This window comes from Halomonas sp. AOP22-C1-8 (assembly GCF_052378905.1).
Lineage (GTDB): Bacteria > Pseudomonadota > Gammaproteobacteria > Pseudomonadales > Halomonadaceae > Vreelandella > Vreelandella citrativorans.
In genome coordinates this window covers 1-113,356 of sequence record NZ_JBQSYD010000001.1, presented here as the reverse complement: position 1 = coordinate 113,356, position 113,356 = coordinate 1, and the positions used below count along the sequence as shown (strand labels likewise).

Sequence of the window (113,356 nt, the reverse complement as noted above, 5' to 3'; positions counted from 1 at the left end):
GGCGTGGGGATGAACCGGCACTACCCATAAAAGCGCCCACCGTTTTACGCCGTTCCCCACAGGCGTGGGGATGAACCGGGTAAAGACGATGACAGTACCACTGCTTGAACCCGTTCCCCACAGGCGTGGGGATGAACCGTTTGCGCGGTTCGCGGCTGGTCTCTTGAAGAGCCGTTCTCCACAGGCGTGGGGATGAACCGGGCCTGCTGTTACTGCTGGCTGAGTATGAAGCCCGTTCCCCACAGGCGTGGGGATGAACCGTATATATAAAAAGGAGGGGTATAAGGGGTGTACCCATAATGCCTATTCATTGTTGTATCGCGTAGCGTTACGCGCTACAGTGTATGCAGGTTCGACGGCAAGGGAGGCAAAGCGATGCGATGATAAAGAAAATCAAACACAAAGGCCTGAAACGGCTTTATGAGCGGGGGGAGCCCCAAGGAGTACAGCCTAACCATGTAGACGATTTAAGAGACATACTGGCAGTACTGGATGCCGCAACCAAGCCAAACGATATGGATTTACCAGGTTTTGATTTCCATGGCTTGAAAGGTGATAAGAAGGGCTTTTTTTCAGTGCATGTAAACGGTAATTGGGTAGTGATATTTACGTTTGATGGGGAGGATGCACACCTTGTTGACTATTTAGACTACCATTGACGGCGGCGCTCCTCGATAACCGACACGATACGGTTATCAAGGGCCACCGGATGGTTTCGCCACTTGAGCGGTAGCCACGATTGCACAGCCTCTAAATATACAGATTAAAAATATTGTGCATGACGATGACGATGACGATTATGATGAGGATAACGTGATGACGATGATGAATCCGCCGCACCCAGGCAGCTTGTTACGCCGCCGGATCGTGCCCGCGCTGGGGCTGAATGTCACTGATTTTTCCAAGAAGCTAGGTATGTCCCGCACAGCGGTATCCCGCGTTTTGCATGAGCATGCCAGCATTTCCCCTGATTTTGCGGTTAGGCTTGAGCATGGCGGTATTGGTAACGCTAAGCACTGGATGACCATGCAGACCAACTACGACCTATGGCAAGCCGAGCATAAAGAGCAAAATCATATTGAAAGAATCTCTGCTGTTTGAATTAGTAAGTTACTAATTCACCAGTCTAAAGCTCAACGGATCGTGCCGTTGGGCTTTTTTGCTTGGGAACTAGATAATGGCGAATGACAATGAACTTGCAATCGATTTCGACCATGGGCAGATAGCGTATGAGGCCTGTTCACTAGCCAAAGTCATGGTAGAAGAAAGAGAACGGCTGGGGAATCATCGAGATTAATATCACGCCCTACCTGGGTAAAACCGAAAAGGTGAATGTGACGCTGCCAGGCCACGTCATCCGCCAGATCGACAAGTACGTTACTACGCACGGTATTAAAAGCCGCTCTCGACCAGGAGCGGTTTTTTCATGGTGACGCAACGCGTTCACCCATTAGTCGTTTGGGACCTTCCTTTCAACTTCCAGACACGCTATCGTCGGTTTTGGTTATTTCGCTAATTTTACTGAGCTAGCGTGGCTGCCATCCAGATCAAGGGAGAATGTTTTGACCATGCCGACTCGATCTTCACGTCTGCCGGCCTATCACCGTTATGCTGGCAAGGCCCTGCCGGGGCAGTCAGAAGATGCTTGCCATTTGCTGGCTTGGCATAGCCTGGATGTAGCGGCCGTTGGTTGGCACCTGCTTGCGCCGGAGCGCCCGCTGACGAAGCAGCTGGCGGCGCAGCTGGGTATTGAGCCCGAGCCATTGCGGCGGCTAATGGTGTTTTTATTGGGGCTTCATGACCTCGGCAAGTTCTCCCGCGCCTTTCAGGAGGTGCTGAAGCTCGCGCTCGATGGTATGGCCCCACCGCAAGGCAAACCCTACAAGCAGCGTCACGACCGTTTGGGCGTGCTGCTCTGGGATGCCTGCTGGAACACCTGGCGCAAGGACGGCGCATTGCGCTGGCCAGAAGACAGCACGGCGACCAAACGCAAGCTGTTGGCGCCCATGGATCACCTGCTGGCGCCATTCTTCGGCCACCATGGTTACCCCGTAGAGACCGGTCAGCTCGCTCTTGCGGACTTCTTCGTCGACGACGGCGAGCTTGCCGATGCGGCCGCCGCCGGTGATTTCGTCGCCGACTGGGCCGCGTTGATAGGACCTGACTGGCCGATCAAAAAACTGCTGGATGAAGAGTGGCTGGCGCGTTTCAAAACGCTAAGCTGGACGGTAGCCGGATGGGCGACGCTCAGCGACTGGCTGGGCTCGAACCGGGACTATTTTCCCTATTGCCAGCAGGCCATGGCGCTGGCCGACTACTGGCCGCGAGCGCGCAAGCAGGCCGAAACGGTGCTGGACGCCACCGGCTTTGCATGCCCGCCGGAGCCCGTGCCCTACGCCGGGCTGGCACAGTGGTTTTCAGGCAAGGTGACGCCGACCCCGCTGCAGCAGAAGGCGGAAGACTTGCCGCTTCAAGCTGGGCCGCAGCTGTTCATCCTCGAAGACGTGACCGGCGCGGGCAAGACTGAAGCCGCCTGTATTCTGACCCAGCGACTGCTGGCCGATGGCCACGGCGAAGGGCTCTATTTCGCGCTGCCTACCATGGCAACCTCCAACGCCATGTACACCCGCCTAGGGGATCTTCATCACCGCTTCTACAGCGCTGCCTCAAGGCCCTCGCTGGTACTAGCCCACGGCGCGCGGGCGCTTAATGAAGCGTTTGAGCAAACCATCGTACAGCCCGACCACGACGACTATGACGCGATAGACGCCAGCGCCTCGACCCAGTGCAACCGCTGGCTGGCAGACTCGAACAAGAAGGCGTTGCTGGCCGATGTGGGTGTGGGCACCATCGACCAGGCGCTGATGGGCGGACTGCCGTTTCGTCACCAATCGCTGCGCCTGCTGGGCTTGGCGCGCAAGGTGCTAATTATCGATGAAGTTCACGCCTTCGATCACTACATGCAGACCCTGCTGCACCAACTGCTGGCCCATCACGCCCGCCAAGGAGGCAGCGCCATTCTGCTGACGGCCACGCTCCCCCGCGCCATGCGCGAGGCGCTGACGGCCGCGTGGTGCCACGGCCTGGGCGTTGAAACCAGCCCGCTTGAGGCACATGACTACCCATTGCTGACCCACTGCGGAAAGAGCGCTACCCACGAAGTGCCCGTCAAGACGCGCCCGGAAGTCGCACGCCGTGTGGACATCGCGTGGCTGGAAAGTGAGGACGAGGCTATCGAGCGTGTACTGGCCGCCGTGAAAGCGGGGGAGTGCATCGTCTGGGTGCGCAACACCGTCGATGATGCGATCCGCGCCTATCAAACGTTACGCGAGCGCCACCCCGATCCGGAGCGGTGCCTGCTCTTCCACGCCCGCTTTGCCATGGTGGACCGCCAGCGGATCGAGTCCGAGGTCATTCGTCGCTTCGGCAAGGATTCCACGCCGCCTTTGAGAAGTGGACAAGTGATTGTCACCACCCAAGTCTTCCAGGAAAGCCTGGACTGTGATGCCGACCAGATGGTCAGCGACATCGCGCCCATCGACCTCTTGATACAGCGCGCCGGGCGGCTGCAGCGCCACCAGCGCGGCGAACGCCCCGCGCCCGTGCTGCAGGTACTCGCCCCCGCGTGGAGCGATATCCCCGGCGCTGATTGGCTGAGCCAGGCGCATCGCGGCACCCAAGCCGTTTACAAGGACACCTCGCTGATCTGGCTGACCCAGCGCGTGCTGCTCGAGCAGGGCGCCATCACCATGCCGGGTGAGGCGCGTACCTTGATCGAAGGCGTTTACGCTGCCTCGACGGATGACCTCCCCGAAGCGTTTGATCTGGCGCACTTCGAGCGCACCGGTATGGATAAGCAGGCGATCTCGATGGCTACCCATAACGCCCTGAATCTGGAAGACGGCTACCGCCTCGATGGCGATTTCGACCCGTGGCAGGAGGAGCGCGAGACGGGCACCCGGCTCAGCGACGAGCAAAGTGTCGAGGTCGTGTTGCTCAAGCGTCGTGGAGATGAACTGGTGCTCTGGGTAGAAGATCACCGCCACGCCGATCGACTGAGCCGATGTCGGCTGAGGGAGAGCCAAGTCAAGAAACTGGCTCAACTTCCGGGGCACTATACCCAACAGTGGGAAGCGCTGCAGCACCACCACCGCGGGCTGCGTTTCGTTCAACCTTGGCTGCCGGAAGAGGACGATAAGTGTGATTACGATGAGCAGTGGGGCGTGAGTTTTGAACAAAAATAGACGTTGCCATTTTACTGAAAGACAGGTGATACAAGGTAACTAAACAAGAACGCTTAACGCCGAAATAACGCACGTGAGGTGCCGATGAATTTACTCACAGATCCCTGGTTGCCCTTTCGGTATCGCGATAGCCGAATCGAATACCGCCCACCCTCGGCCCTCGCCGACCCGGATGTGCTCGACCTGGCTCTGCCCCGCGCCGACTTTCAGGGCGCCGCTTGGCAATTTCTGATCGCGCTGCTGCAGACGGCGATGACGCCCAAAAATACCGATGCTTGGCTGGATCGTTACCAGACGCCGCCCAGCGTGGCTGAGCTCGACAATCTGTTGGCCCCCTTTGCCTCCGCCTTCGAGCTGGATGGCGACGGTCCGCGCTTCATGCAGGATCTGGACCCGCTGGACGACGTCAAGGAAGCGCCGGTTGCGGGCCTTTTGATCGACTCCCCCGGCGCCAACGGCATTAAGAACAATACCGATTTCTTCGTTAAACGCGGCCGAGTAGAGACTGCTTGCCCCGAGTGCGCGGCGCTGGCGCTTTATACCATGCAGATCAACGCGCCCGCCGGTGGTGCCGGCATTCGCGTGGGCCTGCGCGGCGGCGGGCCGCTGACCACGCTGATTCTGCCCGAAGACGAGAGCAAGCCGCTGTGGGCGCGACTCTGGCCCAACGTCATGCCCGCCGACGCCGTGGGCCAGCCGGGGCAGGCCTGGCGCGCTCCCAAAGCCGATGATTCCGATCTGTTCTTCTGGATGGCCGATACCCGCGTCAGCGACAAGAAAGGCACAGAGGTGTTGCCCGAGCAGGTTCATCCGCTGCACGCCTTCTGGTCGATGCCCCGGCGCTACCGACTGCTATTCGACGAAACGCCGGGTGAGTGCGACCTTTGCGGCCACGAGGCAAAGCACCCGGTGCGCCGCCTGCGCGCCAAGAAGCAGGGCGCCAACTACGACGGCCCTTGGCGCCACCCGCTCACCCCCTACCGCCGCCTCAACCCAAAAAAGGACGGGGAACTGCCGCTTTCCAGCAAAGGCCAGCCCGGCGGGCTTGGCTACCGCCACTGGCCGGGGCTGGTGCTGGAAGATGAAGTCGGCAGCGGTGCACTGCCGGCCCGTGTGGTCACCCACCACTTGAAAAAGTACGAGCTGCTGGAAGCAGCGCGAGAAGACGGCGAAGCGTTCGATGCGCTGTTCAAGCGTGCCCGGCTCTGGGTCTTCGGCTATGACATGGACAACATGAAGCCGCGCGGCTGGTACAGCGTGGCGATGCCGCTGGTGGGCGTGCCCGAGGGGCAGCAGGAAACGCTGCGCGGCTGGGCCAAGCGCTTCGTCGACTTGGCTTCGGATATCAGCTGGACGCTGCGCAATCAGCTCAAGCGCGCCTGGTTCAAGCGTCCGGAAGATGCCAAGGGCGATATGAGTCAGATCGATGCTCAGTTTTTCGAGGCGACGCAGCTGGCCTTTTTCACTGCCCTGCGCGAGATGGGCGAGGTGCTGCGGGGGGATGGTCTGAGCGATGACACGCTCGAACTCTCACCCGAGACCTACCGCCAGTGGTATGTGTCGCTCAAAAAAGAAGCCATGGCGCTGTTCGACGCCCAAGCCATCAGCGGCCCGCTGGAAGGTATGAAGATGCAGCAGCTCGACCGCATCACCAGCGCGCGGCGCTATCTGCGGGCGTACCTGAATGGTAATGGCAAGAAAGTCCAAGCGTTTGCTAACGACGGTGGTTTTGACCTAAAAGCGCCCATGGCGGAACGTAATGAGGAGAGCCCAGCATGAGTGAAGTAGACCAACAAACGTCGCCGCCAGCGACAGAGGGCGAGGCCAACGCGAGTGCCACGGTAGAGCGCTATCTGTATGCTCTCGACAGACAGGAAGCCTATGAGCTGCGCCTGTGGTGGCGACGGCTGGTGATGGACGATCAGGAACTCAAGCGCTACACCAAACTGCGGCCTTTCCCACGCGGCGTGCGCGCCGTGCTACGCCGCTGCGACAGCGTCGAGACGGTCATGCTGACCGAGGCGTTTCGCCATCTCTGGCAGGCGCTCGAGACCAAAGCATGGGAAGACACCCCGAGCGATGCCAACAGCCGCAAGCGCGATCAGCGCATTACGACGTGGGCCGCCATCGCTGCCGTTGCAAGCGAGTTGCGCGCCGAGACGTTCGATGCCCCGCTGGGCAAACGCCTGGGCGAGAAGCGCCCCAATACCGGGGATACTCCGCGAATGAGTGATCTGCGCTTTCAGCAGCTGCTTGATTGCCATACCTCAGAAGAGCTGATTCGCCGCTTCCGCCGGGCGCTTAAACTTGCGGATAACGCCGGTGTCAGCGTTGTCCGCTTGGCCGATATGGTCGCGCTCTGGGCGCGCGAACAGCGCGGCCAGTACCGGGCTGAGGCCACTCAGCGTTTCGCCTTCGTTATGAGCGACGCCTACTTCCAAGCGCGAGCACTGAAACCGGCCGCGGGCGACTGAACGGAAGCTGTCACTTATCAACAACCACTTTTTCGGCATTCGGCACATTTTTTATTCAGGGAACCCATCATGAGCCACTTTATCCAGCTTCACTTGTTGACCTCCTACCCGCCTTCCAACCTCAACCGCGACGACCTGGGCCGCCCCAAAACGGCGTTCATGGGCGGCGCCCGGCGGCTGCGTGTGTCTTCGCAAAGCCTCAAGCGTAACTGGCGCACTTCCGACCTGTTCGAAGCGGCGGTGGATGGCCACAAGGGCACGCGCACCAAGCGCTTGGGGGGAGAGGTTTTCAAGCGTATGCGAGCTGCTGGCGCCGACGAAAAGCTGGCAGGTAACAGCGCGGAGAAGATCGCCGGCGTCTTCGGCAAACTGCGCAAGGTCGACAAGGGCGAAAAGCACGAGTACGAAATCGAGCAGTTGGTCCACGTAGGGCCTGAAGAAGTGGCTGCGCTGGAAGCGCTTGCCGATACCCTGGTCGCAGAGAAGCGCGAGCCAACCGACGACGAACTCAAGGGCCTGCTTGCCCGGCGCCCCACCGCCGTTGATGTGGCGCTGTTTGGGCGGATGCTTGCCGCAGCACCGAGCTACAACGTCGAAGCGGCCTGCCAGGTCGCCCATGCCATTACCGTGCACGCCGCTGAGGTCGAGGACGACTACTTTACCGCCGTCGATGATCTCAATTCAGGCGATGAAGACCGCGGTGCGGCACATATCGGCGAGGCCGGGTTCGCCGCCGGGCTGTTCTACCTCTACCTCTGTATCGACCGGGACCTGCTGGTCGAGAACCTCCAAGGCAATACAGAACTGGCCGACCGCGCTATCGGCGCGCTGGTCGAGTCCGCCGTGAAGATCTCGCCCAAGGGCAAGCAGAACAGTTTCGGCTCCCGCGCTCACGCCAGCTACGTCTTGGCCGAAAAGGGCGACCAGCAGCCGCGTTCGCTGTCGGTATCGTTTCTGCAGCCTGTCATGAGCGAAGGTCAGGGCGTCGAAGCGATCAGAAAACTGGAAACCCAAGCCCAAGCGTTCGATGACGCTTACGGTGCGGGGGCCGATCGTCGCTTTATCCTCTCGGCGACGCCGGAATATGACAGCACCAAGTTGGAAGGCAATGTCGTCAAAGGCAGCCTCCAAGAGCTGCTGACCTTCCTCAAGGGCGACGACTAAGCGGAGGCGATATGCCACACCATCTGGTTTTTCGCCTCTATGCGCCCATGGCGAGCTGGGGCGAGGCCGCCGTTGGCGAGACGCGGCCAACGGCCACCTACCCAAGCCGTAGCGCCATTCTGGGGCTGATCGGGGCGGCGCTCGGCATCAAGCGCGACGACGATGACGGTCAGCGCCGCCTGCGCGAAGGGCTTCAGGTAGCGGTCAAACAGCGCTCGCCGGGGCTTTTAATGCGCGACTATCACACCGTGCAGATGCCGTCTTCGCAATCAAAGGTGGCCCACCGTTCGCGCCGCGAGGAACTGTCGGTGGCCAAGGAGGCGCTCAACACCATTCTCTCCTCAAGAGATTACCGCTGCGATGGACTGTGGAGCGTAGCGGTGCGTCTCACAGCTAAGGCCACTTGGTCGCTCGATGAACTCAAGGCAGCGCTGGAAAAGCCCCGCTTTCCGCTCTATCTCGGCCGCAAGGCGTGTCCTCTAGCCGCGCCACTGGTGCCGACCGTGGTCGAGGCCAGCCACTGGCGCCAGGCGCTGGATCACTGTTTTGAAAGCGCATTGGACCCGGCGCGCACTTGGCTGGCGCTGGTGGGGAATGAGGAGAAGGATGCGCGCCTGCTGCGCCTGCCTGACGAGATACTTTACGCGTGGGAAGGCGAGGCCGCCGCGCTCGACGGCAGTGCAGAGGCTTCTGAGGCCAGCGAGGTGTGGGACGAGCCGCTGAATCGGTGTCGCTGGCAGTTCGGCCCTCGCCTGGAAAACCGGCGCATCGAAACGCTGAAAGGAGAGCGCTAATGTATCTTTCAAGTGTCAGGCTGGATCTCAACTGTCTTAACCGCGCCGAGCTTTTCGACGTGCTGGAAGGCGGCGCCTATACCGCCCATCAATTGCTCTGGCGGCTGTTTCCCGATGTGCCCCCAGGCGGGCGGCCGTTCATCTTTCGTCAGGAAATGGAAGAAGACGCCAATGGCAAGAGTGCCGGGCTGCCGCGCTTTTATGTCTATTCGACCCAAGCTCCGGAAACCATGGATGGGTTTGAGGTGCAGTGCAAGGCGTTCTCGCCTCAGCTCGTTGCAGGTGAACGACTGGCCTTTCGTCTGCGTGCTAACCCTACCATCGCAAAACCGGTGGGCGAGGGCCGTCGCTCTCGCCGCGCCGATGTGTTGATGGATGCGCGCTACCCCTTCCCCAAAGGGGAGCGCACGAGCCAGGCCTGCGTCGAGGCGATGGACGCTGCGGCGCGCCAGTGGCTCAAAAGCCGTGCTGAAAGCTTCGGTTTCACGCTGCCGGTCAAGCCAGAAGTAGGTGCTTATCGCCAGCACGCGCTGAGCAAGAAAGAGGGCGGGCAACCTATCCGCTACTCTAGCGTGGATTACGAAGGCCTGTTGGAGGTGGTCGATCCCGAGCGTCTCGGTCACGCTCTGCAGCAAGGCATCGGCCGCGCTAGGGCATTTGGCTGCGGAATGCTGCTGCTACGTCGCGTACCGGAGTGACTCATGAGCTTCATTCCCCTCAAACCCATTCCTCTCAAGGATCGCATGTCGATGATCTTCGTCGGCATGGGCCAGATCGACGTGCGCGACGGCGCGTTCGTCGTCATCGACGAGGTCAACGGCGAGCGCATGCATATTCCCGTGGGCTCGGTGGCCTGCCTGCTGTTGGAACCTGGAACTCGGGTTTCTCACGCGGCGATCAAGCTGGCGTCGGTAGTGGGTACACTGTTGATCTGGGCGGGCGATGCAGGCGTGCGCCTTTACAGCGCCGGGCAGCCAGGTGGCGCCCGCTCTGACAAGCTGCTTTATCAGGCCCAGCTGGCGCTGGATGAAAGCCTGCGGCTCAAGGTGGTACGCAAGATGTTCGAGCTGCGCTTTGGCGAGGAGCCGCCTTCCCGGCGTAGTGTCGAACAGCTACGTGGCATTGAAGGCGCGCGAGTACGCAAGACCTACCAGATGCTTGCCAAGCAGTATGGCCTGAAATGGCAGGGGCGGCGCTACGATCCGAAGCAGTGGGACGCCTCGGACGTGGCCAACCAGTGCCTCTCGGCCGCCACCGCCTGCCTCTACGGCATTACCGAAGCAGCGATTCTGGCCGCGGGCTATGCCCCGGCTATTGGCTTTCTGCATACCGGCAAGCCATTGAGCTTCGTCTACGACATCGCCGATATCGTCAAATTCGAGACCGTGGTCCCGGCCGCCTTCCGTGTCGCCGCCAAGAGCCCGCCGATGCCGGAACGCGAGGTGCGCATTGCCTGCCGCGATGCCTTCAAGCAGACCCGGCTGCTCCAGCGCATCATTCCCATGATCGAAGAGGTGCTGGCGGCAGGCGAGATCGAACCGCCACCACCCCCGGCCGATGCCGTGCCGCCGGCCATCCCCGAGCCGGCATCGATAGGCGATAGCGGCCACAGGAGTCATTAACATGGCCATGCTCGTCGTCGTCACCGAAGCCGTGCCACCCCGCTTGCGTGGGCGGCTCGCCGTCTGGCTGCTGGAGATTCGCGCCGGTGTCTATGTAGGGGATGTCAGTAAGCGTATCCGCGAAATGATCTGGGAGCAGATCGAGGTATTGGCCGAGGAGGGCGGCAACGTCGCCATGGCCTGGGCCAGCAATCACGAATCCGGTTTCGAGTTTCAGACCTTCGGCGATAACCGCCGCGTCCCCATCGACCATGACGGACTACGCTTGGTGCGTTTTTTGCCGCCTAAGGATAAGTGACTGTTTTTAATGCTCTTTAATAATATAGAGCTGTTCAAAAAATGATCAAAATCACCGGTGTATTTTCTGCTGGCGATTTTTCTTTTTGAAAACAATTGACTACAATTAGACCGTTCCCCGCAGGCGCGGGGATGAACCGCGTTATCAGCAAATCATTGCCGGCCATTTAAACCGTTCCCCGCAGGCGCGGGGATGAACCGCCATATCGGTGCTTCTGCGGCCTGTATGGCTCCCGTTCCCCGCAGGCGCGGGGATGAACCGTACGGGATTACGTCAAACAGCCGCTGTAGACGCCGTTCCCCGCAGGCGCGGGGATGAACCGCGGGCGGTTTGCAGGTCGATTTGATGCGGCACCCGTTCCCCGCAGGCGCGGGGATGAACCGCTAAAAATTGATAGGGCGACTAACTAGTTCTGCCGTTCCCCGCAGGCGCGGGGATGAACCGGGGTTATCCGCGATAGCGGATGCAGCGAGGAACCGTTCCCCGCAGGCTCGGGGATGAACCGATAATGCTTACAACCAGCTACCCCGCCCCAGGCCGTTCCCCGCAGGCGCGGGGATGAACCGGCAACCTAGTCCGCGCCAAGGTCAACGAGCAACCGTTCCCCGCAGGCGCGGGGATGAACCGTCTGGGCGTCCAGTTTTCGTGATCGTATCGTGCCCGTTCCCCGCAGGCGCGGGGATGAACCGGCCGAAAAAGCGCGAGTCGTCACGCATCAAAACCGTTCCCCGCAGGCGCGGGGATGAACCGCGTGAGTTGCTGCCTGAGTTTGAAGCCTACACCCGTTCCCCGCAGGCGCGGGGATGAACCGTGCGTCGCTTGATGCCCGTGAGAAAGCGCTGACCGTTCCCCGCAGGCGCGGGGATGAACCGGCGATGCGAGCAGCGAGATAGTTGTTCCTATCCCGTTCCCCGCAGGCGCGGGGATGAACCGTAGCTGCTGATCGTGCAGGCGGTAGAGTTGAACCGTTCCCCGCAGGCGCGGGGATGAACCGTGGTTACCACGGCGGGCTCAATGGAGTGGGACCCGTTCCCCGCAGGCGCGGGGATGAACCGTCTGTCTGAAAAATCCATTGGCTCTCTCAAGGCCGTTCCCCGCAGGCGCGGGGATGAACCGTGAAACTAACGCGACCCTTGAAGAGCATGAGGCCGTTCCCCGCAGGCGCGGGGATGAACCGCATGAACCGCCCCGCGCTCGGGTCAGCTATGGCCCGTTCCCCGCAGGCGCGGGGATGAACCGTTGCCATCCAGCGCCATAAATCGCTCCTTTTACCGTTCCCCGCAGGCGCGGGGATGAACCGGCAAAAGCCTTTGATATAGTCGCCTTCCTCTTCCGTTCCCCGCAGGCGCGGGGATGAACCGTGACTGAGCCAATAGTAGAAGAGACATTTAGACCGTTCCCCGCAGGCGCGGGGATGAACCGTGTACGGGCCTGCTCTCTCATGATCTCGATCACCGTTCCCCGCAGGCGCGGGGATGAACCGTCACCGAAGACGTGTTCTGGCGCGAAATGCTGCCGTTCCCCGCAGGCGCGGGGATGAACCGCTCTTTCGTTCATGCGCCGCACTGTTGTTTACCCGTTCCCCGCAGGCGCGGGGATGAACCGCCTGCCAAGGTTTGGCACATCTCGCTGTGCAGCCGTTCCCCGTAGGCGCGGGGATGAACCGAATTGGCTGACGCTACCATGGGAGGCCAAATGCCGTTCCCCGCAGGCGCGGGGATGAACCGCCTTTTCCAGCGCAAGCCGACGTTGTACACGCCCGTTCCCCGCAGGCGCGGGGATGAACCGCCATTCAATGAGTAAAATCAGACACGACGCTGCCGTTCCCCGCAGGCGCGGGGATGAACCGGAGCACGGCGGTCTGAGCAGCTATCTGCAGGACCGTTCCCCGCAGGCGCGGGGATGAACCGCCCATGGAGCCGATTAACGTCTGGCACTTAACCCGTTCCCCGCAGGCGCGGGGATGAACCGCACATGAATCAGTCTTGGCAGCGCCTAATCAACCGTTCCCCGCAGGCGCGGGGATGAACCGCCCATGGAGCCGATTAACGTCTGGCACTTAACCCGTTCCCCGCAGGCGCGGGGATGAACCGCATGATGGTAGAGGCTTTAGTGGCAACGGCTTCCGTTCCCCGCAGGCGCGGGGATGAACCGTTTAGGCATCTTTCAATGTGCCGAGCCAGACGCCGTTCCCCGCAGGCGCGGGGATGAACCGGCATCAGCCATACGTCCGTCATAGTTGTGCTTCCGTTCCCCGCAGGCGCGGGGATGAACCGGCACGCTGCCGCCTGAGCTAGATGGCAATACTCCGTTCCCCGCAGGCGCGGGGATGAACCGCTCAGGAACAGCTCAACAACGTCATCCGTCAACCGTTCCCCGCAGGCGCGGGGATGAACTCAAGTCCTGAACGTCCTAATGGCTCATGGAGATACGTTCCTCACTGGCGTGGGGATGAACCAAACTCAAGATAAGACAGAAATCACTGAAAATGATGGGTCTTGATGCTGATTGAAACGCTGATCGCGGCGCATACTATACGTGTATATCAAATCTCCAGGAGAGACCATCATGTTGGCAATACGACTGCCCAGCGACATCGAAGCGCGCCTGGAGGCCTTGGCCAAGGCCTCCGGCCGCACCAAGACCTATTACGCCCGTGAAGCTATTCTCAAGCACCTCGATGACCTTGAGGACGTTTACCTCGCCGAGCAGACCCTGGAGCGTCTGCGTCGTGGCGAGGAAACCACGCACTCCCTGGATGACGTGGAGCGTGATCTTGGGCTGGAAAATTGAGCTGACGGGGGCCGCCCACAAGCAGCTGAAGAAGTTGGGTCATGTTGAGGCCAAGCGCATCCGTGACTACCTGCGCGAGCGAGTACAGCCGCGAGGCCCCGCGACAGCTGGGCGAGCAGGGCGTGACCCAGAGCATGTCACGCAAGGGGAATTGTCTAGATAATGCCGCGATGGAGAGCTTCTTTGGAACGCTGAAGTCAGAATATTTTTACCTGAACCGCTTTGACACGATTGAGCAATTACAGGCGGGCATCCGACACTACATCCATTATTATAACCACGAGCGCATCAAGTCCAAACTAAGAGGCCTGAGCCCGGTGCAGTACCGAACTCAGGCCTTGTCCGCTTAGTGTTTTACTGTCCAGGTTTTTTGGGGTCAGTTCAGATGAATGAGTCTTCTATATTGTCGACGACCGATGGCACCATCATCCCTAAGTGGTCTATCGCTCAACCTCATCCGCAAGTATCTGAATGATCTCGGATACGAAAGGACTGTCCTGGTCCGCTTGGTGGATTGCGATTTCCATGGCGTCAACCGCAGGCAAGGTCGGAACTTCTTGCATGCCCGAGTTGACCACGCGCCTTGGAAGAAGACTAATCCCGAGACCGGCATTGACCGCGCTCAGCAGGCCGGCGAGGCTGGAACTCGTGTAAACAAGATGCCATCCGCGCCTGACGTTATCGAGGGCAGTAATCATTTGGGCGCGATACAATCCATCCGAAGGAAAGGCAACAAGCGGCAGCGGGTCGCAATCGGCCAGCGCATGATTTTTGCTTTGATACCAGGACAGCGGCTCGGGCCAATGCATTACTCCGCGGGCCTCGCCGCGGTGCTGTTTGACCAGAACTAGATCCAGCTCCCCTCGATTATAGGCACCGTATAGATTGCGGCTCAGACCACTGGTAACTTCCAGCTTCAAGTTCGGATGCTGCCGGACAAGCGCCGCAAGTACTTGTGTCACCCGGCCCGAAGCGAAATCCTCGGGCAGACCGAGCCGAAGGGTGATATGACGCGCTACTCCAGACACGACGGCGGCAGCTTCCGCGTTCAGTGCCAGGATACGACGTGCATAACCCAGCAGTCGCTCGCCCGCCTCGGTGGGTGTGATGCTATTGCGTCCGCGATCAATCAAAAGCCCGCCTGCCACCTCTTCCAGCCTCATTATCTTCTGGCTGACCGTTGATTGAGTCGAGTTCAATTGCCGTGCTGCGGCTGTAAAGCTGCGCGTGTCGACCACCGCCACGAAACTGCGCAACAGGTCGGAGTTGAACGGCTTATTCGATTTATCACTGGTTTTCATTCAGATATTTAATTTCCAAATGACTTTTTTGTCCACTATATTTTTGTCTATGATTTTTATCAGCAAGAAGGGACTTTTATGCGCAGCCGCTTACAGGCCACTTTCGCCTTCACACTCCTCGTAGGATGTATAACCATGATCGATTCCGTTGCTTTTGGCGGAGTCCCTGTCGCTCAGGCTAATCCTTTGCTGATCTCCGCTGCTGAAAACGATGATATCGCTGGTGTTCGAGAAATGATCGCCAGCGATATACAGCTCGACGCGAGGGATAGTCGTGGGCGGACAGCATTACTCGCTGCAACCCATGCGAACCGAGTTGAGACCGCTCGCCTACTTATTAGTGCCGGGGCTGATGTGAACGCTAAAGACGACATCGAAGATAGCCCCTACCTCTATGCGGGCGCGCGCGGACATCTGGAAATACTGCAGATGACGCTATCCCATGGCGCTGATTTGGCGAGCGTCAACCGCTATGGCGGTACGGCGCTGATTCCTGCGGCGGAACGGGGGCATGTGGAGACTGTTCGAACCCTAATAGAGGCCGGCACGGATATTGATCATGTCAACAACCTCGGCTGGACGGCGTTGCTGGAGGCTATCATCCTCGGCGATGGCGGACCGCGATACGGAGAGATTGTGGGGCTGCTGGTCGACGCCAACGCGGACGTGAACCTGGCTGATAGGGAAGGGATCACGCCGCTGCAACATGCGCGACAACGCGGATATGCTGACATCGCTAGTTTGCTAGAACAGGCGGGTGCGAAATGAATGACAAGGCGTATCTGGACGAGGCGATCAATCTTGCCCACAAGAATGTTGCCAATGGAGGGCGTCCATTCGGTGCCGTGCTGGTCACGGATGGCAAAGTGATCAGCCGAGCTGTCGCAGCCACTTGGCATTTTATCGATTGGATCGTTGATTTACCTCTTCGAGGAAAATGGCACTGTCCTGATTCTATCGGAGGCACGAGCAGTTCCTCCTGAGCAGAGCTTAGTCGTATGACTCCAAAACCAGAATTGGAAACACACTGATATGAATGAATGCATTTACGCCAACGCTTTGACCCCTGATGGCAACAAAAGTGATCTTGCCACGCGCGATGGGTGCTTCGTTCCTATCGATACTGTCTCAACCGACGCCAAAAAAATCGATCTTGATGGACTGACTGTCCTTCCCGTTTTTGTGGAGGGCCATATTCATCTCGATAAGAGCTTTGTTGGCGACGGTTGGTTTCCTCATCGTCCGGTAGGCTCCCTTCGTGAGCGGCTTGACGTTGAAAAGCGCCTTCTATCCAGCGCATTGCCGGTTGTTGAACGCGCTGAGGCACTGCTCGCGCAGGCTCACTCTTTTGGCACGGTAGCAATGCGCAGTCACGTTGATATCGACCCAGTGATCGGACTCGATAATCTGAATGCAGTCGTAGCTGCCTGCGAGATGTGGAAGGGCCGGGTCGACGTAGAACTCGTTGCTTTTCCGCAGGCTGGCATTGTGTCTAGTCCCGGTACAGCGGATCTGCTCGATGCCGCCATGCGTGAAGGCGCGACAGTGGTGGGCGGGCTTGATCCTACCGAGTTTGACGGTGACGCAGATGCGCATCTTGATGTGGTGTTTGGCACGGCCGAGCGCCACGGTGCGAAAATCGACATCCACTTGCATGAGCACGGCGCAGGCGGTATCAAGCAGATTGAGCGTATTGCCGCGCGAGCGGCAGCAGCCGGTATGTCGGGCCTCGTCACCATTAGCCATGCTTACGCACTTGGCGATGTGAGCCGTGATGAGGCACGTCGTGTGTCGACGATCCTCGCCAAAGCGGGCGTGTCTATACTAACCAATGCGCCGGGAGATCATCCCTTCCCACCGATCGATGTACTACGCGCGGAAGGCGTTCATGTTTTCGCGGGCAATGACAATATTCGCGATGCGTGGTGGCCTTACGGCAATGGTGATTTGCTTGAACGCGCGATGCTGATCGGCTACCGCTCCGGTCTTTATACCGACGAACAACTGGGTGTCGCTCTTGACATGATCACGGTGGACTCTGCAAGGGCGATTGGTCGTACGCTACCGGGATTCGCGATCGGTGACGAGGCGAGTTTCGTGATTGTGGACGCACTCAATGCAGCAGCCGCTGTAGCATCACCGCCCTCGGAGCGACTGCTGGTCCAACACGGCAAAATTGTTCAACCAACTCGCCCGTCGATTCGCTCGCGATTGCTTTGAAATGGCATACGAGTTTGCCCGTGCGAAAACTCAAGATAAGGACAATAATGTTGAATTTATCTTTTATCCACTCCCCGCAGGCGCGGGGATGAACCTCTGGGCTAGTAACTCACGTCAGGTCCATAAAGGGGTTGTAGGCGACTTCCCAGTAGTGGCCTTCCGGGTCGCGAAAATAACCGGAGTAACCGCCCCAGAACACTTCTTCTGCTGGTTTGATTAGCTTGGCGCCTGCGGCAACCGCTTGTTTGAGCACTTGGTCAACGGCCTCTTGGCTGGCGACGTTGTGGGCCGGCGTGATACCGCTGAAACCATCTTTTGAGTCATCGGTAATGCCGATATCGCTAGCCAATGATGCTCTGGGAAACAGCGATAGCCAGGCACCTTCCATCTTGAAAAAGGCCACCTCGTCGCTGTCTGTTTCATGTTCCGGCAGTCCAAGGCCATCCCGATAGAACTGGATGGCACGATTCATGTCATGCACACCAAGAGTAATCAAGCTGATTCGGGGTTTCATGGCGGTGCCCTTTAGACGTTGTTTTAAATAGGCCGTTGTCACAGCGTCAGATTGTCCTTACGTACCTCTAGCTGCTCCAGACGCTGCTTTAATAGCCCTGGAAAGCGCGCATACCAGGTTTGATTGAGCGGCGAGGGGTGCGGCAGCGGGTAGAGCGTAAAGGTTTGCGCTGCTCCCTTGTCATCTTCTAGTGTCACCTCGATGCTACTCTCAAAGCGATCTTCCTGCTTCCAGAAAGCTTCCAGACGCGCACGTTCCTCTTTTGAGCGGCCGATACCGAACCACAGGAACGCTTCTCGGCCCAGCGTAATCAGCGTTCGTCCTTCCCAGCGCGAGATCAGCACCTCATTCATTAAACCGTGAAAGTGACGCTTAACCTTCATCGACCACGCCTTGTTGCCTAGGGGCTTGTAGGGCACGGTATTGATCCAGAAAAAGTATTCGCCCACGGCTTTGGATGCTGCAAAGTCCGGCATCGTCTCGCCGTAAAGCTGCTCATAAAGCGCTTTTCTGACCAACTGGCCACCAGCACCGATAAACGGCTCGCCGTGACGCACCTCGTCACGGCCTGGGTCGCGGCCAAAAAAGCCGATGCGCAGGTTCGGCTTGCCCAAGCCGATGATCGGCGCCAATGGATCGCGCTCAAAGCGTTTGTAGGCCTCGACATCGATTCCTTCGATGTCTGCTGCCAGGGCTCTGAATTTCTTCTCCTGAGTCGGCGTTAGCGACATCGTGCTACCTCCTTGTTAACCAATGTCGGGTTCAGACGAACCACTCCTGGGCTGTCCGCCATAAGCACATGCCAAAAAAGTAGACCGAGGCGACGCCCCATCCCCATAGTGCCCAAACAGCATGCTCAGTGCTTGGGAGAATAAGAAGCGTTGCGCAGAGGCACCACAACAACGTAACAGCGATATTAAGTGGCATAAATTTGCGCACCCGGAAGGGGTGCAGGAACTTCATGCGAGTAACGGTGAGAATGGCCAGGACGATGATGGCGGCAAAGGTAAGCCAAGGCGGGAAGTCGAGAATGTAGAAATAGGCCGCAGCGATATTCCAGGCGGCCGGAAAGCCAACAAAATAGTTATCCTGGCTTTTCATATTGGTGTTGCAGAAACAGAACATCGACGAAAGCAGGATAATAAACACCGCCAGCAGTGAAAAACCGGTCGGCAAATCGATAAAGTAGTAGATAAACAGGGCGGGAATAAACGCCCAGGTAAGATAATCAATGACCATATCCAGTGTTGAGCCATCGAAGTGCGGCAGGATGGTCTTCACTTCATACTTGCGCGCCAACGTGCCGTCGAAGCCATCTACCATCATCGCCGCCCCCAGCCAGAGCAGACAAGCCACCGGATTGTCGTCGATCAAAGCGAATAGCGCCATGACGCCCAGTAGTACGCCGCTAGCGGTGAGAGCATGTACGCTCCATGCTTTGCATCGCGATGCGTGAGAGTCTGCTTGCGAAGAGAGCGGTTGAGCCACATTAAACCCCGTTGAGAACGTTATGTTCTGCTGCTGTTTGGTGTATAGATAAGTGTGTCAGTCGATACACTACTACAAGAAGGCGTACCGAGAATACGCAGGCCGTTGAACTGCTCTAAGCATGGCCGTTTCTGACGCCGTCCGCCAGGCGATTGTTGGCGCCCTAACGTATGTAGAAGCCCTAAACGGGCCGCTGAAACTGCAAGCGCGCCTGCTCTACGCGTTCACGTGTTACGCAGGTCAGCGAATGGTCATTGAGCAGCCCCATCGCCTGCATCAACGCAAAGGCCGTAGTGGGGCCAATAAATTTCCAGCCGCGTTTCTTCAGCGCTTTGGAGAGCGCGATGGATTCAGGCGAGACGGTCTGGGTTTGCGGCGCTTTTAACGCATCATGCGCTGGCTCGAAGCGCCAGAAGAACGCCGCCAGCGAACCTTCCTGTACGACTAATTCCTGTGCCCGTTGCGCGTTATTGATCGCCGCCTCAATTTTGCCGCGATGGCGGATAATGCCTGCGTCTTGCAGTAATCGCTGCACATCACGCTCATCAAAACGCGCGACCTGATGAAAATCGAAGTGATGAAAGGCCGCGCGAAAGTTCTCACGCTTGTTGAGAATCGTCCGCCAGCTCAAGCCGGACTGAAAGCTCTCCAGACAGAGCTTTTCAAACAGGCGCTGATCGTTATCAACCGGAAAGCCCCACTCGTTATCGTGGTAGGGCAGAAACTCCGGTGCACCGCCGCACCAGTAGCAGCGGGCGTGCCCATCGGGGGCGATAAATTCGTTCGCCATAGTGATTTCCCTGTTTTAGTTATAAAAATGTCAGGATTTATAACGATGTTAGATTTAGCCATGCGTGGCTGAGCCAGCGGCCCGCACGTAGTAGCTCATCCTCCGTCGCGCCCACATAGCCCAACACAAGCCCTGCACGCTGTGGTTGCCCCAGATAGTACCGGGAGAGTGGGGAGAGCGTAATGTGTGCCTGTTGGGCCAGTTCAACCAGGCGCGCTTCCTGATTTAAAGTATCCAACTCGGCGACCAGATGCATCCCCGCATGGCCTGAGGAGAGCTTTAAACCGGCGTCAATAGCAGGGGCCAGTGCACGGCGCAGGCAGGCCTGGCGCTGACGATAGCCCATGCGCATTCGGGCGATATGGCGTGAAAAGTCACCTTTGGCAATGAACTCAGCAAGCGCCGACTGAATGGGATAGTTGCCTTCGCGGTGCAGGCGGGCGTGAGCCAACCGGAACGTATCGGCCAACGCCTCGGGCAGCACGATATAACCCAGCCTAAGCCCTGGGTAGAGCACCTTGCTGAACGTGCCGATATAGATGACCGATGCCTGTTCCGATAAACCTTGAAGCGACGGGGTGGGCGGCGTGTTGTAGCGAAACTCGCTGTCGTAGTCATCCTCAACGACCCAGGCGCCGTGCCTGGCGGCGTGTTCGAGTAATGCCAAGCGTCGTGGAACCGGCATGGTAACGCCACTTGGGTATTGGTGAGAGGGCGTCACGTAGATCAAGCGCGGCGAAGGCGTATTAGCCGGACAACACAACGGGTTCAGCCCGTCTTCATCGACCGGCACAGGGACAATGTTCAGTCCCGCTGCCAAAAAGCAGGTTTGCGCGCCGCCGTAGCCGGGTTCTTCCATCCACACTGTGTCGCCGCTATCGGTCAGCAGCTGGGCCACCAGCTCGAACGCCTGCTGCGCGCCTTGCGTGATCACAATCTGCTCAGGGCGACAGCGCACTGCGCGGGAAAGCGTCAGGTAATCACCCAATGCCTCTTTCAGCGCGGGCAAGCCGCCATGCGTTTGATAGGAAAGCCATGCCGTATCGGCCTGGCGATAGTGGCGCCTTAAAAGGCGCTGCCACTGAGCGTGGGGGAACAGATCCAGCCCCGGCACCCCCGGCGCAAACGCCTGATAGTGTTGGCTTAGCGTACCGCAGCGGTCAATCAGCGCCTGCCCGCGTGTTGAGTAGCTAAACGCCGTTTCCAAAAGTGGCTTGGGATGAGTCGGTAGCGTAGGCAAGTTGGCCACATACATGCCCGCGCCCCGCCGAGAAACCACCAGCCCCTCGGCTAGCAGGCGGTCCATTGCTGCCAGCACGGTATTACGGCTGATACCCAAGCCGCGCGCCAGGTGCCGTGAAGAGGGCAAATGACTCCCGGCGGCCAGTTCGCCGTGTTGAATCCAACGGCGCAACGCGCTGTAAAGCTGATGTACCAGCGTGGTTGTTTCTTGGGTGCCAATCTGTAGCGCCAAGGCATCAATAAGCCATTCACTCGACGGCGTTCGCTGCTTCACTGGTTCCCTCGCTATTTAATAAACTGGTTCTTCACCAAGAGCCACTATAACGAGAGACTTGCCTATTCCCACCTCTTTTTAAGGAGCGCCACTGTGAATAATGTTCGGGCTGCCGTACTTGATGACTTGGACGCGCTTAGCGTGCTGCTGGATGACTATCGCCAGTTTTATCAGCAACAAAGCGACCTAAAGGGCGCCCGCTACTTTTTAAATCAGCGCTTTGGGTTGGGCGACTCGTTCATTCTGGTGAGTGAAGAGGCGCAGGGAACAATCAGCGGTTTTGTGCAGCTTTTTCCCGGCTTATCGACGGTAGGCATGAATGCACGATGGACGTTGAACGATCTTTACGTACTGCCTGAGTATCGCCGCCAAGGCGTGGGTAGGGCGCTAATGAGCGCTGCCGCCGATTTGGCCCAAGACCACGGTGTTACAAGGCTGGTATTGATGACGCAGGTGGAGAACAAGCGCGCGCAGCGTCTGTATGAAGCACTTGGCTGGCAGCGCAATACGGCGTTTTATAGCTATCTGCTGGATGTGAATGAGGCGTGAGTAGAGCAGGAGAATCAAGCAGAGAATCATGTTCGCTGATGGGGCTCTTGGCCCGGTATTCGCCGGGCCAAGATAGTGCTCACGCGTCGCTAAGTTTGCGGGCGCGGTGCAGATTTTCCATGGTGTTCAGGCACGCACTGGCGGCTTCCTTACCTTTGGCCAGGAAGTGCTGGAAGTAGAAGTCGTGATGGGTGCTGTGCTCATGGAAATGGTGCGGCGTGAGCACCACCGAAATGACCGGCACTTGGGTGTCGAGCTGGACGCGCATCATGCCGTCGATGACCGCGTGGGCGACGAAATCGTGGCGATAGATGCCGCCATCTACCACGAAGCCAGCACCGACAATCGCGCCATAGCGGCCGCTTTCGGCCAGTACCTTGGCTTGCAGCGGAATTTCATAGGCGCCTGAAACGGTAAACGTATCCACCTGGTCAGCAGATAAACCGTTGCGCTCCACTTCCTCAATAAATGCCTGGTAGGCCTGGCCGACGATATCGTTGTGCCAATGGCCCTGGATAAACGCAATGCGCTGGGACGTGGTATGTGAGGAGAGTGTTAAAGGAAAGGTCTGATTCATGGTCATTCTCTTGGATAAGTGGTACCAGAATCAGGGCATTCGGCATCCGCCATAGGCATAACGTACGCCTCCAGGGGGCTTTCTCCGTGGAATAACGCCGTTGAATGGATGCCGTTCTCTTTCATCCGGACTATCACCGTCGGCTTCGGTTTCTCACCGAATCTGCTGACCTCTCACGGGCAGACCAGTGAGAGCGCTCGCGGGCTTAGGCCGCTTTCGTTAGGAAAGGTACCATCACCGCCGGTGGGGACTTTCACCCCGCCCTGAGAACATTGCTGCATAGCAGCCTACCTATCTTACGCCGATTGTGAATGCGCAGCTAGAGGCCAAGTAAAACCTTGTCGAGCGTGCTGCTTAATCGACCCAATCGGCATTTACCAGTTCGGTAAGCCGTTTGGGACAGGCACTATTGGAGGCGCCTGCGGCGGGCAGTGCTTCGTTATACGCCAAAAGCGACTCATCACAATAAATGGGCACGTTGGTCGCCAAACCAACGGACATACGCCGCCCGGGTGACTGGTGAGCTCCATTTTATACGTTAAGCATTGATACCTAATGAAAAGCCCCCGGTCTAGCGACACGGGGGCTTGGTCATGCATCGTGGTAGACGCTTATAGCGCTTCAACGACCTCATCAACTTGCAGTTTCAGGCTCTGCAGGCCGCCGCCTGATAAGTACCAAAGGGCCGGGGTCAGTACGACCAGGCGTGTATCCGGCGTGCCCGCATCTGCTAGCGCTTGCGTTAACGCATCGGAGTCAGCGGCCTCGTTACCAATGGCGGCGCTGCGGTCAACCACCAGCAATACGTCGGGTTGGATCTCACCAATGGCATCCATCGTCAGCGGCGTAAAGGTGCGGCTACCGCGCGTTATGCTGGTAACACTATCCGGCATTTCTAATGTGTTGATACCCAGTACGTCATGGACGACCGGATGGGTGTTCAGCCCCAGGTTGCCGTCATTAGAGGTAACCACCAGTACGCGCAACGCTTCATCCAGCGCTTGGCGGTGGTTTTCAATATCGGCATGCAGCTCTTTTAGTGCTTCTTCAGCGCGCTCTTCAACACCGGCATGGCTGGCAAGCTGGCGCACGTTGTCGTCAAAGGCTACCAGGTAATCATCGCCCTGTAGGCTGGTATTGAGCACCGGGGCGATCTCTTCGAACTCAGATTCCCACTCGCCTTGACGGCCGGTGTAAAGGATAAGGCTGGGCTCGCTTTCGGCAATGGCTTCAAGGTCAGGAGAGCGTAAGCCACCAAGGTCGGTATACGCGTCGTCGTTATAGGTTGACAGGTAGTCGGGCAGAATCTGTTTGGGAATCCCCACGATTTGGTCACTAACACCCAGTGCATCCAGTGTATCCAGGCTGCCTAAATCAAAGGTGGCAATACGTTCCTGGGCATGAGCAACAGAGCTAACCGCTGTGACAAGCAGTGTTGTGACGAGAACCTTGGGCTTCATGGGTATTCCTTTTATGAGAAAAAGTTTTATATGAGACTCTTTCTCATATTGGCAAAAAAATGAGGTGCTGTCGTTACCGTGTTATGGAACAGGACGTTTCACTTTTTCGTTTTGGTGGGACTATCGAGGATTGGCGTTGTCAGAAGGGGAGCGCGTATATGGGCGTTATAAAGCACTATCCCGCCTTGCTGGGCGGGATAGTTAAGGCGCTGGGCAGGAGGACTATCTGCCGGAAGCGTTACGAATCTTTTTATCGGTTTGGTATTGGCTCAGCGCATAGACAGACCAGATCGCCGCAGGTACCCAGCCAATGATAGTAAGCTGGAGTACCAGGCAGATAAGCCCAGCAAAAGGGCGACCGATGGTAAAGAACTGAAGCCACGGCAGTAGCAGGGCGAGTAGCAGACGCATGTCATTCTCTCCTTGATCTAAACAGCGAAAGGTTAAGTAACCGATGGCACATTATTGCAGATTGGCTGATGCTACGCATATCCATTACACCACCGCTGCCAACATTAACCTGCCGCTGATTGAAGCATTTTTCGTGCAAAGCCTGGAAATGCCGTTTTTCCTTGGCACACAGCGATAATAAAGCCAGATAATCGTGAGAATAGCAGTGAGAATTAAGCGTAATGTTTTTGTCTGCTGCATTCATGCGCCAATGAAAAGCATTTTATGTTTGTAATATGATAAATCGCGCTACTAAGGCACGCTAAATGGATGGAATGATTAAATTGTTTGCCGTTATTCTATCTAACGGTTGGCAGGATAAAGGGTAATGCTGACGACGTTTACGTGGTACATCATCACATCAATTTATGCGTTCTCTTTTGTTCTCTGGCCAAGGTCGATGCGCTATGCCTGTTGTAGATATGTTGATGAGAAAGGATCAGAACAAAGAGAGCGAAAAGCATGCCGATAACGCCTTTCGCCGCCAACGTCGCAATGTCTACGCGTTATACGTTATTGCTTTACTGCTGCTGTTCAGCCTATTCGGCTGGTTTTTAAAGGAGCAGCGTGAACAGGAGATAGCCTCTGCTGAGGCGCAGAGCGATGCGCGTGCCAGCCTGATTGGTGAGTGGGTAGAAAGCATCTTCTCTCAAACGTACCACGTGCTGGTCAGTGTCGCTGACCTTCAGAACATGCCTGATGTGGTCAGCGCCACGCAAATGTCTCGGATGTTAAGCGATCGTCATCGCTATGCTCCCCTGGTTCAACGAGTGGTTCTGTTGGATAGCCAAGGAATCATGATTGCCAGTAGTGGAGATAACCACTATCAGGGAGCGGATTTTAGTGACCAGGATTTTTATAAAGTCTTGAGCGACCCTGACTATCCCATGGAGGACATCGTTACGCCGCTTTACTGGTCCAGTGAGGAACAAACCTACTCTCTGATACACGCGTTACGTCTGACAGATTCATCAGGTGCCTTTGCGGGCATGGCATCAGCACGTGTGGCATCACAAGCATTTGCCGACATGGTTAACCAAATGCAGATTCGCCAGGGTGAAAGCATCGCCCTGGTAGACGCCACGCTTAAATTAATCGCCCGCAATCCTGGTGACGAGCGCACGCAAACCGGGGGACAAGTGGAGGGAGTGACCGTACAACGCGTCCTGGACAGCGGCCAGACCCCGTGGTCGGACGTGATGTGGTCTTCTCTGGATCAACGTGAGCGAATTTTTTGGGTACAGCGCATCGAAAACTATCCGATATGGGTGGCTATCGGTATGGATTTGGATGAGGTGTTAGCGGGGTGGCGTCAGCGCGCCGGGATTACCATCGGTATCTTTATCGCTATTGTTTTGTTGGGCGCATGGGGAGTTCGTCATTACCTTAAGCGGATAAGGTTAGCTCAGTTATTACAACATCGCCTTAAAGAGCTTGATCAGGCGCGTACCCAAGCCCAGACAGGAGAAGCTCGGCTCAGGACGCTTATTAACTCTATCCAGGACTTGATCATCGTTTTCGACCAAAACAATCAAATCACCTATACGCATGCCCTGGATGAAGGAATGTTGCTGAAAGGCAAAGATAGTCTGTTAGGTAAACATTATAACGAGGTAATGCCCCCTGGTTTATCCAAGCGCTTTGATACTGTCTTTGAGCAGGTAAGGCAGCATCGCCAAGCAGTTACGCTTGAATATCAGTTGAGGGTGCCCAGGGGAGAACATTTTTTTCAGGCCGTAGCAAGCCCCTTGGTGCATCCTGATGGCCGCTTTTCCGGCACGTTGCTGGTCGCGCGCGATATTACCGAAGCCAAACAGAGTGAAGCGGAGCTTAATATCGCGGCCGCTGCTTTTCAGGCACACCTGGGCATCATCATCGCGGATGCCGAAGGGAAAATACTGAAAGCCAATCCCATGTTTACTCAGATTACCGGCTATAGCGAAGCCGAAGTGATTGGCCGTGACGCAAAGATGTTTAATTCGAACCGCCACGACCCTGGTTTCTATCGCCGTTTATGGCGCAGCGTCAAACAGCAGGGCCGCTGGGAAGGCGAAGTTTGGAGCCAGCGCAAGAGCGGCGATATCTTTCCCGAGTGGGTCGTTATTAGCTCAATCCGTAATGCTGACCAGCAGCTAACCCATTACGTGGCCACCGTTGTCGATATTAGCGAACGCAAAGCCGCTGAACAGGAGATCCACCAACTGGCGTTTTATGATTCGGTGACGGGGCTGGCGAATCGCCGTCTCTTTATGGACCGCTTGGGCGCAGCGCTTAAAGAGGCGCGCCGACATCGCTCTTATGGTGCGCTTCTGCTTATCGATATCGATCATTTCAAACAGGTTAACGATGTGTTTGGGCACTCTATCGGTGACCGTTTGCTTCAGGGTGTTGCGCGTCAGCTTCATCAACAGCTGCGGGAAAGTGATACCTTGGCACGTTTTGGCGGTGATGAGTTCGCGATACTCATTCAGTCGCTGGATACCGATGCGGCTAAAGCGGCTCAGTTGGCTGAGCTCATCGCCCATAAGTTGATGGTTGCCATACGCCGTACCAGTTCACTCATTGAGCACTCGGTCAGCGTGACGGCCAGCATCGGTATCACCCTCTTGGACTATTCGACCAACGAGCAAAATGAGTATCTTCAGCAGGCGGATATGGCGCTATTTCAAGCCAAGGCGAGAGGCCGTGATACGCTGTGCTTTTTTGACCCCGATATGCAGGCAACGCTGTTAGCCTCAACGCGTCTGGAACGTGACTTGCGGCAGGCACAGGCGCTTAACCAGTGGCAGCTTTATTATCAGCCCCAAGTGGAAGTAAATGGAAAGACGACCGGGGTCGAGGCACTTTTGCGCTGGCAGCATCCCGAGCGGGGTCTTGTATCACCCGGGGACTTTATACCGCTGTTAGAGAGTACCGGCCTGATTATTGAAGTAGGTGCATGGGTGCTGGAGAGGGCCTGCTACCAGTTGGCGAGCTGGGCACAGCATGATCGGTTCTGCCACTTGACGATGTCGGTAAATATCAGCCCTCTGCAGTTTCACGATGCTGAGTTTATACCGCGTATCACGGCTATCTTTGAACGTACCCAAGCACCGCTTGACCGCTTAAAGCTTGAAGTGACAGAGTCGCTGTTTGTGGATGACCGCGACAGGGCCCGCGATAAAATGTTGTTCCTAAAAGCGCTGGGCGTTCGCCTCTCACTGGATGATTTTGGGACCGGTTATTCATCCCTTGCCTACCTGGCCCAGCTACCCTTGGACCAACTGAAAATAGACCAGAGTTTTGTGCGCCAGGTGCTGACCAGTAGCGCGAATGCGGCGATTGTCGAGAGTACCATTGCGCTGGCAAAAAGCCTGAACCTGGAGGTGATCGCCGAAGGAGTCGAAACCCAGGCGCAGCAGGCGTGGTTATTCGCCCATGGCTGCCACGCCTATCAAGGTTATCTGTTTGGGCGTCCGGTCACCATCGACGCGTTGGAAGCGGAGCTTGATGTTTCTTGATATCAGCCGTTTTGATGAAATGGCGCGGGGGAGAGCATTGACGCAAGTGCCGTGGTATCTGGCACCGTACTCGCCAGCGCTTCAGGGATAATGATTTCCAGCCGCGAGTCCTGCCGCCAGGCGCTACTGTCTACGTTTAGCGCACCGTCAGCGCGGTTAAGCTGCTGCCAGCCGCTGGTCGTATGAAACACGCCTTTAATACGGGCATCACGGGGTAATTCACCTAAACATTGCGCCAGGCTGTCCAGGTCAAAGTGCTCGTCAGGGTGCCAGCGCAATCCCAAGCTCACGTAGCCCAGCGCCACACCGGTTTCCTGCTGTGGTGCGCCTTTGGCTGGCGGAAAGTCAAAAAATCCGCCCTCCAAACCAGGGGGCGCGGTTAATGTGCGGTGTGCTTCCGGAACGGCCAAGTCGTGGGCAGGACTTTGGCCACTGTGCGTTAATCGTTCAAGTGGCAGTTCGCCATTGGTAACCGGCTCGACCCATTTACGCGGCGGCCATAAGGCATTGGCAAACTGCAGCGCTGCCTGCTGCTGTTGATCGGTGGCCTGGTCCCATAAGGTGATGGCTACCGCATCGGCGATCGCCAACTGGTCCTGAAACGTTTCATGATTGAGCGCACGCGGGTCATCCAGGCGGCGTGGGTCCAGCGTGGCAATAATATCGCGCACATCAACGACATCGTGAAAGGCCTCGCCGCGCAGCAGGTCCAGCAAACCGGCGGGGTGGCCAAGTCCAGAGGGTTCAATAATCACGCGGTCTGGCTTACTGCGTGCCAGCAGGTTAACAAGCGCTGCCTGCATAACAAAGGCGAGCTGGCAGCACAAACAGCCGCCAGGCAAGCCTTTAATAACGATATCGTCACGTTGCTCAAACATCGCCTGGTCGATACCAATTTGACCGAACTCATTCACTAAAATGGCCCACGTTTCATGCGCAGGCTTTTGTTCAATCAGACGGTGAATGAGGGTGGTTTTACCACTTCCCAAAAAGCCGGTGATGATATGAACCGGCACTTTTGCCAACGCTGCCACGAGTTAACCCCCTGTCATATTCATAAAGCGAACAACCTGAATGTCGCCGTCGGTCGTGAAATGGTGCCGCTCGGGTTTGAGCGGTAGTGCATTCACAATCGCCTCTTTAAGGCGCGGCATATCACCGGGATAGCGGCGCAGCACGGCGCGCAAGTCGACCGAATGTTCGTTACCCAAACAGAGCAATAAACGGCCTTCTACCGTGACCCGCACGCGATTACAGGTGTCGCAGAAGTTGTGGCTGTGCGGCGATATAAAGCCAACCCGGCTGTCACTGTCGGCCATTCTAAAGTAGCGCGACGGGCCTGGCGTGGTTTCGGTGGTCGGGGTTAGCGTATAGCGCTTTTCAATCAGGGCCTGTACATCATCACTTGAGTAGAAGGTTTCTGCGCGTGAGTGATCGGACACATCGCCCAGCGGCATCTCTTCAATAAAGCTGATATCCAGCCCTTCGTCACGCGCAAAGTCGACAAGGTCCAGCACCTCATCATCATTACGACCTTTTAAAATAACCGCATTTAACTTGATGCGGGTAAATCCGGCCTCTTTTGCCGCATGGATGCCGTCAATAACGCGTGTTAAATCGCCGGTGCGGGTGAGCTTTTTAAAGCGCTCCGGGTCCAGTGAATCCAGGCTGATATTGAGACGGCGCAGGCCACCTGCATAAAGCCGTTTGGCATGTTTACGCAGACTGGCGCCATTGGTGGTCATGGTGAAGTCGCTAAGCCCGGGCAACTGGCCAATGTCATCTACCAGCTGTTCTATGTCCCGGCGCACCAGGGGCTCACCACCGGTCAGGCGAATTTTTTCAACACCCAGTTCGGTAAAGGCCTGGGCGACCATGCTGATCTCTTCAAGGGTAAGCACTTGGGCACGCGGAAGAAACGTCATTTCCTCGCTCATGCAGTACACACAGCGGAAGTCACAGCGGTCGGTCACCGAGATGCGGACATAGCTAACTCGGCGACCAAAGTCATCTATTAGTTGCTTAGTCATGGCCATCTCACAAGTGGTTGAATGCAGACTACCTCGCCAGCTTGTGCACCGTCCTGGTCTTCGGGTAGCTCGATCAGACAGTTAGCCGCGACCATCGAACTTAACATGCCGGACCCTTGCGCGCCTGTCGTGCGTACGTGGAGCACACCTTGCGTATCGCTATGGTAAATGCCGCGCAAAAAATCGGTACGCTGGTAGCGGCTGTTAAGCACTTCATCCGCGACAGCGTAAAGCCTGGGTGGCGGAGTCATGGGGAGTGCCTGCAAGTGATGGAGCAACGGCACGACAAACTGTGAAAAGGTTACCATGACAGCGACAGGGTTGCCGGGCAAGCCCACAAAGGGCGTACGCGACTCTCCCATCCAGCCGCAGGCCAGTGGCCGCCCTGGGCGTAACGCAACACGCCAAAACGTTAGTTGGCCCAGTTGTTCAAGGGCAGGCCGTGTAAAGTCAGCTTGCCCCGCCGATACACCGCCGCTGGTGAGCACCAGGTCGCTCACTTGGGCAGCCTGGGATAACGCCTTACGTATCGACTGCTGATCATCGGGAAGAATACCCAGATCAATCACCTCAGCGCCCTGTTCGGTTAATAAACCCATCAAGGTAAACCGGTTGGCATCATAAATGCGGGCATTCTCCAGCGGCTCGCCAGGCGCTGTCACTTCATCGCCGGTGGAAAACAGTGCAACCGTCGGTGGCCGGGCCACGCAAACCTGTGCCACGCCGAGCGATGCAAGTAGCCCCATACTAGCGGCATCCAAACGCGTTCCTTTTGAAAGCGCCAGGTTGCCCTTGAGAATATCTTCCCCGGCCAGGCGTACGTTCTGGCCACGCTTAACGCGCTCAGGGTTTGCGATGTGGAGGTGCTCGCCGTGCGTTGTTAACTGCTCCTGCATAATGACCGTATCGGTGCCCTCCGGTAGCGGGGCACCCGTGGTAATCCGCACGCAAGCGCCTGGCGGCACGGCGCCATGAAAACCATGCCCTGCCAATGCATGACCGATAAGCGGCCATTGGGATGACTGTGTGTCTGGCCAGGCAAGGGCAATACCATCCATCGCGGCGTTGGTGCTGGGCGGGACGTTGATCGGCGCCATAATATCGTGTGCCAAGCGGCGGCCATGGGCACGGTGCAGGTCAATGACTTCATGGGCCAGCGGTCTTTCAATAAGCGTTGTCAGCGCCTGGCGGGCTTCTTCCACGCTCAGCATCTGGTCGCCAAGGTCAAAGCAGGAGAGCGTCATGGTACGTTCCTGGCGGATAGGCATTGCGCTTCCAAGCGGCTTTTCTCTTCGGCGGTATTGAGATTGGCGAAGGCGTCGGGGCAGTCGGACATATCCACACGGCGCATATTATGGCGTGCATACCAGCGCTGAATTTTACGCTCGCCGCTTTTCAGGGCCGCCTGAAGATCATCCGCCAGTGCGGTGCGTATCAAGGCCACCGTAGGGTGCAGATGCTGACCATCAAACGCCACGGCGATATCGGCGCTTTGTATGCCTGCCAGCATTCGTGCGACCAAGTCGTCCGGGAGATGCGGCGTATCGCAAGGAGCTATCAATAGCCACGGCGTGTTTGATGCGCGCAGCCCACTATAAATGCCCATTAAAGGACCTTGGAAGCCTGATTCCGCATCACTGATCACACGCCCAAACAGGCGGTAGGCGTCAAGATTACGGTTAGCGCTAATCAGCAGTTCAGCAACCTGCCCTTCAAGCCTGGCCGCTGTGTGGGCAAATAGAGGTAGCCCAGCAAAGGGCTCCAGCCCCTTATCGCGCCCGCCCATGCGGCGGCCTTCACCACCAGCGAGCACCATGCCGGTTAATGCGTGGGTCGTGATCATCGGCATGTCTCCTCTGGCCGATCAGCCTTGCCATTTCCAAGTGTAGATCCCTTGTCGCTATGATGGCGGCCAAGGGCCTTGCTTGTCTATGCGCTTGTCTATGCGTTAGATGCTTGATGGTAAGCACTATGACCCATATCAAACAGTGGGTTCGCCTGGCTACGTTATCGGGTGGAACAGCGCCTATAAGCGGTGTCTTTTGGTATGCTGCACGACAGTCACTTTTTATGAGGGAAACGCTAATGTCAGATTTTAACGAGTTTGATCAGGCTACTCGCACTGAGCTTGAGGCAGCTGCCTTTCGGCGTTTGCTGAGCCACCTGGACGATAACAAGGACGTACAGAATATCGACCTAATGATCCTGGCGAACTTTTGCCGTAACTGCCTTTCCAAATGGCTGGTGAGCGCAGCCGAAGAGCGAGGCGAGCGGCTTGATTACGAAGCCGCGCGCGAGTACGTCTACAAAATGCCCTACAGCGAGTGGAAAGCGCACTATCAGGGCACTGCAACGCCTGAACAGTTGGCGGCGTTGGACGCTCGCCAAGCCAAGAAAAACAATCAGGAGTAGCATTATGGAGCCGATGGTTGCCCTCAATATAGCCATACTGACGATTTCAGATACGCGCACCGAAGAGAGTGATCGCTCTGGTCAGCAATTGGTCGAGAGTTTGAACGCCGCCGGCCATCGGCTCGCCGATAAGCGTATTGTGGCTGACGATATCTACCAGATTCGCGCTATCGTGGCCCAATGGATTGCCGACGCCGGGGTGCAGGTGATTATTACTACCGGCGGCACCGGCTTTACCGGCCGTGATTCCACACCGGAAGCCATTTCGGTACTGCTGGATAAGCACATCGAAGGATTTGGCGAGCGTTTTCGTCAGCTAAGTGGTGAGGAGATTGGCAGCTCCACCATTCAAAGCCGCTGCCTGGGTGGCTTGGCGAATGCCACGGTCATCTTCTGCCTGCCAGGCTCAACCGGCGCTTGCCGTACGGGCTGGGAAGGCATTTTGAAAGAGCAGCTCGATAGCCGTCACAAACCGTGCAACTTTGCCAACCTGGTGATTCCCGAGCGAGGCCAGCATGGCTGATTTGCAGCCGACTGATTTGCAAACAGCTGACTTGCAAACAGTAAGTGCCGCGCTTGAAGCGCTGCTGGCTGGCGTGAGTCCCGTCAGTGCGGAAGAAGCCGCCTTGGACGCCGCTGGCGGGCGGGTGCTGGCTGACAACGTGATGGCAGCGCTGAACGTCCCGCCCTTTGATAACAGTGCGATGGATGGCTATGCGTTGCGCACAAGCGATGCGGGCCGGTGGCTGCCCATCAGCCAGCGCATTGCGGCAGGAACGCAGGTAGCGCCGCTGGCACCCGGTAGCTGTGCACGCATCTTTACCGGTGGCGAGTTGCCAGCAGGCGCGGACTGCGTCGTTATGCAGGAGCGCGTTAGCGTTGAGGCAGGCAAGGCCTTGATACCGGACAATATTCCGCCTGACGACAACGTGCGCCGCCAAGGGCGGGATGTGCGTTTGGGCGACTGTTTGCTCAACAAAGGGCTGCGCTTAGAAGCGGCCGCGTTGGGGCATTTAGCGGGGCAGGGCATTACCCAGGTGAGCGTACGCCGCCGCCCTAAGGTTGCCCTGCTCTCGACCGGCGATGAAATCGTCGACCCCGGCACGCCGCTGGCACCGGGGCAAATTTATAACTCCAACCGGCCCATGTTAAAGCGCCTGCTTGAGCGCTTTAGCGCTGACGTGGTGCAGGTCGTTAGTGTGCCGGATGACTACGCGCAAACGGTGGCGCTATTAACCCAAGCCGCCGCTGACGCCGATGTCGTGGTAAGCACTGGCGGTGTCAGTGTTGGGGAAGAAGACCACGTTAAGGCCGCGCTTGATGCCTTGGGCGAGCTGGATTTATGGCGCTTGGCCATACGCCCAGGCAAGCCCTTGGCGCTAGGCCGCTTGCCTCGCGCTGACGGTAGTGAGGCAAGGTTTGTGGGTTTGCCGGGCAACCCGGTTTCGGGGTTTGTGGGGGCCTGGCTATTTTTGCGCCCGCTCATGGGGGCGTTGTTGGCCTGCCCAACACTGAAGGCATTACCAACGTTAACCGCAACGGCGAATTTTGAGACCTCGACCGGGCCGCGCCAGCACTATATGCGCGTAACGCTTAATTTTGCACCTTCCGGTATAACGGCCCAGGCCTTTGCTGACCAGAATTCCGGCGTATTGTCGTCGTGTATTGAGGCCGATGCCTTGGCGGTTATCCCTCCCCATCATCAGATAACACCCGGCGATACCGTTAGCTGCTTATGGTTGATGGGGTAAGCAGGCGCGTTCTCCTGACCGTTAAACAATGGCGTGGGGCACAAAGCAGGATGAATCCTTGGTAATTCGCCCTACGTCCTCCCGCACGCCGATCCCGCAAGCACGATCACCCACCACCCAACTGCCGATTAACGCGTGATGTTCGCCAAAGCGCGGCATGGGGTGGTAGGCCTGGCGAATCCAAGGGCTGTCCGTATAGGGGCCATCCACTGCCTCACGCTGACCCTCTGGCGTTAACAGCTCAATATTGCTGCCTTCGCGTGAAAAGAAGGGCTTGCGTACCCAGCCGGGCGGCAGCGGTGAAGGCGAGCGCTCTTCAAAATAGGCAGGTAGCAGATTAGGGTGGCCCTTAAAGTGTTCCCACAGCAGGGGCAGAATGCCCTTGTTAGAAAGAATCGCCTTCCACGGTGGTTCAAACCAGTGGGTGTGCAGCTGGGGAATCTTTTCGCCAAACGCATCGTCGGCCAACTCTTCCCAAGGGTAGAGTTTAAACAGTGCCTGAATGGGCTGATTATCCAGGTCAATAAAGTAGTCGCCGTCGCGCTGGTAGCCAATATCTTCGGTATAAATGAAGGGCGCTTTTAAACCGGCCTGAATGGCTACATCCTGCAGGTAGTGTACGGTTGCACGCTCTTCGTCGTTATCCTTGATACATGAAAAGTACATCTCGGCGCTGCTCAGCCGGTCGCCAATATGCGCCATCGCATTAATCAGCCGCTCCTGAATGGAATTATATTGGTCAGCGTGGCGCGGGATGATGCCCTGTTGAATGGCCTGCTCCAGCCATACCCACTGGAAAAAGCCCGCTTCATAAAGCGAGGTGGGCGTATCGTAGTTAAGCTCAAGCAGCTTGGCGTGGCCCTGGCCTGAATAGGCAAAATCCATCCGCCCATAAAGGTGTGGCTGGCCAGACACCCAGGAGTCGTGAATGGTGTCCCACATGAACTCCGGCAGCGCCAGGCGTTGCATCAGCGCATTGGAGTGACAGACACGGTCAACAAGCTCCATGCACATTTCATGCAGCTCTTCGGTAGGCGCCTCAATATCCCGCTCTATTTGATCCAGCGAGAACTGGTAGTAGGCGCTCTCTTTCCAGTAGGGTTCGCCGCCGATGGTATGAAAATGAAACCCCAGCTCGTGGGCCAGGGTTTTCCAGTTGGCGCGTTCTGCAACATCAACTCTAAGCATGGAGATTCCCGAGGTACATCACGAGCCCCAGCCGCCGCGGGCGGATGAGCGAGAACCGAAGCCGCGACGTTGCGTGGCCTGGCGGTTCTGGGTCGCCGTGGTACGCAGGGCCTGGTGGCGCTGATTGACACGCTGGGTTGCCTGGTTGGTGGCGGTGTTCCAGTTGCCCTGGTTCTGACGATTGCGGTAAACCGGCTCCTGATAAACTCCCCGGTTGGTCGCACCACGGCTGGTGCGTGACATCATGTTGCCCACCATGTAACCCATCATGGCTGGCATAAACCAGCCACCGCCGCTGCTGCCGGTGGCCGCCTGCGACTGCTGTTCGGTGGGGGCCGTGCAGGCTCCTTCACCGTGTTCAGCCTCACACTCTTCAAGCGTATTGAAGCGGGGGACTTCTTTAATGGACGCCTCGTAGGCATCTTCACAGGCGCTGCGGGTATATACATCGGCGGCCACGCACTCATCAACACTCTGGTAGCTGCGTGGGCTGTCAAAGCTTACATCGGTCGTTTGCTCTGGCTGGCCACACGCCGTTAGCCCGAATGCGCTGGCGCCCATCATCGCAAGCGAGAGGCGGGCGCTGCGTTTGCGTCGCGGCAGGTGTGGGGTCTGATCGTTATGTGCCATCGTTAAACTCCTTACCACGTCATCGAGGCGGCATTAATCAGGCCAACTGCAATGGAGACACTACCCGCCAGAATACCGTAAGCCATATGACCTTCAGTGATATGCAGTGACAGGCTTTCTCCCTGATTCTTCAGCACCATCTTCAGACCAAAGAAAGCCGCCAGTTGAACACCAAACGCGATGATGCCCCACAAGATGAAATCGATGAAACTGATGGAGTTGGCCATAGCGCTGTAGAGCGGCAGTGTAAAACCGACGATAGAACCCGCATAGGCCGTGGCCGCCGCAGCATTACCTTCGCGAATTAACGTCCACTCGTGGTGGGGCGTGATACGGCTATAACAGTACATAAACGCAACGAGAAGCACGAGTGCGCCGATCAGATAGCCCAAAAAGTGGGGTAAGCCTTGTAAATACTGCATGTATAAAATCTTCCTTGGTTGAGAGTCAACGTTGTGGTGATGGCGTGTGTCGGGGCTTGCCGCGTTTAAATAGCATCAATATCGACCGATGTAACATCAACACCGAGATTTTGTACCAGCATAAACCCACCCTCACCGTCATCTTCTGCATTCAGCAATACATATTCCATGCGCTCGGAGTCTTCAATAGGGCGCTCGTACAGCATGGCATGGTGGGTAACGCTGCGCGTCATGACGCTTTCGGTGGTCATTACCTGCTCTTCAAGCACGACGGGCGGCGACCAAAGGCTCGCTTCATCGCCCCACACACGCTGAAACTGGCAGGTGCGCTCGGAAGCATCGGTCGCCTCGACAGCAATCGTTTGTGCACCCAGCTGGCCTGCCTTTTTATCGCTTGCGTTGATCAGCGCATCGAACTCGATATCCGACAAATGCGTCACACGATAAAAATCAAACAGCTTGTACTCAATCACGCGCTGGTTTTCGACGTTGGCTTGTAGCCACGTATCGTTATCCAGATAAAAGCGTACCAAGTGGGCGCCCTGGCCAAGGTCGACATGCCCGACAGCCGCAACATGATGATAGGGCGCGCTGTCCCACCCAAAGAGTGCGTCGGAATAGGCGCTGAGCTCAGCCAGCTGAATGTTGACGCGACCGTCCAGGCGCAGCCCTGCGAAATCTTCTTGCGACATGCCGGTGGGCAGGCCCGCGGTAAAGGTAGATGGACTTTCTGCCGAAGGGTTCGCCGCCACATTGGAAGTGCCGAACAGGGCCTTTAGTGTCTTAAACATTCGAGAGGTCTCCAAAGGGCAAGCAAGTAGAGCGGACAGATGGGTGCTGAATAAATAGTGGCCCAGTAACGTGCAGGCCCGCCGGTGGGCGGGCGCTGTGTCACATTATGCTTGCGGGGTGTTTTTCTTGGCTTTTAGGCGTGCCAGTACATCTTCGGCTTTGCGCTCATTGGCACCAATACCCGCCGCTTTCAAACGAGCATCCAGTGATGAACCGCTCTCTTCGGCAGCCATTTGATCAGCTGCCTCCATCTGGGCAGAGTTAAGCTGCTGGCGCTCACGGATGCGCTCAAGAGACTCCATTGCACTGCCCATGGCGCTATTTTGGCCGGAATGGCGCGCTGCTACGGCAGACTGAGCCTTCTGTGCAGATTCTGTCGCTTTTACCACGCTCACCTGCTGTTTTAGCTGGCGCAGCTGGTTTTCCGTATTGCGAATGGCCCCACGCAGGCTTTCAATGCTAGCGTCGTACTCGCTAACGATGCTGCGCTCGGCGTCCAGGTCATCTTGCATACTGACCATACGCTCGGCAACTTCGACCGCCAACGCTTCTTCGCCTTTGTCCAGCGCGGCTTCAGCACTTTGCTCAAGCTCGGTAATTTTGCCTTCCAGGGTATCTGCTTTGTTACTGTTCAACTGGCGTTGACCCATTAAGCGCGCAAGTTCGGTTTTGGACTGTTTCAGGTGATTTTCAGAATCACGAATTTCCTGGTCCAAAATACGTAGCGCTTGAGAGTCTACGACGGTCTGGCCGGTCTCATTCGCTTTGCCACGTAACGCCGTCATGATTTTGCTTAACATAAGGGTTGCTCCTAAACGCGTATTAAGAAAAGTGATCTTGAATTAAATCGGCGACTTCCATGGCAGCGCTGGCTGTGGCATGCAATTCAGCACAAATAGACACCAGCTTTGAATCGCCAAACAGCTGCCCGTAAGCCACGTAAAAGTCGCGCTCATCAATTGAAACGATACCGATAGAGGCAAGCGGAAGCGCAAGGCCTTGGCGCAGTAACACGTCGTTAAGTTCAGCCGGATTGGAAACGCTGTCCAGTGGGGCAATGGCGGTCATGGCAATCCACTCATTGTCACTGCGCGAAAGCGTTAACGTTAAATTGCCGTAATCGTGAAGCTCCCAAATCAACGTTTGGTTGGCTTCATCTAAACTAACATTGGCGGCTGGCCACTCCAGTTCAGCGGCTTCTTCCTGAGCGGAGGCATCGTTAATAACGCGATAGAGTTCGGCTGCCGAGAAAGCACCCGTTTCATTGTGAGTAATCAAAGCAGCAAGCTCCTTATGCAAAATGAAGGTTATGTTAGCACTGACAATTCATCATCTTCTAATAACGCACTATCGCATTTGAGTAAAAGGCTACGCTAACACGCTGCGCACCTGGATGTTTCACTATCAACAGCGCTTCTTGAGCGAGCCTATTTAAGACCCACAGGCAGGAGAGGAGTTCTTCGTTAAGCGTACGATAAAAGGAGCCGATAACATGGATAAGGATAGCCAACCGCCCAGTTACGCTTCAGCAGCAGGCTGAGGTGCTACTGCTTACGTTATCTCCGTGAGCTTGTTTTAATGTAGGAGTGTTGGAAAGCTACTCGAATGTATATCAAAGCGTATGATATATATTTCGCTGGTGGTGGAAGATGTTAAGCGTCACGTTCCGGCCCTGAAGACAGTAAGGCGGTCGGTCGCTCTTATAAATAAAAGGGGTGGGAAACAGATGGCTGAGAGCAAACGTTCCAACGCTCAACGGCTTAGGGACTCGTTGGAAGATGACATTATTAATGGGCGGCGGGTGCCAGGTGAACGGCTTGACCCGGACGAGCTAGGGCGAACGTTTAATGTTTCTCGCACGCCCGTGCGTGAAGCCTTCCAGCAGCTGGTGGCTAGCGGTTTGGTCACCGTATCACCGAAAAAAGGCACGTTTGTGGCCAAGGTCGGCATCGACCAGTTAATCGAGATGTTTGAAGTCATGGCCGAGCTTGAGGGCATGTGCGGGCGCCTTGCGGCCCGACGCATTAGTGACCCGGAGCTGGCAGAGCTTCAGGCGGCCCATCAACGCTGTGAAGCAGCGGCACACGCGGGCGATACCGACGAGTACTACTACGAAAATGAAGCGTTTCATGACTGCATCTATGCAGCGAGCCACAATACGTTTCTAGCCAGCGAAGCTCGTCAGTTAAAACAGCGCTTAAAGCCCTATCGTCGCCTGCAATTGCAGGTTCGCCAGCGCATGCATAACTCCTTGAGCGAGCACCAGAGCATTGTCGATGCCATTACCCAAGGCGATGCCGCACTGGCTGAGCAAGCGCTATGCGACCATGTGCTGATTCAAGGCGAGCGATTCAGCGACTTTGTGGCCAGCGTGCGCCGTATGGAGGCGCCGGCCAGTCAGCCGGGGTAGGTGATGTCCGTATTGGTGGGGTAATGGTCCTTGCCGACACGTCGAACTCGGCGGAAACTCTCCCTATTAACGATCTGGAGAGAGAACGTGACGCGCCATATTGCCTTATTGGCTTACCCCGGTTGTCAGCTGTTGGATGTCAGTGGCCCCTGGCAGGTGTTTGCCAGTGCCAATGCGCTAAGCCCGGAGCCCTTGTACCGCTTAACCCTGGTCGCCGATGCGCCTGGGCCGGTAATGACCAATGGCGGCCTGGCGGTGTACGCCCGCCACACCTATGCCGAACTTTCCCAGCGGCTGCCTTTGGATACGTTACTTATTGCAGGTGGCAGCGGTGTGATGGCGTTACGCCAAGACCCGCACGTGTTGACTCTTTTACGTGAGCTGGCGCCTCACGTGCGCCGGTTAGGCTCTATCTGCTCAGGGGCTTTCTTACTTGCTGCCGCCGGGCTTTTAGATGGCCAGCGCGTCACTACCCATTGGCGCCACGCCGACCAGCTTGCCGAGGAGTACCCCGCGCTTAATGTTGAGCCCGATGCGCTGTATATCCAAAGCGGTGATCGCTACACCAGCGCCGGGATAACGGCCGGTATCGATCTGGCGCTTTCGCTGGTAGAAGCCGACCACGGCGCTGCCCTTGCCGGGCAAGTAGCACGAGAACTGGTGATGTTTCTGCATCGCCCCGGCGGGCAGTCGCAGTTCAGCGAACTTCTACGCTGCCAGCAAGATGCAGGCCCGTTGCGTCGCTTGCTGGATCATCTGCATGCCGACCCTGGAGGGGCACATTCGCTGGAAAGTATGGCGGCCTTAATGGCCGTATCACCACGCCATCTTACCCGCCTATTCAAGCGCCACTTAACCACGACGCCGGTTACTTATTTGACCCAGCTACGCTTGGAGCAGGCGCGTTTGGCGCTGCTGGATGGGCAGCAAACGGTATCGCTTGAGCGGTTAGCCGAGCGTTGGCGTTTGGGCGGCGCCGAGCAGCTGCGCCGCCAGTTTCAACGTTACTACGGTGTTTCCCCTTCTGTGTATCGTCAGCGCTTTGGCGCGGCGGCTACGTCTGCCCTTACGCCTACGCCTTTGGAGCCATCGCCATGCCATTAACCGTTACGCTGTTATCGCTGTGCCAAGCGCTGTTGGTCAGTGGCAATATCCTGCTGATTGCCGTATCGCCCCTCATTGGCGCCTCGCTGGCACCAACGGCTAATTGGGCCACTGTGCCGGTGGCCAGCCAATGGCTGGGGCTGATGTGTGCCACTATTCCCGCCTCTTTAATCATGGGGCGGCTGGGGCGCAAACGCGGGTTTGTGCTGGGCAATCTTATTGGCTTGATAGGTACGGCCGTGGCCATTTTGGCGCTACGTCAGCAAAGCTTTGGTCTGTTCCTGCTGGCGACCTGGCTGATTGGCATCGGTATCGGCTTTGGGCAGCTCTACCGCTTTGCGGCCCTTGAGGCAGCCCCCACGGCACTGCGCGATAAAGCGCTTGGTTTAGTGATGGGCGGTGGGGTGGTGGCGGCATTTGCAGGCCCCTGGCTTGCCCGCTTTAGCCGTGAGCTGAGCGAGACGCCGTTTTTAGGTAGCTTCGTTGGGCTTGGCGTGCTGTATATGTTGGCACTGGGCATATTGCTTTGTACGCGGTTGCCGGTCGCTTTTGTGCAGGCAGTAGAGGGTGAGAAAAGACCCTTGTCCGCTATTCTGCGCCAGCCCGGTTTTCTATTGGCTGTTAGCGCGGCGGCCATTGGCTACGGCGTGATGAATCTGGCCATGACCGCCACACCGCTGGCGATGGAAGGGGCCGGACACAACTTTAACCATGTCGCCACCACTATTCAGTGGCATGTGGTTGCCATGTTCTTGCCCTCATTTTTTACCGGCCATTTGACGGTGCGCTTTGGTGCCCCACGCATGATTAGCGCTGGCTGCTTACTGCTGGTGGCAAGCGCAATTGCCGCACAGTTTGATGCCGGGCTAGCGGGCTTTAATGTTGCGTTGATCCTGCTGGGGCTTGGTTGGAATTTCACTTTCCTGCCCGCTACCGGGTTATTGACGCAAAGCTATCAACCGGCAGACAAGGCGCGCACTCAAGCGGCCAACGAGTTTCTGGTATTCGGTACGGCGGCCTTGACAGCGCTACTGGCGGGGCCGTTGGTTAACACCCTGGGCTGGGCGATGCTCAATGCGCTGCTGATTCCTGTCTCGTTACTGCCTATGGTGCTGCTGGCATGGCAGCGGCGGCCAAACGCGCCTCTGCTTTCTTAAGATGTTATAACATAGTTATATTCTTTTATTTGTTACGTCAGGTGGTTGAATGATTGCTAAACGGGAACGCGGCAAGCTGGAGCGCCAGCTTGTTGCTTCGCTAACTGAAGTCTGTGAGCAGGCCAAGGCCGAGGTGGTTGGGTTCGTCTGGTTAACTCACTGCGTGGACTACCAACACTTCCCCGAAAGCCTGGTGGTTATCTGGGTATTTGATACCGATGCCCATTTAGCCTCAGCGCTAAAGGGCGAAGCCAAACAGCGCCTGCATGATTTCACGGCCAGCGCTTTGGCTGAGGCGGGTGTGGCGCTGGATAGCATCACACCGCACATTGACTTCGATAGTGAACAGGCGTGCCAGCGCACCCATGGCGGTGACTGGCAGCGTCGTCTGCGCGCGCGAAGTGTGAGGCACTGATGGCCAAGAAAATCGATAGCCCCTGCATATCCGCCTGTCAGTTGAAGGGCGGCATGTGCACCGGTTGTGGGCGAAGCATAGAGGAGATCCGCCACTGGAAATCCATGAAGCGACCCGAAAAAATCGCCACCATCAAGAGGGCTGAACAGCGTTACAAGAAGCTCAACAAGTAACGGGCGTTAGGAAAATATCGTTCGGGCGGCGTTTGGTTAAAAATCACCCGGGGCGCATTGCAGGCAGGTAAGGCCTAGAGTGCGCCACTGAGCAACTACCGCATCGCGGTCGTCCAGCACCAGCCAAGGCTCGAAACCGTCTTCGCGCATGGTGCTGAGCAGGGCTTCCTTGACGGCTTCATCGTCCACGTGGTCATGGCCATCCGGGCGCAGGTACATGGCGTCAAACGGTATGGCGTTGCGGGTCAGCCATTCGTGGGTATGTTCGCGGTGAGTGTCCGGGCGGCCGCTGCAAATGATGATCTGCTGGCCCTGGGCTTTCAATAGTTTCACCAGCCGGGCGACCGGTTCGATCACTGGCGCTTCGGCCATAAACGCAAAGAAGGGGTCCCACTGCTTGGCAGGGCCTAACACCCATTCGTGTACTTTCGTGGGGTGAAATTCAGCTAACGTACCGTCAACATCGACAATCACGGCGTGGGTCATGCAAGGCTCCTGCTATTCAAGGTGTTGGCATTTAAAACGTGCGTATTCAAGGCGTGAGTATTTAAGAAAAGAGTCTTTTGCGTGGCGAGGCGCGCACCCAATAACGTGCACCAAGCGCCGAGTGCCGGTTCGGATAAGTGGGTAAACAGCGGCACCACACGTTCGGCGTTTACTTGATCGGCAAGCGCAACCAGGTGCGAGGCGCGTAGGTGCACATTCCAGCGCTGCCAGAGGATGTCGCCAGCGGTAAGCTCGGCGCAGCGCGAAGGCGTCAGATAACCGGTGTGCAGCAGGTGAAAACCTGGCCACATGGCCGCTGTATCACCCCGGTCGCTGATCAGGTTGAGGCTTGGCTGGGAAGCATCGGGGCGCGCCAGAAGTGTTTGAATCCTGTCATCCGCGTTTGAGCGGCGAAGCGTCGCGGGGAGCGCCAGTAGGGTTTGCAGGTTGGCGCGAATAATCGGATCAATGGCGAGCGAAAGTCCGCGAGCATCCACCTCTTCGGCTAGCCAAAGTGCCATCTCAAGCGCTCGGCCTGATTCAGGCACCGGGAAAACCAGTGGGCGGCTCAAGTGTTCGCTGATAGCGTCCACACATGCCTGCTGGGGTTGATCGTAGGTGCCATAAGAAGCGTCCAGTAACGCAATGCGCGCCGGTGGCGGCGTATCAAACGGAAACAGCCGGGACTCAAAGCAGGCGTCGCCGCTGTAGAAAATGCCGCCCTCGACATCCAGGTGAATCCAAACCCCGCCCAACGAGTGGCCCGCCTGCCCGGTAGTCACCGTAATACCGGCAATTTGGCAGGTACCGCGTTCGGGTAGCGGCTGCCAGGTGCGTCCGTTGGGAAGTGACTGAGCAACCAGCGGCGTGCAGTAAAGCGGCAGCGTAGCGGGCAGCTCGCTGACGCCGCCAATATGATCGATATGGTCGTGACTGATAATCACCGCATCGACATCAAGCCCGCTTGCCCAGGTGATTGGCTCGCCTGGGTGCAGCGCGCCGCCGGCATCCAACAGAAGCCGCTTGCCGTTGGTTTCCACCACAATAGCTGCCGGGCCTTTATCGCCCAAGCCGCTTAACATGTTGACGCTGGCACTCATTGGTCAGGCTCCAAACACCAGCCTTCCAAGAGCGTCAGCGCTACCTGCTGGCCCAATTTCAGGGCGTAAGGATGATAGGCGAGCAGCGTTTCGCCACTGGGCATGCGCAGGTGAAGCTCATAGCGCTCGCCACGAAAGGTCTGGCGCTCGACGCGAGCGGTTAAGTCTTGCTCGCTTGGCGCCTCGGGATGCACCTGAATATGCTCCGGGCGCACCAGCACCGCTTGATGACGCTGGGAAGCGGGAGACGTCAGCCCCTGTATCAGCTCATGGCCGCCAAGGCGCCTGCCCGGCGCGCCGGTGCTTATCATCAACTGGCTGCCCTGGCCGATAAAGCTTGCTACCCAGGAAGTACGCGGCTCGCGGTAGAGCGTTTCGGGCGTGGCCCACTGCACCAGCTTGCCCGCCTGCATCACCGCGATACGGTCGGCCAGCGCCATGGCTTCGCTTTGGTCATGGGTGACGTAGACCATGGTGGCTTCGGTGCGGCGGTGAAAATCTGCAAAGCTGTGCTCCATGGAGGCGCGCAGGTGGCGATCCAGGTTCGCCAATGGCTCATCCAGAAGCACTACTGACGGGTCGGTGACCAGGCAGCGGGCGAGTGCCACGCGCTGGCGCTGGCCGCCGCTTAAGTCCTGCGGCGTGCGCTGGGCGTAGGGCTCAAGTGCCACCAGGGCAAGCGCTTGCTCAACGCGGCGCTGATAATCCGCCCCGCGCACGCCGCGTAGTTTTAGCGGGTAGCCGACGTTATCGGCGACGTTCATATGCGGCCACAGCGCGTAGGATTGAAACACCATGGCCATGTTGCGCTGCTCGGGGAGCACGTGGTGCTGCTCGCTGGCCAGAAGCTGGTTGCCCAGATGGATGTCACCGCCGCTTACCTGCTCAAACCCGGCCAGCATACGCAGCATGGTGGTTTTGCCACAGCCGCTGGGGCCGAGCAGGGCGACGAACTCACCCGGTTCAACCGTTAATGAAAGGCCATCCACGGCCTTGTGTTCGTCAAACTGTTTGGTGACTTGCTTGAGGGTTAGCCCTGCCATGGCACGACTCCTTTGGGTAAACGCGGGGCCAGAAGGCTAAGCGACAGCATGAGTGAAGCGACCATCAGCACGACCAGCACGGACACCGCCGAGGCCAGAACGCTTTCGCCACCTTCATCGAGGTTGAAAATCAGCACGCCCAGGGTTTCGTTGCCAGCGCTCCATAACAGTGCCGAGACGGTCAGCTCGTTGACAGCCAGCAGAAACACCAAAAGCCCACCGGCAAACAGCGCAGGTGCAATCAACGGCATCACGATAGTGGAAAGGCGGCGCCAAGGGCCGGCACCGGCGAGCTGGGCGGCTTCTTCAAGGGAAGGGTCAAGCTGTGCAAGGCTCGCGCTGACCGGTTTGAGGCACACCACCAGAAAACGTGCCAGATAGGCCACGAAGATCAGCCCCAACGTGCCGTACAGTGCGACGTTGATAATGGGCAGTGGGCGCACGAACAGCAGAATGCAAGCAATTGCGAGTACCACGCCGGGCAGGGCGTAAGGCAGTTCGATAATGCTCAGCGTCAGGTTTTGCAGGCGCGGTGGAAGCCGCTGAAGGCGATAGGCTAGCGGCAGGCTGCACAGCATGAGCACCACGGCTGCGCCACCGGCAAGCCAGAAGCTATTGCGCATGGCACGCCACGTGGCGCCCTGGCGGCCAATCACTTCATGGTAGGCGTTCAACGTGGCGGTATCGGCGTTGAGCGGTACGCCCATGGCCGGCACTAGCGAGCTGACTACCAGCGCCACCAGCGGCGCGACAAGAATGACCAGCAACACACTGACCAGCAGCACCGTGACCAGCGCGCGAAAGCGGCCGAGTGAGAAATCATGGGCGCGCCCGCTATGCCCCACCAGCCCGAAACGGCTGCGGCCCATCCAGTGTTGCTGAAGCGCCACGCCCGCCAGCGCCAGCACGCCGATCAGCAGCGAAAGGGCGGCCATCTCAGCCAGTACGCCAGTGCCAAAACTGGCCATGCGCTGATAGATCAGCGTAGGCAGTACGTAGTAGCTTGCTGGAATGCCCAGCATGGCCGGGATGCCAAAGTTACCCAGGCTTGAGATAAACGCCATGGCGGCACCGGCCACCAGGCCGCTTCTCGTCACGGGCAGAACAATATGCCGCCATACCTGATTCTGCCGGGCGCCGCTAATGCGGGCGGCTTCGACTAGTTCGCGGGGTAGAGAAAGTAGCGAGGTGCGCAGCGCCAGAAACACCAGCGGGGCGCTTTGAATACCTAACAGCAGGGCGATGCCTTCCGCCGAGTAGAGCGGCTGAGGGCTGCCCAACGGCGGCGCCATGCCGATGCTTTTTAATAGCGGGCTTGCCGGGCCAAATAGCTGTAACCAGCTAAGTGCCGTGACCTGGGGCGGAATCATCATCGGCAACATAAAACAGAACACTAGCCACGCCTTGCCGCGAATGTCGGTGAGGGTAATCACGAACGCAAACAGGCTGCCCAGCGCAAGGGCAATCAGCATGCCCAGCCCCGAGGTATACAGGCTGTGCCACAGCGCTCGCCAGGTACTCGCTGATTGGAGCACACGCCATAGCGGCGCGTTGCCCCCTTGGGTCAGGTCGCTTAACGCCTCAACCAACAGGCGCAGGCTAGGCGCCAGGCTCAGCAGGACGACGGTAAGCGTCAAAAGGGTAAGCAGCCAGCGGTGCTGGCTGCCTTGGGTAAGACTCGGTGACATGATCAGCCGCCGAACAGGTCGCTAAAACGCTGCTTCAGGGCTTCTTCCTGCTCAAGCGCTTGGGCGATATCAACAGGCATCAGCTCGATGGTGTCGCGGGCGGGGAAGCCTTCCGGCGGCGTAACACCCGGGTGGGCAGGTAGATAACCCTGCTCGCTGACCAACTGCTGACCCTCTTCCGAGAGTACGAAATCGACAAACTTCTGTGCCGCGTCGACGTTCTTGGCACCTGCCATAATGGCGACAGGTTCGGTGACCGCGCTCACACCCTCTTCAGGGAAGACAAACTCGACCGGCGAGCCTTTGGCCGCTTCGCGGATGGGCAGGAAATCCACCACGATGCCGTAAGGCTTGGTGCCCGCTGCCACTGCGTTGAATACCCCGCCGTTACCGCCTTGGGCCTCAGTGCGGTTGTCATGCAAGGCATCGTAATAGCTTTCACCCAGGTCAGGATTTTCACTAATCGCCGCCATGTGAATCAGGGCAGCCCCTGAGTAAAGCGGGCTTGGCATGGTCACTAAGCCTTCATATTCAGGCTTGAGCAGGTCCTGCCAGCTTTGCGGCTGCTCGTCAGCGCCGGTGTTGTACACGATACCGGTGGTGATCAGCTTGGTGCCGTAGTAGAAGCCTTCGGGGTCAAAAAGCTCGGCATCAAAGGCTTCACGATTAGGGCTCAAATACGCCTGAAGCTGGTCTTCCTGCTTTAACGACTCCATGGTCATGCTGTCGGCGATCAGCAGCACATCCGGGTTACTGACCCCGGCGGAAAGCTCGGAGCGCAGGCGGGTCATCAACCGAGTGGTGCCGTCGCGTACCCACTCCACCTCGATATCCGGATAGGCTGCCTGGAAGGCATCGACTGTTTGCTGGGCATCGCTGTTGGGCTGGCTGGTGTAGAGCACGAGCTTGTCGTCGGCAACGGCGTTTGCCGAAAGAGCCAAACTTGCCATCGTGGTGGTAAGAGCAATGGCGGTGCAGAGTGAGCGCTTAAGCATCAGAAAGTCTCCAGTGAGTTGACTCTGCTCACACTACTGTCATCACCTTACAACATCGTGACACTACCCTTTCGTTTGAAGGAGGAGAGCTTTCGTAAGCATCGGAAAGTCTTTCGTTAATAAAAAAGAGGGGAGATGAGAGCAGAATGAAAGGCTTAAACGAGCGTCGCCGGGCGCTGCTTGAGCGGGTGCGCCAGGAGGGGCGCCATTCGCTAGAGGCGCTGGCTGATCAGTTTGGGGTATCCGTACAAACGCTGCGCGGCGATATTCGCTTTCTTGCCGAAAAGGGCATGGTGCTGCGGCGCCACGGCGAGGTACTGCCGTTTCCCGACCGCGAAAATATCGACTACGACCAGCGCCAGATCGTCAACGAAGCTGGAAAACGCCATATTGCCCGCCAGGCCGCTTCATTGATTCAGCCTCATCAGTCGCTGTTTCTAGGCACCGGCACCACCGTTGAGCAGCTGGCTGACGCGCTGCACGACAAACAGGGCCTGCATATCATGACCAATAATCTTCACGCGCTTATCAGGCTATCCGCGCTGGAGTGTGAGCTGGTGGTGGCAGGCGGCCGGGTGCGCCGCCGCGACCAGGACGTGATTGGCGGCGACGCGTGGCGCTTTTTTCAACGCTACCGAGCGGATGTAGGTATTGTTTCGGTAGGCGGCATGGATGCTCACGGCAACCTTTTCGACTATAACGACGATGAGGTCATGGCGCGTGAAGCGCTGTTGGCCAATGCGGCTTTGCGCGTTCTGGTGTTGGATAGCACCAAGTTTGATTTACCGCTGCGCTGTGCGGCGGGGCAACTAGCCGATTATGACGCGGTGATTACCGACGTGGCGCTCCCCGACCGATTGCGCAGCCCTCTTGCCGCACAGGGCGTTAGGTTTTTGATATGAGCAGTTTGATATGAGCAGGTAGTAAGTGGTCGGCGAGGTAGCCGCAGCCGACAGGCGTGGGTATCTATTTGACATTGGCCCTCAGGTAATGACAAATACCCCAAAAATTGGCTTGAGGAGCACGCTGTGGAAAACGGTCAATCAGAAGCGGCCTTACGTTATGAAGCGCTATCCGTCGATACGCTGGCAACGCGGCTGGGTGATGTACACGAAGTCGCCAGCCGTGTTGGTGGCGACCCCGCGAGCTGGGAAATTCGTGAGGTGGGCGATGGCAACCTGAACCTGGTGTTTATCGTGACGGGCCCCACGGGCAGTGTGGTGGTTAAGCAGGCGCTGCCCTATGTTCGTATGGTGGGCGAAAGCTGGCCGCTGCCGCTTTACCGCGCCCATTTTGAGTATTACGCCCTGGTGCGCCAGGCCAAGCGTGCCCCAAACATTGCGCCGGAGGTGTTTTATTTCGATAAGCCCCAGGCCCTGTTTGTGATGGAGTATCTTTACCCGCACACGATCTTGCGCCGTAAGCTGATTAAAGGTGAGCGCGTGGCTCGCTTGGGGGAGACCATCGGCCAGTTTTGTGCGCGCACGGCGTTTCGCGGTTCGGAGCTTTCTCTGCCAAGCCCAGAGAAGAAGCAGGATGTGGGGCTGTTTTCGGGTAACGTGGCGATTCCTGCGATTACCGAATCATTGGTGTTCACCGACCCTTATTACGGCGCCGAGATGAACCACCACACGCCGGAACTTTCGCCAGTGGTGGACGAGCTGCGCCGCAATGTGCGCTTAAAAGCCAGGGTTCAGCGGCTATTGATGAAGTTCACTGCCAACACTGAAACCATGCTCCACGGTGATTTGCACTCGGGCTCGATCATGGCGACCGATACCGACGTGCGCGTGATCGACCCTGAGTTTTCCCAGTACGGGCCGATGGCGTTTGATCTGGGAATGGCCGTGGCCAACTTCCTGATGGCGTACTTTAGTCAGCCTGCCCACAGAAAGGATAACGATCTGGACGCTTATCAGGCGTGGATTCTCGACGTCATCGAGGCGTGCTTCACAAGCTTTGATGCCGAGTTCCGTTATTTATGGCAAACCGAGCGCACCGGCATTCTGTTCCCCAAGGCGCTGTTTGAAGACCAAGGCAACAGCGCGGACGACGCCTGCGATGCGCTGTTGGAGGAAATTCGCCTGGATGCGCTGGCCTACTGCGGTATCGAGATGCACCGCCGGGTGCTGTCACTGGCCCATAATGCGGATTTCGAAGAGATCGAAGACACTGCCCTGCGCGCCCGGCTTGAAGCCCGCAATGTGTTGATGGGCCAGGCGCTTATTATGAATCCTGAGGCGGTTTGTGAAATACCTGCGCTTATTGAACTGGCCCAAGCGTATAACCGTCAGGATGTTCTATAAACAGCACTCTATAAAAGACGTGCTTTAAAAAAGTCGCAAAAAAGCCGCGGGCAGCAGGCCCGCGGCTTTTGAATGGCTGGTTTGCCACTGTCCAGGATTAACGCTCAGGCAGGGTCAGCCAATCAGCCAGTACTACCTCAGCATGGGAGAACTGCGGCATATTTTCACCCAGCGTCTCCATGTTGGTGATGGCGTTATCGTTCAGGAAGTCCTGAGTAATCAGCGTGGGCGGCACGATAACCTGCTGGACGGGCGCTTCACCGGCCATTAATAGCGCTAGCGTACGTACCGAGACTTCACCCACCACGGTTGGGTTGGTGGCAACCGTTGCGGCCCAGGGCGAGCCGGGTTCACGTATGGCGGCAATGTCGGAGGTGGAGATATCGGCGGAATAAATAGCGATATCCTCACCCAGACCCATTTCATCCACGGCTATTTTCACGCCCGCTGCAAACTCATTATAGGGCGCGAAGAACACATCAATCATTGGGTTGGCCTGAATCACCGCGCGGGCCTGATTGGCAACCGAATTGGCGATCGGGTTATCCAGGGTGCCGAATACGGCGGCTTCGGTCACACCTGGGTGAGCCTCTTTAAAATCTTCCCAAGCGGCGTTGCGGCGATCAAGCGGCGCGATACCTGGCACGTAAACATAGCCTGCGGTAAAGCGGTCACCGTTATCCTGTAGCGCCTGGTTAAGCACCAACTCGCCCAGCAGATAATCGGACTGCTCGACTTGCGGGATGGCGGGGTTGTCCACTTCCACATCGAATGCCACAACATCAATGCCCGCCTCTACAGCGCGCTGGGCGGCATCTTTCATGGACTCCGGCAGCCCGTGTTGAATGATGATGCCGTCCACGCCAAGTGCGATGGCCTGGTCCACCATATCTGCCTGCAGGGCCGCATCCTGGCGGCTATCCAGCACGCGCAGGTTCACGCCCAGCGCAGCGGCTTGCGCCTCTACACCCGACAGATAGGCCTGAAAGAAATCGCCCGTGGAGATATAGCGGATAAGCGCGATGGTGACATCTTCCGGCGCATCAAAGGGTGCCGGGCGCTCCTCAGCTGTTGCCAGGCTCGTTCCCAGTAGCACCATGGCGGCGGTAAAACTTACAGCAAAGCGTTTGAGCATACGGTGTTTAAGCATAGCGGTGTCCCGATTGTTAACGTTTTTAGAGTTGATGCGTTTATTAATTAATGACGGTCTGATTGGCCACGCCGTGAGGAGAGGTAAAAGGTGAACATGAGCGCCACCACCAGTACCGCGCCTTTAACAAAATCCTGGGTGTAGTAGGGTGCATTCATCATCGTCATGCCTTGAAGAAGTATCCCCACAAAAAGTGCGCCCATGGCAGTGCCAAATGCATTGGGGCGCGCAGCACCCAGTACGGCAAAGCCAATTAGTGCCGCGGCCACGCTATCCAGCAGCAGGTTATTGCCGCTGGCAATATCGCCCCGACCTAAACGGGCGGCCAGCAAAATACCGCCAATCGAGGCGGTAACGCCAGAAATCATATACGCCGCGATCTTGTAACGCTCCACCGGCGCGCCCACCAGAGCGGTCGCACGCTCATTGGAGCCAATGGCATACATCAGTCTACCGTGACGGGTAAAACCTAAAAACAGCCAAATAGCGACCGCGATCAATACGAACACCACTACCGGCACCGGAATCAAACGCTCCAGAATCAGGTCAAAGCGGTGCCTGCCTAGCCACAGAAACGCCGCCGAGAACGTGCCTTCCGCAGTGGAGCCATCGGCCAGCGACATACCGGTGGCGATAGAGTTGCCCTGGGTAGGAATGCGCTGAAGGCCAATCAGCAAAAACATCATGCCCAGGGTGGCCAGCAGGTCAGGAATGCGGAACTTGACGATCAGCAGGCCGTTAATAAGCCCGATGAAAGCACCCATCAACAGGCACACCGCCACAGCCACGTAGGCTGGCTGTTCGAGGACGACCATACAGTACGCGGCCAGCATCAACGAGGTGGTGGCCACGGCACCAATGGATAGATCAAACCCGCCTACCACCAGCGTGGTGGTCACGCCCAACGCCAGAATGCCGGTAATCGCCACAGACTGAAGTACAAATACCGCCGAACGCGGGTTCGCAAAGCCAGAGGCCGCCAGGCTGAAGTAAACCACCAGCGCTACCAGCAGAAGCAAGAAACCGTAGCGAATGGCTAGCTCCAGGCAGCGGGCTTTCGCGGCGCTAGCGTTAGGCTTTTCCGGAGGCTTGGGCGACGAGGGCGTTGAGGTCGATATCTCGGTTGGATTGCTCACCAGCAATGGCTCCTTCATGTAACACAATAATTCGGTCAGCGATTTCAATCGCCTCGTCTAGTTCAGAGACAAACACCAGCGTGGCGCGCCCTTTGGCGGTTGCTCGGATATGGCGGCCTATATCCTGCCGTGCCCCGATATCTACGCCTTGAAAGGGCTCATCCAGCAGCAACACGCGGCTGGGCGATTGAAGCCAGCGCCCGATCATGACCTTTTGCTGGTTGCCCCCGGAAAGCGTGCCAATCGAATCCGCATGGGATTGGCAGACGATCCCCAGCTGGGCAATCATCTGCTCGGTACTGGCGCGCTGCTGGCGGGCGCTCAAGAAGGCTCCGCGGGTAAAAGCTTTTAAAAACGGCAGCGTCATATTGTCGGCGATATTAAAATCCCCGATCACGCCGTTGGTCGCCCTGTCTTTTACCGACATGAATACGCCCCGGGCAAGCGCTTCGCGTACATTGGCGGGCGCATAGGGCTGCCCATCGACCTGCATGGTACCGCTGCTTAAAGAGCGCAGCCCAAACAGGGTCTCGACAAGCGCCGACATCCCACTGCCCAGCAGGCCGGTAAACGCGACAACTTCGCCATCACCCACGTTCAAACTGACCGGCGCCGCGCCTTGAGTCAGTTCGACATTTTGTAGCGTCAGGATAGGCGCGCCCGGTGTTGCCGGCTCAATATCGGCATTATTGATCGCCTGACCCAGCATGGCATGCACGGCGGCGGTGAGATCCAGCGGCGCTTGATCAAATACGCCGGATATCTGCCCATCGCGCAAGCAGATGATGCGATCCGCCAAGCGCCTGATATCGGACATGCGGTGCGATATATACACAATCGCCACGCCCTGGGCGCGCAAACGGTCGATCACCGTAAACAAGCGCTCGGCCTCAGAGGCGGAGAGTGACGAGGTCGGCTCATCCAGAATCAAAAGTCTGGGGGCGTGGGCCATGGCTCTGGCGATGCTGATCATCTGCCGGTCGGCCACCGAAAGGTCGGCAACGCGGGCGTTCAGATCGATGTCAAGACCCATGGCATCGGCGACTTCGCTTGCCTGCTGGCGGAGCTTTTTAGCGCTGACCCATAAGCCGTGCGCACCGGAGGCTAGTCTATCCAGCATCAGGTTGTTGGCGACGTCCAGGTCGGGGATGACACCGTCATCGATGGATTGATGTACGGTCACCACGCCGTGGTGGATCGCCTCACGCGCATCGCGCGGGCAGTAGGGCATGCCGGCAAGCTGCATCTGGCCGTGGTCGGCTGCGTGGTAGCCGCTAAGTACCTTAACCAGGGTCGACTTGCCTGCCCCATTGGCGCCCATCAATACGACGACTTCGCCAGCATTGATATGCATATCAATGCCACGCAAGACCTGATTGTTGCCAAAGGATTTATGAATCCCCTGGATATCAAGCACGCTCGCTTGCAAGACGTTTCTCCTTGGTAGGCATACGCTGTGAAGGGCGCAAGATCATCGGTAACGGAGGTTGGAAAGTCAATCGCCGTGGCAGGGCATATGGCAAGCACGAAAAGCCTGAGGCCAGCGCAAAAAAGGACGCGGGAATTGAACCCGCGTCCTTTTAGTTACTGCCGATATTTACAGCTGATCAATCCGGTCGAACTTGCCCGCGATATCACTCTCGGTCCAGTGCGGCACCCAGCCTTCCACGTTGTCGAAGAAACGCAGCGCGGTGAATTCAGGCGCGGGTCCCATATCGAACCAGTGGGGGGTATCGGCAGGCACGCTGATCAGGTCGCCCTGGGTGCACAGCACCTGATACACCTTGTCCTCGATATGCAGGCAGAAAAGCCCCTGGCCCTTCACGAAAAAGCGCACTTCGTCCTCAAAGTGGCGGTGCTCGTTTAAAAACTTTTGGCGCATGGCAGCCTTTTCAGGATGCGTAGGCACCATGTGCAGCACATCCACCGTCTGGTAGCCGCCTTGGGTTTTCAAGCGTTCGATGTCGTCCTGGTAGAGCGCCAGAATATCGTCCTGGGTAGCGTCGTCGGCGATCTCGCCCGGCGTTGCCCAGCGCTCAAATAGCACGCCTACACGGTTGAGTTCGGCCTTGATCTGCTCTCCGTCGGTAATATCGACCAGCGCGTTGTTCGGGTCTTGATCGGCAAATACTTTAAGTTGTGACATTAAGGCGCTCTCCGCTAGCTAATACTTGAACTGTTAAAGGCTAAGTTGTTAGAGATTGATCTCATCGAAGCTTGTCACGCAAGCGTGCTGCGTACCAGCCTGAGTACCTTCACGCACCAGTTGTAGCGTTTGCATGCCCGCCTGCTTGGCGGCATCCAGCTCTTCTACCACATCGGATAGAAACAGGATTTCGTCGGCGGGGAGCTGTAGCTTGCTGACAATATGCTGATACGCCAAGGCTTCGCGCTTGTGACCGATATGCGTATCGAAGTAGCCGCTGAACAGCGGCGTTAAATCGCCCTCTGTGCTGTAGCCAAACAGCAGCTTTTGCGCCTGCACGGAGCCTGACGAGTAGACGTAAAGCTGTTTGCCGGCCTCGGCCCACTGACGAAGACGCGGGGCGACATCGCTATACAGATGCCCTTTAAAGGCGCCACGCTGGTAGCCATCGGCCCACATCATGCCCTGAAGTGCTTTGAGCGGCGTGACTTTTTGGTCAGTTTCGATCCAGTAGAGCAGGGTTTCAACGACTTTATCCAGCGAAGCGTCCGGTTCCTTGAGCTCAATGCGTACCGCGTCTATCTGCTCTTCCACATCAGGTTGGGCCGAGTGGGTGTACACGTACTCGGGCAACTGATCATGAGCGTAGGGGAACAGCACCTTATGCACAAAGCTGATATCGGTGGTGGTGCCTTCGATATCGGTGACCACGGCGCGAATGCTGGTGTTATCAAGATCTGGCTTATTAACATCTGGATGATTGATCATTTGGACCACCGGCTCTCTTCAAGGACACAGGCAAGTAAAAACTCAATGGCTTCCAAATGGCGGCGGCACTCGGCAATGCTGCTGCCCACGGCATAAATACCGTGGCCCGCCACCAGAAAGCCCCAGGGCATCGGCCAACCTGCCCGTACGTGGTCGGCCAGCTCGCTCATATCCTGGGAGTTGGGTACCACCGGCAAGTGAATGGTGGCGTCATGCGTGCTATTACCCTGTAGCGCCTTTTGCATTTCAAAGCCGCTTAGCGCAATGCCTTCAGGAAAACGACGCGAAAGGACGGTGCTTGCCACGGTGTGGGTGTGCAGTACGCAGCCGATCTGTTCATCCATCCGATAAAGTGCCGCGTGAAGGTCACTTTCTGCACTGGGTTTACCGCTGCCTTCAAGTACGCGCCCTTCAAGGTTGCAAAGCAATAAGTCATCGGCTTGAATGCGCGTTTTATCACGGCCCGAGGCGGTGACCAGATAACCTTGCGGCACACGGGCAGAAAAATTACCGCCCGTGGCGGGCGTCCAGCCTTGCTGGGCCGCCCAAGAGATCGCTGCTAGCAGTTCGTCTTGTAATATCATCGTAGGGTCAGTATCGCGTCGCTTTCAAAGGCCTTCATTCTATATGATATGCTCCGCGGCTGATAAGCCACGTGCCGTATTCGCTCTTTCCATACGTTCTTTATCGCAGTACTCAAGGAGTCCCTGATGCCTCATCTTCAGTCACGCAGTTTACGGGTGTATGCCGACTCGCTTGAGTATCTGGATCAAACCCGCCTGCCGCAGGCTGAAACGTGGGTGCGCTGTGCAAGCCCAGAAGATTGGCAGGTGGCGGTGAAAAGCCTGGCGATTCGCGGCGCGCCATTAATCGGCCTGAGTGCGGCCTTTGTGTTGGCGCAGTATGCCGCGCAACATCCAGGGCAGGAGAACGAATGGCAGTGGGTAAGTGATCGCTTACGGGCTACGCGCCCCACGGCAGTTAATTTGATGTACTGCCTGGATGCCATGGAGGCCTGTTTTGCTCAAGGACCGGCTGCGCTTGCTGAGCGCGCCGCCATGCTGTTTGAAGAGGACCGCGAGCTGTGTTTGCAGATGGCCGAGCGCGGCGCGGACTTACTGAATGACGGCGAGCGAGTGCTTACTCACTGCAATACCGGCGCCCTGGCGACGGCCGGTGTCGGCACGGCGATTGGCGCGCTGGCGGTCGCTAAAAAGCGCGGCGTAGCGCTGCATGTGTACGTTAACGAAACCCGCCCGCTGCTTCAGGGCGGCCGATTAACCGCCTGGGAAATGGCCGACCTGGATATTCCATATCAACTGATTGCCGACAGCATGGCGGCAAGCCTAATGGCTGCAGGCAAAGTGGATAAAGTAATGGTCGGCGCCGACCGCATCTGCGCCAACGGCGACTTTGCCAACAAAGTGGGCACTTACATGCTGGCAGTGGTCGCCAACTACCATAAGGTGCCGTTCTACGTAGTAGCACCCTACACCACGGTAGACAAGGCCTGCGCCACCGGCGATGACATTCCGATTGAGCAGCGCGACGCCGCAGAAATACGCGGCGCTACCGGGGCATTCGGGGAGGTCGTTTGGGCGCCGGAAAATGCGCCAGTGTGGAACCCGTCTTTTGATGTTACGCCCGCCGCGCTAGTCACCGGCTGGGTGCTGGATACCGGCGTGTTTGATGCGGCTGCTATCGCCCGTGGCGAACACTGTCGGTAAACGGTCTCTGCATTTAAAGCGTGGCATCCGCGTGGGTTTGAATCACCGCTAGAAAGCCTTCGCCGTAATCCTCAAGCTTGCGGGCGCCAACGCCAGAGATAGCGCCGAGTGCCTGCAAGCTATGAGGCTTCTGTTCGGTCATTTCGGCAAGCGTGGCGTCGTGGAAGATAACGTAGGCAGGCACACCCTGGGCTTCGGCAAGCGCTTTGCGGTGCTGGCGCAGGGCTTCCCACAAAGGGCCGTGGCCGGGTGCTGCCGAATTGCTCTTGCTGCCGCGCCGGGCGGTCTTGGTTTTGCTGGGCTTGCGCAGGGTTAGCGGCTGCTCGCCGCGCAGCACCGGCTTGGCGTTTGCTGTTAAGTGAATCCCGCCATGACCTTCCATATCCACGCTTAGAAAGCCGCTGGCAATCAATTGGCGAAACAGCGCCTTCCATTCGTTGGCCGAGAGATCCTTGCCGATGCCAAAGGTGCTGATCTTGTCGTGACCAAAGCGGGTGATGCGCTCGTTGCTTTTACCCAGCAACACATCCACCAAGTAGGTGACGCCGAAGCGCTGCTCGGTGCGGTAGACACACGACAGCGCCTTTTGCGCTGCCACCGTGGCGTCCCAGGTCTCGGGCGGCGTCAGGCAGTTGTCGCAGTTACCGCAAGGCGCATCCAAATGGTCGCCGAAGTAGTGCAAAAGTGCCTGACGGCGGCAACTGATGATTTCGCAAAGCCCCAGCATGGCATCAAGCTTTTGCTGCTCGATACGCTTTTGATGATCATGAGCGCTGGAGTCCTGCTGCATCTGGCGCAGCGTAATCACATCCTGCAGGCCGTAGGACATCCACGCATCGGCAGGCAGGCCATCGCGCCCGGCGCGGCCGGTTTCCTGATAGTAAGCTTCAATGCTCTTGGGCAGATTGAGGTGGGCGACAAAGCGCACGTCCGGCTTGTCGATGCCCATACCAAAGGCGATGGTAGCCACTACCACCACGCCATCTTCGCGCAGAAAACGCGTCTGGTGATGCTGGCGCTGCTCTGCGGGAAGCCCCGCATGATAGGGCAGTGCTGTCAGCCCTTGGCGCTCAAGCCAGGCGGCGGTGTCATCTACCTTGCGCCGGGATAGGCAGTAAACTATCCCGGCTTCGCCGTCGTGGTTGTCGCGGATAAAGCGCAGCAGCTGATCACGGGCGTTACCCTGATTTTCAGCGATATGGTAGCGGATGTTAGGACGATCAAAGCCGCTGTTATAAAGCGCCGCATCTTGAAGCTGCAGATGCTCAACGATATCGCCCCGAGTAGGTACATCGGCGGTAGCGGTGAGCGCGATGCGCGGCACTTGAGGGAAGCGCTGATGCAGCTGGGAGAGCTGGCGATACTCAGGGCGGAAGTCATGGCCCCATTGGGAAACGCAGTGGGCCTCATCAATCGCAAACAGGGCAATCCGGGCCTGTTCCAGAAGCGCCTGCATACGCGGCGTGGCAAGCCGCTCGGGGGCGACGTATAAAAGGTCCAGCTCACCTGAACGCAGGCGATTCTCCACCTCGACCGCCTCATGGTAATCAAGGCTGGAGTTGAGATACGCAGCGCGTACGCCGTTCTGCACGAGTGCCGCCACCTGATCCTGCATTAACGCAATCAGCGGAGAAACCACAATGGCGGTGCCGTCGCGCAACAGCGCAGGAATCTGATAGCACAGCGATTTGCCACCGCCGGTGGGCATCAATACCAGTGCATCGCCACCGGTAACCACATGATCAATAATCGCCTGCTGTGGGCCGCGAAAGCTGTCGTAGCCAAAGACTTCCTGCAGCACCGTGAGGGCCGCCGGGTTGGGTTCGCCGTGCATCCTCGCTCTCCTTTTTGCCGAGCGGGGATTGTCGCACGAAAAGCCGCTTGCCCGTTGGTTAGGGTTTCGTACTAAGCCTAACGAATCCCCGCGCGCAAAAATGACTGCACAAACTGGCGCTGAAAGAGCAGAAAAGCGATCAACAACGGCGCGATGCTGAGCAGCGTTGCCGCGCTGACGGTGGCCCAGTTAACCCCCGTTTCCGGGGCAGAGAATACGCCCAAGCCAACGGTTAACGTGCGGCTTTCCACCGAGTTGGTGACCACCAGCGGCCATAAAAAGTTGTTCCAGTGGTGGCTAATGGAAACCAGCCCATAGGCCAGGTAGGTAGGCTTGGCTAGTGGCACGTAGACCTTCCAGAGAATTTCCAGCCAACTGCAACCTTCTATACGCGCGGCATCTTCAAGCTCGCGGGGAATGGTCTTGAACGTTTGTCGCAGCAGGAAAATCCCAAAGGCGCTGGCCACATAAGGCAGCCCAATACCGGTGATGGTATTGATTAATCCCAACTCGCTGGCGATACGGTAGTTCTCCACGATCAGTACTTCAGGAAAGACAAACAGCTGAATCAGCACCAGCATAAACAGCAGGTTTTTACCCGGAATGGGAAACCGTGCAAAGGCAAAAGCGGCCAGCGTACACACCACAAATTGGCCCAATACCACGCCGGTAACCAAGGCAAAGGTGTTGAAGTAATAGCGGGCGAAGGGCGCTTGGGCCCAAGCGTTAACGAAGTTATCCAGCGTCAGCGGGGCGAATAGATCAAAGCGCACCATAAATTCGCTGGGGTGGAAGGCCGCCCAAAAAGCGTACAGCAGCGGAAAAATCCAAATCACCGCCAATAGCCACGCCGCCAGAGTTTCAAGCGATGGCAGTGATAGTTGGCGAGATCGAGGCGCAGGTTTTTTGGCGCTTGAGTGTATTGTCGTTGAACTCATTGGTAGTGCGTCCTGCGATCTAGTACCGTGAACTTCAGCGTGGCGACCACCGCAAGTACCAGCAGAATCACCACCGTAATGGTGGCCGCTGTGGTGCGATCAAAAAACGAGAAGGCATTTTCGTAGACGTAATACAGCAACAGATTGGTCGCGTTATTGGGGCCGCCCTTGGTCAGAATAAACAGATGATCAACGACGCGTACCGCATTGATTAATGCGTTGATCAGCACAAACAGCGTGGTGGGCATCAATAGTGGAAACGTCACTCGCCAGAAGAAGCTCCAGCGGCTGGTGCCTTCAAGATCGGAGGCTTCTTTAAGCTCAGGAGGAATGCCTTGAAGCGCCGCGAGATAAAAAATCATAAAAAAGCCGGCTTCTTTCCAGACCGACATCACGATCACCGAGCCCAGCGCGACGCTTGGGTCGCCCAGCCAATTCACCCCGGAAAACCCCAGCGCCCCAAGCAGCTTGTTAAAAAGGCCAATTTGCGGAGCGTAGAAAAACATCCAGATATTGGCCGCGGCAATCATGGGCAGAATAGTCGGTGTGAAGTAGGCCATACGCACAAGGCCACGCCCCGGCAGTTTGCCATTAACAAACAGCGCCATACCCAGCGCCAACGCGATAGAGGCGGGGATTGTGCCCAGCGCGTAAATCAGGTTATTGCGCGCTACCTTCCAGAACTTGGCGTCATCGAACAAAAAACGGTAATTCTCAAGCCCGACGAATTCCGGCGGTGCACCGCGAAAGCCGGGCAGAAACAGGCTTTGAATCACGGTAGTAATGGTGGGTAAATACGCAAAAGTGGCTAACAGCACGGCGGCGGGCAGTAACAGCAGTGCACCATACATCTGCATTTTGTGGTGGGCGGTTAATGCCATGGGGAACGGCTACTTATAGGAAACGCCGGGGCGAACCCCGGCGAATGGGTAAGAAAGGGCTTAACGTGCGTAACGCCGCAGTATGGCGTCCGCTTCCTGCTGGGCCTGGTTAAGCGCGGCTTCCGGTTCCATCTGGCCGGTTAACGCTGCCTGAACGGCGTTATCCAGCGTGCGACGAATGCGGCCACCCTGATAGGTGGAAAGCTCGGCAGTACCATATTCCAGCTGGTCGCGGGCAACAGCGGCGGGCGGGAAGCTCTCCACGTATTCGCGCAGCGCGTCAGTCTCGTAAGCGGCGGGGCTAACGCCCATGTAGCCTGTTTCAATCGACCAGTCGGCGGCGCGCTCGGGTGCGGTCATCCAGCGGATAAACGTCATCGCAGCGCGCTGCTCCTCTTCAGAGGCATCTTTAAAGACGTAGAAGTTGCCGCCGCCGGTGGGGCTGCCGCGCTGGGTGTTCATGGGCAGCATGGCGACGCCAAAATCAAAACCGGCTTCATTGCGCACGGCGGTTAGATTGCCGGTGGTATGCCACATCATGGCGGTAGATTGCTCAAGGAAGTTCTGGCGCAGCGTGCCCCATTCGATGGTGCCATCTGGCATGGCGTCATGTTCGGTTGCTAGCGACACCCAGTACTCAAGCGCTTCAACGGCGGCGGGGTCATCAAAATAGACCTCGGTGCCGTCTTCGCTCATCAAGCGGTGGCCGTTCTGAAACGCGAACGCCTGGAACATCCAGTACGGGTAGCCGGTAGACGGCACCATCACGCCCCACTGCTCCCCGTTGGAGGCTTCGCGAATCGTCGCCGCCATCTCGGCCATTTCCTGCCAGTTTTCTGGCGGGGTTTCAGGGTCTAAACCGGCCGCTTCAAAAGCGTCCTTGTTCCAAAACAGCACAATGGTGGAGCGCTGGAAAGGAATGCCGTAGGTGTTGCCATCCAGCTGGCCGTTTTCCATCAAACCGGGGTAGAAACCGTCAAGCCAGTCGCGCTCTTCATCGGTTTCGACCAGATCATCGAACGCCACGATGGCGTCCTGCTCAACCAGTTCGTAAAGATCGATGGAGAACATCACCGATAGCTGCGGTGTATCGCCTGACTCAATTGCCGACATGGTGCGCACGCGGGTGTCGTCGTAGTTGCCGGCGTAGATGGCTTCTACCGAAATGTCGGGATGCTCGCTCTCAAACTCGGCCACTAAGTCATCAATGACGTTAGTCAGCGCGCCGCCCACTGAAACCGGGTAGTACATGGTCAGGTCAACGGTATTCGCGTTGACCTGGGTGGCGCTTAACATGCCAGCCACAAGCGCGGTGGTAGCGAAGGGGATACGCAAACGCATAAAAAGACTCCACGAATATCAGTGTTGGAAAGAGCCCACCGCCGGTGGACGAGAAACGACGCGAGGCGAGTCTGGTAACGCACTTGGCAAAACGCTATCCAGACGTAACCCGTTATTTGCAAACAAGTGGGCGTTTTCTGGCGCCCAATAGAGCCGACAAGTGCCGTCAGTCAGTGCGGGTTTGCCGTTGATGCGTACGCGCAGGCTGTGTGCACCCACCGCCACATGGACAATCGTGTCGGCGCCTAAATACTCCTCGCTAAGTACGGTGGCCAGCACGCCTGGCTTCGACGCCGGGCGCAGCTCAATATCTTCCGGGCGAATGCCTAGCTGACCGCCAACGGCTTCCAGCGGCGCGACCGTGGTGGTTGGCTCGCCGTCGATAACAGCGCCTTGGTCGCCTTTAACAAGTGGCAGCAAGTTCATGGCAGGGCTCCCTATAAAGCTAGCGGCAAAGGCGCTGGCTGGCTGGTTATAAAGCGCGTCAGGCGACCCGTCCTGAACGATGCGGCCGTGCTGCATCAGGATCACGCGGTCTCCCATGCTCATGGCCTCGACCTGATCGTGGGTCACGTAAATCACCGTCATGTTCAGGCGGCTTTGTAGCGCCTTGATTTCGCGGCGCATATCGCTGCGCAGCCGCGCATCCAGGTTGGAGAGCGGCTCATCCATCAAGCAGATCGGGTGTTCAGAAATAATCGAGCGGGCCAGCGCCACCCGCTGGCGTTGGCCGCCAGAGAGTTGGGCAGGTTTACGGTTCAGGTAATCGGTAAGGTCGACAAGCTCAGCCACCTTGGCCAGCCGCTCGCGCTGTTCAGCTTTGGGCACTTTGCGGCTGCGCAGGCCAAACACGATATTGTCGGCAACGCTTAGATGCGGGAACAGCGCATAGGATTGAAACACCATGCTTAAGCCACGGTCACCCGGCGGCAGGCGCGTAACGTCACGCTCACCAATATGGATCTGCCCGTCGCTTGCCTCTTCCAGGCCCGCAATCATGCGCAGCGTGGTCGACTTCCCACAACCTGAAGGGCCCAGCAGAATGACAAACTGGCCGGGCGTCACGTCGAAGGAAATCTCATCGACCGCAGCGGTCGCACCCCACCGCTTGGTGACGCGATCCAAGCGGATTCGCGATTGATTCATAACACACATCACCAGCTGTTGGTTATTGTTGGTCAGCTTGCGTTGAAGGTGTTGCTGTTGTGTGACGTTTATATGGCAAAGTTGTGTCGGGTAATAGTTATATAGCTCTTTTAGCTAAAGATCTCAATGTAGCCCGAGAATAGTGCCGTTCATTGTTGAAGAGCTGATGCTGGCATCGCATAACGCCGGGTCGATTTACCCGCTTTCACCACCTGCCCCGGTACCTCATGGCCGATAAGCTCGGGGAGAGTAGCGGCGACGTTAAGCAGGGCGTCCAGGTCAACACCGGTGTTCACGCCCATGGCTTCGAACATATGCACTAAATCTTCGGTGCATACGTTGCCGGTGGCGCCGGGGGCAAAGGGGCAGCCGCCCAGGCCGCCGAGTGCTGAGTCGAAGCGGGTAATCCCTGCCTGCCAGGCTGCCAGGGCATTGGCCAGGCCCATGCCGCGAGTGTTGTGAACATGTAGGGTAAACGGCGTTTCGGGCCAGCGCTCAAGCACCGCTTCACACAGACGTTTGACCTGAGCTGGGTTGGCCATGCCGGTGGTGTCGCACAGCGTGACACCCTGGATGCCCAGCGCAATCAGCTGTTCAACCAGTTCCAGTACCCGCGCTTCGGGCACTTCGCCTTCAAAAGGGCAGCCGAACGTGGTGGAGAGCGAGGCGTTGATAAACACGCCGCTGCCCTGAGTCACGTCCAAAATAGCCGCAAATTGTTCAAGAGATTGCTCGGGCGTCATGCGCAGGTTAGCAAGGCCATGGCTATCGCTTGCCGACATCACCAGGTTGATCTCATCAACGTTGCAGGCAAGTGCGCGTTCTGCACCTTTTACGTTAGGTACCAGCACGGTGATGTCCACGCCTTCACGGCGCTGAATGCCGGTAACAACGTCGGCGGCATCGCGCAGGTTGGGAATCGCCTTGGGGGAAGTAAACGACGTCGCTTCGATGCGCTTGAGGCCTGTCGTGGAGAGTGCGTCAATCCAGCGGATTTTGTCCTGTGTGGGTACAAAACGCGCTTCAATTTGCAGGCCGTCACGGGGGGCGACTTCATTGATTTCGATTCTCAAAGGGCAGGGTGATAACTGGCTCATAACAAACTCCTTAAATGATGCCTGCTTGGCGCAGTTTGGTGCGGGTTTCTTGATCGATACCCAGCTCGTCCAGTACGTCGTCGGTGTGTTGACCAAGCTTCGGGCCGCCATTGCCCAAGCGCCCGGGCGTGGCGCTTAGCTTGGGCAGTACGCCGGGCACTTTGAGCGGCTGGCCGTTGGGGCGGGTAAAGGTTTGGATCATCTCTCGCGCCAGGTAGTGAGGATCAAAGGCGATATCTTCAGCGGTGTAGGGATAGCCGGCGGGCACCCGGGCATCGTCCAGGGCCTGTAGAATGGCATCGCGCGGGCGTTCTAGCGTCCAGGCTTCAATGGCTGCATCGATCATGGCGGCTTGCTGGCTGCGCCCATCGTTATGGGCAAGTGCTGGGTCGCTTCCTAAATCCTCGCGGCCAATCACGTCCATCAAGCGTTTAAAGATGCTGTCGCCATTGCCGGCGATAAGCACGTAGTCGCCGTTCAGGCAGCGGTAGGCGTTTGAAGGCGTAATGCCGGGAAGGGCGCTGCCGCTGGGCTCGCGGACCTGGCCGCTGGCATCAAATTCCGGCAGCAGGCTTTCCATCATGGCAAATACTGATTCATACAGCGCGACATCAATTTCCTGGCCCAGGCCGCTGCGGTTTCGCTCTTGAAGGGCCAGCAAGGTGCCGATCACCGCGTAAAGGGCGGAAAGTGAGTCGCCGATGCTCACGCCCACCCGCACGGAGGGTTCGTCCGGCTGGCCGGTAAGGTAGCGCAGCCCGCCCATTGCTTCGCCAATTACGCCAAAGCCGGGCTTGTCGCGGTAGGGGCCGGTCTGCCCGTAACCTGAGATATGCACCATGATCAGCCGTGGGTTGAGGGCTGATAACGCTTCCCAACCCAGCCCCCAACTTTCAAGCGTGCCGGGGCGAAAATTCTCCACGACAACGTCTGCCTCGGCAGCAAGTTGGCGTACCAGGGCCTGGCCCTCTTCGCTGCGTAAATCCAGCGCCACCGAGCGCTTGTTGCGGGTTTGCACGTGCCACCAGAGCGAGGTGCCGTCTTCAATCATTCGCCATTTGCGAAGTGGGTCACCGGTGCCGGGCGGCTCAATCTTGATCACGTCAGCGCCAAATTCACCCAGCAGTTTGGTGGCGAAAGGACCGGCAATCAGCTGGCCTAGCTCAAGTACTTTTAGGTCCTGCAAGGGAAGCTTGCGCGCTTCAGGAGCATTCATTAAGGCTCTCCTCTACTTGTCGTTATTCGTAGTGAGCGCCAGCATGGGGCAGCCGTTTTGGGTCGACAATTAGGCAATGGGTAACAAAGGGTTCGTGGCTGGCGAAGGTATGCGTTAGCATAAGCAGACTGTTGGTTAAGAGATGTGATCATGCGCCGCTTCGACTTTGTCACCCTCAAGCTGTTTATTTCTGTGGCAGATGAAGGACGCCTGACGGCAGCGGCCGAACGTGAGCATTTAGCGCTTGCTGCGGTGAGTAAGCGGATTAGCGACCTTGAGGCGCTGGTCGGGACGACGTTGCTTTATCGCCGCCCCAGAGGCGTTGAGCTAACCCCCGCTGGGCAAGCGTTTCTGCACCACGCTCGACGCATTATGGATAATATCGAGCGCCTGGAAGCGGAGCTAAGTGAATATGGCGAAGGGGTGCGCGGCCATGTGCGCATCCACTCCAACACCTCGGCCATTATTGCGTTTCTTCCCCAGGATCTCAGCACTTTCTCTCACCACTATCCCGATATTAAAATCGACCTGCAGGAGCGGGTGAGTAGTGAAATTGTGGCCGCCGTGCGCGATGGATTGACCGATATCGGCATCTTCGCGGGGCATGTCGCGGCACCTGACCTCCAACAGCTTTCGTACCGGAATGACCGGCTGGTATTGGTAACGCCTGGCAATCACCCGCTGGCGGCGCGTGAAAGTATTGCCTTCAATGAGGCGCTCGACTTCGATTTTATCGGCCTCCAGCAGGATGCCTCGCTGCAAGCACTACTGCATGAACAAGCCAATATTGCTGGCAAGGCGTTACGGATGCGCATTCAGGTGCGTAGCTTCGATGCCATTTGCCGCATGATTCATCACGGGATGGGCGTGGGCATACTGCCTGAAAAGACCATCTATCGTGAATTGGGCGATCTGGAGTTGAACAGTATTCCGCTTAGCGACCCCTGGGCGCAGCGCGAACTGGTGATCGGTATGCGCCGCTACGCCACCCTACCGGCCACTGCCCGTCATTTAGTCGATCATCTGGTTAAGGCTGAAACGACGTCTTCTTAAAGGCTACGCGTCCCCTTTCGGGTTCGCGTTTGGAGAAAGCTCATTAACATTCTGAGCCCTCCCTTATCGGCTAGCCCTGAACAAACCTGGCTAACGACTGCCGGTGCTTCTCCATCTTTAGTCGTATGCTGTTTTACGAGAGCCCTCAAACGCCCGCTGTCATGGAGTCTCCAGCCATCGTATTTTGCGAAGTCAGCCTTCTCGAACGTCGATTTGAGCGTATCGGCGGCTTGTTTCAAGATCGATAGAACAACATCGCACCATTCTGCCTATAACGACAAATTGAGAGAGTACATCTCATGCAAAAATCACTACTTGCCACGCTCACTGCAGTAGGCATTTTAGCGGTTGCTCCCTTCGCGCTGGCCAACCCGATTGAAATTCAAGTTAACAACACCATGAGTGAAGGCGGCTCTGAAAGTGCTGCGGTTGAACGCTTTGCGGAGTACCTGGAAGAGCAGGCGCCGGGGCGTTTCAACGTGCGGCCTTTTCTCGCGGGTTCCCTGGGCGGTGAAGATTCCGTACTGGAGCTGCTCAACCTGGGCCAGACCCAGCTTTCACTCACCGGTGGCAACTGGCGCTAGCAATATGCGCCGGAGTACGACGCCATTACCGTGCCCTTCCTGTTCACGACCTGGGATGAGGTAGACAGCTATATCGATAGCCCATCGGGCCAGACGCTGATCGAACAGGCAGAACAGCAGGGCGGCCTTAAGTTTCTGGGTGTTCAGCACCGTGGCCCACGTCATATGACCGCCAATAAAGAAATCCATACGCCAGAAGATTTGCAAGGCTTCCGGCTACGCCTGCCGTCACTGCCGATCTGGCTAGAGGTCTGGGAGGAACTGGGCGCGCAGGTAGTGAACGTGCCCGCGCCGGAAATCTATCTCGCCATGCAGACCCGCCAGGTTGATGGCCACGAAAACTCCCTCTCTTCGCCCTACACGCGGCGCTTGTGGGAAGTGCAGGACTATCTCATTACCACCAGCCACGTGCAATTCCCCTGGAGCTGGGTTGCCAGCGCGCGTTGGTGGGACGGCTTGGAGGAAGAGGATCAGGCGCTGATTTCTGAGGCGGTTGATGTCGCTCGTGCCTACGGCACCGAGCAGGAGCTCGAACTGGATGATTTTTATCTGGATGCCCTTCAGGAAGAGGGTATGACGGTTGTCCAGCCGGATACTGAAGCCTTCCGTGAAGCGGCCATGCCCGCCATTGATCGTGTGCTGTCAGAAATGGCCGACGGTGTACGCGACGACGCTATCAGCGCGAGCCAAGCAAGCGACTGATCATCACCAGGTGGCGGCATGATGATGCCGCCACCGTCTTAGGTAAGGAGTTATCTTGTGGATGGAGCACTGCCACCCGCAAACGGAGCCGATCGTTTGGCTTTTTATACCCTGCGCTATGTCACCCGCCTATGCGATGCCGTGGGTGTAGCGCTATTAGTCGGCATTTTAGGCTTGATCGTGGCCGCCGTGGTTGCCCGCGATTTGCTCAACTGGGGCATGCCCTGGAGCGAGGAAGTCGTCTCGCTGCTGGCTATTTACGCCATTGGTTTTGGCTCGATCTCCGCTTGGGTGCGCAGCGACCATCTGGTCGTGGACCTGTTTAGTCACCGGCTGAGTGCGCTGGGTCATCAGGTGCAGTATCGGCTGACGGCCATTATCTCCGTCGGTTTTTTCGTGCTGGCGAGCTGGGGCGCCTGGATCATGTCCGATATGAGCGCCAACAATAAAACGGTCTCGTTGAGTATCAGCTTCTCCTATCTCTATTACGGCTTGTTATTCAGTTTTGTTGCCATGGCGCTGATCGCCACTTGGCAAACCTTACGTGGCCCCGTCACGTGGTTGAATAAACCTGCCCACGAGGAGATAACGCCATGATGGAACTTGCGATATTCGTCGGCGGGTTGCTGCTGTTAATGATGATTGGCCTGCCCGTGGTGGTGTCGATTGGGGTTACCTCGTTTATTGCGCTGGCGGTAACCGGGGCCGGCGGTTTGCCGGTCGAGCTGCTTTCACTACGCATGGTGCAAACGCTTAATAATTTCACCTTGATGGCGATTCCGCTGTTTATCCTGGCGGCCAATATCATGAACTTGGGGTCGACCACCACCCGGATATTTGATTTTGCGACGGCTTTGGTGGGCTTTACCAAAGGCGGGCTGGGTCACGCCAACGTAGTGGCGAGTTCTATCTTTGCCACCATGTCCGGCACGGCGGTGGCCGATGCCGCGGGGCTTGGCAGTATCGAAATCAAGGCGATGAAAGAGCGCGGCTATGCCTTGGACTATACGACTGGAATTACCGCAGCTTCGAGTGTAGTCGGCCCGATTTTACCGCCTAGTATCGCGCTGGTGGTTTACGGCTGGCTCGCCAATGTAAGCATCGGTGGGCTCTTTATGGCGGGACTCGTGCCGGGTATTTTGATGGCGCTGCTGCTTATGGGCATGACCGTTTTACTCGGCGCTACGGGAAAAGTCGTGATGCCTGCTCCCGTGCCGTTTGATGCAGCTGAAGTCGTACGAACCGGTAAGCGGGCTATTTTACCCTTGATGATGCCTGCAATCATCGTTGGCGGTATTTGGGGCGGCTTCTTCACGCCGACAGAAGCCGGCGCGATTGCCTCGCTGTATGCGGTAATACTGGGTGGGGTGATCTATCGCGACTTGAGTTTGAAAAGCCTGTACGATGCGTTTCGGCGTACGCTGATGTTCAGCGCGGTCATTCTGCTGATCATTGCGGTATCAAGCTTTTATGGCTGGATTCTGGTGCGTATGGGCATTCCCCAAGCGCTGGCTGGTCAAGTGGCCAGTATCGATATGCCCACTATTGCGCTGCTGATATGCTTTGCGCTGTTCTTCCTGCTGATCGGCTGCTTTATGTCGGTGATTGAAAGCATCCTGATCTTTACCCCCATTGTGGTGCCTGCCGCGTTGAGTGCAGGCTTGGACCCGATACATTTCGGTATCGTGATGGTGATTACCCTCTCGGTCGGGGTCATTACGCCGCCGTTCGGCACGGTGCTGTTCATGATGGTAGGCATTACCCGGCTGCGTTACGGCCAGGTGGTTAAGGCAGTACTGCCGTTTTTGCTGCCGATTATGGCGGCCATTCTACTATTGATTGCTGTGCCGGGATTGGCCACTTGGCTGCCTGGCGTGATGGGGTATTGATATAAAAATTGCCTCGCTGGTTTAACCAGCGAGGCAATCGTATGAACAGGCAGGCTGTTAGCCTTCCCGCTTGCCATCCACCAAGCGCGAAACCTTAAAAGGATTATCGTCGCGCAAGGCTTCAGGCAGTAAGCCAGCAGGCAGGTCCTGATAGCAAACGGGGCGCAGGAAGCGATAAATCGCGGCGCTGCCGACAGACGTGGTGCGGCTGTCGGACGTTGCCGGGAACGGTCCGCCATGCACCATCGCGTGACCCACTTCAACCCCGGTCGGCCAGCCATTGGCCAAGAGTCGGCCGGCGCGCTGCTCAAGCGTGGGCAGAAGTGATTGTGCGGCCTCCAGGTCGCCATCGTCCATTTGCAGGGTAATCGTCAGCTGACCTTCGAGCTGGTCGGCAACACGCTGCATCTCCTGCGCGTCAGCGCACTCAATGACCAGCGAGGCAGCGCCGAAGATTTCGCCCTGAAGCGCGTCATCGTTAAGGAAGTCCTGAGCGCTGGCTACAAATAGCCCCGGTTGACAGCTATACGGGCCGCTACCTGACTGACCACGGGCTACTTCCTTGACGCTTGGCTGGCCCGAAAGGGCGGAGACACCGCTTTGATACGCCTCATGGATGCCGGGCGTCAGCATCGTTTGGGCGCCGCTGGCTTTAACGGCTTCCTCTGCGGTAGTGATAAACGCATCCAGGTCAGCGCCTTTAAGGCCAATGACCAGACCAGGGTTGGTGCAGAACTGACCCGCACCCATGTTCAGCGAAGCGACAAAACCTTCGGCAATCTTGTTGCCGCGCGCTTGCAGTGCCTCGGGGAACAGAAATACCGGGTTGATGCTGCTCATCTCGGCATAAACGGGAATCGGCTCGGGACGCGCCTGGGCAGTCGCCATCAAGGCCATGCCGCCGCTGCGTGAGCCGGTAAAACCAACCGCTTTAATACGCGGGTCTGAGACCAGCGCTTGGCCAATATCGCGACCTGAGCCGAACAGCAGCGAAAATACTCCCTCGGGCATGTTGCACCTGGCCGCGGCGCGTTGAATAGCGCGGCCTACCAGCTCAGAAGTGCCGGGGTGGGCAGAGTGGCCCTTGACCACCACCGGGCAGCCTGCTGCCAGCGCCGAGGCGGTATCGCCCCCTGCTACGCTGAAGGCCAGCGGAAAGTTGCTGGCGCCGAACACGGCCACGGGGCCAAGCGGAATATGGCGCTGACGTAAGTCGGCGCGCGGCATGGGTTGGCGATCAGGCTGGGCCGGGTCGTGGCGTAAATCCAGCCATTCGCCCGCACGTACTACCGAGGCGAACAGCCGCAGCTGGCCGCAGGTCCGGCCTCGCTCGCCTTCAAGGCGCGCTTCAGGCAGGCCCGTTTCGGCCACGCCGCGCTGGGTCAGGTCAGCACCAATGGCCTCAATTTCTTCGGCAATGGTTTCCAGGAAGTGAGCGCGCGCTTCAAGTGACGTTTCGCGGTATTGATCAAATGCCGCTTCGGCAAGCTGGCAGGCTTTTTCAACCTCGGCGCGGCTACCACCGGGGTAGCGCGGCTCCAGTGTCTCGCCGGTGGCCGGGTTAACGGCAACAATATCGGCTTGAGTACCGGTGACGGCCTGTTGACCGATAAGCAGTGTACCTTGCAGTGTCATAAAACCTCCTGTGTGGATATATTCATACATCTGTATTCAGTTAGTTAACCGATACCAATGCAAAGCGTTATCGTGAAGTATGTTTTGACGATAATCGGGGGCGGAAAAGGAAATGGCAGCTTCGACCAGTCCTAGCCAGTCTGCATAGCTTATTGCGAGGCTAGAAACAGGAAAGTTACTAGCAAAGAGGCAGCGATTTGGCCCGAATAGATCGATGGTTTCGCAGAGAAGCTCAAGGTTGGCTTTATAGTCCCATTCATGCCAAGGGCTACCTAGCTCTGATAGCTTGACTGCAACATTGGGATTATCCGCTAGCGCGCGCATCCCCGTACGCCAAGTGCCGATCCCAAGAGAAGTTCGATCCCAAGGCAGCCCTGTGTGATTGAGGATAACTCGTAGTTTAGGGCGCGCTTCCAGCGTTTTTGCCGCGTCACTCAAGTGCCAAGCGGGAACACGCAGATCCCAGGAAAGATTGCGCTCTTCTAGCATGATTAATCCGTCACACCACTGGCGATCTTGTAGGCTCCCGGCATTGCCTTTAACTTGATTGATTTGTGCTGATGTTACGGCTGTGACAGGCTTGGCTCTTACGCCCCGGAAAAGTGGCGAATTCATCTGGGCATCAAGTTGCTCAGAACATTTTGGGGTTCCGAATTCAGCCCAGCCAACATGAGCTGTGGGGAGCTTATGGTCTGTATAGACTGAGTTAATCCATTCCGTTTCTTTTAGAGGTTGAGAGCGATGTGCTTCGGCTTCGCAATGTACGCTGCCTGCCAAGTGATAGCCCTTAGGAATATGGTGCTTCAAATCCTCAACCAGGAAGGGTCGCTTTATTGATGTATAGTCGCCTAGAAAGAAGCCTCTTACTGGTTTCTCTTCAAGCCAAGGATAACTAACACTGCCATCAAGAGCCCAGAGATGATGATGAGCATCTATGAGTAGCTGTTTGGCATCCATTGCGGCATCTCCTCTCTAGAAGTCTGTGTATACAATGGCCAGTCCTTAATTACGCACGAGAAGTTGAGATACATCAGGTTCAGAGCGGCAATTGAAGCTATTTACTACATGCCCAGATTCCAAGTTCAAAATATCAACCCGGTCGCCTTTCATGGAAACAAAAGCATGCTGTCCATCGGGATGAAAGCTCATGGCAATAGGGATGCTGTCTAACTCAATAAGCCCAAGAGAATTGAGTTCCTGGTCAAAAACTGACAGTGAACTCTCTCCATAATTTGTAGTAATTAAACGGTTAAATGGATCAGAGTAGATGCGATTGGGATCGCGGCCTGTCGTTGCGCTGTTTTCTATAGTCATCGACTCAGTATTAATGGCAACGATAGTGTCATCATCACGGTTGCTAATGAAAAGCTTGCCTTCATCAACGGATAAAGCATTGCCTTCTGGCCTACGCCCTGGAATCATTGCGATAGGCATGAATGTAGCGTCATGGGGCTTAAATTTGGTGATAGTGTTGCTGAGAAGATTAACTCCATAAGCCCAATCGCCTTTACGGGTAAGAGCAAACAAGTGGGTCTTATAACCACCTGAAGATACGGCAAGATTTGGAGCTGTAGCAGTGAGAGGATTATTGAACATTAATAAAGTATTGTGCCCCTCACTCATAGCGTAAAGCCGATCTTGATCGTCTATACCTAGCCCATGAATACGATAATAAGGCCACGTACTGAGGGTGTTGACGAGCTCAAAGGTATTAAGGTCAATTACAAATACAGAACATCCTCCTTGGTCACCAATGCAGTCAGCTCCTAAAATACCATAATGACCAACATAGGCATGCTTGCCTTGAGAATCGACAACAAACTCATGAGGATAGTCAGGAAGCCGAATACTTTTGAGTTCTTTTCCGCTTTGAACGTCATAAAGGCTTAAAGTGTGGGCGCATTTTTGATTAAGAAGCAAGTGTTCACTAGCCATCTATACATCTCCAAATGTTAAATAGGCATCCAGTTAAGTCGGATGCCTATGGTATTAATTAAATTATAAATTTAAAGATTACTGAAGTACCTCTTGAATAGCATCCGTCCACTCGCTACCGTTATTATTTATATAACTATCCCAAGTAGGGAGAACAATGGTTTGAAAGGCGGAAGTGTCGACCTCCTCTTCAATTTGCACGCCGTTAGCACGCATTTCATTGAGAATTTCTTGCTCGCTCTCAATGTTTAATTCGCGCTGGTAATTCCCTGCATCACGTGCGGAAGTTAGCAGGATTTCCTGATGTTCAGGTGATAGGCTGTCGAATTTTTCTTGATTCATTACCATTATGAGTGATGTATAGGCCTGGTTAGTTAATGAAAGATAGTCTTGAACCTCATGAAAACCAGCCGACCAAACAATCCCGACTGGGTGGTCTTGTGCGTCAACAGTACCGGTCTCAAGTGCTGTATAAAGTTCACCTATTGGCATTGGAACGGGATTCGCACCAAGTAATGAAAATGCCTCAATAAGTGATTCATTAGAGTTGGTTCGCATGACAAGCCCCCGAACATCCTCGGGAGTTTTAATGGGACGTTTGGAGTTTGTCATCGCACGAAAGCCAACTTCCCAAAACGCTAGTCCTTTCAGGTTTTTATCTGTCAAAAGATTCAGTGCTCGCTGGCCAATATCACCGTCAAGCACTTGATAAGCCTCTTCTCGATTAGCGAATATATAAGGCAAATCGAAAGCACCAAGGGCCGGTTCAAGGCCAGTAAAATTTGGATTTCCCGATAGTTCAATGTCGATCAGTCCGTTGCGTACAGCCGCAATCATTTGCTGATCACCTCCTAGCAAGCCATTACCGAAAATATTAATGGTAATGTCGCCGTTGGTGCGTTCATCAACCAGCTCAGCAAAGCGTTCCGCAGCGGCTTGTTGGGTGTCGCTATCAGGTGCCGCATGTGCCAGCTTTAAGACTGTGCTCGCCTGTACCTGAGTTAATGATCCAGCGATTATTAGAGCAGATGCCGATACTTTAATTAGAGGTTTCATAGTGTCTCGCTTGTTATTGATTTTAATTCTCATTCACATTGGTTTTATGTATGTGAACATGATTTAAGCCTGCAAAGCAGACATGTTTTACATTGATTAAAGAATTATCCAGCTAGCCAATAAAGGGGTACGGTAATGATTTGTGGGAAGGCGACGAACAGCAAAAGAATAACCATATATGCCAAGGCAAATGGCATAACACCTGAAACTGCTTTTTCGAATTTTAGATTGCCAATACTAGTGATTACATTAAGAACATTGCCGACCGGCGGAGTGATTAAACCAATAGCACAGTTAAGAACAAACATAATGCCAAAGTAGACTGGGTCAATGCCTGCAAGCTTAACGATTGGCATTAGTATAGGCGTGAGCACCAGAATAGTGGGCGTCAGATCCATGACCATACCAACGATTAGCACTATCCCCATAATTGCTAGCATTAATAATCGCGGATTATCAACTAACGGGGAAAGTAGATCAGCAACCATCATCGGTAATTGAGCAATACTAATGAGCCATGAAGCTACCATGGCAGCTGCTACCAGAAACATTACAATAGCAGTGCTACGTGCGGCTTGCGTTAAAACGCTGTAAAGTTCAGCTATATTTAATTCTCTATAAATAACAGTAGCAACAAAGATTGCATATACAGCAGCTACTACGCCAGCTTCCGTTGGGGTAAAAATCCCTGTTTTAATACCACCGATAATAATGACTGGTAGTAGTATAGCCCAAAAGCTCTTTTTTAAAGCTTCCCACCGTTCTGCACGGGTTGCCTTTTTTGCAACAACCAAATCCTCTTTACGAGTCATAAATAGCCACATTAGCACTAATGTGGCTCCCATAATGAGTCCAGGTACGATACCTGCCAAAAAAAGTTTACTAATGGAAATGCCGCCTGCCACACCAATAATAATAAGAGGAATAGACGGAGGGATAATGGGAGCAATAATACCACCTGCTGCCATTAATCCGGAGGAACGACCAAGCGGATAACCTGCTTGACGCATCATCGGTAGAAGCATACTGGCCAATGCGGCAGTATCTGCTACCGCAGAACCAGATAAGCTAGCCATGATAATAGCTGCAAAAATGGCTACAAAGCCTAGGCCGCCTTTACGATGGCCCACTAATGTCATCGCTAACGCAACTATGCGCTTTGACAGGCCGCCTCGTGACATTACCTCTCCGGCAACCAGAAAGAAGGGGATTGCTAATAACGTGTAACTATCTGCTCCATTGACCAAATTTTGAGCCAATATTTGAGAGTTAAAAAGATCAAGGTGTAACATTAATACGACAGCACTTACTAGCAATGCGAAAGCAATCGGGATGCTCAAGCCTATAGATGCAAGTAAAGAGCCAAGAAAAAGCGTAATTGTCATGCTAAATATCCTTTTCTTTATCTAGCTTGTGGGTGCCCTGAAAGGTTGATGGCATGATAAGTCGATAAAAAAGTATAATTGACATTAGTAGCCCAGCTATTAAGCCTGCCAAGTAAAAAACACCCACTGGAATGCCGCTAATTGGAGAAATGTTGTCCCAATTTAGCAGTGTCTGATAATAACTTCCGTTTAATAACATCAAACAGCATCCCAGCATGACAAGTGTTACCAGTCGATTAAGTACAGCCTGCACAAGCACAGGAAAACGTTCTGACAGCGTTGTAACGCGTAAATGTTCGTGACGCAGTAAAGCCGTAACGGCACCCAGAAAAGTTATCCAGACAAAGAGAAATCGAGACAACTCAACACTGACTGAAATGCCACTATTAAAACCATAGCGCAATACCACGTTGGTAAATACAAGGGTGATCATGCTGATCAGTGCCAAGACCATTAGAAAGTTGAGCAAACGCTCCACTCCTTTAGCCAAAAATGCAACTTGTATAGCAATACCAAGTGCTTTTTTATGTACTGGTCCCTCTGAGGAAGGAACAGTGGTTCTATCGTGTTTATACATGAGCGATTGCCCCCAAGAGACATGTAAAAACATGCCTCTTTACTATCGTAATGATCAGAATCATTCTCGAAAATCCGATAATGCTAACGACTGTTGCTAATTGCGTTATCGAAATCAGCTACGAACTCTGGGCTTAGTACTTCACGATGTTGTTCAAGCATGCTATTAAGTTGCTGATGCATGTGTTGACGTTCGACGAGAGGTACTTCATTAATTTGCATTTTTTTACTCAATTCTGACAATAATTCTTGATTTAATTCTCTACTAATGCTGCGCTGGTAAAGAGTTGCTTCTCGTGCAGCTTCTTTAATAGCTTCCCTCTGGGTATCACTTAGTTTATTCATAAACCGATCTGATGTAAGTAAAACCAGTGCATCATACGCATGCGATGTCTGAGATAAGTAATCTTGAACTTCATAAAAGCGTTTGGTATCTATGACAGTGTAAGGGTTTTCCTGACCATCAACGGTATTAGTTTCAAGTGCGGTAAATAGTTCGTTAACCGGCATTGGGACAGCATTAGCGTCGAGTCCATTAAAAAGGTCTATATATAAAGCATTTTGCATTGTGCGAATTTTTAGGCCGCTTAAATCTTCCAGGTTCTCGATAGGGCGCTTTGAGTTAGTAATATGCCTAAAGCCGTTCTCCCAAAAGCCAAGCCCTACTAATCCTTTATCGTTAAGGCTGGCAAGAAGAGCTGCCCCGACAGGGCTATCCAATACCGCATCTGCATGCGCTTCGTCATCGAATTGGAATGGTAAACTGATAATACTAAAGTCTGGGTTTAGGCTTGACAGGGTGGCTGTTGAAGGAACAGTGAGATCCAGCGTTCCAGCCTGAACCATTGATGTCATATTGACATCACTACCAAGAATCCCGTTACTGAATACTTGTACATCAACATCGCCATTGGTTTTCTGCTCGACTAGCTCGGCAAAATGATGAGCTCCTAAGGTTTGAGGATGTGAATCCGGAAGGCTGGTCCCGAGACGGGCGCTAATATCTGCCGCAAAGATTTGTGGTGAAATACAGCTAAGACCTGCAACCAAAACGGCAATGGAGAAAATATGATTATGGCGTGTCATAATGAAGTCCTTAGTTTATTAATGGTTTTATAGCTCTTGTGGAGTTATGGCCAAGGGGTTCCTGGGCGGGCGGTGCTAGTAAATAACTTCGTAATGCGTTGTCACAAAATACGGATAATTTTTCACTACGAGTAAGTTTTGAGCTAAGTTGTTTGAAGTGGCCCCATAATGCTTCAAGATCGGTTACTAAACCGTCAACAGGAAAGTTGCTGGCAAACATACAACGTTCTGCTCCAAAAGTTTCTAAAGCAGTATGAATTAGCCAAGTATTGTCCTTTAGCCGCCAAGGCTGATCTTTTAGGCCTATACCAGAAAGTTTAAGCATGACGTGTGGATAAGCGGCAACTTGTTCTAATGCCTCTTTCCATCCTGCTAGTGTTTCATGTGTGCGATCATTGGGAACGCCAGCATGATTTATGACTACTGGTACATCTGGGTAACGCTCTAATAAATAAACTAATTCGTTTAGATGCCACCATGGAACTTGTAGCTCGAAGATGAATTTATACTGAGCCAGTAGCGCATAGCCGCGTTGAAATCGAGGGCATTTGAGAGAGCCGGGCATGCTGTGATTGGCTTTGTACTTATCGCGAGGCATGGTGGTTGGTTTATGCCGGACTCCGCGAACTAGCGGCCAAGCCGATAGCTTTTCTAGTTGAGCATCAATGTTATCCGCATCTAACCAAGCCTGAGCAATCATGGCATTTGGCCAGCAGGTTCTACCGTTAAGGGCATCTATCCAGCGAGCCTCTTTTAGCGCATCCCCATGCTGCCATTCAGCTTCCATGTAAACGCATCCAAGTACGTTGTGATGTCCACACTGCTGCTGATAGTCCTGTGGAAAAAAAGGTATGCGAATACTGCTATAGTCTCCATATCGAAAAGGGATCATTGGCTCATCACACAGCCATGGATGGTAATTAGATTGAGGATCCCAGAAATGAAGATGTGCATCTATAATGGGAAGATCTTGATCTTCTCCACTATCAAGGTAACGTTGTCGATGTTCATTTATCTGCATGCTCTTATAGCCTCATCGATAAACCGCAATGTGACGATTCACGGATTAATTCGTGTACTTCGTACGCTCAACTGCATCAAGTAATTCGCTACCGTGCTGAGCAGTAAATTCGTTACGAACTAATTCAGCTACCCTGCCATGCATAGATGCACGATCAGGCTGTTCTGCGACTTGCATCCCCTTGTTCTTAAGAAATTCCAAGTCGCTAGATATCCTCTCTTGATTAATTTGGCGCTGGTATTGAGCAGCGCTTTGTGCTTCATCACGCAATATGAGCTGTTGCTCTTCCGATAGCTCACTAAAGCGATTTTTATTCATAACCAATGGCGCTGCGGTATAGGCATGTGCCGTTAGTGAAAGATGTTTTTGAACATCATATAAGCTCGCCGAGCGAATTAAGCTAACGGGATTTTCTTGACCGTCTACTGTTCTGGTTTCTAATGCAGTGAAAAGCTCTGCGAAAGGCATGGGGACTGGATTGGCACCCAATGCCTCAAATGCAGCGATATGCACTGGATTAGGTGTCGTTCTTAATTTCAGCCCTTTGATATCATTAGCTGACTCGATTGCACGGCGCGAGTTGATTAAATTACGAAATCCAATTTCCCAGAATGCGAGGCCTTCAAGGTTTTTCTCTCGCATGCTTGTAAGTAAGTTCAGTCCGATCTCTCCATCTAGCACTCGATATGCTTGATCGTAGTTATCAAAAAGAAATGGCAGATCAAGCAAGCTAAGTTGGCTAGCTAATCCACTAAAATAAGGATTGCCAGATAATTCGATATCAATTGTTCCACTACGGACACCAGTGATCATGGCTTGATCATTTCCGAGTTGGCCATTTGGAAAAATACGAATATTAATTTCGTCGCCGCTACGTTCTTTTACTCTCTCGGCGAAGCGTAACGCGGCCAAATGTTGAGAGTCATCTACTGGGTGTGCATGGGCCAGTGTTAATGTTGTAGCCGCTTGGGTGTAGGCAAATGGAGCAAAGAGAGCCACCGATAACGTTGTAGCTATAACTTTTTTTAATAAATAGAACTTGGTTATCATTATGGTGGCCTCGAAGTTAGCGCGGTAATTCTAGATAGATTGCACTTTTTTCATTGCAGGATTCTCTTCTGGCATGAATTTGACTGGATTACATAACTTGCGGCCAAGAAGAGGTAGGTCAATCTCAAAACGGTCACCGTCACGCACAGAAATATTGTCAGCAAAACTGAGCGTTGCAGTGCCAAAGTAATGCACATGTACATCGCCTGGGCGTCGAAACTGGGCGTACTTGAAATGGTGGTATTCTAGATTGGCTAGGCTATGCGCCATATTTGCCTCTCCGGTAAGAAAGGTTTTTTCCCATAGAATTTTGTCCTCGCGAACAATTCGGCTAGTGCCCTCTAAATAATCAGGGAGCTCACCCAGGAATAATTCAGGGCCAAAGCTGCAAGCGCGTAGTTTAGAGTGCGCCAACCATAAGTAATTAGCACGCTCAGTGATATGGTCGGAGAATTCGTTCCCAACGGCATAGCCCACCCTATATGGAGTACCGTCAGTAGCATTTATGTAAAGGCCAACTAACTCAGGCTCTTCACCCGCATCTTCGGCGAAAAATGGCACCGTAAATGGGCTTTCTGGGGGAACGACGATGCTGCCATCACCTTTATAGAACCATTCGGGTTGAGCTCCCATTGTGCCTGCAAGAGGTTTACCTCCCTCAACTCCAAGCTTGAACATACGCATGGAATCAGTAAGTTCCTCATTGTTAGCTTGTACACTTGCATGCATTGCAGAGCGGGTATCGGCGCTGCCCAGATGGGTTAAACCAGTGCCGGTAACAAAGCAGTGGGCTGGGTCAGGATGTGTAAGCGGAGGCAGCAGTAAACCTAAATCTATTGCCTGATTGTAATCCAACAAATCATGGCTACGATGAGATTCAATGAATGCAGTAAGAGAGGTGCCCTCGTCGAGAGCGGCCTTTGCTAACGCATAGGTCCCTCCGGGGTAATCAATCACACGAAGCTGAATTGAACTTTCAACCACCGCGGCACGAATGCCGCGAGAAGTTTTCACTTGTACGATTCGCATTAGTAAGACTCTTATTCGATGATATGGAACTGATCAAAATAACGTTCGTTGAGCTTTAAGCCGAGGCCGGGCGTATTATCGTCAAGATCGATAAACCCATTGACTGGCTCAGGATCACCTTCAAACAGGTAATAAAACAGCTCGTTACCAATCTCTACATCGTGTACTGGGAAGAATTCGGACATAGGAGATGCAAGCGTAGACATTGTTAAATGATAGTTATGCATCTGACCTGCATGAGGGATGACAGGTACGCTAAACGATTCAGCAAGAGCATTGATCTTATGCGCGGCGGTAATGCCGCCAACCCGATTAGTATCGTATTGGATAACAGAAACTGCACGTTTTTCAAGCAGTTGGCGGAAGCCATAAGAAGTGAACTCGTGCTCGCCGCCTGAAATAGGGATACTGGTAAGTTGGTTGAGCTCTGCGTAGCCATCAATATCATCAGCAATCACTGGCTCTTCAAGCCATCGTGGCTGAAAGCGTTCCAATCGAGGTAACATGCGTTTGGCATACTCGAGGTTCCAGCCCATATAGCATTCAAGCATTAAGTCGATATCATCGCCGATTACTTCACGCACTGCCGCAACGCTATTCAGGTTTTCGCGCATGCCCGAAGGGCCGTCTTTGGGACCATAGCCAAAGCGCATCTTCATCGCTTGGAAACCTTGATCAAGATAAGACTGTGCTTCTTCCTGCATGCCTTTTAGATCAGTGCGATAAAGTTTGGATGCGTAGCAAGGAATTTTCTCTTTTGTGCGACCTCCTAATAATTTAAAAACAGGCTTGTTTACGGCTTTACCCATGATGTCCCAAATAGCAATATCGACTCCAGATATTGCCGCCATACCGATGCCTTTACGACCCCATGCATGCGTGGAGCGATACATCCGTTGCCAGAGATATTCGTAGTCAAAAGGATCTTGGCCAATTACTAGCGGGGCAAGATACTGATCGATAATTGCTTTAGCGATACGTGGTGCTAACGCCACATTTCCAAGCCCTACAATGCCGTTGTCGGTTTCAATTTCAACCACCGTCCATCCATGGAAGCGGAAGGTGCCCATGGAATCTCCTTTATCCCAAAGCTCATCCATTGCGTTGGAGCAAAAGTGAGGGGTCGGCGTTACAGTATGGCCTTTCCATTCAAATACGCGGGTGCGGACATTAGTGATTTTCATTAAGGTTTTCCTTAAGTGAGTATTTGGTTAAATATTGGTGTTCAGTCGCTGTTGACGAAGGTTCTTGCCCATCCGACAAGCGATGATGAAGGCGTTACGAGTTGGACTAACATTAGCTTTTCCTTGGCCAGCGATATCAAATGCCGTGCCATGGGCAGGAGTAGTAATGGGGATGGGAAGGCCTCCTTGTACAGTTACGCCCTCCATAAAGCCCATTAGTTTGATCGCAATTTGGCCTTGGTCGTGGTACATGGTGACCACTGCATCAAACTCGCCATCACGAGCCTTAATAAATAGGGTGTCGGCGGGGAGGGGGCCACTAATTGGATAGCCTTGGGCTCTGCACGCCTCAACCGCAGGCGTAATGATCTCGATTTCTTCGCGTCCACAAGTGCCGCCTTCCCCTGCATGAGGATTAAAGGCTGCTACTACAACGCGTGGCTCTGGATTGCCTGCCAGTTGCAGTGCGTCGTACATCAATCGGCTAGCCGCGACAATACGCTCTTCAGTGATATATTCGGCCGCATCTTTAAGTGGAATATGCGAGGAAATTCGGGCCGTCCACAGATTGCCCAAAGTATTAAACTCACAAAAATAGTTATTAACATTTAAATAGTTAGCGAAGAAATGTAACTCGTCTTCATACTCAAGCCCGCCTTTTTTCATGGAGTATTTATTTAAAGGCGCAAAGCAAATCGCATCTACCTCATTGTCTAGCGCTGCACTCATACAGCGTTTTAACAATGCGAGTACGGAAGCACCGCCAGCAGCTGTTTCTTGTGCATAGCTAATGTCACTTTCAGCAACACTCTCTGTTGGTAAAAATACTGGGGTGGAGTGTAAACGTGCTTGGCTAAATTCGCTTATTTCAACCAAATTATGGTGAATGCCTGCAACACGTTGTCCTTCTTGCCACAGCCAGCGATCACCCAGCAATACGGTATGTACATCTTTAAAAAGGTCGGCTTCATTGAATAGCTTAGCGATTAGCTCTGGGCCAACACCAGCAGGGTCACCTAGGATTACCGCGATTACAGGTTTTGAATCTTTCATATAGAACTCCTGTTAAACGATTTTAATAAAACAGATCAACTAAATAGAGAGAAACTTCAGGAATATAGGTTACTAATAGTAATACGATAAACAATACACCGATCATAGGGAGGTTAACCCGGGTAGTATTCCACATATCGGTTTTAGCAATTGAACAGGCGGTGGCAAGTACAGACGCGACAGGAGGCGTTTGCTGGCCAATGGCTAAGTTAAGCGTCAGGATTAAGCCAAAGTGAATTGGATCAATGCCGATTTGAGTGACTAGCGGCATTACTATTGGCACTACTAGAATGATTGCTGCTGCCCCATGCAGGAACATACCTAATAAAAGTAGTAAAATATTGAGTAGTGCTAATACCGCAATAGGATTCTCAGTTAAAGTAGTGATTTGTTGCGCCAGTTGTTGCGGGAGTTGCATTTCTGTAAGAAATAGCCCTAGTACTGCTGATGTTGCGACTAGTAACATAACAACGGCCGTTTGTATAACGCCATCTGTTACCGCACGATAAAGAACTTTTAAGTTAAGTTCTCTATATATAAGTCCGCCAATAATTAAGGCAGCCAGTACGGCTATGCCCGCTCCTTCAGTTGCAGTAACCAAGCCACCAAATATGCCACCTAGAATTATAATTGGTAGTAATAAGGCCCAGGCAGCTTCCTTGAAAGCTTTACCTAAGCGGCGAAGAGAAAAGGCTTCTTCGCGAGGCAAGTTATACTTAACTGCATAGTAGTAACAGAAACATGCAAGGCCGATGCCGCCAAGAATCCCTGGGATAATGCCTGCTACGAATAACTGAACAATAGAAACCTCGGCGATCGCTCCGTAAAGAATCATTGATAAAGAAGGAGGGATAATGACAGCCAAGGATGCAGACGAAGACGTGATAGCTGCAGAAAACTCGGGGTTGTAGTTTTTACGTTTCATTTCTGGAATTAAAATAGAGCCTGTCGCTGCTACGTCTGCAACAGCGGAGCCAGAAATTTCAGCAAAAAACATTGATACACCAACATTAACCATCGCCAGGCCTCCTCTTACAAATCCCACCATAGCTGTCACTAAATTGATCAGTCGGGTAGAAATGCCAGAGGTGTTCATCAGTGCGCCAGCAAAGATGAATAACGGAATAGCAATTAACGGAAAGTTAGTAGCACCATTAAAAAGTGTTAAGGGAACATTAAGAAGATGCTGAGGCCCCATGTTTATAAAAACACCAATAACACCTACAGCTCCAATTGCGACTGCAATAGGTACATTGATAAGCACCAAAGAAAATAAGGCTGCGATAACTACTAGTAAAATCATGGCCGACTCTCCCTTAAATCTTCCTCGGCTAAACGAATTGCTTCTTCGATAGCTTCATGCTCGCTGTCGACGCCATTTTTCATCTTTTTCCAAGCGCCAGGTAGAGATAACAGTTCACAAAGAATAAACAATGCCGCGCTAATAGGGACTGCCGATTGGGTAATCGTAAGGCTAATACTAGGAAGAGAAACCAAGCGATCCCATGCCAGTATGTCCAAGACTCGGTAGCCGTAATAAGCAATTATCAAGAAGAAACCAATCACAATAGCTTCGCTTAAAACAAATAAGCTAGCTCTGACAGCTGAGGGAGCATTGCTTACAAGCCCTGGAAATCCCATATGCGCACGTTTAATGGCTGCCAGGTTGGCACCGTAAAAAGTTAACCAGGCAAGTCCTATAGATGCTACCTCATCGTACCAGGTAATAGAGCTTCCAAAGGTTCTAAATGCCACAGCTGCAAGTACTATGAAAGTAAGAGCAAGTAGCAAAGTAACGGTAAAGATTTCTAATAACTTTTCGATTAGAAACCGCAGCTTTTCAATTAGTGCCATTTTTTATACCCGTTGCTGGACGCATGGGCGTCTGTAATGACGCCCAAAAGGTAAATACTTTTTAATCGTTGGCTAGGCTCATGGCGCGATCTATTAATGCTTGACCATTTTCAACTTGCTCAGCAAACGCCTCATATACAGGAACACTGGCACTGATAAATGCTTCTCGGTCCACTTCGTTAATTTCAACGCCGGAATCTCGCATCGTATCTAGCAGCTCTTGATCCAATTCAGCGCCTCTTGCAAAAGCCCATAATTGAGTTTCAGCAGCCGCCTCGCTAATTGCATCACGAACCTCATCTGAGAATTGATCCCACTTGCCTAAACCGGCGGTTAGCCATATAGGTGTATAAACATGGTTCGTTAGCGATAAATATTCTTGAACTTCGTGAAGCCGAGCGCCGTAAATATTACTGAGAGGGTTTTCTTGTCCGTCGATTACACCTGTTTGGAGCCCAACAAATACTTCTGAAAAAGCCATGGGAGTAGGGTTGGCGCCCCACGTTGAGAACATACGGGTTCGCCAGTCACTTTGAGGAGTGCGAATTCTTAGTCCTTCTAGATCAGTGGGAGTAGTGATAGCTCGGCGACTGTTGGTAATTTGACGAAAACCGTTTTCCCATGTAGAGATAATTTTTAAGCCTTGCTCCTCTGCTCCTTCAGCAAGATCCTGCATAACAATTTCATCATCTATTTTCTTTAAATGGTCACGATCGCTGACCAAGTAAGGAAGATCGAAAAGAGCAAAATTTGGCGCTACAGATGACATGATCGATGAAATTGCAGCTAAGTCGACGGTGCCCATGCGTAGGCGTTGGATAAGTTGGCGCTCATCTCCCAACTGGCCACTATCGTAATATTCAATTTGGATATCGTCGCCTAATCTCTCTTGGAGTTGGCGTTTAAACTCCAATGCGGTTTGGCCTTGCAAGCTTTGGGATGATCCACCAATAGCGAATACAATTTTTTCTTGGTTAGCTTGGGCTTGCGAAGAACACAAGACCAAAGCTAAAGCCGTAGCGCTGAGAGAGAGTTTGAACATGACGAGCCCCTTCTTTTTAGGCTTATTGTGTTTGTCTGGTATGCTGGTTGGATTACCGGACCAGTCGGTAGGCAATTTAGATTCCTATGGCCTTGTTAGTCAATAGGGGGTCGGTAAATATATACCTTTGTCTAAAGGGTGATCATATGTGGAAATCATGGTCGTTTTTGGTCTAGTATATAGACCAGTTGAGATGGGAAAATTTTATGTCTAATTCAGCATTTGCTTTTGAAAAAGCTCTCAAAAATAAAACTAAAAAGGAAGTACTGGTTGAAAAACTAATTGATATGCTTAAAACAGGACTGCTAAGAGAGGGAGATTTATTGCCTAGCGAGCGCGAGTTGGCACAGCTTTTTGAAGTTAGTAGAGAGACAGTACGAGGTGCTCTTGCTCAAATGGCTGCCTATGATTTGATAAGCGTTTCTCAAGGCAGTAAAACACGTATAAGTGCAGATGAGCATGCTCTATCACGTTTTACAGATACCCAAGAGGCTTGCCGGGTAAGCGAGATGGAGAGCTTCGATTTGGACTGTGTTTTCGAGAGCCGGATTATTGTCGAAGCTGCTATTGCTAGGCGAGCTGCTATTAGAATAGATATGGAAGGCATTCAAAAGCTGGAGCGATTGCTTGACGCACAGAGCAAGCTATTCGATTCGCCTGTCTATTTTCAGCTATCTGATCAGAGCTTTCATAAACTTATCTCTGAGTATGCTAATAATTCCTTGTTGTTGCGTTATGCTCAAGAACTCTACGGGTATGGGCTTAGTATACGCCGCCAAGTAATGGTTGAGGACGGTGCGATTGAGCGGAGTTATGGGGAGCATGCTCGCATTGTTGATGCTTTGAAACGCGGTGATCCCGATGCGGCCGAGCGAGCGATGCTTGCTCACTTGGATAGTGTTTATCGCACGACGAAAGAGAAATCAGCCTGTGAAATAGATAAATCCGTAAATTAGCATTTCGGGCATATGTGCAGGATGTTTACGGTTGAATAACAGGCGCCGCTAGTCAAAATTCGTCTTGGACAGGGCTGTCCTCAGTAGGCTATAGGAGGTTAATGCCTGGGATGAATTAACGTTTAAGTGGTGACCGTCGTACCGCGCTCCGTTCCATAAAATAATTCGTTTTTTCGCTAAAATATTCCACGTTTAACATGGGATATAGCCCCCTGTCGGGGGCTTGGTGCGGCGAGGTCTTTAGCATGTTAATAAAAGGTCTCAGGCAGTATATGTCCTGATGAGTTGCTATTTACCGTCTTGTTTAATATTCCCGCTTACCATCCACCAGTCGCGAAACCTTAAAAGGATTATCGTCGCGCAATGCTTCTGGCAGTAAACCAGCAGGCAAGTCCTGATAGCAAACCGGGCGCAGGAAGCGATAAATCGCGGCGCTGCCGACAGACGTAGTGCGGCTGTCGGACGTTGCCGGGAACGGTCCGCCATGCACCATCGCGTGACCCACTTCAACCCCGGTCGGCCAGCCATTGGCCAGGAGTCGGCCGGCGCGCTGCTCAAGCGTGGGCAGAAGTGATTGTGCGGCCTCCAGGTCGCCATCGTCCATTTGCAGGGTAATCGTCAACTGACCTTCGAGCTGGTCGGCAACACGCTGCATCTCCTGCACGTCAGCGCACTCAATGACCAGCGAGGCAGCGCCGAAGATTTCGCCCTGAAGCGCGTCATCGTTAAGGAAGTCCTGAGCACTGGCCACAAATAGCCCCGGTTGGCAGCTATGCGGGCCGCTACCTGACTGACCACGGGCCACTTCCTTGACGCTTGGTTGGCCCGAAAGGGCGGAGACACCGCTTTGATACGCCTCATGGATGCCGGGCGTCAGCATCGTTTGGGCGCCGCTGGCTTTAACGGCTTCCCCTGCGGTAGTGATAAACGCATCCAGGTCAGCGCCTTTGAGGCCAATGACCAGGCCAGGGTTGGTGCAGAACTGGCCGGCACCCATATTCAGCGAGGCGACAAAGCCTTCGGCAAGCTTGTTGCCGCGCGCTTTCAGCGCCTCGGGGAACAGGAATACCGGGTTGATGCTGCTCATCTCGGCATAAACGGGAATCGGCTCGGGACGCGCCTGGGCAGTCGCCATCAAGGCCATGCCGCCGCTGCGTGAGCCGGTAAAACCAACCGCTTTAATACGCGGGTCTGAGACCAGCGCTTGGCCAATATCGCGACCTGAGCCGAACAGTAGCGAAAACACCCCTTCCGGCATGTTGCACCTGGCCGCGGCGCGTTGAATAGCGCGGCCTACCAGTTCAGAAGTGCCGGGGTGGGCTGAATGGCCTTTCACGACCACAGGGCAGCCTGCCGCCAGCGCCGAGGCGGTATCGCCCCCTGCTACGCTGAAAGCCAACGGGAAGTTGCTGGCGCCGAACACGGCCACGGGGCCAAGCGGAATATGGCGCTGGCGTAAGTCGGCACGCGGCATGGGCTTACGCTCAGGCTGGGCCGGGTCGTAGCGCAAATCCAGCCATTCACCTGCGCGCACTACCGAAGCGAACAGCCGTAGCTGGCCGCAGGTCCGGCCTCGCTCGCCTTCAAGGCGCGCTTCAGGCAGGCCGGTTTCGGCCACGCCGCGCTGGGTCAAGTCAGCACCAATGGCCTCAATTTCTTCGGCAATGGTTTCCAGGAAGTGAGCGCGCGCTTCAAGTGAGGTTTCGCGGTATTGATCAAACGCCGCCTCGGCAAGCTGGCAGGCTTTTTCAACCTCGGCGCGGCTACCACCGGGATAGCGCGGCTCCAGCGTTTCGCCGGTGGCCGGGTTAACGGCAACAATATCGGCTTGAGTACCGGTGACGGCCTGTTGACCGATAAGCAGTGTACCTTGCAGTGTCATGTAGCCTCCTGTTAAAGCGCGTTGACGATGGTTGTTTCGTGCTTGTGATTCGTTGGCATGCGTAGCGTGTTACGTAGTGAGCGGCCAAAATCGTTAAGCGTGATCTCGAAACGGTCACCATCGCGGGTTTGAATCTGGTCAGCAAAGCTAAGAGTAGCCGTGCCGAAGAAGTGGACGTGGACATCGCCCGGGCGGCGAAAGCCTGCGTATTTGAAGTGGTGGTGCTCAAGATTGGCGAGGCTGTGGGCCATATTGGACTCACCGGTTAAAAATGGCTTTTCCCACAATGTTTGACCATCGCGCACAATGCGGCTGGTGCCTTCAAGGTGGGTAGGCAACTCTCCGATCAACAGCTCTGGCCCAACGCTACAGGCGCGCAGTTTAGAGTGCGCCAGCCATAGGTAGTTAAAACGCTCGGTAACATGGTCGGAAAATTCGTTACCCACAGCGTAGCCAATCCGCCACGGAGTGCCATCGTCAGCCACCATATAGAGCCCCGCAAGCTCTGGTTCTTCACCAGCATCCTGGGCAAACGCGGGAGAAGGCATGTCTGCTTCCGGCGCGACGATGCAGTCGCCATCGCCTTTATAGAACCATTCCGGCTGCGACCCTTCGGCGTTATCGGAAGGCTTTCCGCCTTCAACGCCGAGTTTGAACATGCGCATGGAGTCGGTCAGCTCCTCCTCGGCCACTTGGGTTTTGGCATGCATGGCGGATCGCGTATCGGCGCTGCCCAAGTGGGTGAGGCCGGTGCCGGTCACCAGGCAGTGGGCGGGGTCGGGATGCGTGAGCGGCGGTAGCAGGCGCTGCTCGTCGATTAGCGTTTGGTAATCAATCTGCGTGTCGCCAAGCCGTGATTTAATGGCTTGTTCAAGCGACTCCCCAGCGGCAATAGCGGCTTTAGCTAGCGCGTAAGTGCCGCCCTCTATGGCGATGGGGCGAACTTTCTCAGCGCTCTCTACCAATGCGACTTTTAGTGTTTCTTGTTCGGTGTACTGAATCAACCGCATAGCGACATGTCCTTGTTAATACATCAAGCGCTTGCTCATTTGCATGGCAAACAGCAGGCAACCCAATGGTGTCTTGAATGGCATGAGGCGGTGTCATGTCACCCCAAGCGGGCTATCCGGGAGAGTGCTAGCGCTGCTTGTTAGAGGTGGCTGACGCCATTATTTGGAAAGTGCTATTCATCGTAGACGAACTGTTGAGCTTATTGCCAGTATGTTCAACATATACTTTTGTATGTGTCGACGTTATCACAAAGAAAGCGTAACGTCATAGCGGCTCCCTGGATTTAAAGGGAGTTGCCAATATCACGATGTCGCCATGAGCATTAATCAAGGGGAAATCATCAGTACCATCCGCTTGTATTACGCCCATGCTTGGAGAGGTTGATTACGTTATGATTGAGAAGAATTGTAATAGGGTTGAATCATAGTGACGTCATCTCTCAGTAAGCCTGTTGCTCGGCCCAGTATTGCCGAACATCTCGCCGAAGCTATCTTCGCAGGGCATTATCAGCCCGGCGATTTTGTGCCTCGGGAGCTGGATCTGTGTGAACGCTTTGCTATTAATCGCTCGGCGGTACGTAGCGATCTTCGTCAGTTGGTGGATGCGGGTATTATTGAGCGTATTTCAGGGCATGGCTCCAAGGTTCGTGAGTATTCTGAGTGGCATATCCTTGATCCCCAGGTGACCCATTGGTTAACGCGGTATGCTGCGCCAAACCCTGATATCCAGCGCGAAATACTGGCTTTTCGTTTGGACGTGGAACCTTATGTGGCGATGACCGCTGCCAAGCGTGCCACGGCGCACGATTTGGTGGCTATCGAAGAAGCATTTGAAGGGTTGGGCCAGAACCTGCGTAATGCCACCTGTCTTGAAGAGCGGCGTCTGCATAGTGAATGCGATGTTGCTTTTCATGAGGCGATCTTCAAGGCGACTCACAACATCGTTTGGGCACAGCTTTCCCATATCTTGCGTCCTTCCATTTACATGTTGGTATCGATGTCCAATGAGAGCGCCCCGGACCCTGACGAGAGTTTGGAGCAGCATCGCCAGCTAATGGAAAGTATTCGCCTGCGCCGCCCTCGGGAGGCGTTTTTGGCGGCTCAGGCCGTGTTGGCGGGTACCGCAAAGGCGCTGGGGCTTGAGAACAGTGCCAGCACCCTGGAGCCCAGCTCTTTGGGGCCTAGCTCTTTGGAACCCAGCTCTTTGGGGCTTAACATCGAGCGCCGCTGAGCCTTACATTGATCCCACTTTTGCTAACAAGGCAAACGTATGTCTCACGTAATGATTGGCCTGGTCGGGGTGGGTAAAATTGCCCGCGATCAGCATATTCCTGCAATGGCAGCGGCCACTAGCTGCCAGTTTGTCGCCACAGCTGATCCTAATGCAGTACTGCCGGGCACTCCTGGCTATGCCTCGCTAGAGGCCATGCTGGATGCTCACCCTGAGATAACCGCCGTGGCCATTTGCACGCCTACTCACCTGCGCTACTCTCAAGCGCGCCTTGCGTTAATGCGTGGCAAGCACGTGCTGCTGGAAAAGCCGCCAGGGGCCACGTTAAGTGAAGTAGAGGACTTGATCGCAGTGGCTGACCAGCAAGGCGTTAGCCTGTTTGCTGCCTGGCATTCACGTTTTGCACCGGGCGTTGCCCATGCCAAACAGTGGTTAGCAGAGCGCAGTATTCGGCGAGTTGATATTGAGTGGAAAGAGGACGTAAGGGTATGGCATCCAGGCCAAGCGTGGATCTGGCAACCCGGTGGAATGGGCGTATTCGACCCGGGTATTAACGCGCTTTCCATTGCTACGGCCATCCTGCCGCAACCGTTTTTCCTGCGTCAGGCGCGGTTGCAGGTGCCAGAAAATTGCCAGACACCGATTGCCGCTGAGCTCTCTTTTACGGACCACCTGGATACGGCTATTGAAGCGGTGTTTGATTTTCGTCAGACCGGCCCGCAAACCTGGGATATTCACATTGATACTGATGGCGGGCGCGTAAGCCTGACCGACGGTGGTTGCCGCCTAACGATTGAAGGTCAGCAGATAGTCGACGCTGAAGAGAAGGAGTATGAAGGTCTTTATACTTACTTCGCCGAGCTTATCGCAGCGGGGCGCAGCGAAGTAGATGTCGCGCCACTGCGCCAAGTAGCCGACGCTTTCTTGTACGGTCATCGTGACGTAACGGATGCGTTTATCGAGTGATGGCCGTTCACGCTATAGAGAGGTGCCATCAACGACTCAAGCCAAACGCAAGGGCATATGGAGTCGTTGGTGGCGGGTTAACGCGGAACGTTAAAGCATTCGCAGGAAAATAAACCATTAATCAGGTGATGAGGGTTTTCCGAAAAGAGGGAATCCTTCTGCGTCCCATTGGATGCGTTTGACGTACGTATGTCGGTTCGGATCCCACAGGGGGTCGCCCTCAATCTCGGTATACGTGCGCGCGTGATACACCAGTAGATCCGTTTGGCCGTCTTCAGAAACGGTAAAACTATTGTGCCCTGGCCCGAAGAGCTTATTGGGCGAGTCGCTCTGAAAAACGGGGTTTGGCAGCTTCGTCCAGCTGGAAGGATCAAGCAAGTCGTCATCGGCATTGGCCCACAACAAGCCCATGCAGTAGTTTTCATCGGTAGCGCTTGCCGAGTAGGTTAATAACACTCGGCCATGTCGGCACAGAACCGCAGGCCCCTCGTTGACACTGAAGCCACGCGTCTCCCACTCAAATTCAGGAATACTCAAACGAACCGGCGGCCCTGATAGCGTGTCGGGCGCTTCCATGGGTGCAATATAGAGGTTGGAGTTGCCGGGGATGTCAGGCGACTTCTGCGCCCATAGGTAATAGAGTTTGTCATGATGAGAGAACGTTGTTGCGTCGAGGCAGAAGCTATCGATGCCCGTCTCGACCTGAATGGGCGCGCTCCATGTGCCGGTCAGAGGGTTTTCCGCGTCAGTGCTAATTGCGTACATGCGGTGCTGGAATAAACCGTCTTTAATCTCTCGGCTGGGAGCCGCCGCAAAATAGATAGTCCAACGCCCTGCATGAAAGTGCAGTTCCGGTGCCCAAATCAGTTCGCTTAAAGGGCCTGTATCTGGCTTGTGCCATACGCTGACGGTACTGGCATCGGCAAGGGCTTCGATGCTTGATGCCCGGCGTAACTCTAAACGATCATATTCAGGCACCGAAGCCGTGAAGTAATAAAAGCCGTCGGTATGCTTATGAATAAACGGGTCTGCGCGTTGTTCTATCAAAGGCCTCATCGTCATTATGGTCTCTCTTCTTATAGGTTCGTTGCGCGTTATAGGTTCGTTGCGCGGTAGATAGGCCGCTGTTGTTGCTTTGGCGGCGTTTCAGGTAGCGGGGAGCCCTCTAAAAGGTTTGCTTTCATTTTTTCATAATAGCGATCAGTAATATGGTACTTGAACATTAAGCTGCCCATCAGCGTATGAAAGACGCCAGGAATGATAGAAAGCATCAACGCGATACCGGTTAGCGTAAACGCACTCTGTTCAGTATTAGGCTCATAGTTAAAATAGGTTAACAAGATGCCTACCAGGAAACCGGCTGCCCCCATGCCTGCTTTTTGAAAAAATGAAATACCACCGAACGCCAGTCCTGAGACACGCCGCCCAGTCTTGGCTTCTCCGTAATCTACTGACTCGGCGATAGCCGACCAGAAAACCGGAGCATGCAGGTCAACGGCAAAGGAAATAAGGAAATACAGAATAAAGGCCAGCACGATATCGCCCGGAGAGACGGCAAAGAACATGATAACGCTCAGCACCCCGACGGCGAGTTGGCTCCAGCGGAAGAGGTTGAGTTTACAGTAGCGTTTGGTGATCCAGGTTGAAGCCACCATGGCCAAGATGGCTGCGCTAACGCCCACGGTTAAGAAGGCTGACAGCATTGTCGCGTTAGCATCGAGATAATATTTAGCGTAATAGGCCGCCACCGAGCTGCGAATCACATAACCTAGCGTGCCTGTAAAGCAGACCGCACATAGCACCATCCACTGATCGTTTTTGATTAACAGGCGAAACTGCTCTTTCAGTGGTTTCGTATCGATAGTGTGCTGGACGCGCTCGGTAGTCGTGAAATAACAGAACAGAAATAACAGGGTAGCGAGTCCTCCCATTAAGCCCATGGATACCTGGTAGCCCAAGGCAAGATTATCTCCACCCACAAATTCGGCAAGTATCGGCACTATGATCGTTACCAGGAAGGCGGCAATCTTGGCAAAAAACAAGCGGTATCCATTGGCAGATAGCCGGTCTTGCGGGTCCGGTGACAGTACTCCGATTAAGGAAATATAGGGGATGGTCACCGCCGTGAACATGAGCGTGACAAACAGGTAGGTTGAGTATGCCCACACCAGCTTAGCGTTATAGCTCCAGTCGGGTGTAGTAAAAAGTAGTAGTACCGAGATCCCAAAAGGTACTGAAAAAATCAAGAAGTAAGGGCGGTAACGACCATAACGCGTATTGAATTTATCGGTGATAATACCCATAAGCGGGTCAGTCACTGCATCCATTAACCGCGCTACTAGAAATAGAATCCCCATATGGCTGGGTTTTAGGCCAAAAATATCGGTATAGAAGTAAGAGATAATCAGAAACATCGAAGATATAACGACATTGATCGCCATATCGCCGCTGCCGAATCCAACCTTTTCCAGATACGTAAGCTTTGGAGTTTTCATGGGTAGAGCCTTAAATGATAGATATGGCGACTAAGAAATTAGTGACCGCCTCTATAGAAACCGAAGGAGCAAATCACCTGACGTCCATGGCAATTCACTTTCGATAGGCCCTGAAACACGGTATGCGATATAGGGTTAAACGTAGAAATACGGCGATGTGCAGCATAGTGGCTCCAGTCGATTATTCTTTATTAGGATTGCCTATATGTTGAACATATGGGGAAAATGTTCAACATGGACTTTAGTCTGGTAGCTTATTCAGAGGCTTTAGAGGGACGTTTTTCTCAAGCACTGAGCAGGTTAAGCCAAGGCGAGCGGCGATGCCGACCGCTTGGCAATATCTGACCTGTCGGCTGTGTTCATGGGGCAGCCGCTACGCATCTTTCGATAAGGAGCGCAGTATTAATGTTGGTAAGGGTGCTGTGAGGATGTTTCTGTGAGGAAGTTTCTATGAGATAGCAGCAGTGAAAGGCCTGCTGCTATCGGGCTGGCCATGCTTGTTGTGCGGCTGCCTCGTTACGTTTCACTGCGCCCATCTTCGCGTTGCGCGTTCTGAGCGATAATCTCGCGGAGGGTGCTCATTAATAGCGCAGCCCCCGGTGAAAGTCGTTGGTGGCGTAAGCTGACCAGGCCGTAGGGCTGCACGCTAAGCGCTTCGACGAAGGGCAATTGGTGAAAGCGTTGCGGGGTGCAGAGTAGATCGGCCGTTTCGCGCGTGGTCACGGTGATGGTGTCAGATTTATCGACCAGTGCTAGTGACACCAGTAAGTCGGCAGTATCAACGACTTGTCGAGGTGGCGCGACCTGATGATGCAGAAACAGACTGTCAACACGCTGTCGCATGAGTGCGCCGGGTGGCTGCAGTGACCACGGATAGGCGGCCATGTCCGCCAGTTTTAACGACGTTTTGCCTACCAGCGGATGCCCTTCACGACACACAAAGCACAACTCCTCCTCGCCAATTTCTTCAAAGACAAAGCGCTCAAGATCGCTGCCTGGTGGAAGGCGTGTAATCGCAAAATCCAGCTCACCTTCCAGCAAACGTGGCACCAGCGCTTTGCTGACATCCACATCCACACTGATTTTAAGCTCCGGGCGGTCTCTGTGGACCCGTTCAATAGCGCTGGTTAGAAGCGTAACGGCGGGTGCCATAACGGTGCCGATAGCCACGGTGCCCGTATTGCCGTTGCGCAGCGCGGTCAGCTCTTCAGCGGTGTGGTGTAGTGTCGACAGCACACTATGCGCATGACGAATCATGACCTCCCCATACCAGTTAGGGGTTAGCCCACGCGACTGGCGATCAAACAGACGTATACCCAGCTTGGCTTCCAGGTCACTGAGCAGTTTTGAGGCAGCGGGCTGGCTCATGTTGAGTTGGGCAGCGGCACGATGCAGGTTGCGGTGCTCGTCAAGCGCCAAAAATAGCTGAAAATGACGCAACTTTAGTCGAGCGTTGAGAAACCAGTTACTGTCAAGAACGCTCATGGAATAAGCCTTTCAGTGCTTTTGATAACAATAAGTGTATCGGAATTAACGTGTTCCTATATTGGTTAGTTATGTAAGAGCTGTCTAGTGTAGGGCGTGTAGTGGAAAAATTGGTAATGAACCTGGTAGTGAACCGCATACCGCACGAATAACAATAACGATGTTAACAGGAGGAACACCATGCCCTCTCATACAGGTAGCGTTGGCTCAAGATTGTTACTGAGCGCAGGCGTCATCGCGCTGATGACAAACGTAGCCCAGGCCCAAAGTGATAAGGAACCCATGGCGAACAGTAAAGCAGAGAGCGCCGTCGAACAATCGACGTTCGGCCAGTTGCCGGACGGCCGTGAGGTGCAAAGCTACCGGCTGACGAACGCCAATGGCGTTGAGCTGCAGGTCATTAATTACGGGGGCACAATCGTATCCCTGAAAGTACCTGATGTAGACGGAAACATTGACGATATCGCGCTGGGTTTTGAATCGCTGGATGGTTATCTGTCTGACACTTACCAGCAAGCTAATCCCTACTTTGGTGCACTCATTGGCCGCTACGGCAACCGTATCGCCGAAGGTCAGTTTGCGCTGGAGGGTGAAACCTACTCGTTAGCCACCAACGATGGCGATAACCACCTGCACGGCGGCGAGCAAGGGTTTGATCGTGTGCTCTGGCAGGCCGAGCCTTTTGAAAATGAGGAAGGGACGGGGCTGGTGTTGAGCTATGTCAGTGAGGATGGCGAAGAGGGCTATCCTGGAGAGCTGACGGTTGAAGTGACGTATACCCTTACCGATCAAAATGAACTGATTGTCGATTACCAGGCCGAGACCGACAAGGCAACGCCCGTCAATCTTACCCAGCACAGTTACTTCAACCTCAAGGGTGAGGGGAACGACTCCATCCTTGATCATCAGCTTATGCTCAATGCCGATGCCTTTACCCCGGTGAGTGAATCATTGATTCCGACGGGCGAGCTGCAGCCTGTTGAAGGCACGCCGTTCGATTTCAGCCAGGCCATGTCGATTGGCGAGCGTATTGAGCAAGATAACGATCAACTGCGCTTTGGGCAGGGCTACGACCATAACTTTGTGCTTAACCGAGATAACGCCGAGCAAGGCGATCTGGTGATGGCCGCCAAGGTGTGGGAGCCACAAAGTGGACGGCTGTTGGAAATTGAAACCACTGAGCCTGGTATTCAATTTTATTCGGGGAATTTTTTGGCCGGTGATTTAACGGGCAAAAGTGGCAATGCCTATCCACAGCGCTCTGGCTTTGCACTGGAAACGCAGCATTTTCCCGATTCGCCTAATCAGGATGCCTTTCCCAGCACGGTGCTACAGCCAGGAGAGACCTACCGTTCACGTACCATCTTCCGCTTCTCTGCCCAGGACGATATGGACGCCTAGCCATGTGCCTGACGAGCAGCAGACAGTGATTGCAGCAATAACATCAATAATAATTGGAACATCAGGAGCACAACAATGAGCATCGTAACCACGTTTACGCGCCTGGCGCTGGGTAGCGCCGTCATGCTGGCCTCGCTGGGTTCTGTGCAGGCACAGGACGACGTGAAGATGGGCTTTATCGTCAAAAAGCCGGAACAAGCCTGGTTTATTAACGAACAGCGCGCCGCTACAGAGGCGGGCGAGGAGCTCGGGTTCCAGGTTGTTCGTCTGGGTGGTGAAGATGGTCAAGAGGTGCTTAGCGCGATTGATAACCTTTACTCACAAGGCGCTCAAGGGTTTGTCATTTGCCCGCCAGATGTACGTCTTGGGCCTGCGATCATGAATCGCGCCGAACAGTACGGCATGAAAGTGGTGACCGTCGATGACCAGTTTGTTAACGCCAGTGGTGAGCCTATGGAAGGCGTACCGCACCTGGGTATGTCCGGCACCAAAATTGGCCAGCAGGTCGGTGAGGCAATTGCCGCCGAAATGGAAGCCCGTGGCTGGGATGTTGAGAACGTAGGTGCGTTGCGTATTACCAATAACGAGCTACCGACTGCCGTTGAACGGACGGATGGAGCGACCCAAGCGCTGCTTGCTTCGGGCTTCCCCGAAGAGAACATCTTCGATGCGCCTCAACAAAGTACGGATACGAGTGGTGCATTTTCCGCTGCATCACCGGTGCTTTCTAAGCGCGGTGATTATGAGCACTGGGTAATCTACGCACTGAATGAAGAGAGTGTGCTGGGGGGCGTTCGGGCGACCGAACAGTACGGGCTGGCCGCTGAGGATGTCATTGGGGTGGGCATCAATGGTTCAGGCGCGGCATTTGCTGAGTTTTCCCGCGACAACCCCACGGGCTTCCACGGCACCATTGCGGTGAGTTCTACCATGCACGGTCGACAAACGGCTGAAGACCTTTACCGCTGGATCAGCGAAGACCAGGAGCCTCAGGCGATTACAGAAACGTCCGGTACGTTAATGACGCGTGATAACTGGGAAGAAGTGCGCGACGCGCTCGGTCTGTAACTGACTTTTTGTGACGGGCTATTTGGTGGAGTGCTCACGTATGTCTGATCCATATCTTCGCTTTGACAATATCAGTGTTGTATTCCCTGGGGTGCGCGCGCTGGATGGGGTGAGCTTTGCTGCTCATACCGGTCAGGTGCATGCGCTGATGGGCGAAAACGGCGCGGGTAAGTCGACGCTTCTGAAGGTGCTTAGCGGGGTGAACCGCACTGCAGAGGGGGCTCTCTGGATTGATGGACAGCGCCACGTGTTCAGCAACGCCCGTGAAGCATTGCGCGAAGGGATCGCCATTATCTACCAGGAGCTAACGCTCTCGCCCAATATGTCGGTCGCTGAAAACCTGCTGCTGGGCCAGCTGCCTACGCGTCAGGGGTTTGTGAACCGGCGAAAGATGCGGGAAAGGGCGCTGGCGATTCTGGCTGACCTTGGCGAGGGTGACATTCATCCCTCGACCAAGGTGCGCGATCTCTCTATCGGTCAGCAGCAGATGATTGAGATTGGCCGTGCATTGCTGCGTGATGCCCGCGTTATCGCTTTCGATGAACCTACCAGTAGCCTTTCCATTCAGGAAATCCGTCAGCTTAAACGCATCGTCAAACGCCTGCGTGACGAGGGGCGGGTGGTGCTCTACGTGACCCATCGCATGGAAGAAGTATTTGAGATGTGCGATGCGGTCACTATCTTTCGCGACGGCCAGCATATTCGTACCCACGAAGATATGTCGCAGCTGACGCATGATCTATTGGTTAGCGAGATGGTAGGGCGGGACATCGATGACGTGTACGGCTATCGCGCCCGCGAGCAGGGCGATGTGGTGCTGTCTGTTGACGAGATTCAAGGGCGCGGCCTGAATGCACCGGTTAGCTTCTCCGTAAAGCGTGGCGAGGTATTTGGCTTGTTTGGCCTGGTAGGCGCCGGTCGCAGTGAGCTATTGCGGCTGGTATGCGGGGTGGAAGCGCCTAAAGCAGGTAGCGTGACGTTCCAGGGCGAATCGCGACGCTTTAAAAGTCCCGCAGAGGCGATTCGTGCTGGTATCGCCATGTGCCCAGAGGATCGTAAATCTCAAGGAATTTTCCCCGTGGCGAGCGTTGCCGACAACCTCAATATCAGCTGTCGGCGGTTTTTTAAGCGCTGGGGTGTTTTCCGTCACCCTGGCCGCGAACGACGCAATGCTGAAGCCTATATTCAGCAGCTTAGCGTTAAAACCCCCAGCTATCGGGCACCGATAGGCAAGCTATCCGGGGGCAATCAGCAAAAGGTAATTTTGGCCCGCTGGCTCGCGGAAGAGATTGACCTTTTCGTAATGGACGAGCCCACGCGTGGGATTGATGTGGGCGCGCGTAGAGACATTTATAGCCTGCTTTACGACTTGGCCGAGCAGGGGAAAAGCATTGTCGTGATTTCCAGCGACCTTGCCGAAGTTAGCTCCATCTGTGACCGCATCGCAGTGATGCGCGACGGTGAGCTGGTCGACGTGGTGCCAAGAGACGCCGCCACGCCCGAACGACTATTAGGCCTGGCACTACCCGCCTAAGCGGTACCCATTATCGAACACGTTCAGGACACCTGTGATGACATCGAACAAATTAACCCAAGAAGGTGTTGAGCCAACGCGCCCTGCGGGGCGCCAAGGGCTCGTTAAACCGCTGCGCACGCTGTTGGACACCTCTGGGCTGATCGCCGTTTTTATGCTGCTCTTTATCGCCTTGGCGGTGTTTATCCCCGACTTTCTTACCGGGCGAAACATGGTGGGGCTGCTGCTTTCGATCACCCTGATAGGCAGCCTGGCGACCACCATGATGCTGGTGTTGGCGCTGGGTGAGGTGGATCTTTCGGTGGCCTCAATCGTAGCGTTTGCGGGGGTAGTGGCGGCTGTTGTGACCTCTAGCACCGGTAGCGTTTTTATCGGCGTTATAGGTGGCGTTGTGGCCGGTGGCGCGGTGGGGGCCTTTAACGGGTTTGTGATTGCCAGGTTTGGTATTAACTCGCTGATTGCCACGTTGGCGGCGATGGAGTTTGTACGCGGGCTGGCCTATATCACCTCGGGCGGCGACGCGGTGATGATTACCGTGCCGGGTTTCTTTGACCTGGGTAGCGCTTCATTTCTAGGCCTGACGCTGCCGGTGTGGACCATGCTGGCCTGCTTTGTCATCTTCGGTGTGGTGCTCAATATGACCGCCTTCGGACGCAATGTGCTGGCCACGGGCGGTAACTCGGAGGCCGCGTCGCTCGCGGGGGTCAATGTCCGCCGCCTCAAGATTATTGTCTTTGGTTTACAAGGCGTTGTTGCGGGCGTAGTGGGCGTGTTACTGGCCTCGCGGATGGGGTTGGGCGATCCCAATACCTCCATGGGGCTAGAGCTTGCGGTGATTTCTGCCTGTGTACTGGGTGGGGTGGCGCTATCGGGCGGCGTTGCCACTATCACCGGTGTAGTCGTCGGCGTACTGATTATGGGCTGCGTGCAGAATGCCATGGGGCTACTCAACGTACCAACGTTCTATCAGTACCTGGTACGAGGGGCAATTCTGCTGCTGGCGGTAATGTTTGACCGCTGGAAACAGACGCGACGTCAGCGCGCCTAACGACACTTTTTTCCTGTTTTGTTTCTATCTTTTACCGAATTGTACGGAGAGACGTCCATGTCTGAACGAAAGCCGCCCCTACGCTCTGCCCAGTGGTTTGGAACCGCCGATAAAAACGGCTTTATGTACCGCAGCTGGATGAAAAACCAAGGCATTCCCGACCATGAATTCCAAGGCAAGCCGATTATCGGCATCTGTAACACCTGGTCAGAACTAACGCCTTGCAACGCTCACTTTCGCAAGCTAGCGGAGCATGTAAAGCAGGGCATACTGGAAGCGGGTGGCTACCCGGTGGAATTCCCGGTCTTCTCCAGCGGTGAATCCAACCTCCGCCCGACCGCAATGTTTACCCGTAACCTTGCCAGCATGGATGTTGAAGAGGCGATTCGTGGCAACCCGATTGATGCAGTGGTGCTGCTGGTAGGTTGTGATAAAACGACCCCAGCGCTGTTAATGGGCGCGGCGAGCTGTGATATCCCCACCATCGTCGTGACCGGCGGCCCCATGCTTAACGGCAAGCACAAGGGCAAGGACATCGGTTCGGGCACCGTGGTCTGGCAACTTTCTGAGCAGGTCAAAGCGGGCGAGATTTCACTGCACGACTTTATGGCCGCTGAAGCGGGCATGTCGCGCTCGGCGGGCACCTGTAACACCATGGGCACCGCGTCTACCATGGCCTGCATGGCGGAATCCCTGGGCACCTCACTACCTCACAATGCGGCAATTCCTGCGGTGGATTCGCGTCGTTATGTGCTCGCACACCTTTCCGGTAACCGTATTGTCGAGATGGTTAATGAAGACTTAAAGCTCTCCAAAATCCTTACGAAAGAAGCGTTTGAGAATGCCATTCGTACCAACGCAGCGATTGGCGGCTCCACCAACGCGGTGATCCACCTGAAAGCGATTGCCGGGCGGATGGGGGTAGACCTTAAGCTGGACGATTGGAGCCGGGTGGGGCGCGGTACGCCCACAGTGGTAGACTTACAGCCCTCCGGGCGTTATTTGATGGAAGAGTTCTACTACGCTGGAGGCCTGCCCGCCGTACTAAAACGCTTGGGGGACGCTGATCGCCTGCCCTTTAAAGACGCTCTCACCGTTAACGGTAAAACCCTGTGGGAAAACGTCAAGGACGCCCCGCTGTATAACGACGATGTGATTCGTCCACTGGATAACCCGCTGACCGCAGATGGCGGTATCTGCGTGCTGCGCGGCAATCTTGCACCCAATGGCGCGGTGTTAAAGCCTTCGGCAGCGACCGCCGAACTGATGCAACACCGTGGTCGGGCCGTCGTGTTTGAAGACTTCGACGATTACAAAGCGCGCATCAACGACCCGGACCTGGACGTTGAAGCCAACGATATCCTGGTGATGAAACACTGCGGGCCTCGCGGTTATCACGGCATGGCCGAAGTCGGCAATATGGGGCTGCCGCCCAAGATCCTTGCTCAGGGCGTTACCGATATGGTGCGTATTTCTGATGCGCGCATGAGTGGGACCGCTTATGGCACCGTGGTGCTGCACGTGGCACCTGAAGCTGCCGCGGGTGGCCCCTTGGCCGCGGTGCGTAACGGCGACTGGATTGAATTGGACTGCGCCAGCGGCCGGCTGCACCTGGACGTCAGTGAAGAGGAGATTCAGGCACGCCTCGCCGCGTTTGATGCCACGGCGGCCTCGACCCTCATCGCAAGCCAGGGCGGCTATCGCCAGCTCTATATTGAGCGAGTGCTGCAAGCCGATGAAGGCTGTGACTTTGACTTCCTGATCGGCTGTCGAGGCTCTGACGTGCCGCGTCATTCGCACTGATAAGAATTTCCTGATGATTTTTTTAACTATGATCGATGGCGGGAGTGGCCTGGGCAGGGTCTCCTTCCTGAACTTTTTATTGCATTCTGCACATGTTGTCTAAGCACTTTCCTCAGCATCCTGTTGCTCAAGATGGATGTTCTGACGCCAGCTGTTGGGAAGGTCTATTGTGTTTGTGGATCAGTCGCTGCCCGTTTTCATTTAAAACCTAAATGACGAAGCCATTAACCGCACCTGGCATGACCAAAGCGGGCTCATGTGCCACAGTTAAACAGTAAATTATTAAATATATTTCATAAAATCAATAGGTTGGCATGCTCTTGTTGAGTTTAAGTTTTTGACTTTATATATGTTTTTTATTTTTTAGAAAAACCTGGTACGACGCGTGCACTAACCAGGACAAGAACGCAGCATCAGGATGATGGTTGGTTCTTGGCTAGATGTTCCTTGTTTGATTTATTTTTACGAAGCAACAGAAAGCAGATTACTTAGGAGGCACGACATGAAAATGGAAGCTCTGAAAAAACTAGGTATTTTAGGCGTATCGTTTGGTCTGATCGCAAGCCCACTTGCGTTTGCTGAAATGGAAAGTGGCACTGAGCAAGAACCAGTGCCGCAAGAAGAGACGACGCAGGACGAGCAAGGCAGCTTTAATTCGTATGACACTGATCAGCAAGATCAAGATGTAACCACTGAGTATGAAGAGGAAGAGCAAGAATTCACCTATGAAGAAGAGGAAGAGGAGCAGGAGTACGAAACCACGGATGACGATGACGACACCCAGTGGTAATTAACCCGCTAATGGAATAACACTTGCTCTGGCTTACGGATGAGCCACAAAATGCCCCGCCGCTTGCGGGGCATTTTTGCGTTTAAAGCCCAAAGCAAAAGTTGTTGCCTTATCGTCTATTGTTAACATTACGTACCCCTTGGCCCGTTATGACTATAAGGAAGCTTGTATCGTGGTGAACTGGAAAGAGGCGCCGCAGCTTCCTAAAGCGGAAGGGCGAATCGCGGCTATCGATTTGGCGCGAGGCATTGCGATTGGCTTAATGATTGTCAGCCACACGGTTAGCGGGCTGATAGGCATACGTAATGTGCCTGACTGGGGCATGGTGCCTATTCATCTATTAACCAAATTTTCCTCATCACTGTTTATTTTGGTATTCGGCATTGCCCTGGCAGTGGCCTTTCTTTCTCACACCCAAAGCGATGATTGGCCTAAACGACGCCTTAAACTATGGCTACGCGCGATTGAAGTGTGGTTCTGGTACAAAGCGCTCATTATTATCGAGATGCTGCCGTTTAGTAGCCCTGGCGATATTGTCGATACGCTGCTTTATGGACGCTTTGGAATCTGGGTCGAGATTTTAGGCTTTTATGCCATTGCCCTGCTTTGGGTGCCGCTTATTCTACCGCTATGGGCACGGGCGCCTCTTTGGAGCCGGATTGCCACACTGGTTGGCTTAACCGCACTTTCTGCCTGGTTACAAGGGCTTAGCTTTGGCGGTAACGATATCCTGAAAGCCTTACTGGTCGACCACCCGGACCACTATGCCTGGGGGCAGATTAGCCGGGCGCCCCTTATCCTGGTGGGATTGTTGGTAGGCGAAGCGCTATTGCGCTGCTACTTTACGGCTCACTTGCGCCGCCGCTTGGTGTTAATACTGCTGGCGGTAGGCGCGTTAATGGTAATGGCGTTTTATGGTCTCGCGTTGGCGGATAGCCGTGTTTATGCCGCCATGATGGCCGTTGCCAATAACGCAGGCAAACATCCGCCTGGCCTGGAATTCATGCTGTTTAGTGTAGGTGGCGCGCTTATTTTGCTCGCCTTGGCACTGGCCGGTGGAGCGGCTGCTGCCAGGGCACTTTTGCCGCTCACCGTGGTCGGCAGCGATGCGCTAAAAGCGTTTATTTTTCATATTGTGATGATCTTTCTCGTGCTGCGCTTTTTGCTGCAAGGCGAGGGCATGTATACCTATCCACAGGCGCTGGCGGTTAGCGGCGTGTTGATACTGGGCGCCGCCGTGTGGATTTGGGTGACACGCTGGATCGCAGCGCACCGCTAAGAGGACATGGTTTGCAACGACAGCAACAATGGCAACGCTGGCTGCTGGCCGTAGTGTGTTTAATGGCACTGCCAGCCTATGCCGACGGTACTCAAACACAGGAATTTGAGACACAGGAGCTTGAAGTACAGGCTTTTGAGACGAACTGGTACTACGAGGTCGATAAACAGAGTACATGGCAGGCTGACTTGAATGCCCGAGTCGCTGCTATTGAGGGCATCTTTGAAGGCACCTTAGGGGTGTATGTACAAAACCTGGCCACCGGAGAGGCCTACTCGTGGCTCGCGGACAGGCCCTGGTATTTGGCCTCGTTGGTAAAAGTGCCTATTGCCGCCCAAGTGCTTGCTGAACGTCAAGCAGGCACGCTGTCACTGGATGAGCGCTTAACGCTTTCTCGCAGTGACTTTGTGGATGGCGCGGGCCCCGTGATCTGGCACGACCCGGGGACGCCGATCTCGATTCGCTACTTGCTTGAACAGATGGTTACCGTCAGTGATAACACGGCATCCGATATGTTGATTGACCGCGTGGGCCTTGCTGACGTCAATGCTCGGGCGAGAGCAATGATTGCGGATAGTGGGGGCAATCCCGACGATATCGGCCCGATTACCAAACTGGTTGGTGTTCGTCAGGGCGTTTATGGGCAGTTACACCCTGACGCGCGAACGCTGGGCGGCATGGATTTTATCGCCTTGCGCCAGCACCGGTTAGGCCAGCGTGCGGTTGCGCTGGCTCGGCGGCTGGATGTTGACCCCTCCTCGCTCAAGCAACCTGACTATGACCACGCGTTTGATGCCTATGAAGCGACCGGTGAAAACGTCGGCACGCTGCGTGCCTACGGCGACCTGTTGGCAAGTGTGTATAAAGAGGCAGCGAGCGGTGGTTTAGGTGCCCAGCCGAGCCAGGCACTTCTGGAGGTAATGCAGCGAACAACATCGGGCGACAATCGATTAACGGCCGGGATGAGCGATACCACCCGTTTTGCGCATAAAACCGGTACCCAGCATCGGCGTAGTTGTGATGCGGGCATTGCTACGCGTGAAGAGGCTAATGGCCCCTGGGTGATCGTTGCTTGCAGCCGGGGGCCGGTAGCAGTGAATGACCATGAACGTGCGTTGGCGCGAGTAGGCGATGCGTTACGCTATAGCGGTGCGCTCGGGAAGCCTTGAGCATGCTGTGTCGCAGGTACACCCGCCGCCAAGGTGAGCGTGATAAACTAGCGGCTTCATTTCATTGATACAGGCAGGAGGTTGTTATGGCAAACGCCAGCGCTCGTCATATTTTGGTTAGCAGCGAAGAGCAGTGTTTAGCGCTTAAACAGGAAATCGAAAACGGCCGTGACTTTGCCGATGTCGCCAAGCAGCACTCTAGCTGCCCTTCTGGCCGCCAGGGCGGCGACTTGGGTAGCTTCGGCCCCGGCCAAATGGTGCCTGAGTTCGATAAGGTGGTGTTCAGCGGTGAGTTGGGTCAGGTACACGGCCCGGTGAAAACGCAGTTTGGTTATCACCTGCTCGAAATCACTGACCGCACCTAAACGTTGCGTCTCTATAGCCGTGCAATACGATAAGACGTCTGCACGGCTATTGTCGCTTTGGCATTCGGTCCTGCCTGAAAAGCGCTTATGCTCGGTCACTTTTCAGACAGAATCGCATGTTTAATCTCGCGTTAAATCGCCTCCAGCGTCGTGGCGTTTACGTTGCGGTGTGAGGAGAAAACCATGAACGACCCTATTATTTCAATTAACGGCCTGAATAAAACCTACGAAGGCGGCTTTCAAGCGCTCTCGCGGGTGGACCTCACCATTCAGCGTGGTGAGATTTTTGCGCTGCTTGGCCCCAATGGGGCAGGCAAAACCACGCTGATCAGTGTGGTGTGTGGGCTGGTAAACCCGACCCAGGGCGAGGTGGTGATTGACGGCTTTAATAGCGTTAGCCAGTACCGCCAGGCGCGTGAGCGTATCGGCCTGGTGCCTCAGGAGTTGACCAACGAAGCCTTTGAAACGGTGTGGAATACGGTCAGTTTTAGCCGTGGCCTGTTTGGTAAAGCGCCTGCCCCTGCGCATATTGAAAAAGTGCTTAAGTCATTGGCGTTATGGGATAAACGTCATAACCGCTTAATGACCCTTTCCGGCGGAATGAAGCGCCGCGTGCTGATTGCCAAGGCGCTTTCTCACGAGCCGCGCATTCTGTTTTTGGATGAGCCAACGGCGGGGGTCGATGTTGAGCTGCGCCGGGATATGTGGGAAGTGGTTCGCGGGCTGCGCGAAAGTGGCGTCACGATTATTCTCACCACCCACTATATTGAAGAAGCCGAAGAGATGGCCGACCGCATCGGGGTGATTAATCGAGGTGAAATCGTGCTGGTGGAAGAGAAAGCGGCCTTGATGCAAAAGCTGGGCAGCAAGCAGTTAATTCTTCAACTGCAAACGCCGTTAAAGGCGCTACCTGCCGCTTTTCAGCAAACGGGGTTAAGTCTGGCCGCCGATGGACATGAGTTGGTGTACACCTATGATGGCCGTCAGGATGAAGAGGGCCACAAGATATCAGCGCTGTTAGCGAACCTTGAGCGTGAAGGCATCGCCTTTAGAGACCTGCATACACGGCAGAGTTCGCTTGAGGATATTTTCGTCGACCTGGTTAAGGAGCGTGCATGAATCTGTATCCTGTTCGCGCCATTTATATGGCAGAAATGGCGCGTACGCGGCGCACATTATTGCAAAGCATTGTGTCGCCGGTTATTTCAACCTCGCTCTACTTTGTGGTGTTCGGCGCGGCCATCGGTTCGCGTATCAGTGAGATTGGCGGGGTCAGCTACGGCGCCTTTATCGTGCCTGGGCTGATTATGCTCATGCTGCTGACCCAAAGCGTGTCCAACGCCTCTTTCGGGATATTCTTTCCCAAGTTTTCGGGCAGTATCTATGAAATTTTATCGGCGCCCATCTCCTATCTTGAAATAGTGATTGGCTATGTTGGGGCGGCCGCCTCGAAGTCGATTCTATTGGGGCTGATCATTCTTGGGACATCGAGTTTTTTTGTGCCGCTGGAAATTGCGCACCCCTTCTGGATGCTGACGTTTCTAGTGCTCACCGCCGTCACGTTTAGTTTGCTGGGGTTCATTATCGGCATTTGGGCGGATGGCTTCGACAAGCTGCAGCTTGTGCCCTTGCTGATCATTACGCCGCTGACCTTTCTGGGCGGCAGTTTCTACTCGATAGATATGCTGCCCCCTTTCTGGCAGACCGTCACGCTCGCCAACCCTGTGGTGTATCTGGTCAGCGGCTTTCGGTGGAGCTTCTACGGGATTAGCGATGTCAGTGTGGTGGCCAGTGTGGCCATGATCAGCCTTTTTTTACTGGCGAGCCTGGCCACTATCGCGTGGATATTTCGTACCGGCTATCGCCTGAAACCCTAACGCGCAGTATTTTTTTGCATAGCACCTCTTTTTATTGACGCCAGGAGCCAAGGCCCTTATGCCACTACTGCAAAGCATTGTTCACCGCCTGGACCCTTCGCTTGACGGTGAACGCTTAACGCTAACCGCTGCGCCATCGCTTGCCGAAAGTGATGACCCGGCCATGACAAGCTTGGTGAATACGCTGAACGACACGTATAACACTAAGGCTAAAGGTTGGGGGCGCTTTGCTGAAGAGGGCGAGCAGGCTGGCCCGTTACTTGCCTGGCTGCGGGATTATATGGCGGGTACCCAGGACTTTACCCAGCTTTCGACCGCAATTGCTGAGCGCCTGGCGCGTGAGCTGCAAGAGCAGCTATCCGTCAGTGGCTATTTGCTGCTTGCGCACATGCGCCAGGGGGACACCGAAACGCTATTTATCGCGTTGGTACATCAGCGTGAGGGCATTGGCATTAACCAAACCCACCAGGCCGTGCCTGCCGCGCAGCTGAATACCAGCCAGCTTACCCTGGCGGCTCGGGTCAATTTAACCCAGTGGCAGAGCGAGTCGCCTGGTGCGCAGTACGTCTCTTTCTTGAAAGATCGTGGTGGTAAAAAGCTTGCCGAAGGCATGGTAGCCCTGTTGGGCATGGAAGAAGGGATCGATGCGCCCGCTGAAACCCGCACGCTGCTCAAGGCCTTCAGTGACTATGTGGAAAAAGAGGATTTCGACGACGAGGCGAGTCGAGAAAAAACCGACACGCTGGTGGACTACGCCAATGAACAGCTTCGCCGTGGCGAGCCAATGACCTTGGAAGAGCTTTCTGGGCTGGTGGACGAACAGCAGCCGAAAGCCTTTTACGACCATATTCGCAACGCCGATTACGGGCTTTCGCCGGAGATTCCCCCCGATAAGCGTACCTTAAGCCAGTTCCGCCGTTTTACCGGCCGAGCGGGCGGTGTCTCGATTAGTTTTGACTCCCACCTGCTGGGCTCAAGCATCGAGTACGACGCCACTCAAGATCGCCTGATTATCAAGCAAGTGCCCAAGCAGTTAAGAGAGCAGCTTACCAAGAAGGATTGAGGTAAGGACGATGCTGTAGCAACCCAGGAGCCCCTTATGCTGAACGCTATTAGTGATTTCTTCCAGCGCACGCTTGCGCAACCCGAGCAGCGCGAAAATCAAACGCTCACCCTGGAACTGGCCACCGCAGCACTGCTGTGTGAAATCGTCCGCGCCGATTACGACACCACCGATGAAGAGCTTTCCGCGCTGCGCCTTATGCTTACCGAGCGCTACCAGCTCAGCACAAGCGATGTAGAAGAGCTGATGACGTTGGCACAAGCAGAAGTGGATGAGGCCGTCGATCATTACCAGTTTGTGAGCCTAATCAAAGAGCACTATAACTACGACCAGCGCTGTGAGCTGGTGGCGCTGATGTGGCAGCTGGCCTGGGCCGACGGCGGCGTTGACCCGCTTGAAGAGCACCGTATTCGGCGGCTGGCCGATTTACTGCATGTTAGCCACAGTGATTTTATTCGTACCAAGCTACAGGTTGAAGGACAGGTTGAAGAGCGCCGAACAGCGCAAGATGGGCCTGAACGAGGCGGCGTATCTCACTAACGTATTAGCTTCTTACGTTACTGCTCTTCAGGTGCGCTGAGCAGGCCCTCGACCAGGCGATGCAGCTGTTGCTGAAACTGGCCGCCTGGGGAGGGCGGCGTGGGGTCTGCGGTGATCACAACGGTCATATCGCGTTCAGGGATCACGTACAGCGCTTGTCCGCCATAGCCACGCCCGTAGTACACCGTTTCCCCCACGAGTTCGGTAATAAACCAGCCATATCCATAGCCATCACCCGTCCAGGCAGAGATACCACGGGGTGTCCATGAAGCCTTCACCCAACCTTCTGGGAATAGCCGCACGCCCTTCATCACGCCGTCGTTACGATAAAGCTCACCCACCTCAATCAACGCGCGTGGCGAAAGTTGCATATTGTTGCCGCCAAAATAAATGCCTTGCGGGTCACGCGGCCACGCGGGAATCGAAATAGTAAGCGGCTCCCCCAGCAGGCGTTGTGCGAGCACATGCGTGGTTTCACCGCTTGCCTGGGTAAGTGCTGCGGAAAGCAGGTGGCTAGTGCCGGTGGAGTACAGCATCCGCCCGCCGGGCTCATCGACAAACGGGCGAGTAAGGACATCGTTAACCCAGTTTGAGCTTGCCACCCAAGCGCTGTAGTTACCGCCGGATGTACGCTCAAGCCCCGCCTGCTGAGCCAACAAATGCCCTACGGTAATGTCTTCCACGCGCGGGTCCAGCCCGGCGGGCAATGGCTCATCCAACAGCGCCACTAATCGCTGCTCGGTGGATTCAATAATGCCCTCTTCAATAGCTGCGCCTGTTATCGCCGCCAGCACCGTTTTGGAAAGTGATTTGATATTGGCAGGCTGCGCAACGCCGGGGCCACCCTGGTGGAGTTCGCGGATAATCTCGCCGTCGTAAGCGACCACAACGCTGTGAAGGCGGTTTAATTGGCGGGTTTGCTGATCCAGCGCCTGGAGTGCATGCGCAGAAGGTTCATTAGCGGCTGCATAGGCGGTGGGTAACAATGAAGTAACAGCTAATGAAACAAGCAAAGCAGTGGCGCGCATCACAACACCTTCGGTATAAGTGGCAAAGGTTCGAGGTTTAGAAGTGAGAGAGGTTCCACCATACACAGACGCTAAAATTAAAGTGCGATAGCACTCTCTAGATATAAAGCTAATCGAATAATTATTAAAGGTTATATTTGAGCTTTTAAAGTCAATTTTAGTCTATAATGGGTTATAAATAGCCCATTATGTAGAGGTTTTTTTATGGCCCTTACTCACTCCTTGCTTGCTCCTGGCGAACTGTCTCAGCAGGTCGGTGCCAATGCACGAGAAGCACGATTGGCGAAGAACCTCTCCCGTAAAACCTTGGCGCAGATGACGGGTGTTTCCGAGTCCACCATTAAACGGTTCGAATCCAGTGGGCAAATAACCCTCGATATCTTGGTGCTCATTGCCACGGCGCTGGGCGCCACACGCCAAATTGCCGAGCTATTCACATATGAGCATCCCATATCACTTGAAGAGATCAAGCAGGCAGGGCGTGTTCGGGGGCGAAAATGAAGCGTATCAACACCGTAGAGGTGCTGTTAGCAGATAACCGTGTGGGTGAGCTGGTCGCTAGCCGACAGGGCACCTACTTTGCTTATGACCCTCAGTGGGTGGCGGAGGGCTTTAATTTATCGCCTCTGAACATGGATTTTACTACCCAGCCACAGAAGGCGCCCGATCCCCTCCTTTTTGCTGGTCTACCAGGCGCATTTGCTGACTCACTGCCAGATGGTTGGGGAATGCTGCTCATGGATCGCTATTTCCTCGCCGAACATGGAAAAGACCGGAGAGATATTTCCCCGCTTGATCGGCTGGCTTATATGGCTGACAAGGGAATGGGGGCGTTGGAGTACCGTCCCGTTATTGAGCATACCGCGGATGAAAATGATATTGACCTGGCCCAGCTCTATCAGGCAGCTAATGCTGTCTACGAAGGTGAAACCACGACTACTCTGGATGCCTTGCGACTAGCCGGTGGTTCCCCGGCAGGTGCCCGGCCCAAGGTGGTCGTTGCGTTATCTTCTGATGGTAAGCAGTGCAGTACGTCTTTCCAAGAGCTTCCTGTGGGCTATCAGCATTGGCTAGTGAAGTTCCGTGCCCCTGCCGAGCATAGGGATACGGGCGCCATTGAGTACGCCTATTCGGTGTTGGCTAAGCATGCGGGTGTGAAAATGGCCTCGAGCAAGCTAATTGAGGTCAGCTCCTCAACGGGAACCGAGCGTTTCTTTTCTACTCAGCGCTTTGATCGCAACGGTAATCGCAAAATCCACATGATGACCGCTAGCGGCATTCTATATGCCGATCACAGCGCTCCATCGCTGGACTATTTAGATCTGCTCAAGGCAACCAGCACGTTTACCCGCCACGCAGAAGACGTTGAGCGCATGGCGAGATTGATGGTGTTCAACGCCCTGACCCACAATCACGATGACCACGCTAAGAACTTCGCTTTTTTACATGATCAAGGGCGATGGACACTGGCCCCTGCATACGACCTGACTTACGCCCCTGTTCGGAGCTATGCAGACGAGCATACAACATCTTTCAGTGGGGCAGGTTTGGCTACGCGTAAAAAGCTCAAACAGGTTTGTGCTCCCTTCAGGTACTTAACCCCGGATCTCTATATTGAACAAGCCCTTGATGCTCTATCCGAATGGTCGTCCCTTTGCTATGAATTAGAAATCGATACCCAGCAGCAGAAAGTTATTCAGCGAGCATTCGACGAGAACCGCCAGCGTCTCGGATAACGCTAGCCATGCGGCCACGCAAACCCAGCCACCTTCTGCCTTCTGGTAGGGAAAGGCAGGGCATTACGCAAAAAGTTGAAAAGCCTGCTAGGCTTTAATCGTTACTGGGCGTAAGCAACCCTTTGATTTCAACCAAAACGCAAACCAGCAAGGAGTGCCAACATGCGTAATATTATCTATATCGTAGGCCTAATTGTCGTTGTGCTGTTTATCCTTTCACTGCTCGGCCTGCGCTAACGCCAGCGACCGCCAGCACGCCCGCAGATTTCCCCCCTGCGGGCTTTTTACGCACCCGCTTACGCAATCTTGTGACAAAAGTGACGCGGTAAGCACGACACAAGCGTTATTAACCTCGCTCTTCAAACAAACATTTCATATGGCGACTATCGCTGCCATAACCCAACGGCTATTAGGCATTAAACGTAGCCGGGTCTGCCTCGAACAGCAGTGGCAAAGGCCAGATTGAGCGCTGAAGATACCCATTTTGGAGCATTGTAAATACCGATAGCCCAAGGCTGAGGCCGAAGAGGCCGATTAATAATGTTGCAGAAAAAAACAAAACTTCACAAACGCGACGGATTAAGCAGGCATACTAAAAGCCAAAGTATGGTGTAGACATGTTTTTTTGCTGACGGTAAGGCGTTGTATAATTATCCAGTATTATGTTTTTCTATTAAAAAATCAAATGGGTAGTGTTTTTTATAGCGCGCCGGGGTGATAAGTAAGCGATGCAGTATATCGCTGCTATATAAGATATTTTGTCGTGAATAGGCATGTCGTTAATTTTTATTAAATAAAAATTTAATGCGGGAAATGTCTGATATTAATCGGTTAAGCTCATGTTTTTTATCGAGGATCGTTTTAAGTGGCGGCGTTTTAATGGTTCAAACGTTTGCTTTAAAGGTGGTTAGTGGCAGGCTGCCGCCACAGGGGGGGGGGGTGATTGATTTTAACCGATAAAAAAGCAGTAATAGCTGTGTGGTACCGTTGATAGCCGAAAAATAGTGAATGATGTAGCGATAAAGAGGGGTGGCGTGCTGGATATGAATAAAATGTCTTTAAACGTTACAAACGAACCTGAAGCATCTAAAAAAACGCTAACGAGTACAAAAAGTGAAACAAATACGAGGAATACTCTTTTCCGCATACGTAAAGAGGATGAAAGAATGATTTTTTCCAGTAAAGCCTTTTCAGAAGAGGTAAAGGACGTATCAGAAGGGCAGTGTCATCAAGCTCTCTCGAGTTCCCAGTTATTGCAAC

General features: G+C 54.9%; 110 protein-coding genes, 2 pseudogenes, 2 CRISPR repeat arrays and 1 riboswitch (1 of these 115 cut by a window edge). Of the genes and pseudogenes, 53 read left to right on the top strand and 59 right to left on the bottom strand.

Going from position 1 to position 113,356, the window contains the following annotated elements; all coding sequences use genetic code 11:
- Positions 1 to 261: a CRISPR direct-repeat array (repeat unit 29 nt; unit sequence CCGTTCCCCACAGGCGTGGGGATGAACCG) (it extends 1,353 nt beyond the left edge of the window).
- A 119-nt stretch (positions 262 to 380) separates the two neighbouring features.
- The 14 genes and pseudogenes from ACT3TY_RS00560 to ACT3TY_RS00495 all read left to right on the top strand — a co-directional run.
- Positions 381 to 659, top strand: a complete 279-nt coding sequence (locus tag ACT3TY_RS00560) for a type II toxin-antitoxin system RelE/ParE family toxin (RefSeq protein WP_441677424.1) — start codon at positions 381 to 383, stop codon at positions 657 to 659.
- 157 nt (positions 660 to 816) lie between these two features.
- Entirely contained in the window at positions 817 to 1,101 is a 285-nt protein-coding gene (locus ACT3TY_RS00555; RefSeq protein WP_225733895.1) for a HigA family addiction module antitoxin, read from the top strand.
- Between the two features lie 182 nt (positions 1,102 to 1,283).
- Entirely contained in the window at positions 1,284 to 1,433 is a 150-nt protein-coding gene (locus tag ACT3TY_RS00550) for a type II toxin-antitoxin system HicB family antitoxin (RefSeq protein WP_441677591.1), read from the top strand.
- A 135-nt stretch (positions 1,434 to 1,568) separates the two neighbouring features.
- Positions 1,569 to 4,244: a CRISPR-associated helicase Cas3' gene (cas3, locus tag ACT3TY_RS00545; protein ID WP_444627141.1), complete on the top strand. Its 2,676-nt coding sequence runs from the start codon at positions 1,569 to 1,571 to the stop codon at positions 4,242 to 4,244.
- Between the two features lie 84 nt (positions 4,245 to 4,328).
- On the top strand, positions 4,329 to 6,023 hold the full coding sequence (casA, locus tag ACT3TY_RS00540) for a type I-E CRISPR-associated protein Cse1/CasA (RefSeq protein ID WP_444627080.1): 1,695 nt from the start codon (positions 4,329 to 4,331) through the stop codon (positions 6,021 to 6,023).
- Positions 6,020 to 6,718 (top strand): type I-E CRISPR-associated protein Cse2/CasB, encoded by a 699-nt coding sequence (gene casB, locus ACT3TY_RS00535; RefSeq protein ID WP_441677428.1) that lies wholly within the window; start codon positions 6,020 to 6,022, stop codon positions 6,716 to 6,718. The genes casA and casB overlap by 4 nt, the downstream gene beginning before the upstream one ends.
- Positions 6,719 to 6,787: 69 nt before the next feature.
- On the top strand, positions 6,788 to 7,882 hold the full coding sequence (gene cas7e, locus ACT3TY_RS00530) for a type I-E CRISPR-associated protein Cas7/Cse4/CasC (protein ID WP_441677430.1): 1,095 nt from the start codon (positions 6,788 to 6,790) through the stop codon (positions 7,880 to 7,882).
- An 11-nt stretch (positions 7,883 to 7,893) separates the two neighbouring features.
- Positions 7,894 to 8,676, top strand: coding sequence for a type I-E CRISPR-associated protein Cas5/CasD (gene cas5e, locus ACT3TY_RS00525; RefSeq protein ID WP_444627079.1), 783 nt, complete (start codon positions 7,894 to 7,896; stop codon positions 8,674 to 8,676).
- The gene (gene cas6e / locus ACT3TY_RS00520) at positions 8,676 to 9,374 is read left to right on the top strand and encodes a type I-E CRISPR-associated protein Cas6/Cse3/CasE (RefSeq protein ID WP_441677434.1); all 699 of its coding nucleotides are present in this window, start codon (positions 8,676 to 8,678) and stop codon (positions 9,372 to 9,374) included. The genes cas5e and cas6e overlap by 1 nt, the downstream gene beginning before the upstream one ends.
- 3 nt (positions 9,375 to 9,377) lie before the next feature.
- Positions 9,378 to 10,298 (top strand): type I-E CRISPR-associated endonuclease Cas1e, encoded by a 921-nt coding sequence (gene cas1e, locus ACT3TY_RS00515; RefSeq protein ID WP_444621559.1) that lies wholly within the window; start codon positions 9,378 to 9,380, stop codon positions 10,296 to 10,298.
- 1 nt (position 10,299) lies between these two features.
- The gene (cas2e, locus tag ACT3TY_RS00510; RefSeq protein WP_193056677.1) at positions 10,300 to 10,596 is read left to right on the top strand and encodes a type I-E CRISPR-associated endoribonuclease Cas2e; all 297 of its coding nucleotides are present in this window, start codon (positions 10,300 to 10,302) and stop codon (positions 10,594 to 10,596) included.
- A gap of 110 nt (positions 10,597 to 10,706) precedes the next feature.
- Positions 10,707 to 12,994: a CRISPR direct-repeat array (repeat unit 29 nt; unit sequence CCGTTCCCCGCAGGCGCGGGGATGAACCG).
- A 170-nt stretch (positions 12,995 to 13,164) separates the two neighbouring features.
- Complete coding sequence (gene relB, locus ACT3TY_RS00505) at positions 13,165 to 13,389, top strand: type II toxin-antitoxin system RelB family antitoxin (RefSeq protein ID WP_087110975.1); 225 nt, start codon at positions 13,165 to 13,167, stop codon at positions 13,387 to 13,389.
- On the top strand, positions 13,373 to 13,552 hold the full coding sequence (locus tag ACT3TY_RS00500; protein WP_441677597.1) for a type II toxin-antitoxin system RelE family toxin: 180 nt from the start codon (positions 13,373 to 13,375) through the stop codon (positions 13,550 to 13,552). Before relB ends, ACT3TY_RS00500 begins: the two co-directional genes overlap by 17 nt.
- A pseudogene (locus ACT3TY_RS00495) lies at positions 13,503 to 13,739 on the top strand (transposase); the annotation flags it as partial. The gene ACT3TY_RS00500 and the pseudogene ACT3TY_RS00495, both read left to right, overlap by 50 nt.
- Before the next feature lie 90 nt (positions 13,740 to 13,829).
- Here ACT3TY_RS00495 and ACT3TY_RS00490 read toward each other — a convergent pair.
- Positions 13,830 to 14,690 (bottom strand): LysR family transcriptional regulator, encoded by an 861-nt coding sequence (locus ACT3TY_RS00490; protein ID WP_087110977.1) that lies wholly within the window; start codon positions 14,688 to 14,690, stop codon positions 13,830 to 13,832.
- Between the two features lie 135 nt (positions 14,691 to 14,825).
- Between ACT3TY_RS00490 and ACT3TY_RS00485 the strand changes: the two genes are divergently transcribed.
- From ACT3TY_RS00485 to ACT3TY_RS00475, 3 genes are read left to right on the top strand one after another with little or no spacing between them, the layout of a single operon-like run.
- Positions 14,826 to 15,458 (top strand): ankyrin repeat domain-containing protein, encoded by a 633-nt coding sequence (locus tag ACT3TY_RS00485; protein ID WP_444627078.1) that lies wholly within the window; start codon positions 14,826 to 14,828, stop codon positions 15,456 to 15,458.
- Complete coding sequence (locus ACT3TY_RS00480; RefSeq protein WP_087110979.1) at positions 15,455 to 15,673, top strand: hypothetical protein; 219 nt, start codon at positions 15,455 to 15,457, stop codon at positions 15,671 to 15,673. Before ACT3TY_RS00485 ends, ACT3TY_RS00480 begins: the two co-directional genes overlap by 4 nt.
- 49 nt (positions 15,674 to 15,722) lie before the next feature.
- Complete coding sequence (locus ACT3TY_RS00475) at positions 15,723 to 16,910, top strand: amidohydrolase (RefSeq protein ID WP_444627077.1); 1,188 nt, start codon at positions 15,723 to 15,725, stop codon at positions 16,908 to 16,910.
- Positions 16,911 to 17,019: 109 nt separating this feature from the next.
- Here ACT3TY_RS00475 and ACT3TY_RS00470 read toward each other — a convergent pair whose 3' ends face one another.
- From ACT3TY_RS00470 to pdxR, 5 genes are all read right to left on the bottom strand, one after another.
- Positions 17,020 to 17,424: a VOC family protein gene (locus tag ACT3TY_RS00470; protein ID WP_444627076.1), complete on the bottom strand. Its 405-nt coding sequence runs from the start codon at positions 17,422 to 17,424 to the stop codon at positions 17,020 to 17,022.
- 38 nt (positions 17,425 to 17,462) lie between these two features.
- Positions 17,463 to 18,155, bottom strand: a complete 693-nt coding sequence (locus ACT3TY_RS00465) for a uracil-DNA glycosylase family protein (RefSeq protein WP_444627075.1) — start codon at positions 18,153 to 18,155, stop codon at positions 17,463 to 17,465.
- Between the two features lie 31 nt (positions 18,156 to 18,186).
- Positions 18,187 to 18,912: a phosphatidylcholine synthase gene (gene pcsA, locus ACT3TY_RS00460; protein ID WP_287076878.1), complete on the bottom strand. Its 726-nt coding sequence runs from the start codon at positions 18,910 to 18,912 to the stop codon at positions 18,187 to 18,189.
- Between the two features lie 181 nt (positions 18,913 to 19,093).
- Positions 19,094 to 19,702, bottom strand: a complete 609-nt coding sequence (locus ACT3TY_RS00455; protein ID WP_444627074.1) for a DNA-3-methyladenine glycosylase I — start codon at positions 19,700 to 19,702, stop codon at positions 19,094 to 19,096.
- A gap of 37 nt (positions 19,703 to 19,739) precedes the next feature.
- Positions 19,740 to 21,218: a MocR-like pyridoxine biosynthesis transcription factor PdxR gene (gene pdxR, locus ACT3TY_RS00450; protein ID WP_444627073.1), complete on the bottom strand. Its 1,479-nt coding sequence runs from the start codon at positions 21,216 to 21,218 to the stop codon at positions 19,740 to 19,742.
- Positions 21,219 to 21,311: 93 nt separating this feature from the next.
- Between pdxR and ACT3TY_RS00445 the strand changes: the two genes are divergently transcribed.
- Positions 21,312 to 21,767, top strand: a complete 456-nt coding sequence (locus tag ACT3TY_RS00445; protein WP_444627072.1) for a GNAT family N-acetyltransferase — start codon at positions 21,312 to 21,314, stop codon at positions 21,765 to 21,767.
- Positions 21,768 to 21,846: 79 nt separating this feature from the next.
- Here the strand turns inward: ACT3TY_RS00445 and ACT3TY_RS00440 are convergent, their stop codons facing one another.
- The 4 genes from ACT3TY_RS00440 to ACT3TY_RS00425 all read right to left on the bottom strand — a co-directional run bounded on the left by ACT3TY_RS00440 (position 21,847) and on the right by ACT3TY_RS00425 (position 24,215).
- A complete protein-coding gene (locus ACT3TY_RS00440) occupies positions 21,847 to 22,344 on the bottom strand; it encodes a 6,7-dimethyl-8-ribityllumazine synthase (RefSeq protein WP_087110995.1) in 498 nt (165 codons plus the stop codon).
- Positions 22,345 to 22,453: 109 nt separating this feature from the next.
- Positions 22,454 to 22,619, bottom strand: a riboswitch (FMN riboswitch).
- Positions 22,620 to 22,698: 79 nt separating this feature from the next.
- Positions 22,699 to 22,845 carry a hypothetical protein gene (locus ACT3TY_RS00435; RefSeq protein WP_193054231.1) on the bottom strand — a complete coding sequence of 49 codons (147 nt, stop codon included), beginning with the start codon at positions 22,843 to 22,845 and terminating at the stop codon, positions 22,699 to 22,701.
- A 110-nt stretch (positions 22,846 to 22,955) separates the two neighbouring features.
- Positions 22,956 to 23,804 (bottom strand): ABC transporter substrate-binding protein, encoded by an 849-nt coding sequence (locus ACT3TY_RS00430; protein ID WP_444627071.1) that lies wholly within the window; start codon positions 23,802 to 23,804, stop codon positions 22,956 to 22,958.
- Positions 23,805 to 24,026: 222 nt separating this feature from the next.
- Positions 24,027 to 24,215, bottom strand: coding sequence for a YqaE/Pmp3 family membrane protein (locus ACT3TY_RS00425; protein ID WP_172117904.1), 189 nt, complete (start codon positions 24,213 to 24,215; stop codon positions 24,027 to 24,029).
- A gap of 467 nt (positions 24,216 to 24,682) precedes the next feature.
- Between ACT3TY_RS00425 and ACT3TY_RS00420 the strand changes: the two genes are divergently transcribed.
- Positions 24,683 to 27,754, top strand: coding sequence for an EAL domain-containing protein (locus ACT3TY_RS00420; protein ID WP_444627070.1), 3,072 nt, complete (start codon positions 24,683 to 24,685; stop codon positions 27,752 to 27,754).
- Between the two features lie 2 nt (positions 27,755 to 27,756).
- On the opposite strand, the gene ACT3TY_RS00415 is transcribed toward ACT3TY_RS00420, so the two are convergent.
- The 4 genes from ACT3TY_RS00415 to mobA are packed head-to-tail and all read right to left on the bottom strand — an operon-like array spanning position 27,757 to position 31,627.
- Positions 27,757 to 28,788, bottom strand: a complete 1,032-nt coding sequence (locus ACT3TY_RS00415) for a CobW family GTP-binding protein (protein ID WP_444627069.1) — start codon at positions 28,786 to 28,788, stop codon at positions 27,757 to 27,759.
- A gap of 3 nt (positions 28,789 to 28,791) precedes the next feature.
- Entirely contained in the window at positions 28,792 to 29,784 is a 993-nt protein-coding gene (gene moaA, locus ACT3TY_RS00410; RefSeq protein WP_441677462.1) for a GTP 3',8-cyclase MoaA, read from the bottom strand.
- Complete coding sequence (gene moeA / locus ACT3TY_RS00405) at positions 29,781 to 31,028, bottom strand: molybdopterin molybdotransferase MoeA (RefSeq protein ID WP_444627140.1); 1,248 nt, start codon at positions 31,026 to 31,028, stop codon at positions 29,781 to 29,783. Before moeA ends, moaA begins: the two co-directional genes overlap by 4 nt.
- Positions 31,025 to 31,627, bottom strand: coding sequence for a molybdenum cofactor guanylyltransferase MobA (gene mobA / locus ACT3TY_RS00400; RefSeq protein WP_441677464.1), 603 nt, complete (start codon positions 31,625 to 31,627; stop codon positions 31,025 to 31,027). The genes moeA and mobA overlap by 4 nt, the downstream gene beginning before the upstream one ends.
- A 242-nt stretch (positions 31,628 to 31,869) precedes the next feature.
- On the opposite strand from mobA, the gene ACT3TY_RS00395 reads away from it, so the two are divergent.
- From ACT3TY_RS00395 to ACT3TY_RS00385, 3 genes are read left to right on the top strand one after another with little or no spacing between them, the layout of a single operon-like run.
- Positions 31,870 to 32,196, top strand: a complete 327-nt coding sequence (locus tag ACT3TY_RS00395; RefSeq protein ID WP_444627068.1) for a DUF1244 domain-containing protein — start codon at positions 31,870 to 31,872, stop codon at positions 32,194 to 32,196.
- A gap of 4 nt (positions 32,197 to 32,200) precedes the next feature.
- Positions 32,201 to 32,719, top strand: a complete 519-nt coding sequence (moaB, locus tag ACT3TY_RS00390; RefSeq protein WP_444627067.1) for a molybdenum cofactor biosynthesis protein B — start codon at positions 32,201 to 32,203, stop codon at positions 32,717 to 32,719.
- Complete coding sequence (locus ACT3TY_RS00385) at positions 32,712 to 33,947, top strand: molybdopterin molybdotransferase MoeA (protein ID WP_444627066.1); 1,236 nt, start codon at positions 32,712 to 32,714, stop codon at positions 33,945 to 33,947. Before moaB ends, ACT3TY_RS00385 begins: the two co-directional genes overlap by 8 nt.
- Positions 33,948 to 33,968: 21 nt before the next feature.
- On the opposite strand, the gene ACT3TY_RS00380 is transcribed toward ACT3TY_RS00385, so the two are convergent.
- From ACT3TY_RS00380 to ACT3TY_RS00355, 6 genes are all read right to left on the bottom strand, one after another.
- On the bottom strand, positions 33,969 to 35,135 hold the full coding sequence (locus ACT3TY_RS00380) for a glutathionylspermidine synthase family protein (protein ID WP_444627065.1): 1,167 nt from the start codon (positions 35,133 to 35,135) through the stop codon (positions 33,969 to 33,971).
- 18 nt (positions 35,136 to 35,153) lie between these two features.
- Positions 35,154 to 35,765, bottom strand: a complete 612-nt coding sequence (locus ACT3TY_RS00375; protein WP_444627064.1) for a DUF1190 domain-containing protein — start codon at positions 35,763 to 35,765, stop codon at positions 35,154 to 35,156.
- Between the two features lie 11 nt (positions 35,766 to 35,776).
- Entirely contained in the window at positions 35,777 to 36,187 is a 411-nt protein-coding gene (locus ACT3TY_RS00370; RefSeq protein WP_172117914.1) for a DUF350 domain-containing protein, read from the bottom strand.
- Positions 36,188 to 36,252: 65 nt separating this feature from the next.
- Positions 36,253 to 36,978 carry a DUF2491 family protein gene (locus ACT3TY_RS00365; RefSeq protein WP_444627063.1) on the bottom strand — a complete coding sequence of 242 codons (726 nt, stop codon included), beginning with the start codon at positions 36,976 to 36,978 and terminating at the stop codon, positions 36,253 to 36,255.
- A gap of 105 nt (positions 36,979 to 37,083) precedes the next feature.
- Positions 37,084 to 37,779: a PspA/IM30 family protein gene (locus ACT3TY_RS00360; protein ID WP_087111027.1), complete on the bottom strand. Its 696-nt coding sequence runs from the start codon at positions 37,777 to 37,779 to the stop codon at positions 37,084 to 37,086.
- A gap of 22 nt (positions 37,780 to 37,801) precedes the next feature.
- Positions 37,802 to 38,257, bottom strand: coding sequence for a DUF2170 family protein (locus ACT3TY_RS00355; protein WP_087111029.1), 456 nt, complete (start codon positions 38,255 to 38,257; stop codon positions 37,802 to 37,804).
- Between the two features lie 448 nt (positions 38,258 to 38,705).
- On the opposite strand from ACT3TY_RS00355, the gene ACT3TY_RS00350 reads away from it, so the two are divergent.
- From ACT3TY_RS00350 to ACT3TY_RS00330, 5 genes are all read left to right on the top strand, one after another.
- A complete protein-coding gene (locus ACT3TY_RS00350) occupies positions 38,706 to 39,389 on the top strand; it encodes a GntR family transcriptional regulator (protein ID WP_444627062.1) in 684 nt (227 codons plus the stop codon).
- Positions 39,390 to 39,476: 87 nt separating this feature from the next.
- Positions 39,477 to 40,493: a GlxA family transcriptional regulator gene (locus tag ACT3TY_RS00345; RefSeq protein ID WP_444627061.1), complete on the top strand. Its 1,017-nt coding sequence runs from the start codon at positions 39,477 to 39,479 to the stop codon at positions 40,491 to 40,493.
- Positions 40,484 to 41,650 carry an MFS transporter gene (locus ACT3TY_RS00340; RefSeq protein ID WP_444627060.1) on the top strand — a complete coding sequence of 389 codons (1,167 nt, stop codon included), beginning with the start codon at positions 40,484 to 40,486 and terminating at the stop codon, positions 41,648 to 41,650. Before ACT3TY_RS00345 ends, ACT3TY_RS00340 begins: the two co-directional genes overlap by 10 nt.
- Before the next feature lie 49 nt (positions 41,651 to 41,699).
- Positions 41,700 to 42,065, top strand: a complete 366-nt coding sequence (locus tag ACT3TY_RS00335) for a hypothetical protein (RefSeq protein ID WP_444627059.1) — start codon at positions 41,700 to 41,702, stop codon at positions 42,063 to 42,065.
- Positions 42,065 to 42,238, top strand: a complete 174-nt coding sequence (locus ACT3TY_RS00330) for a DUF1289 domain-containing protein (RefSeq protein WP_172117922.1) — start codon at positions 42,065 to 42,067, stop codon at positions 42,236 to 42,238. The genes ACT3TY_RS00335 and ACT3TY_RS00330 overlap by 1 nt, the downstream gene beginning before the upstream one ends.
- A gap of 36 nt (positions 42,239 to 42,274) precedes the next feature.
- Here the strand turns inward: ACT3TY_RS00330 and ACT3TY_RS00325 are convergent, their stop codons facing one another.
- From ACT3TY_RS00325 to ACT3TY_RS00305, 5 genes are read right to left on the bottom strand one after another with little or no spacing between them, the layout of a single operon-like run.
- Entirely contained in the window at positions 42,275 to 42,724 is a 450-nt protein-coding gene (locus ACT3TY_RS00325; RefSeq protein WP_444627058.1) for a phosphatase domain-containing protein, read from the bottom strand.
- Entirely contained in the window at positions 42,721 to 43,824 is a 1,104-nt protein-coding gene (locus ACT3TY_RS00320) for an MBL fold metallo-hydrolase (RefSeq protein WP_444627057.1), read from the bottom strand. The genes ACT3TY_RS00325 and ACT3TY_RS00320 overlap by 4 nt, the downstream gene beginning before the upstream one ends.
- Positions 43,821 to 44,867 (bottom strand): ABC transporter ATP-binding protein, encoded by a 1,047-nt coding sequence (locus ACT3TY_RS00315; RefSeq protein ID WP_444627056.1) that lies wholly within the window; start codon positions 44,865 to 44,867, stop codon positions 43,821 to 43,823. The genes ACT3TY_RS00320 and ACT3TY_RS00315 overlap by 4 nt, the downstream gene beginning before the upstream one ends.
- On the bottom strand, positions 44,855 to 46,555 hold the full coding sequence (locus tag ACT3TY_RS00310; protein ID WP_444627055.1) for an ABC transporter permease: 1,701 nt from the start codon (positions 46,553 to 46,555) through the stop codon (positions 44,855 to 44,857). The genes ACT3TY_RS00315 and ACT3TY_RS00310 overlap by 13 nt, the downstream gene beginning before the upstream one ends.
- A gap of 2 nt (positions 46,556 to 46,557) precedes the next feature.
- Positions 46,558 to 47,550 carry an ABC transporter substrate-binding protein gene (locus ACT3TY_RS00305; protein ID WP_193054249.1) on the bottom strand — a complete coding sequence of 331 codons (993 nt, stop codon included), beginning with the start codon at positions 47,548 to 47,550 and terminating at the stop codon, positions 46,558 to 46,560.
- A 146-nt stretch (positions 47,551 to 47,696) separates the two neighbouring features.
- Here ACT3TY_RS00305 and ACT3TY_RS00300 point away from each other — a divergent pair, with 146 nt between their 5' ends.
- Together ACT3TY_RS00300 and mtnK are read left to right on the top strand one after the other, a co-directional pair.
- Positions 47,697 to 48,452: a DeoR/GlpR family DNA-binding transcription regulator gene (locus tag ACT3TY_RS00300; protein WP_444627054.1), complete on the top strand. Its 756-nt coding sequence runs from the start codon at positions 47,697 to 47,699 to the stop codon at positions 48,450 to 48,452.
- A gap of 126 nt (positions 48,453 to 48,578) precedes the next feature.
- On the top strand, positions 48,579 to 49,856 hold the full coding sequence (mtnK, locus tag ACT3TY_RS00295) for an S-methyl-5-thioribose kinase (protein WP_444627053.1): 1,278 nt from the start codon (positions 48,579 to 48,581) through the stop codon (positions 49,854 to 49,856).
- 97 nt (positions 49,857 to 49,953) lie between these two features.
- On the opposite strand, the gene ACT3TY_RS00290 is transcribed toward mtnK, so the two are convergent.
- The 6 genes from ACT3TY_RS00290 to mtnB form a co-directional block, all read right to left on the bottom strand.
- A complete protein-coding gene (locus ACT3TY_RS00290) occupies positions 49,954 to 51,006 on the bottom strand; it encodes a substrate-binding domain-containing protein (protein ID WP_444627052.1) in 1,053 nt (350 codons plus the stop codon).
- Positions 51,007 to 51,053: 47 nt separating this feature from the next.
- Positions 51,054 to 52,142 (bottom strand): ABC transporter permease, encoded by a 1,089-nt coding sequence (locus ACT3TY_RS00285; RefSeq protein ID WP_444627051.1) that lies wholly within the window; start codon positions 52,140 to 52,142, stop codon positions 51,054 to 51,056.
- The gene (locus ACT3TY_RS00280) at positions 52,078 to 53,571 is read right to left on the bottom strand and encodes a sugar ABC transporter ATP-binding protein (RefSeq protein WP_444627050.1); all 1,494 of its coding nucleotides are present in this window, start codon (positions 53,569 to 53,571) and stop codon (positions 52,078 to 52,080) included. Before ACT3TY_RS00280 ends, ACT3TY_RS00285 begins: the two co-directional genes overlap by 65 nt.
- A 168-nt stretch (positions 53,572 to 53,739) precedes the next feature.
- A complete protein-coding gene (locus ACT3TY_RS00275) occupies positions 53,740 to 54,288 on the bottom strand; it encodes a 1,2-dihydroxy-3-keto-5-methylthiopentene dioxygenase (protein WP_444627049.1) in 549 nt (182 codons plus the stop codon).
- A 48-nt stretch (positions 54,289 to 54,336) separates the two neighbouring features.
- Positions 54,337 to 55,056 carry an acireductone synthase gene (gene mtnC / locus ACT3TY_RS00270; protein ID WP_444627048.1) on the bottom strand — a complete coding sequence of 240 codons (720 nt, stop codon included), beginning with the start codon at positions 55,054 to 55,056 and terminating at the stop codon, positions 54,337 to 54,339.
- Entirely contained in the window at positions 55,053 to 55,640 is a 588-nt protein-coding gene (gene mtnB / locus ACT3TY_RS00265; RefSeq protein ID WP_444627047.1) for a methylthioribulose 1-phosphate dehydratase, read from the bottom strand. The genes mtnC and mtnB overlap by 4 nt, the downstream gene beginning before the upstream one ends.
- Positions 55,641 to 55,766: 126 nt before the next feature.
- Between mtnB and mtnA the strand changes: the two genes are divergently transcribed.
- Positions 55,767 to 56,783, top strand: coding sequence for an S-methyl-5-thioribose-1-phosphate isomerase (gene mtnA / locus ACT3TY_RS00260; RefSeq protein WP_444627046.1), 1,017 nt, complete (start codon positions 55,767 to 55,769; stop codon positions 56,781 to 56,783).
- A 13-nt stretch (positions 56,784 to 56,796) separates the two neighbouring features.
- Here mtnA and recQ read toward each other — a convergent pair whose 3' ends face one another.
- From recQ to ACT3TY_RS00225, 7 genes are all read right to left on the bottom strand, one after another.
- Positions 56,797 to 58,617 carry a DNA helicase RecQ gene (recQ, locus tag ACT3TY_RS00255; RefSeq protein WP_444627045.1) on the bottom strand — a complete coding sequence of 607 codons (1,821 nt, stop codon included), beginning with the start codon at positions 58,615 to 58,617 and terminating at the stop codon, positions 56,797 to 56,799.
- Positions 58,618 to 58,694: 77 nt separating this feature from the next.
- Complete coding sequence (locus ACT3TY_RS00250) at positions 58,695 to 59,555, bottom strand: carbohydrate ABC transporter permease (protein ID WP_444627044.1); 861 nt, start codon at positions 59,553 to 59,555, stop codon at positions 58,695 to 58,697.
- A complete protein-coding gene (locus ACT3TY_RS00245; RefSeq protein WP_444627043.1) occupies positions 59,552 to 60,436 on the bottom strand; it encodes a carbohydrate ABC transporter permease in 885 nt (294 codons plus the stop codon). The genes ACT3TY_RS00250 and ACT3TY_RS00245 overlap by 4 nt, the downstream gene beginning before the upstream one ends.
- Positions 60,437 to 60,496: 60 nt before the next feature.
- Positions 60,497 to 61,777 carry an ABC transporter substrate-binding protein gene (locus ACT3TY_RS00240; RefSeq protein ID WP_193054264.1) on the bottom strand — a complete coding sequence of 427 codons (1,281 nt, stop codon included), beginning with the start codon at positions 61,775 to 61,777 and terminating at the stop codon, positions 60,497 to 60,499.
- Between the two features lie 18 nt (positions 61,778 to 61,795).
- Positions 61,796 to 62,923, bottom strand: a complete 1,128-nt coding sequence (locus ACT3TY_RS00235; protein WP_444627042.1) for an ABC transporter ATP-binding protein — start codon at positions 62,921 to 62,923, stop codon at positions 61,796 to 61,798.
- Between the two features lie 149 nt (positions 62,924 to 63,072).
- Positions 63,073 to 64,020, bottom strand: a complete 948-nt coding sequence (locus tag ACT3TY_RS00230; RefSeq protein WP_441677536.1) for a hydroxymethylglutaryl-CoA lyase — start codon at positions 64,018 to 64,020, stop codon at positions 63,073 to 63,075.
- Between the two features lie 10 nt (positions 64,021 to 64,030).
- Entirely contained in the window at positions 64,031 to 65,236 is a 1,206-nt protein-coding gene (locus ACT3TY_RS00225) for a CaiB/BaiF CoA transferase family protein (protein WP_444627041.1), read from the bottom strand.
- A gap of 150 nt (positions 65,237 to 65,386) precedes the next feature.
- Between ACT3TY_RS00225 and ACT3TY_RS00220 the strand changes: the two genes are divergently transcribed.
- The 4 genes and pseudogenes from ACT3TY_RS00220 (at position 65,387) to ACT3TY_RS00205 (ending at position 69,464) form a co-directional block, all read left to right on the top strand.
- Complete coding sequence (locus ACT3TY_RS00220) at positions 65,387 to 66,289, top strand: LysR substrate-binding domain-containing protein (protein ID WP_192527892.1); 903 nt, start codon at positions 65,387 to 65,389, stop codon at positions 66,287 to 66,289.
- 299 nt (positions 66,290 to 66,588) lie between these two features.
- Positions 66,589 to 67,575, top strand: a pseudogene (locus ACT3TY_RS00215) (TRAP transporter substrate-binding protein).
- A 57-nt stretch (positions 67,576 to 67,632) separates the two neighbouring features.
- Positions 67,633 to 68,172: a TRAP transporter small permease gene (locus ACT3TY_RS00210; protein WP_087111113.1), complete on the top strand. Its 540-nt coding sequence runs from the start codon at positions 67,633 to 67,635 to the stop codon at positions 68,170 to 68,172.
- Positions 68,169 to 69,464 (top strand): TRAP transporter large permease, encoded by a 1,296-nt coding sequence (locus tag ACT3TY_RS00205; RefSeq protein ID WP_444627040.1) that lies wholly within the window; start codon positions 68,169 to 68,171, stop codon positions 69,462 to 69,464. Before ACT3TY_RS00210 ends, ACT3TY_RS00205 begins: the two co-directional genes overlap by 4 nt.
- 57 nt (positions 69,465 to 69,521) lie before the next feature.
- On the opposite strand, the gene ACT3TY_RS00200 is transcribed toward ACT3TY_RS00205, so the two are convergent.
- From ACT3TY_RS00200 to ACT3TY_RS00130, 15 genes are all read right to left on the bottom strand, one after another.
- Positions 69,522 to 71,099 carry an aldehyde dehydrogenase (NADP(+)) gene (locus tag ACT3TY_RS00200; RefSeq protein ID WP_444627039.1) on the bottom strand — a complete coding sequence of 526 codons (1,578 nt, stop codon included), beginning with the start codon at positions 71,097 to 71,099 and terminating at the stop codon, positions 69,522 to 69,524.
- A gap of 36 nt (positions 71,100 to 71,135) precedes the next feature.
- The gene (locus tag ACT3TY_RS00195) at positions 71,136 to 72,056 is read right to left on the bottom strand and encodes an amidohydrolase family protein (protein WP_087111119.1); all 921 of its coding nucleotides are present in this window, start codon (positions 72,054 to 72,056) and stop codon (positions 71,136 to 71,138) included.
- Between the two features lie 45 nt (positions 72,057 to 72,101).
- On the bottom strand, positions 72,102 to 73,034 hold the full coding sequence (locus tag ACT3TY_RS00190) for a YncE family protein (protein WP_087111121.1): 933 nt from the start codon (positions 73,032 to 73,034) through the stop codon (positions 72,102 to 72,104).
- Positions 73,035 to 73,112: 78 nt separating this feature from the next.
- The gene (locus ACT3TY_RS00185; RefSeq protein ID WP_087111123.1) at positions 73,113 to 74,090 is read right to left on the bottom strand and encodes a DctP family TRAP transporter solute-binding subunit; all 978 of its coding nucleotides are present in this window, start codon (positions 74,088 to 74,090) and stop codon (positions 73,113 to 73,115) included.
- A 104-nt stretch (positions 74,091 to 74,194) separates the two neighbouring features.
- Positions 74,195 to 75,475 carry a TRAP transporter large permease subunit gene (locus tag ACT3TY_RS00180; RefSeq protein ID WP_087111125.1) on the bottom strand — a complete coding sequence of 427 codons (1,281 nt, stop codon included), beginning with the start codon at positions 75,473 to 75,475 and terminating at the stop codon, positions 74,195 to 74,197.
- Between the two features lies 1 nt (position 75,476).
- Positions 75,477 to 76,052 carry a TRAP transporter small permease gene (locus tag ACT3TY_RS00175; RefSeq protein ID WP_217883892.1) on the bottom strand — a complete coding sequence of 192 codons (576 nt, stop codon included), beginning with the start codon at positions 76,050 to 76,052 and terminating at the stop codon, positions 75,477 to 75,479.
- A gap of 83 nt (positions 76,053 to 76,135) precedes the next feature.
- Entirely contained in the window at positions 76,136 to 77,137 is a 1,002-nt protein-coding gene (locus tag ACT3TY_RS00170; protein WP_087111128.1) for a TRAP transporter substrate-binding protein, read from the bottom strand.
- Positions 77,138 to 77,147: 10 nt separating this feature from the next.
- Positions 77,148 to 78,158: an amidohydrolase family protein gene (locus ACT3TY_RS00165; RefSeq protein WP_087111130.1), complete on the bottom strand. Its 1,011-nt coding sequence runs from the start codon at positions 78,156 to 78,158 to the stop codon at positions 77,148 to 77,150.
- A 45-nt stretch (positions 78,159 to 78,203) separates the two neighbouring features.
- The gene (locus tag ACT3TY_RS00160; protein ID WP_087111132.1) at positions 78,204 to 79,208 is read right to left on the bottom strand and encodes a TRAP transporter substrate-binding protein; all 1,005 of its coding nucleotides are present in this window, start codon (positions 79,206 to 79,208) and stop codon (positions 78,204 to 78,206) included.
- Positions 79,209 to 79,238: 30 nt separating this feature from the next.
- Complete coding sequence (gene araD1, locus ACT3TY_RS00155; RefSeq protein ID WP_087111134.1) at positions 79,239 to 80,237, bottom strand: AraD1 family protein; 999 nt, start codon at positions 80,235 to 80,237, stop codon at positions 79,239 to 79,241.
- Positions 80,238 to 80,248: 11 nt separating this feature from the next.
- Entirely contained in the window at positions 80,249 to 81,421 is a 1,173-nt protein-coding gene (locus ACT3TY_RS00150; protein ID WP_087111136.1) for an L-rhamnonate dehydratase, read from the bottom strand.
- A gap of 27 nt (positions 81,422 to 81,448) precedes the next feature.
- Positions 81,449 to 82,474, bottom strand: a complete 1,026-nt coding sequence (locus ACT3TY_RS00145; RefSeq protein WP_444627038.1) for a 4-hydroxythreonine-4-phosphate dehydrogenase PdxA — start codon at positions 82,472 to 82,474, stop codon at positions 81,449 to 81,451.
- 22 nt (positions 82,475 to 82,496) lie between these two features.
- Positions 82,497 to 83,777, bottom strand: coding sequence for a TRAP transporter large permease (locus ACT3TY_RS00140; RefSeq protein ID WP_087111141.1), 1,281 nt, complete (start codon positions 83,775 to 83,777; stop codon positions 82,497 to 82,499).
- Positions 83,774 to 84,328, bottom strand: coding sequence for a TRAP transporter small permease (locus ACT3TY_RS00135; RefSeq protein ID WP_087111144.1), 555 nt, complete (start codon positions 84,326 to 84,328; stop codon positions 83,774 to 83,776). The genes ACT3TY_RS00140 and ACT3TY_RS00135 overlap by 4 nt, the downstream gene beginning before the upstream one ends.
- A 61-nt stretch (positions 84,329 to 84,389) precedes the next feature.
- Positions 84,390 to 85,370, bottom strand: coding sequence for a TRAP transporter substrate-binding protein (locus ACT3TY_RS00130; RefSeq protein WP_087111146.1), 981 nt, complete (start codon positions 85,368 to 85,370; stop codon positions 84,390 to 84,392).
- A gap of 206 nt (positions 85,371 to 85,576) precedes the next feature.
- Between ACT3TY_RS00130 and ACT3TY_RS00125 the strand changes: the two genes are divergently transcribed.
- Positions 85,577 to 86,326: a FadR/GntR family transcriptional regulator gene (locus ACT3TY_RS00125; RefSeq protein WP_087111148.1), complete on the top strand. Its 750-nt coding sequence runs from the start codon at positions 85,577 to 85,579 to the stop codon at positions 86,324 to 86,326.
- A gap of 304 nt (positions 86,327 to 86,630) precedes the next feature.
- Here the strand turns inward: ACT3TY_RS00125 and ACT3TY_RS00120 are convergent, their stop codons facing one another.
- Positions 86,631 to 88,208, bottom strand: a complete 1,578-nt coding sequence (locus ACT3TY_RS00120; protein ID WP_444627037.1) for an aldehyde dehydrogenase (NADP(+)) — start codon at positions 88,206 to 88,208, stop codon at positions 86,631 to 86,633.
- Positions 88,209 to 88,219: 11 nt separating this feature from the next.
- On the bottom strand, positions 88,220 to 89,218 hold the full coding sequence (araD1, locus tag ACT3TY_RS00115; protein ID WP_444627036.1) for an AraD1 family protein: 999 nt from the start codon (positions 89,216 to 89,218) through the stop codon (positions 88,220 to 88,222).
- Between the two features lie 427 nt (positions 89,219 to 89,645).
- Between araD1 (ACT3TY_RS00115) and ACT3TY_RS00110 the strand changes: the two genes are divergently transcribed.
- Positions 89,646 to 90,449: a FadR/GntR family transcriptional regulator gene (locus tag ACT3TY_RS00110; protein WP_444627035.1), complete on the top strand. Its 804-nt coding sequence runs from the start codon at positions 89,646 to 89,648 to the stop codon at positions 90,447 to 90,449.
- A gap of 39 nt (positions 90,450 to 90,488) precedes the next feature.
- Positions 90,489 to 91,415 (top strand): Gfo/Idh/MocA family protein, encoded by a 927-nt coding sequence (locus ACT3TY_RS00105; RefSeq protein WP_444627034.1) that lies wholly within the window; start codon positions 90,489 to 90,491, stop codon positions 91,413 to 91,415.
- A gap of 117 nt (positions 91,416 to 91,532) precedes the next feature.
- Here the strand turns inward: ACT3TY_RS00105 and ACT3TY_RS00100 are convergent, their stop codons facing one another.
- From ACT3TY_RS00100 to ACT3TY_RS00090, 3 genes are all read right to left on the bottom strand, one after another.
- Complete coding sequence (locus tag ACT3TY_RS00100) at positions 91,533 to 92,477, bottom strand: glycoside hydrolase family 43 protein (protein ID WP_193054273.1); 945 nt, start codon at positions 92,475 to 92,477, stop codon at positions 91,533 to 91,535.
- Positions 92,478 to 92,509: 32 nt separating this feature from the next.
- The gene (locus ACT3TY_RS00095) at positions 92,510 to 93,910 is read right to left on the bottom strand and encodes an MFS transporter (RefSeq protein ID WP_444627033.1); all 1,401 of its coding nucleotides are present in this window, start codon (positions 93,908 to 93,910) and stop codon (positions 92,510 to 92,512) included.
- Positions 93,911 to 94,426: 516 nt separating this feature from the next.
- A complete protein-coding gene (locus ACT3TY_RS00090; RefSeq protein WP_193054275.1) occupies positions 94,427 to 95,395 on the bottom strand; it encodes a LysR substrate-binding domain-containing protein in 969 nt (322 codons plus the stop codon).
- A gap of 180 nt (positions 95,396 to 95,575) precedes the next feature.
- Here ACT3TY_RS00090 and ACT3TY_RS00085 point away from each other — a divergent pair, with 180 nt between their 5' ends.
- The 13 genes from ACT3TY_RS00085 (at position 95,576) to ACT3TY_RS00025 (ending at position 109,332) form a co-directional block, all read left to right on the top strand.
- Positions 95,576 to 96,796, top strand: a complete 1,221-nt coding sequence (locus ACT3TY_RS00085; protein ID WP_444627032.1) for an aldose epimerase family protein — start codon at positions 95,576 to 95,578, stop codon at positions 96,794 to 96,796.
- 75 nt (positions 96,797 to 96,871) lie between these two features.
- Positions 96,872 to 97,864 carry an arabinose ABC transporter substrate-binding protein gene (locus tag ACT3TY_RS00080; RefSeq protein WP_444627031.1) on the top strand — a complete coding sequence of 331 codons (993 nt, stop codon included), beginning with the start codon at positions 96,872 to 96,874 and terminating at the stop codon, positions 97,862 to 97,864.
- Between the two features lie 40 nt (positions 97,865 to 97,904).
- On the top strand, positions 97,905 to 99,398 hold the full coding sequence (gene araG, locus ACT3TY_RS00075; protein WP_193054278.1) for an L-arabinose ABC transporter ATP-binding protein AraG: 1,494 nt from the start codon (positions 97,905 to 97,907) through the stop codon (positions 99,396 to 99,398).
- 37 nt (positions 99,399 to 99,435) lie between these two features.
- Positions 99,436 to 100,446 (top strand): L-arabinose ABC transporter permease AraH, encoded by a 1,011-nt coding sequence (araH, locus tag ACT3TY_RS00070; protein WP_172117992.1) that lies wholly within the window; start codon positions 99,436 to 99,438, stop codon positions 100,444 to 100,446.
- Positions 100,447 to 100,503: 57 nt separating this feature from the next.
- Positions 100,504 to 102,249 carry an IlvD/Edd family dehydratase gene (locus ACT3TY_RS00065; protein ID WP_172117993.1) on the top strand — a complete coding sequence of 582 codons (1,746 nt, stop codon included), beginning with the start codon at positions 100,504 to 100,506 and terminating at the stop codon, positions 102,247 to 102,249.
- A 502-nt stretch (positions 102,250 to 102,751) separates the two neighbouring features.
- The gene (locus ACT3TY_RS00060) at positions 102,752 to 103,039 is read left to right on the top strand and encodes a hypothetical protein (protein ID WP_172119065.1); all 288 of its coding nucleotides are present in this window, start codon (positions 102,752 to 102,754) and stop codon (positions 103,037 to 103,039) included.
- Between the two features lie 172 nt (positions 103,040 to 103,211).
- Entirely contained in the window at positions 103,212 to 104,318 is a 1,107-nt protein-coding gene (locus tag ACT3TY_RS00055) for an acyltransferase family protein (protein ID WP_444627030.1), read from the top strand.
- A gap of 62 nt (positions 104,319 to 104,380) precedes the next feature.
- Positions 104,381 to 105,487: a serine hydrolase gene (locus ACT3TY_RS00050; RefSeq protein ID WP_444627139.1), complete on the top strand. Its 1,107-nt coding sequence runs from the start codon at positions 104,381 to 104,383 to the stop codon at positions 105,485 to 105,487.
- An 86-nt stretch (positions 105,488 to 105,573) separates the two neighbouring features.
- Positions 105,574 to 105,852 carry a peptidylprolyl isomerase gene (locus tag ACT3TY_RS00045; protein ID WP_087111190.1) on the top strand — a complete coding sequence of 93 codons (279 nt, stop codon included), beginning with the start codon at positions 105,574 to 105,576 and terminating at the stop codon, positions 105,850 to 105,852.
- A 183-nt stretch (positions 105,853 to 106,035) separates the two neighbouring features.
- Entirely contained in the window at positions 106,036 to 106,971 is a 936-nt protein-coding gene (locus tag ACT3TY_RS00040; protein WP_444627029.1) for an ABC transporter ATP-binding protein, read from the top strand.
- Complete coding sequence (locus tag ACT3TY_RS00035) at positions 106,968 to 107,729, top strand: ABC transporter permease (RefSeq protein ID WP_172119068.1); 762 nt, start codon at positions 106,968 to 106,970, stop codon at positions 107,727 to 107,729. The genes ACT3TY_RS00040 and ACT3TY_RS00035 overlap by 4 nt, the downstream gene beginning before the upstream one ends.
- 58 nt (positions 107,730 to 107,787) lie before the next feature.
- Positions 107,788 to 108,792, top strand: coding sequence for a nucleoid-associated protein YejK (yejK, locus tag ACT3TY_RS00030; RefSeq protein ID WP_444627028.1), 1,005 nt, complete (start codon positions 107,788 to 107,790; stop codon positions 108,790 to 108,792).
- Positions 108,793 to 108,828: 36 nt separating this feature from the next.
- Complete coding sequence (locus tag ACT3TY_RS00025) at positions 108,829 to 109,332, top strand: tellurite resistance TerB family protein (protein WP_444627027.1); 504 nt, start codon at positions 108,829 to 108,831, stop codon at positions 109,330 to 109,332.
- Positions 109,333 to 109,349: 17 nt separating this feature from the next.
- Here the strand turns inward: ACT3TY_RS00025 and ACT3TY_RS00020 are convergent, their stop codons facing one another.
- On the bottom strand, positions 109,350 to 110,360 hold the full coding sequence (locus tag ACT3TY_RS00020) for a serine hydrolase domain-containing protein (protein ID WP_444627026.1): 1,011 nt from the start codon (positions 110,358 to 110,360) through the stop codon (positions 109,350 to 109,352).
- A 204-nt stretch (positions 110,361 to 110,564) separates the two neighbouring features.
- Between ACT3TY_RS00020 and ACT3TY_RS00015 the strand changes: the two genes are divergently transcribed.
- From ACT3TY_RS00015 to ACT3TY_RS00005, 3 genes are all read left to right on the top strand, one after another.
- A complete protein-coding gene (locus ACT3TY_RS00015) occupies positions 110,565 to 110,861 on the top strand; it encodes a helix-turn-helix domain-containing protein (protein ID WP_087111202.1) in 297 nt (98 codons plus the stop codon).
- Positions 110,858 to 112,096 carry a type II toxin-antitoxin system HipA family toxin gene (locus tag ACT3TY_RS00010; protein ID WP_444627025.1) on the top strand — a complete coding sequence of 413 codons (1,239 nt, stop codon included), beginning with the start codon at positions 110,858 to 110,860 and terminating at the stop codon, positions 112,094 to 112,096. Before ACT3TY_RS00015 ends, ACT3TY_RS00010 begins: the two co-directional genes overlap by 4 nt.
- 1,034 nt (positions 112,097 to 113,130) lie before the next feature.
- The coding region (locus ACT3TY_RS00005) for a hypothetical protein (protein WP_444627024.1) at positions 113,131 to 113,356 on the top strand (226 nt) is incomplete at its 3' end.

Bases quoted from the DNA above. Each gene is read 5' to 3' on its own strand.
- ACT3TY_RS00135 (WP_087111144.1), bottom strand. From the start codon at position 84,328: ATGGCACTAATTGAAAAGCTGCGGTTTCTAATCGAAAAGTTATTAGAA.
- ACT3TY_RS00385 (WP_444627066.1), top strand. From the start codon at position 32,712: ATGGCTGATTTGCAGCCGACTGATTTGCAAACAGCTGACTTGCAAACA.
- ACT3TY_RS00480 (WP_087110979.1), top strand. From the start codon at position 15,455: ATGAATGACAAGGCGTATCTGGACGAGGCGATCAATCTTGCCCACAAG.
- ACT3TY_RS00435 (WP_193054231.1), bottom strand. From the start codon at position 22,845: ATGTCCGTTGGTTTGGCGACCAACGTGCCCATTTATTGTGATGAGTCG.
- ACT3TY_RS00145 (WP_444627038.1), bottom strand. From the start codon at position 82,474: ATGAAAGATTCAAAACCTGTAATCGCGGTAATCCTAGGTGACCCTGCT.
- ACT3TY_RS00370 (WP_172117914.1), bottom strand. From the start codon at position 36,187: ATGCAGTATTTACAAGGCTTACCCCACTTTTTGGGCTATCTGATCGGC.
- ACT3TY_RS00020 (WP_444627026.1), bottom strand. From the start codon at position 110,360: ATGCGCGCCACTGCTTTGCTTGTTTCATTAGCTGTTACTTCATTGTTA.
- ACT3TY_RS00320 (WP_444627057.1), bottom strand. From the start codon at position 43,824: ATGAGTGCCAGCGTCAACATGTTAAGCGGCTTGGGCGATAAAGGCCCG.
- ACT3TY_RS00470 (WP_444627076.1), bottom strand. From the start codon at position 17,424: ATGAAACCCCGAATCAGCTTGATTACTCTTGGTGTGCATGACATGAAT.
- ACT3TY_RS00290 (WP_444627052.1), bottom strand. From the start codon at position 51,006: ATGCTTAAACACCGTATGCTCAAACGCTTTGCTGTAAGTTTTACCGCC.
- cas3 (WP_444627141.1), top strand. From the start codon at position 1,569: ATGCCGACTCGATCTTCACGTCTGCCGGCCTATCACCGTTATGCTGGC.
- casB (WP_441677428.1), top strand. From the start codon at position 6,020: ATGAGTGAAGTAGACCAACAAACGTCGCCGCCAGCGACAGAGGGCGAG.
- ACT3TY_RS00140 (WP_087111141.1), bottom strand. From the start codon at position 83,777: ATGATTTTACTAGTAGTTATCGCAGCCTTATTTTCTTTGGTGCTTATC.
- ACT3TY_RS00250 (WP_444627044.1), bottom strand. From the start codon at position 59,555: ATGAGTTCAACGACAATACACTCAAGCGCCAAAAAACCTGCGCCTCGA.
- ACT3TY_RS00560 (WP_441677424.1), top strand. From the start codon at position 381: ATGATAAAGAAAATCAAACACAAAGGCCTGAAACGGCTTTATGAGCGG.
- ACT3TY_RS00045 (WP_087111190.1), top strand. From the start codon at position 105,574: ATGGCAAACGCCAGCGCTCGTCATATTTTGGTTAGCAGCGAAGAGCAG.
- ACT3TY_RS00555 (WP_225733895.1), top strand. From the start codon at position 817: ATGACGATGATGAATCCGCCGCACCCAGGCAGCTTGTTACGCCGCCGG.
- ACT3TY_RS00195 (WP_087111119.1), bottom strand. From the start codon at position 72,056: ATGGATGCCAAACAGCTACTCATAGATGCTCATCATCATCTCTGGGCT.
- ACT3TY_RS00095 (WP_444627033.1), bottom strand. From the start codon at position 93,910: ATGAAAACTCCAAAGCTTACGTATCTGGAAAAGGTTGGATTCGGCAGC.
- ACT3TY_RS00485 (WP_444627078.1), top strand. From the start codon at position 14,826: ATGATCGATTCCGTTGCTTTTGGCGGAGTCCCTGTCGCTCAGGCTAAT.
- ACT3TY_RS00380 (WP_444627065.1), bottom strand. From the start codon at position 35,135: ATGCTTAGAGTTGATGTTGCAGAACGCGCCAACTGGAAAACCCTGGCC.
- casA (WP_444627080.1), top strand. From the start codon at position 4,329: ATGAATTTACTCACAGATCCCTGGTTGCCCTTTCGGTATCGCGATAGC.
- ACT3TY_RS00185 (WP_087111123.1), bottom strand. From the start codon at position 74,090: ATGAAACCTCTAATTAAAGTATCGGCATCTGCTCTAATAATCGCTGGA.
- ACT3TY_RS00305 (WP_193054249.1), bottom strand. From the start codon at position 47,550: ATGCTTAAGCGCTCACTCTGCACCGCCATTGCTCTTACCACCACGATG.
- ACT3TY_RS00035 (WP_172119068.1), top strand. From the start codon at position 106,968: ATGAATCTGTATCCTGTTCGCGCCATTTATATGGCAGAAATGGCGCGT.
- ACT3TY_RS00090 (WP_193054275.1), bottom strand. From the start codon at position 95,395: ATGAGCGTTCTTGACAGTAACTGGTTTCTCAACGCTCGACTAAAGTTG.
- ACT3TY_RS00160 (WP_087111132.1), bottom strand. From the start codon at position 79,208: ATGATAACCAAGTTCTATTTATTAAAAAAAGTTATAGCTACAACGTTA.
- cas6e (WP_441677434.1), top strand. From the start codon at position 8,676: ATGTATCTTTCAAGTGTCAGGCTGGATCTCAACTGTCTTAACCGCGCC.
- ACT3TY_RS00105 (WP_444627034.1), top strand. From the start codon at position 90,489: ATGTCTCACGTAATGATTGGCCTGGTCGGGGTGGGTAAAATTGCCCGC.
- ACT3TY_RS00395 (WP_444627068.1), top strand. From the start codon at position 31,870: ATGTCAGATTTTAACGAGTTTGATCAGGCTACTCGCACTGAGCTTGAG.
- ACT3TY_RS00015 (WP_087111202.1), top strand. From the start codon at position 110,565: ATGGCCCTTACTCACTCCTTGCTTGCTCCTGGCGAACTGTCTCAGCAG.
- ACT3TY_RS00175 (WP_217883892.1), bottom strand. From the start codon at position 76,052: ATGTATAAACACGATAGAACCACTGTTCCTTCCTCAGAGGGACCAGTA.
- mtnC (WP_444627048.1), bottom strand. From the start codon at position 55,056: ATGATCAATCATCCAGATGTTAATAAGCCAGATCTTGATAACACCAGC.
- mtnB (WP_444627047.1), bottom strand. From the start codon at position 55,640: ATGATATTACAAGACGAACTGCTAGCAGCGATCTCTTGGGCGGCCCAG.
- ACT3TY_RS00130 (WP_087111146.1), bottom strand. From the start codon at position 85,370: ATGTTCAAACTCTCTCTCAGCGCTACGGCTTTAGCTTTGGTCTTGTGT.
- ACT3TY_RS00050 (WP_444627139.1), top strand. From the start codon at position 104,381: ATGGCACTGCCAGCCTATGCCGACGGTACTCAAACACAGGAATTTGAG.
- ACT3TY_RS00430 (WP_444627071.1), bottom strand. From the start codon at position 23,804: ATGAAGCCCAAGGTTCTCGTCACAACACTGCTTGTCACAGCGGTTAGC.
- ACT3TY_RS00235 (WP_444627042.1), bottom strand. From the start codon at position 62,923: ATGAATCAATCGCGAATCCGCTTGGATCGCGTCACCAAGCGGTGGGGT.
- ACT3TY_RS00200 (WP_444627039.1), bottom strand. From the start codon at position 71,099: ATGACACTGCAAGGTACACTGCTTATCGGTCAACAGGCCGTCACCGGT.
- yejK (WP_444627028.1), top strand. From the start codon at position 107,788: ATGCCACTACTGCAAAGCATTGTTCACCGCCTGGACCCTTCGCTTGAC.
- ACT3TY_RS00125 (WP_087111148.1), top strand. From the start codon at position 85,577: ATGTCTAATTCAGCATTTGCTTTTGAAAAAGCTCTCAAAAATAAAACT.
- ACT3TY_RS00100 (WP_193054273.1), bottom strand. From the start codon at position 92,477: ATGACGATGAGGCCTTTGATAGAACAACGCGCAGACCCGTTTATTCAT.
- cas5e (WP_444627079.1), top strand. From the start codon at position 7,894: ATGCCACACCATCTGGTTTTTCGCCTCTATGCGCCCATGGCGAGCTGG.
- moaB (WP_444627067.1), top strand. From the start codon at position 32,201: ATGGAGCCGATGGTTGCCCTCAATATAGCCATACTGACGATTTCAGAT.
- ACT3TY_RS00225 (WP_444627041.1), bottom strand. From the start codon at position 65,236: ATGAATGCTCCTGAAGCGCGCAAGCTTCCCTTGCAGGACCTAAAAGTA.
- ACT3TY_RS00190 (WP_087111121.1), bottom strand. From the start codon at position 73,034: ATGGCTAGTGAACACTTGCTTCTTAATCAAAAATGCGCCCACACTTTA.
- ACT3TY_RS00085 (WP_444627032.1), top strand. From the start codon at position 95,576: ATGCCCTCTCATACAGGTAGCGTTGGCTCAAGATTGTTACTGAGCGCA.
- ACT3TY_RS00330 (WP_172117922.1), top strand. From the start codon at position 42,065: ATGGCCAAGAAAATCGATAGCCCCTGCATATCCGCCTGTCAGTTGAAG.
- ACT3TY_RS00180 (WP_087111125.1), bottom strand. From the start codon at position 75,475: ATGACAATTACGCTTTTTCTTGGCTCTTTACTTGCATCTATAGGCTTG.
- ACT3TY_RS00310 (WP_444627055.1), bottom strand. From the start codon at position 46,555: ATGTCACCGAGTCTTACCCAAGGCAGCCAGCACCGCTGGCTGCTTACC.
- araD1 (WP_087111134.1), bottom strand. From the start codon at position 80,237: ATGCGAATCGTACAAGTGAAAACTTCTCGCGGCATTCGTGCCGCGGTG.
- ACT3TY_RS00490 (WP_087110977.1), bottom strand. From the start codon at position 14,690: ATGAAAACCAGTGATAAATCGAATAAGCCGTTCAACTCCGACCTGTTG.
- ACT3TY_RS00375 (WP_444627064.1), bottom strand. From the start codon at position 35,765: ATGGCACATAACGATCAGACCCCACACCTGCCGCGACGCAAACGCAGC.
- relB (WP_087110975.1), top strand. From the start codon at position 13,165: ATGTTGGCAATACGACTGCCCAGCGACATCGAAGCGCGCCTGGAGGCC.
- ACT3TY_RS00150 (WP_087111136.1), bottom strand. From the start codon at position 81,421: ATGAAAATCACTAATGTCCGCACCCGCGTATTTGAATGGAAAGGCCAT.
- ACT3TY_RS00350 (WP_444627062.1), top strand. From the start codon at position 38,706: ATGGCTGAGAGCAAACGTTCCAACGCTCAACGGCTTAGGGACTCGTTG.
- ACT3TY_RS00205 (WP_444627040.1), top strand. From the start codon at position 68,169: ATGATGGAACTTGCGATATTCGTCGGCGGGTTGCTGCTGTTAATGATG.
- ACT3TY_RS00420 (WP_444627070.1), top strand. From the start codon at position 24,683: ATGAGAAAGGATCAGAACAAAGAGAGCGAAAAGCATGCCGATAACGCC.
- ACT3TY_RS00475 (WP_444627077.1), top strand. From the start codon at position 15,723: ATGAATGAATGCATTTACGCCAACGCTTTGACCCCTGATGGCAACAAA.
- ACT3TY_RS00080 (WP_444627031.1), top strand. From the start codon at position 96,872: ATGAGCATCGTAACCACGTTTACGCGCCTGGCGCTGGGTAGCGCCGTC.
- cas7e (WP_441677430.1), top strand. From the start codon at position 6,788: ATGAGCCACTTTATCCAGCTTCACTTGTTGACCTCCTACCCGCCTTCC.
- ACT3TY_RS00165 (WP_087111130.1), bottom strand. From the start codon at position 78,158: ATGCAGATAAATGAACATCGACAACGTTACCTTGATAGTGGAGAAGAT.
- ACT3TY_RS00425 (WP_172117904.1), bottom strand. From the start codon at position 24,215: ATGCGTCTGCTACTCGCCCTGCTACTGCCGTGGCTTCAGTTCTTTACC.
- ACT3TY_RS00040 (WP_444627029.1), top strand. From the start codon at position 106,036: ATGAACGACCCTATTATTTCAATTAACGGCCTGAATAAAACCTACGAA.
- ACT3TY_RS00340 (WP_444627060.1), top strand. From the start codon at position 40,484: ATGCCATTAACCGTTACGCTGTTATCGCTGTGCCAAGCGCTGTTGGTC.
- ACT3TY_RS00120 (WP_444627037.1), bottom strand. From the start codon at position 88,208: ATGACACTGCAAGGTACACTGCTTATCGGTCAACAGGCCGTCACCGGT.
- ACT3TY_RS00025 (WP_444627027.1), top strand. From the start codon at position 108,829: ATGCTGAACGCTATTAGTGATTTCTTCCAGCGCACGCTTGCGCAACCC.
- ACT3TY_RS00010 (WP_444627025.1), top strand. From the start codon at position 110,858: ATGAAGCGTATCAACACCGTAGAGGTGCTGTTAGCAGATAACCGTGTG.
- ACT3TY_RS00300 (WP_444627054.1), top strand. From the start codon at position 47,697: ATGAAAGGCTTAAACGAGCGTCGCCGGGCGCTGCTTGAGCGGGTGCGC.
- ACT3TY_RS00060 (WP_172119065.1), top strand. From the start codon at position 102,752: ATGAAAATGGAAGCTCTGAAAAAACTAGGTATTTTAGGCGTATCGTTT.
- ACT3TY_RS00455 (WP_444627074.1), bottom strand. From the start codon at position 19,702: ATGGCGAACGAATTTATCGCCCCCGATGGGCACGCCCGCTGCTACTGG.
- araD1 (WP_444627036.1), bottom strand. From the start codon at position 89,218: ATGCGGTTGATTCAGTACACCGAACAAGAAACACTAAAAGTCGCATTG.
- ACT3TY_RS00170 (WP_087111128.1), bottom strand. From the start codon at position 77,137: ATGACACGCCATAATCATATTTTCTCCATTGCCGTTTTGGTTGCAGGT.
- ACT3TY_RS00440 (WP_087110995.1), bottom strand. From the start codon at position 22,344: ATGAATCAGACCTTTCCTTTAACACTCTCCTCACATACCACGTCCCAG.
- ACT3TY_RS00230 (WP_441677536.1), bottom strand. From the start codon at position 64,020: ATGAGCCAGTTATCACCCTGCCCTTTGAGAATCGAAATCAATGAAGTC.
- ACT3TY_RS00240 (WP_193054264.1), bottom strand. From the start codon at position 61,777: ATGCGTTTGCGTATCCCCTTCGCTACCACCGCGCTTGTGGCTGGCATG.
- mobA (WP_441677464.1), bottom strand. From the start codon at position 31,627: ATGATCACGACCCACGCATTAACCGGCATGGTGCTCGCTGGTGGTGAA.
- ACT3TY_RS00335 (WP_444627059.1), top strand. From the start codon at position 41,700: ATGATTGCTAAACGGGAACGCGGCAAGCTGGAGCGCCAGCTTGTTGCT.
- ACT3TY_RS00465 (WP_444627075.1), bottom strand. From the start codon at position 18,155: ATGTCGCTAACGCCGACTCAGGAGAAGAAATTCAGAGCCCTGGCAGCA.
- mtnA (WP_444627046.1), top strand. From the start codon at position 55,767: ATGCCTCATCTTCAGTCACGCAGTTTACGGGTGTATGCCGACTCGCTT.
- moaA (WP_441677462.1), bottom strand. From the start codon at position 29,784: ATGACTAAGCAACTAATAGATGACTTTGGTCGCCGAGTTAGCTATGTC.
- ACT3TY_RS00360 (WP_087111027.1), bottom strand. From the start codon at position 37,779: ATGTTAAGCAAAATCATGACGGCGTTACGTGGCAAAGCGAATGAGACC.
- moeA (WP_444627140.1), bottom strand. From the start codon at position 31,028: ATGACGCTCTCCTGCTTTGACCTTGGCGACCAGATGCTGAGCGTGGAA.
- recQ (WP_444627045.1), bottom strand. From the start codon at position 58,617: ATGCACGGCGAACCCAACCCGGCGGCCCTCACGGTGCTGCAGGAAGTC.
- ACT3TY_RS00275 (WP_444627049.1), bottom strand. From the start codon at position 54,288: ATGTCACAACTTAAAGTATTTGCCGATCAAGACCCGAACAACGCGCTG.
- ACT3TY_RS00245 (WP_444627043.1), bottom strand. From the start codon at position 60,436: ATGGCATTAACCGCCCACCACAAAATGCAGATGTATGGTGCACTGCTG.
- cas2e (WP_193056677.1), top strand. From the start codon at position 10,300: ATGGCCATGCTCGTCGTCGTCACCGAAGCCGTGCCACCCCGCTTGCGT.
- araH (WP_172117992.1), top strand. From the start codon at position 99,436: ATGACATCGAACAAATTAACCCAAGAAGGTGTTGAGCCAACGCGCCCT.
- ACT3TY_RS00325 (WP_444627058.1), bottom strand. From the start codon at position 42,724: ATGACCCACGCCGTGATTGTCGATGTTGACGGTACGTTAGCTGAATTT.
- cas1e (WP_444621559.1), top strand. From the start codon at position 9,378: ATGAGCTTCATTCCCCTCAAACCCATTCCTCTCAAGGATCGCATGTCG.
- ACT3TY_RS00365 (WP_444627063.1), bottom strand. From the start codon at position 36,978: ATGTTTAAGACACTAAAGGCCCTGTTCGGCACTTCCAATGTGGCGGCG.
- ACT3TY_RS00315 (WP_444627056.1), bottom strand. From the start codon at position 44,867: ATGGCAGGGCTAACCCTCAAGCAAGTCACCAAACAGTTTGACGAACAC.
- ACT3TY_RS00065 (WP_172117993.1), top strand. From the start codon at position 100,504: ATGTCTGAACGAAAGCCGCCCCTACGCTCTGCCCAGTGGTTTGGAACC.
- ACT3TY_RS00220 (WP_192527892.1), top strand. From the start codon at position 65,387: ATGCGCCGCTTCGACTTTGTCACCCTCAAGCTGTTTATTTCTGTGGCA.
- araG (WP_193054278.1), top strand. From the start codon at position 97,905: ATGTCTGATCCATATCTTCGCTTTGACAATATCAGTGTTGTATTCCCT.